This window comes from Cyclobacterium sp. 10D3-21 (genome assembly GCF_055809755.1).
This window is the reverse complement of record NZ_CM147924.1, coordinates 4,902,072-5,017,414: the sequence shown is the minus strand read 5'-3', so window position 1 is coordinate 5,017,414 and position 115,343 is coordinate 4,902,072. Positions and strand designations below refer to the sequence as shown.

Sequence of the window (115,343 nt, the reverse complement as noted above, 5' to 3'; positions counted from 1 at the left end):
CGTGAACACGCAGGTGTTAGGGTCTTTAGATTGTATGATGAAGTGCCTATGCATTACCACGCAAAATCTGATGCATACCTCTACATTTTAAACGGCAAAGCAGAATTTTATGTAGCTGACAAAGGCCCTGTTGTAGCAGGAAAAGGCGACCTGTTATTCTGGAGTAAAGGTACAGCACACGGAAACGGAAAAATTTTAGAAGGACCGTTAGATGTACTTGTTTTTGATGCCAATGCCAGAGACCCAAGCGATGTTATCTGGGTAGACCCATCAACCCAAAAGAAATTTTTAGGTAACTAATCAAATCACATTCACCTTTTAAAATCAATAACGATGAAAATTATAACAATCATAAAAATAGTCTTGTTCGCATTTGTGATGAATCACTCAATGTTTGCACAAGCACAGCTAGAAACACTAGCAACATTTCCAGAATCAAGACCAGGAAATATAACCGTATCCAATGATGGAAGAATATTTGTAACAATGAGCGCATTAAGTGCTTCAAAATATATGGTGAAAGAAATTTTGCCTAGTGGAGAGGCCATTCCGTTTGGCGATAAAGAATGGATAGTAAAACCTGAAAATGGAAGTCTAAAAGGTATCAATTCAACTATCGGAATTCAAGCTGATGCCAATGGTATTCTTTGGGTGTTGGACATGGGTAATATAAAACAAAATCAGGCTCCAAAATTGGTTGGTTTTGATTTGGTTACGGGTAACGTAACAAAGGTTTTTCCTATCCCGAATACGGTATTATCAACAAAACCTTTTTTACAGGATTTTGTGATTGATGTCAAAAACAACACCGCTGTAATTGCAGATATGACCGATGCTTTAAATCCACCGATTGCCCCAGCTTTTGTAGTGATTAGTCTAGAAACGGGTTATATAAGACGTGTTTTAGAAGGAAATCCTTCGTTTTTACCCGCCGATGAACCTGTGAAAATTCACGGTAGATTGGTCTCTCACAAAAGAAAAGACGGTACTACCCTTCAGCCAAGATATCCTTTAAATCCTATTTCTATTGATGATGAAAACAATTACATCTACTATGGTGCAATGGGAAATACCAAAATTTACCGCATACCTTCTGCTGTTTTAGCGGATGAAAGTAAGCAAGATATAGACCTGAATAAGTACATCGAGTTTTATGCCAACAAACCAAAATCTGACGGATTTAAAGTGGGTGCAAACGGTAAAGTCTATGTAACCGATGTTGAAAATTCAGCCATTGTAGAAAGTACGCCTTCAGGTATGAAAACCATTGTGCAATCTAAAAAAGACTTGTCTTGGCCTGATGGTGTTGCCATACACGGAGACTACTTGTATATCGTAGCAAATCAGCTTCATAATTTACCCTTATTAAATGAAGGGAAAGACGCGAGCAAGCCGCCTTATTTGGTGTTAAAAATAAAAATTGAAGAGTAAGAATCTCTAAAAAAATGGGTGATGTATCGGCATCATTAAATGTGACCTACATCACCCTTTTTTATTGATTTAGGTCACTCTAAAATGGTGATATACATCCTCGCACAACCGTTGCTTTAAACGGAAATTTGCATAAGAAATTTAAAAAAATATCAACATGAAAACAATAGTAAATACATTAAAAACAATTGCGTTAGCAGCCACGCTTTTTGTTGCTTTAACTACAAATGCGCAACAAGTACCAACATCACCTTATGGTGCAGACGATGAAATTGGTGCACTTAATCTTTTAAATGAAGAAATTGTTTTAGACGCTGTAAAACTGGTTAAAAAAGGAAAAGTATACCGCTTAGGAATGGTGGTAAACGCACAAACAGCAGCTTTCCGTCACAGATACTTTCATATCGAAACTTTACAGCCAGAAACTGCTGCCGCGGGTTCTAACAAATTTACCTACGTAGACGATCAGTTAATTGGCTGGACTGGTGTTGGTTCGCAAATAAACGGATTGGCACATTACGGTAGAGACAATGTGCATTATAACGGACATAAAGTAGAGGATTTCTTAACCGTTTCCGGCGTAAAAAAATTGGGTTTAGAAAAATTACCGCCTATAGTCACTAGAGGTGTTGTCCTCGATATGCGCTCCTATTACAATCAAGATATAGTAAAAGAAGGTACAGTTTTTACAGTTGAAGACATTGAAAAAGTAGCCAAAAAACAAGGGATTGAAATCCGTAAAGGAGACGTGGTTCTATTTTACACAGGATGGACAAAATTAATGGGTAAAGATGATAAACGCTATTTAGCTGGTGGGCCTGGAATTGGTACTGAAGCTGCGCATTATTTAGGTAAAAAAGGAATTGTTGCAGCAGGTGCAGACAATTGGTCTTTTGAAGCGGTGCCACACGAAAACAGCTCACTTTCTTTTCCTGTAAATCAAATGATGGCCACCGAATACGGTGTACAAGTATTAGAAAATATTCTTGTAGATGAACTGGTGGAAGATAAAGCTTGGGAATTCCTTTTTGTATTAGGTCATCCTTTATATGAAGGGTCTACACAAGTACAAATAAACCCTGTTGCCATTAAATAAGAATATCAAAAAACTATTAGAAATTATGGAAACATCAACCATATATAGAGATACAACGGTAGTCAAAAAGAAGAGTCTACCGGCAGCATTATGGGCTTTGACCATAAGTGCATTTGCCATAGGAACAACGGAATTTGTAATTGTAGGTTTGCTGTCCACCGTTGCCAACGATTTAGGTACATCATTGACATCAGCAGGACTATTGGTTAGTTTATATGCTATTGGTGTGGCCATTGGCGCACCTATTTTAACTGCCTTAACAGGTAAAATTCCGAGAAAACAATTATTAATGGGCATTATGTTACTGTTCATTATTGGTAACGGATTAGCAGCAATCTCACCAAGTTTTGAATTGTTGCTTTTATCGAGAGTTGTAACAGGTTTTGCTCACGGAGTATTTTTCTCTATTGGTTCTACCATTGCCGCTAGCTTAGTGCCAAAAGACAAAAGAGCAACTGCCATTTCTATAATGTTCGCAGGTCTTACGGTAGCCATTGTAACCGGTGTGCCTTTGGGAACATACATAGGCCAAAATTTTGGATGGAGAGCAACCTTTATAGGTGTTGCCATTTTAGGAGCAATTGGCGCTGTATCTAGTTTAGCATTGGTACCCCAAAACATAAAACAATCAGAACCACTACGTCTTATAGACCAATTAAAAGTGATTAAAAATCCGTCTATTTTATTGGTGTTGGCCATTACCGCATTTGGTTATGGTGGTACGTTTGTAACCTTTACTTATTTAACGCCACTATTGGAAGAAGTAACCGGTTTCTCTTCAAACATGACCAGTGTATTTCTTTTAATTTATGGTATTGCCATAGCCATAGGGAATGTTATTGGTGGTAAAGTGTCTAACAACAAACCAGGAAAAGCCTTATTAGTCATGTTTGCGTTGCAGGCAATAGTGTTGTTTGTTTTATACTTCACAGCTTCTAGTCAGATTTTGGCAATTATAACCTTGTTTTTTATGGGAATACTGGCGTTTTCAAATGTACCTGCATTGCAATTATATGTCGTGAAAATGGCTGAAAAATATCTACCAGGGACCGAAGATGTAGCATCTGCCTTAAACATTGCTGCATTTAACGTAGGTATTGCTATTGGCGCTTACGTAGGGGGAATGGTTGTAGAATCAGATATGGGTATTGAAGCAACTCCTTGGGTAGGTGGTATCCTAGTGATAATAGGATTTTTGTTGACCCTAGTTTTATTCAAAAAAGAAAAAATATAAATAGTATAATAATGACTTCATTAAAATTTAGAAATAACGACGAAATGCCAATTTTAGGCTTAGGGACATTTAGGTCTGAACCCAATGAAGTGTACAATGCGGTACTTTCTGCTATAAAAATTGGATACAGACATATAGATTGTGCTGCTGCCTACGGAAATGAGAAAGAAGTGGGTAAGGCAATTGCCGAAGCAATTAAACAAGGTTTGGTTACGCGTGAAGATTTATGGGTGACTTCAAAATTATGGAATGCCTCTCACGGTGAGGAGAATGTGATTCCTGCACTGAATCAAACTTTAAAAGATTTACAACTCAATTATCTAGACCTGTATCTAATTCACTGGCCTGTCGCTCTTAAAAAAGGAACGGAGATGCCAGAAAAAGCTTCCGATTTTATTCCACTTTCAGAAGTGCCATTAACCAATACTTGGAAAGGTATGGAAGCTACTTTGAAACAAGGACTTGCAAGGCATATTGGCGTGAGTAATTTCAATGAAAATCAGCTTAAGGAAATTATGGCGACTGCAGTGCATCAACCAGAGATGAATCAGGTTGAAATGCATCCATTTTTACAGCAGGAAGAATTAAAATCATTTTGTATACAAAACGATATACAGCTAACAGCTTACGCGCCTTTAGGTTCGCTTGTAGATGAAAATAACACGTTGCGCTTACTGGAAAATGACAGGATAAAATCCATTGCCAACGCTAGAAATATGTCGCCTGCACAAGTAGCATTGGCGTATACCATTCAAAGAGGAGTTGCTGTAATCCCTAAATCTATTAATGAAGCAAGATTGCTTCAGAATTTAGAGACTTTAAACCATAGGCTTACTGAAGAAGATATGGCGTTACTAAAGGATTTGGATAAAGAACACCGTTTTATAGATGGTATATTTTGGGAAGTTGAAAATGGACCCTATACCGCAGATAGTATCCGGAATAACTAATCTTGAAAATCATCAGGTGTCCTTACAGATACCTGATGATTTCAAAAACAAATAATATTATGAATCAATTTGATAAACTATACAAACCAGGTAAAATGACACTTGGTATAGAGTTTCCTTTAGATAATGATTGGTCATCAGATGGAAACCGTAAACGTTTGGAAGATGATAGACCTTTTGGAGTGCCAGACATTTCAAATCATTTAGCTTTGGCAAAACAAATTGACGAAGCTGGCTTTGCTGCTTTATGGTTGCGAGACGTTCCTGTGTATGATCCTAATTTTGGAGATGGTGCACAATTGTTCGATACGCTTCCATATTTGGGCTATTTATCTGCAGCTACCAAAAACATTTTGTTGGGTACAGCAGCCATTGTACTGCCCTTGCAACAGCCAATAAAATTGAAAGGCAATTAAAGGAAAAAGGAATAGCTCTTAGTGCAGAAAAAGCCCTGGATATACTCAAAACAATTTTCGGGATTATCTTAAAACTCCCTTCAGGAAAGGAGAAAATAATGCTTTTAGATAAAACTATTGAACAACAGTCAATTTTAAAGCACTTTTCCTGATTTTAGGTGTCCCAATGATGAAGACAGGAGACCCCCTAATCCTTCCCCAACGTAGACCCACAAATAGGTAGTGACGAGATAGTAATTTTTAACGGAATTATTAATATTGGGGCGCGGAGGCCATGCCAAAACTACGAGGCGGCGTTGGGCCTTGTGGGGGGAGTTTAGTTTTGGCTAGATTTTTCTTTGGTTCGTTTCTTTTCATCAATGTTTACCCTGTCTTATTCAGGGCCTGCCCTGATTTATAATTCACTCAGGGCCTGTCCTGATTTATAACTCACTTAGGGCCTGACCTGATGCGTAGCAAGTCAGGGGAAAAGAAATGAACGGAAATCCTGTATTTTTAGAAATAAAATCAATAGAAAAACTAAATTTATAATGTAGGGTTTAGCTTAAAACGGTATTATTAATATTATTTCTCTCTTATTTAATTTAGACAAAAATTTAAAACTAATTTTTTTAGCAATAGAATTCCGACTTTCCCATACATTTTCAATTAAATTGACCATTGTCACTTTTTTGCTACAGGCCCAAAAAGTAACCAAAAAAGCCCGCCGCTGAGTATCTTTTCGGCTAAAATTTAAGGCCACCCGCACACAGGCAAACTCCTTAGTTTTTGGTATTAATATTGGCCTTGTTTTTATAATGTTTACTAAACCAAAAACTTCGTCAAACAGTGCCTGTGCCCTTGCCAATCCCAACTTAAATTTCTTAACGCCGAATAGCTACAAGGCGGAAATTAATTTATCCTATGACCTGAACTAATTCAGTTTTATTAACACGTCAATGGTAGGGCGGAATTATCGTAGAGGAACCTGCGGGAATCCCCTACAAGCTGAGACCCCCTAATCCTTCCCCAACGTAGACCCACAAATAGGTAGTGACGAGATAGTAATTTTTAACGGAAGTATTAATATTGGGGCGCGGTGGCCGGGCCAAAACTACGAGGCGGGGTTGGGCCTTGTGGGGAGAAGTTTAGTTTTGGCTAGATTTTTCTTTGGTTCGTTTCTTTTCATCAATGTTTACCCTGTCTTATTCAGGGCCTGCCCTGATTTATAATTCACTCAGGGCCTGTCCTGATTTATAACTCACTTAGGGCCTGACCTGATGCGTAGCAAGTCAGGGGAAAAGAAATGAACGGAAAACCTCAGGTTTCAGGGATAAATCATTTTAGAAAGCCAAACTTCTCTAGCAACGTTTACCCAGTAACAGTTCTATTAATTCTTTACTTTCCTATTAGTAAAGATTTAAAATTTGGTAGTTATTATTTTTAAATAACAAACCAGTTTTCTACTACACAAGACATTTACTAAATCCTTTGTCACTTTTTTGCTGCAGGGCCAAAAAGTAACCAAAAAACCCCGCCGCTGAGTATCTTTTCGGCTAAAATTTAAGGCCTCCCGCACACAGGCAAACTCCTTAGTTTTTGGTTTTAATATTGGCCTTGTTTATTTAATGTTTACTAAACCAAAAACTTCGTCAAACAGTGCCTGTGCCCTTGCCAATCCCTGCTTAAATTTCTTAACGCCAAAAATCTACAAGGCGGAAATTTATCTATCACTTATTGTGTATAAGGTACACTTTGCTAAATCTAGACCAGATGTGGAAATTTAATGTATTCGCTAAACTAAGAGCGCGGTGGCCGGGCCAAAACTACGAGGGTGCGAGGGCCTTGTGGGGGGAAGTTTAGTTTTGGCTAGATTTTTCTTTGGTTCGTTTCTTTTCATCAATGTTTACCCTGTCTTATTCAGGGCCTGCCCTGATTTATAATTCACTCAGGGCCTGTCCTGATGCGTAGCAAGTCAGGGGAAAAGAAATGAACGGATAAATATTAAATATGCCTTTACCTTTGCCAAAAACTTTAATAATATGCCCAGCATCTCAATTTCCTATATCTATGCCAAAATATTTACTATTGCATTTGTTACTTTTTTGCTGCATGCCTGTCCTGAAGCGTAGCAACTCAGGGCCTGTCCTGAAACACAGTAACTCAGGGCCTTCAGGGGTCAAAAAAGTAACCAACCTGCCCTGAAGCAGCAACTCAGTGGCATGTCCTGATATGTCCGTGAAAACCCCACCGCTGAGTATCTTTCTGGCTAAAATTTAAGGCTTGCTAATCCCAACTTAAATTTCTTAACGCCAAAAATATACAAGGCGGAAATTAATTTATCATATGACCTGAACCTAATTCAGTTATAAAAACACATCATTGGTAGGGAGGAATTTGCGTAGAGGAAGCTGCGGGAATCCCCTACAAGCTGAGACCGCCTAATCCTATCCTGCCTTAGCAAGCCATAAAAAGGTTTCACAGTGTTGACCTACCAGTTTTTTAAGATAAATTAAATCGAGCTGAGGTTATTATTATTATCTTTATAGGCATGGATAGGGAGAGCTGTCTTGGGCTATTCTTTTTAGCAATACTATAGAACAGCAGCACAACTTGAAACAACTCATAAGATTATATCTAAAGGGGTATGTAGAAGTGATTGAGCGGATTAGCCAAGCCAAATTGACGCTCTTGAAACATGGATGGATAAAAAATGAAAGAATTTAAAGCAAAGTAAATATTTCGCTGACATAGGATTCGATATCAGGAAAGATGCTAACAGGAGGTGGTGGTGTGCTAAGTTCGGGTTCAATGAAAATTATGGGAGTTATTGGAATGGATATTTACCTATTTGAATAGCCTACTTCATAAGAAAAGTAGACTTTCAAGTGCAATATTTACCTTTAATATCAAAACAAAGGTAATTTTTTAATAAATTTACCTCCGTCAAGACAAAGAGTGTAAAATTTACCCTTGTTCAAAAAGGAGTGATTTTAAGAAAGACATCCCGTATAATGGTTTACCATTATTGCCTCCCAAAAAGCAATCTGGAGACAACAAACATCTTGCGAAAAACCATAACTACTAGTAGAGCATTGGCAAATTTAAACGGTGCTATAATAAACCTTCCAAATCCTCAATTATTACTTGATACACTTCATTTACAGGAAGCAAAAGCTAGTTCTGAAATTGGAAATATTATTACCACTAACGATGAGCTTTACCAATCTTCTTTTGCAGATAAGAAGTGTAAAATGGTTTCAGGAACATCAACTTCAAATTATAAATTTTAGTGTCAAATAGACTAATCCAAACATCCAACTTTTAAAATTAATCTTGATTTTCTGTTTTCTATAATTCCTGATTTTAGTTGAATTTATGATTTCAATAAGTGCGATATTGCTACTTGGATTAAATAGGAGGACTTATGGCTATAAGGAACAAGTTTGCAAGAAAGGCTTATCTTGATACCTAAAAAGCATTCATTTGCATATTTCAAATGGTAAAAAATAACATCTTCATTAAGGTTTTTACTACCAAAAAATAGTGATATAAATGAAAAAAAATAGTTGGATAAATGTAGTTTTATTTTGTAATTGGTCCTTTATAGAAAGTCAATTGTCCCAATGTTACCAACCTGGATTTTCTCGGGTTACTTGACGAAGTAAAGATGTAAGACTTTCCACTTTACTCTTTTGGACCTATACAAATTTGCCTATATGAAAAATAATAATTTGGAACTAAAAAAAACAGGTTACTCCATAACTACAGACCCAAACTTTTTAAATAAACAGAATAATATTACCCCTGAGTTATCAAAGAGGATAGGTCTATTTCATAAATTGGCATTGGATGGTAAAAGATCAAGTATTCAAAAATTAAAGGAGGCAATTACAAAATACCCTGATAACCCCCAGTTGAAAAATTATTTATCGGTGTTGTACCTTCAGCTAGGTGAGACGGAAAAAATGTTTGAAGTCAACAGGTCGATTGTAGAAGAACACCCTGACTATTTGTTTGGAAAGTTGAATTTGGCTAACGAATATTATTCCAAAAAAGAATACCAAAAAATGTTGGAAATTTTGGGGCCCAAATTAGAAATTAAAGCACTCTATCCACATCGTGATGTTTTCCATTTAAATGAGGTCATTTCATTCCATAAATGTGCAGTTTTGTATTTATGTGCCATTGGGGATGTTGAGCAAGCAGAAATCCGCTATGAGATTATGGAGGCCTTGGATCCTGATTCCAATGAAACAGAAATGGCATTGAAAGAGCTTTATTACGCTCAAATAAAAGCAGGTAGTGAGCGCTATCAGGAAGAACGGAAAAATAAAATATTTGTTAAAAAAAAGCCGCAACCTGTTAGTGAAAATAGTAATTCGCCATGCTTTTCTCACCAAGAGATGGAGTGGCTTTATACTAACGGACTTTTTATTAGCGAAGATAAAATAAACAAAATTCTGGCATTGCCCAGAGAAACATTAATAGCAGATCTTGAATTGGTATTGCAAGATAGTATCAATCGTTTTCCACATTTTAATAAACTTGTCAGTGAACAAGGATGGGAAGAGGAAAAGATGAATTTCGTAATCCATTCATTTTTTCTCTTGGGAGAACTTAAATCTGAAGAAAGTTTAAAAGCTATTTTTAATGTACTGAGTCAGTCCAATGAATACCTTGAACTTTATATTGGGGATTTTCTTACTACCGATATTTGGGAGCCTATTTACAAGATTGCTGCCACCAACCTAGAGGCATGCAAACATTTCATGTTTCAACCGGGTATTAATGATTATGCTCGGTCTAATATTTGTGATATTGTACAACAATTGGCTTTACATCACCCTGAAAAACGCGGGGAAGCATTACAGTGGTTTGCTGAAATCATACAATTTTTCTTGAATAGCAAACCGGAGGACAATGTAATTGATAGCGATGTAGTTGGGCTTCTTATATGTAATATTATTGATATTGAGGGTGTTGAATTATTGCCTGAAATAGAAAAATTGTTTAAACAGGGATTAGTGTCAATTGGCATATGTGGTAGTTGGGAGATTGTATCTAAGGATTTAATCAATCCAATTCAGCACGACTGTAAGTTGGAAATACTTCCAATCGGACAACGATACGCTGAAGTAACCTCAACTTGGGCAGGTTATAATGAAAATGAAAACATTCTTGATTATATTAATCATGATGAACTATTTGAACCTCAAATAATGCCAGTCAGGAGTGAACCCAAAATAGGTCGAAACGATCCTTGTCCTTGTGAAAGTGGGAAGAAGTATAAAAAATGCTGCATGAATAATTGAAATAGACCACCTGAGATAGTATGTTTATAGGTAGTTAGTGTAATTATTCCAGTATTTTTGATCTTACCGGCAGACCTGATTATTTAAAATAATGGATTGTCTTTGAAAGAAAAGTGAAGGAATAAAGGCCCGCCTACAAATGGCTACGCTCTCCTAACTGAAATCCGATGGTTGTAATTTGATAGCAAATGCCCAAGAAAGATAACTTGAACCAATCTGAACTTATAATTTTAAATTTTAAAGAAATAAGGTTAATATGGGAAATTGTTTACCCATTTTTTTTAGTTCTTGAAGAATACTCGAACAAGTTGTTGGTTTGGCCTTTCCTATCAAAAGCAAATCAGTAGTGACAAATCCTTTATAAAATGATGCCAACCAAGAGAACTCAATTCTTTCAACTAACCCTAATTATCTTTCTGGGATGCTCCCTTTTTTCATGTAAACAGCAACAAAGTTTGCAAAGCATGATTGATTTGGCCATTAAAAATAAGGATTCGGTTTTGGTGATTCCCGATGGAAAGTACGTCATAGAGCAACCTTTACGTCTCTCGGGTGTGGATAACCTTGTGATCAAAGCGGATTCGCCGAATGGCGTAACCATCACCTCCAGCATGGACCTGCCAATCGAAAACTTAACCTGCCTGGATAAAGACAGCGGGTTGTATGCGTATACTGACCCAAAGTTAATAATGCCCCCTTGGCCGGATTCATTCAAGGGCTATGCCGGGTGGCCGGAAATCTATATTGCAGGCATACCATTGTCCATATCTCGTTATCCTAATGAAGGGTTTATACAAGCAGATTCAATCATTAGGGCCGGTAAGAAGCCGGAAAATAAGGAAACCAAGCAATTGCCTGCGAAATTTATATCCGCTCAACTAACACAAAATTACAACAAAGAATTGCCCTTGTTTCTAAATGGGTACTGGACTTATAAGTGGGCTGACGAAATTATTCGGGTGGACTCCCTAAACCCCCTCTCTGGCGAAATCGAGCTTGCAGCCCCACACAATTATGGTATGGGAGCTCCTTCCGGTGGACTCTTTTACGCTATCAATCAGCCGGAATATGTGGATACGGAAAATGAATATTATTACAATCCCAAGACAGGAACCATTCGTTTTATTCATTCTTTTTCAGATGAGGAAGTCGAATCCATTCAAATTGCCTATCAAGATTTTACCCTTTTAGAGATCCAGGATTGCAATCAAATAAAAATTGAAAATATAGATTTTAAATATCATAATAATCTGGCTGTCAATATTTCCAATTCTAAATCGGTAGTGATCGAACAGGCTGAGATGTATGGATTAGGCAGATCTGCCGTAGCCATAACTGAGGGATTTAATTGCGGGGTTCGCAATAGTACGCTTAAATACTTAGGAAATGCCGGTATTTTGCTTTCCGGTGGAGATAAAAATACTTTAACAAAGGCATCCCATTTTGTAGAAAACTGTTCCATCAGTTATTTTTCAAGGCATGTTAAAACGTATGCGCCTGCGGTAAAATTGACTGGGGTAGGGCATATTGTAAAAGGAAACCATATTAGTTTTGCGCCTCATAATGCCATTCTATTTTCCGGAAATGATCATTTGATTGCAGAAAATGTAATCAGAAAGGTTTGTTTAAATACTTCGGACGCAGGGGCCATTTATTGCGGTAGAGACTGGACCATGGGAGGAACCGTGATTCGGGAAAATACTATTACTGAGCTGGGACAAGCAAGCCACCATAACAACTGGGCCATTTATTTAGATGATTTGGCCTCAGGAATAAGTGTTGTCAATAATCAGATTGAAGACAATCCTTCCGGGATATTAGTTGGTGGTGGACGTTTTAATCAAATTAGCAACAATACGATTAAAAATTGCCCCCTCGCATCAATTGTATATGATGCAAGGGGGTATGATGATTGGTTTAAACAGCACCTTGTCGATCGGGAATTGTCCTTATGGCCTCGTTTAAATGCAGTCCCTATCAATCAAGCCCCTTGGAGTGAACGATTTCCTTGGTTGCAAGAAATACACAGTGATGATCCGGCAATTCCCAGAGGAGCTGAAATAAAAAACAATCAGATAATAAATTCTGCACCACCTAAAATTCATGATAAAGTATATGAATATGGACAGGTAGATTTTAATACTGAAATCACCAATTAAAACCAGTAGGAGGTAGGTCCAAGTTATGCTTCGCTAAACTTGGACCAGAATGTGAAGCCTGTAGGGCTTCAATAATAAGTGTGCCGGGCATGGCATTCTACTCAAGGGTGAGCAATCTCAATGGAGAGAGCATGTCCCTAGGGGGCCCTCTGACGGGAACCCCATAGCTAAAGCCAAGGGTGTTCCGGGCGACCGGAAATCTGAAGGAAGGCGGCGGCAAACTCCAGATGTGGACGAACAGAAACTGAATAGTAGGCCAATAGATTTGGGGAAGCGCACTTTGCAGCGTCTAATCCCAATAGTCAGACAAAGGATCTATTGGTAAATTCAGCCGCATCGGATGAAAGTAGAAAGTCTTACCCCGGGAGGTCTGTGACTAGGGCAATTGCCGGAGGTACGTGCGAGTGCTGAAGGAATCCAAGTCAACAGAAGTCAGCAGAGGGCATAGTATCCTGACGATAAAAGTCAGGAGAAGGCCTGAATTTTCTAAACAAGGAAGTGAACTTAAAGTGAGTAAAAAGAACAAACTATCGAAAGAATGCAAACATGGCATACAGGGAGATCTGTTTGCCAAGGAACAGGATTCTGTGACCAAGAAAAGAGGAGGAACCTCTCGGAAAGAGCAGAAGATAGCGTTAATTTCTCGACTGGAAGAACAGCGAACCTTGACCAGCAACACAGTAGACAAAATATCAGATCAGTTGCAGTTACTCCAAGCATTCCGAAGAGTGAAAAGCAACAATGGGACAGCCGGGATAGATGGAACAACGGTTGGAGAATACGAGCGTGAGTTATTAGCGAATATTAAACGACTACAAATCCAACTCAAGGCTGTAACCTATGAGCCAAATGCGGTAAGGGGAGTAGAGATAGAGAAACCGAACGGTGGTACACGCTTATTGGGTATACCGACCGTAGCAGACCGGTTAGTACAGCAAAGTATACAGACAGAACTGCAAATGGTATTCGACCCCTTCTTCAGTGAAAACAGCTATGGCTTTCGTCCGGGCCGATCAGCCCATCAGGCAATAGAGCGTGCGAGCGAATGTGTAAAGGAAGGCAAGATATGGGTAGTGGACATAGACTTGAAAAGTTTCTTCGATGAAATCAACCATGACCGATTAATGAATCGGCTCAGGAATAGTATCTCGGACAAGAAACTATTGAAGTTAATCCACCAATTCCTTCGTGCCGGACTCATGCAAGGCGGGGTGGAGACACAACGAATAGCGGGAACGCCACAAGGAGGCCCACTATCGCCGCTGCTGTCCAACATAGTTTTAGACGAGCTGGATAAGGAGCTAGAAGTAAGGGGTCTGAGCTTTGTACGATATGCGGACGACTGTAATATCTTTGTGGGAAGTGAAAGATCGGCCCACAGAGTGCTGGAATCCATCACGACCTATATCGAAAAGAAGCTCAAGCTAAAAGTGAACCTAGAGAAAAGCGGAGTCCGCAGATGTGATAAAGTCAAATTCTTAGGTCATACGATCATGGGAGATGGCAAAATCCGGATAGCGGATAAAAGTATCTTGAGGTTCAAGGTAAAGATCAGGGAAGTTACAAAGCGCAATCGGGCGATACCGCTTAAGAGGCTTATAAAAGAACTTAACCTGATCATCCAAGGCTGGGCAATCTACTACCGTAAATGCAACACATGGCTGAGTTCATTAAGAGAAATGGACGGATGGATACGCAACCGACTCAGATGTTATGCACTAAAACAACACGGGCGGAAATACGCAACCTACCGTTTTCTAAGGTCTCTTGGATTAGCAGAGGGTCAATCGTGGAACGCCGTGAGATTCTATGGTTGGTGGCCTATGGCCAACCTACCATATGTACGAAAGGGCATGGGCCTGGCATGGTTCGCAGGCATCGGTCTTAGGTCTTTGGTCGCTGTACAGAAGGGTTAACCTTTAGAAGAAACCGCCATGGTACGTTAAAGCGTATGCCTGGTGGTGTGGGGGGGACGGCGGTAGAATACCGCCCACCCATCCCGATTAACCACGGGTGGCAACCCGTGGACAGTGAAGACACTATCAACTCCCAACCCCGCAGCGGGTTGAACAGAGTCCCTGTTTCGGTATGTTCAACCCCTTACAGGGTTGTAAGTAAGGTGTTTTCTTCTGTCCGTGAGTTGACACTCACGGTTATTATAGTTCAGACCCTACAGGTCTGGGTTCTTTTAGTAAAATGGTTGATATATTAATTGAATCATTTCAGCGGCAGTGTTTAATAACTAGCATTCCTAAGGAGATCGAAGTATATGAATCCCATTTAAAAAAGGGGAAACTTAAACACTCTCCTAAAATTGATTAGCATTTTCCTTAATCAGCTATCAAAATTAATTCCCGAAATAAAGCGTTTAAAATAATTCTTGGACTCAGAATCCATAAAAAAAAGGTGCCGGATTTTACACCGGCACCTTTTTTATTTTTCTGTGTTTTTGCTTCTAGCAAGTACTATAGATTTGCTTTTAAGTCTTCCCAATTCCAGTCATTGTTGATTTGAGAGATGGCATGGTGTGCCGTCATGTCAAATTGACAAGGAACCACAGAAACATAGTTGTTGGCAATGGCCCATTCGTCATTGTCTTCTCCTTTGTCAAAATTGACGAAATTACCCGCCATCCAAAAATATTTACGTCCATTTGGATCGTATCTTTCTTCAAAATCCTCCTGCCATTTGGCGCGGGCTTGTCGGCAAATTTTAATGCCTTTTATTGCTTCGTTTCTCTTGGGAGGGAAATTTACATTAAGGGCCACCCCTTTAGGAATTCCATTTTCCAATACTTGACGAGCAATTTGACGAACATATTCCTTAACATGAGAGAAATCCGCTTTGGAACTGTAATCGCACAAGCTGAAACCAATAGAAGGAATGCCTTCAATGGCGCCTTCAATGGCTGCAGACATGGTGCCTGAGTAAAGTACACTTATGGAAGTGTTGCTACCATGATTGATGCCACTGACAACCAGGTCAGGCTGCTTGTCCTTCAGGACATAATGCTTGGCCAATTTCACACAGTCTACGGGTGTTCCACTGGATTTATAGGCGACGACATCGGTGAAAATCTCTTCCTCTGAAAGCCTTAAAGTATTGCCTATGGTGATGGCATGTCCCATTCCGGACTGAGGGCTATCTGGAGCTACCACTACGACATCTCCCAATTCCTTCATAACTTCTACCAAGACGCGTATTCCCTTAGATGTTATTCCATCATCATTGGAAACTAAAATTAAAGGTTTTGACATTAAGAGTTGCTTTTTAATTGATTGTAATAGGCTGTTATTCTCAAAAGATCTCCTCTTTTGTCATGGTGAAGTTTGTTTTTCCTCATATACAATTTCATCTCAGAAGATTTGTCTTCCATGACATCTTTGAGTAACACATTTTTCTTCTGATTGTATTTGAAGATTTTCTGGTCCTGAAGAAAATAGAAATTGAAGTCTAGTCTACTAAACCCTCTTCCCATTCCCATAGGCATGCCCCACATAGGATTCATATACATGCTGCGCATGCCATAAGAATTGAAACCTCGGTTATCTGTGGCAATAAACTCACGACATAAAAGCGTTATATCCTCTCCCTCAGTTAGAAGCTCAAAGAAAATGGGTGTTTTATAATCTGAATTCAAGGCATAGGGGAGACTATAAAAGGTCCTAATTCCACCATATACTTCATCAAAAATTTCAAAATAGGTGATGGAAGCAGAACTAAAAGTCTCTACAGTATTTCCTTGAACCAATACTATGTTAGCATCTAAATCGTACTTTATCTTTCCTTCGTACATTTGACCAGAACTCAGAAATACTTTTCCTGGGTGCCAGACCTGAGAAGGGAACTCTTGGGCTACAGAAATGCTTGAAATAAGTAATAAAAGCGCTATTATATTTATGGATTTTTTCATGACAGATTCAATTTTGATTCTACTCTAAATACGTAAGAAAAGTATTTTGTGTTGAATGAGTAACGAAATAATGTCACAAAGGGCTAATTTTTCATTATTTGATGGCCCATTTTATCTCTCTTGGTCTTAAGGTATTTTTCATTGTGTGGATTGGAGTGTATTTCCAAAGGAACCGTTTCTACAATCTCAAGTCCATAGCCAGACAAGCCGACTCTTTTTGTAGGATTGTTTGTGATTAGACGGATTTTGCATACTCCAAGGTCCCTAAGTATCTGAGCACCTACACCATAATCTCTTTTATCCATAGGAAAGCCCAGGGCAAGATTTGCCTGCACGGTATCCATACCCTCCTCTTGAAGTTTATAAGCCTTTAGTTTATTTATCAAGCCTATGCCCCTTCCTTCTTGATTCATATAAAGAACTATTCCTTTGCCATTTTCTTCCACCATTTTCATGGCTTCATGAAGTTGGGTCCCACAATCACACCTGCACGAACCAAAAATATCGCCTGTGATACATGAAGAATGTACTCTAACCATCACGGTATCACCTTCTTTCCATTCACCTTTAATCAAGGCCATGTGCACCTCATCAGTGTTGGTTTGCCTATAGGCTATTAGTTTGAAATCACCAAACTCGGTAGGCATTTCCACGCCAATTTCTCTTTTAATCAGGCTGTCATTTTTAAGCCGATATGCGATCAGGTCTTTTATGGAAATCAGTTTTAAGTCAAACTTTTTAGCCACATGAACTAGATCTGATAGCCGAGCCATCGTGCCGTCTTCATTCATGATCTCCACCAATACGCCTGCAGGCTGAAGTCCAGCCAAGCGTGATAAATCTATTGCAGCCTCAGTATGACCTGATCTTCGCAATACACCACCTCTTTTGGCTTTTAGCGGGAATATATGCCCTGGTTTCCCCAGTTCATCAGGATTTATATCGGGGTCAATCAAAGCCTTAATCGTCTTAGAACGATCACTAGCAGAAATGCCAGTAGTACATCCATGACCAACAAGGTCCACAGAAACGGTAAAGGGCGTTTCAAACGCTGCTGTATTTGTTCCGACCATTAATTCAAGCCCTAGCTCTTCGCATCGGTCCTCCACCAAAGGAGCACAAATTAAGCCTCGGCCATGGGTGGCCATGAAATTGATAATTTCTGGTGTTACTTTTTCTGCGGCACAAATAAAATCACCCTCGTTTTCTCGGTCATCATCATCAACGACGATTACTACCTCCCCATTTTTTATTGCCGCTATCGCGTCTTCTATTGGATCCAGATAAATAGTATCTTTCATTTTAATTTATAAAGTCTAATATATGTAATTTCAAAATTACGATTATTTATTCTACTAACCCTTTTTACCAAATTTTAGTTTAATTTTTGGAAGGGACAACATTGCCCAATTCACGGTCAATTTGAGATTTTAGCTGCGTTAATTCCATGTGCATTGTCAAAAAACCATCAATTTCATCTTCTTTGGCTACCTTAATTTTTTCTTCGAGTTCATCCCGCATTCTTTTCAGATAGGCACTTTTAAGCTTTAAAGACGTTTTATAGGTGGTGTCCGAAAGATCATCCGACTCACGTTTTGAAAAAATCTGGTGTTTTGTTTCCCAGTTTTTCGAGACCTCCCTGGTTGGGGCGATCATGTCAATTACCTCTTGGTTTATCTTGGTATTCTGGATTTTTAAGAAATAATCGAACTTGGGTAGCAAACCCTGCCTTAAAGCATTTTTATAATGTCCGAGTAATTCCTGATAGATTGGTGTGACAAAATTTAGCTCTTTGATTTCTTCAAGTAGGTATTCGCACACGTGCATTTCCTCTGATACCTTTTCAAACCCATAATTGATCAAAATCCTGATGAGTTCCCTTTCCTCCTTACTGTTACGAGGTTGGATTTTGATATTCTCCTCTGCAGGTGATCCCGGCAAAAGCTGTTCTATAGGGCTTGAGTCAGATTCTTTTTGAAACTTTGAAGGTTTATTCTTTTGCTGGTTTTTAAGTAATTGCCTGTTAAGTTCCGTGAGTAAAATCTCTTCCTCCATTCCCAAAAGTCGGGCGGATTCTTTTGAATAAACAGACCTTATAATTGGGTCCGGGACTTTAGAAATACTTAACACCACCTGACGAATGGCTTCTGCTTTTTTGATAGGGTCTTCTGCTGCGTCTTTGGCAAAAAGATCGATTTTAAAATGAATAAAATCCTTTTCTTCCTTCTCAAGGAATTTGCGAAAACCGTCTTTTCCAGACTTTCTGGCAAAACTATCCGGATCCTCATTGGGAGGAAAGACCACCGCTTTCACGTTCAATCCACCTTCAAGAAGCATGTCAATACCCCTTAATGATGCATTTATACCCGCATCATCCCCATCATAAAGTACGGTGACCTGATCCGTAAATCTTTTGATTAATTTGATTTGACTTTCAGTAAGTGAGGTCCCTGATGAAGCGACCACATTTTCCACTCCTGCCAAATGCATGGAAATGACGTCAGTATAACCTTCTACGAGGTAACATTTATCCGTTTGTCTTATGGACTGCTTTGCCTGGTAAATTCCATATAGCACATCACTCTTATGATAAATGGCTGTTTCAGGAGAATTTATGTATTTGGGCTGCTTTTTATCCTGCGTCATTATCCGGGCACCAAAAGCAATTGCTTTTCCGCTCAGGTTATGAATAGGAAACATCACCCTACCCCTAAATCTATCGTAAAAATTTCCCGGTTTATTCTCTCGCTCAAGAATTAGCCCCGCTTTTAGTAAGTTGGACTCCTCAAATCCAGCCGCTTTGGCTTTGTTTAGTAGATGGTCCCAACCGTCTAAAGAATAGCCAAGCTCAAACTTTTCTATGGTTGCAGGGTCAAATCCACGTTCTTTTAAATAGCTAAGGCCAATTGATGCTCCTTCTCCGGATTCCAGGTTTTTGTGGAAAAAATCCTTGGCATAATTTAGGGCGATGTATAGGCTCTCTTTCTCATTGTACTCCTGTATATCGGCAGGATCAAGGCTGTTTTCTTCTTCTACCTCTATCCCATATTTTTTAGCAAGGTGCCGGATGGCTTCCGTAAATCCCAAGCCCTCAATATCCATGATAAATTGAATGGGATCCCCAGCCTTACCACAACCAAAGCATTTGTAGATTTGCTTGGCAGGAGAAACGGAGAATGAAGGGGTGCTTTCCTGATGAAATGGACAACATGCCCAGAAGTTTTGCCCTTTTCTTTTCAACGGGACATAATCACTCACTACTTCTTCTATGTCTACCTGCTCTCTTACTTTGTCCGTTGTCTGATTAGATATGGCCATAATTTTCTATCGAAGTGTAAAGATAAGATTTATGAACGAGAATTCTTTAAGCCCGGCCATTCCAAAATTAGAAACTATTTTTCTCATCTTGAAGTTGAGAAGGAAGCTAAATGTATCCGTCTAAGGGTTAAATTATCTTAAATTGCCTTTTTAAAGGTAATTCTGTATTGGGCAAATTTTGGCTTAATACAAAAGCGAGGTATCTTGTTGGCAAAACGAACTTTATGCCAACTGATTATGAAATAAAGTGACAATTTGCCAAGAGGAAACGGTAGCTGTACAAACCAGCGATCCAATTAGGATGTAAGTATAGAAAGCGCAAATCCCGGCATAAAACATGAAAATATTTTATTAACGGGGGATTAGCTATAAATTGCATAAAAATCAAAAATCAGGAATGAATATTTCTAAGGAAAAAGTTTTAAAAGCCCTGTCAACGGTAGAGGATCCCGATTTAAAAAAGGATCTGGTTACTCTCGGAATGATTCAAGGTTTGGAAATTATAAGTGACCAAAAAATTTCTTTCAAAGTGGTATTGACCACTCCTGCCTGTCCTTTAAAGGAATTGATCAGGATAAACTGTGAAGAAGCAATAAAGAAGGCTTTTGGTGGGGAAGTTAAGGCGGATATATTGATGACTTCAAATGTAACTACCGTTCGTAATGATGCGCCAATGCTGCCGAATGTTAAAAACATCATTGCCATAGCATCAGGAAAAGGTGGGGTAGGTAAGAGCACTTGTTCCTCGAACCTGGCTGTAGCCTTGGCAAAGTTAGGGGCAAAGGTAGGTTTGATTGATGCTGATATTTCTGGTCCATCAGTACCTACCATGTTTAATGTAGAAGGGGAACAACCTGCCATTAAACAAGAAAACGGTAAAAATATAATTGTTCCTATAGAACAATATGGGGTGAAATTGATGTCTATCGGCTTTTTAACGCCTGCCGAAAATGCTGTTGTTTGGAGAGGGCCAATGGCCAGTTCTGCACTAAAACAGTTTATAGGAGATGTGGACTGGGGCGAATTAGATTATTTATTAATTGATTTACCTCCGGGAACTTCAGACATCCACCTTACCATGGTGCAAACCTTACCTGTAACAGGAGCGGTGATTGTCACCACGCCTCAAAAGGTAGCGCTTGCAGATGCTACTAAGGCTTTGACGATGTTTAAGCAACCCCAGATCAATGTCCCGATCTTAGGAGTTGTAGAAAATATGGCTTACTTTACACCTGATGAATTGCCTGACAATAAGTACTATATATTTGGTCAGGGAGGTGGTCGCAAACTTTCTGAAAAATACGACGTTACTTACTTAGGAGAGATACCTCTTGTGCAAGGGATTAGAGAAAGTGGAGACAGTGGTTATCCTGCAGTATTGAAGGATGGAATTATGGCAAAAGCTTTCAGTGATTTTGCCGAAGGTGTCGCCAGACAGGTAGCAATTAGAAATGCTGCGTCAAGTAAAACAGAAGTAGTTCAGGTTAAAGTATAAAGACAATGTTGGATCAATACAAAGATCAGATTGAAAAGGCGCTAGATACGATCAGACCCTATTTGGAAGCAGATGGTGGTAATGTGAGAATCGTAGGGCTTTCCGAAGATATGGTTCTACAATTAGAATTATTAGGAACTTGTAGTTCATGTCCCATGTCTACAATGACACTAAAAGCAGGTGTAGAAGAAGCAATAAAAAAAGCTATTCCTGAAATTGTCAGTGTAGAAGCAGTAAATGTAGAAGTAGCCTGACTTATCACTCGATCTATGGTTAATAATTACAATGCACTGGTACTCAATTTGGTATCAGTGCTATTCTTTTTTTTGTGGGGTATACATGCCTCCGTTGGTCAAGTCGTAACCACACCTGATACTGTTGGAAGTACTCTGGATCGATGTGGCACCGTGTTTTTTGAAAAAAAGCAAGCCCAGTCTTTGGGGTATTTTGGTACCCGACAGTATTTTGAAAGTTGGGTGGATACCAAGGGTGTCCAAATGAAGCAAGAGCGTCAGGCAAACCGATCACTTGCTGATGAAATCAAAAGATTGCCAGTTGTTGTTCATATTATTCACAATGGGGAGACCATTGGGGAGGGCGCAAATATATCCGATGCCCAAATTCTGGACCAAATAAGAATTCTTAATGAAGATTTTCAGATGCAAAATGCAGATTTTGTAGCCAACACGCCCACTGAATTCTTAAATGTAGCGGGCAATGCTGGAATTGAATTTGTTTTGGCGAAGCAAGATCCTCAAGGATTGCCTTCTATAGGGATTAACAGGGTCCAAGGGCCAAAAGATTCCTACAGTTTAAATGATGCTGCTTTGGTGGGGCAATTGGCTTTATGGGCTCCAGAAGAATATATTAACATCTGGGTTTTGCCACTTACTCCTCCAACTATTGGCTATGCAGGCTTTCCAGTTTCTGATGAATTGGATGGATTAAATAATTCTATACCTACCCGACAAACAGACGGGGTTTCCATTGATTATCGTTACTTTGGAAGTGTTGGCAATATCTCCCAAAACTCTAAGGGTAGAACTGCTACCCATGAAATGGGGCACTTTTTAGGGCTTAGGCATATATGGGGAGATGGTGGATGCGAGGTAGATGATTTTGTGACTGATACACCTTTGCAAAATCAATCCAATAATACTTGTATCGTAACCCCCAGGTTTACTTGCGACACAAGAGATATGGTGGAAAATTTCATGGACTATACGCCAGATCGCTGCATGAGTTTGTTTACTGAAGGTCAGGTGGACCGTATGGATGTCATTCTTGCTTTTAGTCCCAGAAGGGCATCTTTATCTACAAGCCGAGCGCTAAATGATCCTCAATTATTTGACAGGGATATAGAACTTACTGAAATTAAATCACCTCTAGGGTATATTTGTAGCAATACCGTTTTCCCCATTATTGAAGTGGTGAATAAAGGAAAAGAGACAGTCACTAAAATAAGAGTTAGTATCCGTGCCAATGGAGCCGAACTTGAAACGAAAGATTTTATAGTTGATCTTGCTTCAGAAGAATCAGCGCTACTGGAGTTTAATTCCATAAATTTGAATGCTGTAAGCAATGCGTTTTCTGCAGAAGTATTACTGGTAAATGACGCGGAAGATAACGACCAGTCAAATAATGAGCTGTCCATAACGGCTATCATGCCAGACTTTGAAGCCTTACCCTATGCCTACCCTGGGCATGATGTGGTGTCGGGTTGGGAATTTATTAATGAAGACAATGACTACACCTGGACACCCATTAATCTTCAGATTGATAACACAACGAAGGATGTATTCTTTCTCAATGGGTTTGATTATAGTGGACAGGGAGAATTGGATTATTTAGTAAGTCCGGTTTTTGACCTTTCTGATTTACAAAATCCCCAATTGTCATTTGATTTATCCTATTCTCCTTTCTCCAACAGTGCTTTCAGTGAAACATTGATAGTAGCCGTTTCCACTGATTGTGGAAATACCTTTAATTTACTTTTGGCACCCTATAATAAATCGGGGTCCACCCTTGCCACTTTAGAAGGGTCTGTAAATGAGTTTTTCCCTTCTTCCGAGCAGCAGTTTAGGAAAGAAGTGGTAAACCTTAGTGCCTATGCCGGCCAGAATAATGTCAGATTGGCTTTCGTGTCTATAAACGGATATGGTAACAACGTTTTCCTTAAAAACATAAGCATTGATACGGAAGAATCCTTACGCTACCAGTTGGAGATAAATGAAGTGCTGGAGCCCTTACCAGTTGTAAATGGCGATCAGGTCTTGGACAAATTAAGCCTTTCTAATACTGGTAATCTTGATTTATCTAGTTTTTATGTGAGTAAAAGTGTCAACGGGGTCATAGATGAATCGACTTTAATAGAAGACATTAATTTGGAGGTTGGTGAGTCTACCTCAGTTGATTTAACCAATTACTTTGATAGTGGCTTGAACGAAGTTGTCCACCAGGTTTCCGGGCCTAATTTTGACCAGAATACAGGTGGTGGAGATCAATTGACCAGGTATTTTATACAAAATGATATTAGTATTTTGGCTCCCTGGCGCCAAAATTTTGACTCAGGCCTTGAGGATTGGATCACCATCAATCCGGAAAATAATTTAAGTCTCTGGCAGGTAGTCTCTTCTTCGGGAGAGGATAACAATCAGGTAGTCTTAGGCAATATGATTTCAAACAATAGTTATTGGTTGGTGTCCCCGGAATTCTCTTTAGTTGGAACCGGAAAAGCGGGATTGATTTTTGATTGGGGAGGAAATGGTTTTGCTTCTGAAGGCGCAACAAATTTCTCGGTGATGGTAAGTACAGATGGAGGCCAAACGGGCCAACTGGTTTGGGAGGTATCTGGTGATGACCTTAATAAAGAAATTTCATCTATCAATTCCAGTGATCCATCGGAAAGCAGCTTTATAAACCTTAATAACTTTGCTGGGGAGGAGAAAGTAAGGATTTACTTCAAAGTAAATAACACCAATGATACCAATGCTTTGCTGCTTTTGGACAATGTCTCATTGTATTTGTCTGATGACCCGGATCCAGTGATTCCTGAGTTAAACCAATCTCTTATTTATCCAAACCCTGCAAATGACAATTTCCATATTTCCTTTAATTTAACAGATTACCAGGAGGTAGAAATTCAGTTTTTCAATACATCTGGTCAAAAGGTTTACGGTGTTAATTTCCCCAATACCTTGAATCAAACCTATTCATTTGGAAAAGAACATCTTAGGAGTGGATTATTTGTTGTTAAGATAATGGGTGAAGATTTCTTATTGACCAAAAAATTGGTTTTACACTGATACCAAAAACTGAAATCAACCGTTCTTTCAGAAAAAAAATATTGGTAATTTACCAGATATAAATTATAGCATTAATTTGCAGTAGTATTAAGAAAAAATAAAAGTTTTGCATCCTTAGAAATTGGATCAAATCTTGCAATAGACATAATATGAGTGATTTTAAAGTAGGTATTAAGAAAGTAGGGATCCATCTTTCAATTATTTTGGCCATTACTTTTGGGCTTTTGTTCGTTTTTTTTAAAGTTTATTTACCTGATTATACCCACCATGGGGAATCTGTATCTGTTCCTGATTTGGAAGGTTTCCAGTATGATGAAGTACAAGATTACCTGGAAGGCAGGAATCTGAGAATGGAAATTACCCTGGACAGTGGGTTTGTTGCGGATGCGAGACCACTCGAAGTATTGAAACAAAACCCTAAGCCGGGAGCAAAGGTAAAGCAGGATAGGAAAATTTATTTAACACTTAACGCAAAAAATGCACCATTGATCAAGATGCCGAAGCTGGTCAATACCCAGCTAAAGAATGCACAAGAAATTTTATCCAACTATGGCTTGGTTAGAGGAGACATTGTCTATGTTCCGGATATTGGTCATAACGTAGTGCTAGAGCAAAAATATAGAGGTAGAGAAATCAAAGAAGGCTTGGAAATACCCAAAGGCTCACAAATTGACTTGGTGGTAGGCGATGGCCTGGGAAATCAGATTTTGGAAATGCCAAGTATCATAGGTATGGATAACCTTGAGGCGGAGTTTTTGATCCTGGGATCTGGATTGAGTATGGGCAATATTAATTATGTAGAAACGGATACTGTACCCAAAGGAACAGTAATAAAACAACTCCCACCTTCAGGGTTGAAGATGAAAACAGGAGAACGAGTGGACATTTGGGTTTCTGAACTTGGCCGAGAAATTAACTTTTAATGAATAAGCTTAGGGGATCGGTTCTGATTTGTGGTTTACTATTTGGATTCTATGCCAGTCCGAATTGTATGGCCCAATTTCGGCAATTACCGATGGCCTCAGCACCTGTACCCGAAAAAAATGTAGCTAGCAATAATTTAAGAACCACAGAAGATGCTTTACAGCTTCCTTTTTGGGATGATTTTTCATCAGGCAATTATTCCCCATTACTTTGGGAGGCAAAAGGAGTAAACGCATCACTTACGATGGGCCTGGCCCCTCCATCTTTAGGAGTTGTCGTTTTAGATGGAGTAGATGAAGATGGACATCCCTATTCAACTACCAAATTGGAGCAAGGGGAAGGGGATCAATTGACGTCCAAACCTATAGATTTGTCGACCCCGGCAGCTACCAATGATGTTTACCTTAGTTTTTATTGGCAGGCTGGTGGCAAGGGAGAACGTCCGGATGATTCAGATGTACTTGAGTTGTTTTTTTTAGCTTCAGATGGCGATTGGGAGTTGGTATGGAGCCAAAAAGGAGAAGGTGATTTGTCAACAGATGTATTTGTTCAGGTAATGTTGCCCGTTCCTGAAGAATTTCAATATGATGCCTTTCAATTTAAATTTCAACAGTCCGGAAGGCTTTCTGGTCCGTTTGATACCTGGCTGTTGGATTATATTTACCTAAATAAAGGCAGAACTCCAACGGATAGATTTCCGGAAGACAGGGCGCTTACGCAATTGCCTGGCAGTCCGTTTTTCCCTTATTATGCCATACCATTTTTTGAGTTGGACCAAGAAAAAATTACAGCACCTATAGGCAACGAGTTTAATAACCTGGCCAATAGGTTTAGGGCAATTGAATATACAGTTAGCCTTAAAAATAAAGCAACGGGAGCGCTTTTGGAAGAACCCAATAGCCAAACCCCTTTTAATCCAGTACCCCAAGCCTTGGAGCGTAGGGCGTTTACCAGCAGTAACCTCGAAAAAGAGGGCCTTGTTGATTTAATAGATGAGCCTATGGACGTGGAGGTGCTGATGTTTATAAGGGCTGGAGATACCTTTTTGGAGGCGGGAGCGGGTGAAGCCCAAACTTTCAATGTGGATTTTCGAGTGAACGATACAAGCAAGATGGTGATTCCTATTAGGGACTATTATGCCTATGACAATGGCACAGCAGATTATGCTGCAGGAATCAACCAAAGAGGGGGGATGCTTGCGCTATCTTATGAGTTGTCAACTCCTTCCTATTTGTCAGGTGTTAGCATTCAATTTGTCAATGCTGCCCAACGAAACAATGCAATAGAATTAATGGTTTGGGATTCAATTGCCAATGAACCTGTGTATCAAGAAGAGGTATTGATTCCTAATGATGCTGGAATAGGTAGTTTCTCCTATTTCCCTTTGGATACAAATCTCCTTGTTAAGGATCATTTCTTTATTGGTTTCACTCAGTTTTCAAATGATTATATATACATAGGTTTGGACAAGAGTGGAGACACGGGTGACAAGATTTTCTATAATGTGTTAGGTGCATGGCAGCAAAATGATTTGGTAAGCGGCAATCTAATGATGCGCCCGCATTTAAGCCTAAGCCCGGTGGTAGAAGCGTCTGAGCTGTCTGCAGTAGATTTATTGTTTTACCCAAACCCAGTAACGGAGAGGTTGTTCATAATGGGTGAAGTAGCCGATATAAAAGTATTTGATTTCCAAGGTAGGCTGATAAATATACCTCAAGAGGTGGATAAAGATGGTAAAATTCTTAATTTTACTGAAAGTCAAAAAGGGATGTACCTCATCAATATGGTGAAAAATGGGCAACCTTTAACAAGAAGAATTATTGTTAAATAAGCGATGAAAGACATAGAAGTAGAAGAATTAAAAGAAAGGTTAGACAACAAAGAGAAATTTGTTTTTTTGGATGTGAGGGAAACTTACGAGTATGAAGGAGATAACCTTGGTGCTAAGAATATTCCGCTTGCCCAACTTCCAAATAATCTATCCGAATTAGAAATGCACAAGGATGAGGAAATCATCGTGCATTGCCGATCTGGAGCGAGAAGTGCGAATGCAAAGGGGTTCTTAGAAAGCAAAGGCTTTTCCAAAGTCAGAAATGTTTTAGGAGGGATTTTAGCCTACAGGGCTATGGAAGAAGATTAATTACAATAGGTTTTTATTCAAAAATAAAGGGTTCTGGAGTAAAGCACAGGATAAAAAGTACTATGGCAAACCAGCCTAGTAATATACGTTTTTGATCTAATTTTCTGCCATCAATCACCTCAGGGTGATTGATGCCCAATACCCTTCCTACCAGAAAGGCAAAAAAGAGCCATCCCGTGTACCCCTGAAGGCCAGGTGAAATGCTTACAAGGCTGTATTGTATGGCCGCAATGCCAAGTGCCATAAGCCATTTGTTGGTGTTAGAAAGACCTGATTTTCGATAACAAATGTAGAGAAAACCTACATACAGGGGCAATGCCAGGGCCAGGTAGTTCAAGTCTTCAAATGGACTGATAACCCCTAATCCTGCATAGAACAAAAACAGGGTATAAACAACCAGTGAAATAATTTTGTGGTGTTTTGGAAATAGCCCAAAGACCACATGTCCGCCATCCAATTGCCCGATGGGCAATAAGTTTATTGCTGTAAAGAACAAGGCCAAATAGCCTGCAAAAAGGTAGGGATAATGGATGATCTCGGACATGGCAGGCATCCGCTCAGGATCTGCAAGGGTTTTTTCCATGGTCCAGAACAATATATTATAGCCCAATTCAAAGTCCATCACTTCTTCATCTTCGCCCAGGACATAATTTGGATCCGCATATTCGGGATGAACTTCATAGATATAATCTGCTTCGGGTAACTGCGTGAAGCCATAAGTCAATACAGCAAAAGCTACCACAAAACCAGCGATCGGGCCTGCAACCCCTATATCGAAGAATTTTTTCCTACTACTTATTATTCCCTTCATTTGAATAATGGCGCCAAAGGTTCCTATAGAAGGAGACCCCAAAAATCCCAACCATGCTGGAATAAAGTAAGGCAGGGAAGATTTTACCTTATGGTAAATGGAAGTAAACAAGTGCCCCAATTCATGAATCAATAAAATACCGATGAAGGGCAGGGAGAATTGCAGGGAAAGCACGAAATACTCCCATGTAAGGGGTTGTTCATCGGAAAGTATGCTTCTGCCGTACAACCATTCTCCACCCGCAAGGGTAGTGGCTATTATTGTTAAAATGAAAAGGGTACCGTGTTTTAAATATTCTTTGGTACTATACATGCTGGAAAAAATTGATTAGGGCTTTGGGGTGGTCAATATGATGTGTTTGTATGCCAACTTTATTCGCACCCAAAAGGTTCTCTTTGAGGTCATCAAAAAACAAACATTTTTCCGGAGGAGCACCAATGCCTTTGACGACTTCCTGATAGATGGCCTCATCAGGCTTACGCAATCCCATTTCCTGACTTAGAAACAAATGGTCAAAAAGCCCAGGCCAGGTGCCTTCTGGTAATTTTCGCTTAAATGTTTCCTCTACCACCTTAAAATGAATGCTGTTGGTATTGCTAAGCATGTAGAGAGGGAACTTTTTTTTCAATTCGATAAGTAGGTCCAACCTTTCCTGAGGGATGTCCCCTAAAATACTGTTCCATGCGGCATCAATCCATTCGTCCTCCCAGTCTGCTGAGAAAAAATCCCTTACCCCATCTCTGAAAGTATTTTCGTCGGATTTCCCTGTTTCAAGATCAAAGTGAACAGGAGAGACCATAAATTCTTTAATTAGGTGATGTTGCTTTTCTGGTAGGCGGCTGTTTATTTTGTCAAAAGTCCTTTGGTAATCAATGTCATAGATGACATTCCCTAAATCAAAAATTAAAAATTCGATTTCTTGCAGATTTTTCATTACAATTTTTGTTGTGATTTTAAAATCAAATATGTAACATTGCATTCCCAAAAGCAAGGTAAAAGGTTCAAAAGACTTCTAATCTTGGTTAGGGAGCCTTTTCTAATTTGAAATACAGTTGGACTTGGTTATTTACTTCCTTTTGTTTGTGGTTGAATAGAAGGAATTAGATTTTCTTAATAAAAGTGGGGCCTATAACTCAGCTGGTTAGAGTATCTGACTCATAATCAGAAAGTCCCTGGTTCGAGCCCAGGTGGGCCCACAAATTTAGCCGAGAGCAATCTCGGCTTTTTTTATGCCTAATTTTTCATGTTTTTTCTTAATAATCAAATGGATGTTTTTCTTAGGCATGATTCATTCCTATCCGGCACCGGAGGCTGAGCCTGCCGAAGCCATAGGTTTTTCAGACGTAAACCATTGGGAAAGGTATTGTATAAAAATTCCCTTTTGTTCCCTAAATTTTGGCTAAAGCCGGATGATAGGGTAATGCCTTAATAAATGGGCTAAAGCCCATTCCTATTGAGTTGATTTCTTTGATCGATAAATTCGGCCCTAATACAGGGAAAGATAGAATAAATACAACTCTCAATAGCCACCATCTTTAGCTGGGGGATTCCAATGTTTATTCGTTTCTGCGGCTTTAGCCAAATTCTTTTGCCAAGCACCTTACAATTTGAATAATTCGATCAAGGTAACTCTGGCCCAACTAGGGTACATCTGAACTTACCCTAATACTTTCTTAACTCCAATTTCTGACAAGAAACAGGAGCAGGCTACCCAAAATTGACAAGATTCGACCTTTTTGGTCGAATTACCCACCTTTGAACTCGAATTTATGACCTAAAAAATTGAAAATTTGGCTAAGAAAGGACGTTGATCCGACCTAAATGCAGAGAAGATGACAAAATTGCTGAAATTTTCAATGGTTTGGGAAGATATTTGACGTTCTGAAGTGGGGAGGGGTACCTTCGAGTGTACCCATTGTAGTTATTGGCTTCACAATTCGACTTTGGAGGTAGGTAATTCAATGTTTTATCCGGAAAATTTTACCTTTTTGGCTGTTCATTTGAATGTGTAACACGGAAATTCGACCAAAAACTGACAAATTTCAATGTCAGCAGCGAAAAATCCGATCATTTTTATAGGATATTAATATCAGCGTGGAGGGAATAAACCTATAAAGAGCCGGAAATTAAAATTCCTGTTAAAAATAAAGGGCAATCCAAAAGGTTTCTAATGTACTTTGGATGTAAAAAGATAATTGTTACCCATTTATTCCCTTGGATGGCCATAAGTGAGAATTATTCATTGCCTTAAATGTATGTCTTTAAATGAAAGACTTTTTGTGAAAGGTGGATTGCCTTAGAAATAATAGTGAAATATGAATTTTCAGCTTTTCACCTACTATAAACCTTCTAATTCAATTAGTTTTAAGCTCAAATTTCTAAACCTCCTCTTAAATCATTAAAACTTTTTTATTTTAGGGGAAGTATAGGGCTAATAAAGCCCAAACTATTGTTAGAAATAAATAGATATTAGGTATGTGTAGATATGCAATGATTTCATATAAACCACATTATGCTTGCTTTGATTGCCGCAAAACTTTTAAAAGAAGATTGTTAGAAGATATTCTGGGCGGCTTTAGTAAAGACATTCAGGAAACTCCTGCTAAATGTCCTGAATGTGGGGGGGTAATGGCAGATATGGGCTTGGATTTTGAAGCACCTAGGAAAAAAGATGTGATTGCGTGGAGTCATATTTCAAATCTCTATAAAGTAGATATAACCTTTCATTCTTGTGGCTGTACAGGACCAGGATACATACCAAATGATACTGTAGCATTAAAAGATCATCTTTCTAAGATCAAAGACACCTATTTGGAGCATCAACATTTTTGGGCCAGAAGGGTGGGTGATCCGGAAAAGCCAAACGAAATAGCAAGAGATAAACATCAAAATGGTAGTTTTCTCTACAGAATTCCAATAGAAATGAAAAAAGGAACTAAAAATAAACCTGAGTATGACGCAGCAAAAGCTCAAATATATTGGAATCAAAAAGTAATTGAAATTAAAAAGAAAATTGAAATAATTAATAACGCTAATGCTATTTAAAAATGTATTTTTAATTAAATGTTGGTTCCCCACGAAGATTGGTGGGAGGTCAGTAAGCGAAAGTCCTTCTTAAATTAGAACATCGAGGATTTACCAAATATTAAAGCAAATAAAATCGTAATTTTCTGGATTATAAGGCAATACAAATTTTTAAAAGGTTAATTTAAAATGGGAAAATAGATCCCCTTGACTTGCGTGATCCAGTCTTTTAAAATGACAATTCTAAAAAACCATTAAATTAGTGCTGAAAAATTTAAGTTATAAATGGGCTTAAGCCCATTCCTATTAAGTTGTTTGCTTTGGCCAATTAGTTCGGTCTAAATTCCGTAAAAAGTTTATTGGATCCAAAAATCAATGGCCCCCAGCTTTAGCTGGGGGCTGGTTTGGGTTTACTCGTTTCTGTGGCTTTAGCCAAATGTTTACTATGGGGAGATTTCCATCTATTTTGCACGATGGCTACAAATTGGGTCTTTCTTATTTAACCAACCTCAATTCATCTATCACATTTTCACTGGAATCTTTGGCGGTAAAGGTAAGGCTGTTGCCATCGATGTCTAGCACCTGATAAAAAGGACCTTGCTCATACCTAACTGCAGCATAAGGCTCTTCTCCTATGCCTCTTAGATCGCTAGGAATACCTATGGAAATCATATAGGTGGTGCCATCCTTGGCATCAGCAACAACTTTTCCATCTTTCATGGGGTTGGACCGCATATAATAATGAATGTGTCCGGAAAATACCATGTCAACATGGTACTTGTCAAATAAAGGGATCCACTCTTTCTGAATGTTAGGGTAGGGCTCCTCCCAATTGTAAGGAGGGAAGTGGAACATGGCAAATTTCCATGTGGCCTTGGATTCACTCAATTGTTGCTCGATCCATTGGGTTTGCAGCTCGTCCTTAGAGGTGGCATCAATCATTAGAAACATGGCGTTTTTATAATTGAAGGCGTACGTATGTTCAGTAGGAAGATCTTTAGGGCCATTAGTTGGGTAGCTAAAAAGTTGCCTGTACATCTCGGCCCCAAGTCCCATGCGGTTGTCATGGTTTCCGAGCACATTCATAAAGGGCCGCTGGGAAATGACGTCCTTGGAGTATTCAAAGAGTTCATCCCATTGATCTCTATGTAGGCCATCACTTACAAGGTCACCGGCAATGGCGTGAAAAGCTGCCTCTGGATGTTTCTGAAATGCCTGGTTCGCCAACTTCCCCCAGACAGGTGAAAAATGGGAGTCTCCGTACCAAATAAAAGAAAAGGTGTCGTCATTGGATTGGGTGGTAAAAGTCTGCGTTTCCGACCAGCTGTCTTGCGTGCTTATTATGTATTCATAAGTTGTACCTGCTTTCAGGTTTATCAGATTGGCCGTAAACCGATTTACATATCGGTCATTCGCAAGTCTTAGGTCTTCCATTTCGTATTTGTCTGCATTTACAGATACTGTATCCTTGGTGCCTTTTACCCTGTAGGTAACCTTGCCTGTGTCAATCGTACTAGTAGTTCTCCATTGAATGTCCATTGTGGAGGATGGATCAGCACTCCATGTCAGCATGATTTGATCGGCCTTTTCTGAAGAAGGAAACTTGGTGGTTCTAAATGCATTGACCAATTGAGATTCGGTACCTCTTCCACGTACTGTCGTTAGCATCTGCTGTCCTTTTAATGCCTCTGGGACCTCAAATAATACCAACTCATCCCAGTCGCCGTAAACAAAAGCCCCATCATCCATGGTGCCAATGAAATCAGTTTCCGGATAAATATCGCTGATGGTCAATTCCTCACTTTCATTCTGAGGGGTCACAGTTACAAAATAATGGTAACTGTAGTTTTCCAATCCATTGATCCCTAGTCCAACCTGGCCTTTGTCAAAATTCTTTTGCCATACCTCATAATCCGTCATTTCGTTGTGCATGGTCATTTCGGTTTTCACAAAGCCACTTTCCTTGAGCCAGAAGGGTAGCCTTTCTTGCTTTATACTCCTTATTACAGATACTACGACAGGTACATTTACATTAAAGGTCCAATGACCACTGGAAAGGGTCTCAAGTTCCTCTTCGGTAAACAAGCCAAATGCTTGCTCGTAAGTAAGTGCATGGAGTTCTGCTTCTGTTTTTGTCTTGTAAAGCTCAGAGACCTTTGTGCTGATAAGCTCTTTGGATGTACTTCGCTGTTGTTTGTTGGGTTCAGAACAAGCAAAGACGATGAAGAGAAGGGCAAAAATGCAGGCTGTATTTTTGTATAGGTTGATTTTCATATTAAAGATTTCATTATTACTAATTTTAAAAGCAGGCCAATGATTGGTGGTTTTTTTATCTTAATCCTGCTGTCTAATTAATGACTGAAAACCAGTTGATTTGGGCCACTATTTATTGTTAAATTTAAGTTAACACCGAAAAAAAACGAATCCTGTTACCCTAAAATAAATGCGGGTTTTAACTGGCAATCACGTTTCCATGACCCTATAACAAGAAACGCTGATTCCTTGGTGAAAATAGCAGCCTACATTTGAAATAATCCCCGAAATGGAAAGAGGATACCTTCAACAAGTAATAGGCAATAAACCTTCTATTCAGTGAGGATATATTGAAGAAGAATTATTTCTCCACTATCACCTTTTTGACAAGTGGTTTGCCAAAAGCCTTGTGAATTTTAATAATATAGGTGCCATTTGTAAGCCCTATTAAATCTACCCTATTTGAATTGGCAGTGGAAAGGACAAGGTTTCCTGAGGTGTCAAACAGTTCAATTAAATAGGTGCCACCATTTTCCCATCCAATTTCTATGAATCTAGTGGTAGGATTGGGGAATAGCTTGATTGGATGACTCTCCTCTTCAAGGGAAGTAATGATCAAATCTGAACCATCACAATTCTCATCTATACCATTGTTGGGAATGTCTAATTGGTCAGGGTTGATTTCAGAATTTTCATCGTCACAATCATCTGCTTTAAGAAATCCATCTTCATCCAGGTCATCGTCTGGAGTTTCGGGATTACAGTCATCATCAATCCCATTGTATGGGATTTCAGCCTGATCTGGGTTTATGTTTGGATTGCTGTCATCACAGTCATTTGCTGCAATAAAGCCATCTTCATCAAGGTCATCATCCAGGGTATTTGGATCACAATCGTCATCTAAGCCATTGTAAGGGATTTCAGCTTTATCAGGATTTACATTGGCATTTGTGTCATCGCAATCCTCTGCAGTAAGAAAGCCATCTCCATCAAGATCGTTTTCTGTTGTGTTAGGATTACAATCGTCATCTATGCCATTGTTCGGGATCTCAGTCTGGTTAGGGTTAATGTTTGGATTGGTGTCGTCACAATCCTCTGCAGCAATAAATCCATCTTCATCCAGGTCATCATCTAGCGTTTTCGGGTCACAATCGTCGTCTAATCCGTTGTACTCAATTTCAAATTGGCCTGGGTTAATGTTCGGATTGGAATCGTCACAATCTGTATAGGAACTAAACCCATCCTCATCCAGGTCATCATCTGGTGTCTCCGGGTTACAATCATCATCAAAACCGTTATTTGGAATTTCTGTTTGATCTGGATTGATATCAGAACTTATATCTTCACAATCTAAATTGTTTAATGAGTAGTAGATACAATTATAGTCACATATATATACAGGTTGGGAGCGTGCGTCACCATATCCATCACCATCATAGTCAGGGTAAGCCTTGTACCCTTCTCCAATTAGTTGATTGTCAATGCTGCCAGCGACAATATTTATTCCATTGTAAACATATCCTATTTTTTCTGGGCCGTTGAATTGGTCGGAAAATGCACCGGCATAATTAAGTAAAGTTCCGTCAGTTCCGATTACTGCTAGGTGTACCTTCCAGGAGAACTTTATGTATTCTCCAATGACCCCACATCGGGTATTTATTCCGCTCTCAATTTGTATTGTGTGCGGACCAGGGCCTGAAATAGGCCTTTCTAAAATTTCAATTTCACCGTTTTCATCAAAATATCCCGTTTTAAAGCCATTAGATGTAACATACCTAGATCTACTATGGCCATTGCCATGCTCGTAGTTGCTAATTATTAGCTTTGCTGAAACGATTTTAGCTCCGCTAGGAATAATAAACTCAAAGCTTGGAGCATAGTCTTTGTATATGCCACATTGACCAAATGAAACAATAGGGGAGAAAATCCAAAGGAAAAAGATTAGGTTAAAAAACTTGCTCATGAATAGTGACTAATTTTTAAGCGGGCAAAGATACTCCGGTTCAAAAACTTTAAATTACCCCGATCATAAAATTAAAGAAGCAAAATTAACTATTAAATCTTTATTGCATTAACTAAGGTGTGATTATATTATTGGTTTATTCAAATTTATTACCATTGTAAAATGGATTAGCCTATCCTAAATATTAGTTTTTGGGGCAGTCATTTATTATTTTACCTTTTAATTATTAGTAATTACCAAGACCCATTATGATAAATTTACCACTACTAATTTTCTATAGTGTTTTTTCTCTGGCGGACAGTCTTCCTCAAGTGCTACCTGGTACGCGCGAAGGAATTGCACCTGTTTCCCAAGAAGCTTTTTCCAGAGATTTATTGCATGGGGCTCACCGTTTTGTGGATGTGAAAATTGAGGAGGCCAAGACAGAAAGAACACAGGACTGGGTGAAGGGATTTTCCTCAAATGAACAAAAAGAGCGCTTCCTATCCGAAAAGCGTGATAAATTGAGATCTATATTAGGAATAGGCTCCCAACCAATAAATGGTAATAAAATTGAGATAATAGCCAATGTTTCGGGCCCTATTGCAGTAGCAGAAACCAATAAATATACCATTTACCAGATCAAGTGGCCAGTTCTCGAAGCGATGTTTGCAGAGGGACTTCTATTAAAACCTAAAGGCCAGCCAAAAGGTCACGTCATGGTTTTGCCTGATGCAGACCAGCTTCCCGAACAATTGGTAGGATTGGCTCCGGACATAGCTGAAGGATCTCAAATGGCCAGGCACTTGGCTGAAAATGGCTTTGAAGTCATCGTCCCAACTTTGATCAATAGGGAAGTGCTGGAAAAAGACCAATCGGCTAGGGAATGGGTCTATAGACAAGCCTTTCAAATGGGCAAACATCTTATTGGTTTTGAAGTGCAACAAGTGTTGGCAATTACCCAATATTGGCAAAGTCAGGGGGTTGAAAATGTTGGGGTAGCAGGTTTCGGCGAAGGAGGATTAATAGCCTTAATCGCTGCTGCTTTGGATACTAGCATTGACGCATGTCTTGTCTCTGGTTATTTTGGTCATCAGCAGGAGAAATGGGAGGAGCCTATCTATAGAAACATTTGGGATTTTTCAACGCATTTTGGAGATGCTGAATTGGCCGCCATGGTAACACCAAGAGGCCTGGTGATTGAACACAGTCAACTGCCTGAAGAAGTCACCCTTCCAACCCAAAAACCAACAGTATATGATCCCTTTATTTACTCTGGATACAAAGGATCATTAATAAATGCCAATTTAAAAACGGTCAAAACCGAATTCGACCGCATGGTCCTTTTTGATAAAAGGACCACAAAATATAGTATTTTAGTGGCGGGAGAAAACCCTGAACCCATTGCCTTTGGTTCACTAAAAGCCCTCCAGCGTTTTAGTGATTTTATGGGAGTAGAAGACCAATTGGTACTCTCCGGAGAGATACCTAAAGACCAAAGGAAAGATTTCAAACCGGGGGACAGACAGCTTAGGATAAGAAATGGCATGGAAGCTTACGTTCAACAACTGGTCCATTTATCCCCAGCGACTAGAAATGAGTTTTACCTACATCAAGTGATGCCTCACTGGGCAAATAAAGAATGGAGTACGAAAAGCTATCACCCTTACGAAAGGCCGGATCAATTTATAAAAGAAAGCGATCGGTTTAGAGACTATTTCAAAAATCAGGTGATTGGAAGCTTTTCCGAAGAATTATTACCCGGAGATCCAAGATCAATCCAAGTCTATGAAAATGAAAAATGGAAAGGGTATTCCATTGCCTTGGATGTTTTTCCGGAATTTGGAGGTGGAGGGATATTATTGCTACCTAAGGACATTGGTTCAGATGAGCAGCGTCCTGTAGTGGTGGTGCAACATGGTAGAAATGGAGTGCCTGAAATTGTAATAGAAGGCCATACGAGTTATAACAATATGGCAGCAAGGCTGGCAGAGGAAGGCTTTGTAGTATTTGTCCCTTATGGTTTGTTTTCTGGTGAAGACAGGTACCGTTGGCTGGATAGAAAAGCCAATACCATCGGGAAAAGCCTGTTTTCATTTGTTTTGGCGCAACATGAGCAGTATTTAGAGTTTCTGGGAAGTTTGCCCTTTGTGGACAAAAACCGTATTGCATTTTATGGTAAAAGTTACGGGGGCGAAACAGCCATGAGAATACCATCCCTACTGGAAGGCTATGCCCTCTCGATATGTTCAGCAGATTTTGGAGATTGGACGAGGAAGGTTGCCGACACCTCTTTTTACAATAGCTTTATGCATACCATAGAGTGGGAAATGCCCTACTTCAATATGGGCAATACTTTCAGTTATGCAGAAATGGCGTATTTGATATTTCCGAGACCTTTTATGGTAGAGCGAGGCAGACATGACCTGGTTCAGCCAGATGAATGGGTGGCTTATGAATACGAAAAAGTCAGGTCTCTTTACACTCAGTTTGGCAAGGGGGATAATACCTATATCGAATATTTCAACGGCGGCCATGCTTCGCGAAACAAGGGCGTGTTTGATTTTCTTCACCAGCACTTAAATTGGCCTTAATTAACCATTGGATTTATTTTATCGACTTATGCAAAAAATAGTATCGGGAAAACAAGTAAAGGAGCTTGATGCTTTGTATGTCAAAGAATCGGGCATTACTTCTTATCAATTAATGGAGAGGGCGGCAAATGAATTTTGCCATTGGTATACTGCTAATTTCAAAAAAGACAAAAGCATAAATGTTTACTGTGGCACTGGTAATAACGGTGGAGATGGTTTGGCCATTGCCAGGTTATTGTCTGAAAAAGGTTATGTTATAAATGTTGCGATAATAGGCGATCGAGAAAAAGGGTCACCAGATTTTTTGAATAACCTGAAAGTATTGCCAGAAAGCATCGCTGTGATCAATTGGGAAAAAACCCAACACTCAGAAATAATCATTGACGCCATTTTTGGCGTTGGGATAAATCGGCCGCTCGAGGGTAAGTATCTCGAATTGATACAATGGTTGAACAATAAAGAGGCAATAAAAATAAGCGTAGACCTGCCTTCAGGACTTCCATCGGATAGTCCGGCTGATGGAGAGGTGTTTCATGCAGACCATACGGTGAGTTTTCAGTTTCCCAAGTTATCCTTGCTTTTCCCCGAACATGCGAAATATGTCGGTCAAGTAGTGATTAAAAATATTGGAATGGAGCAAAAACACTTTGATGCTTTTCCTTCGGAGCGATACTTTTTTTCAGGAGAATCCCTTGCCACCTATCACAAGAAATTTCATGTTTTTAGTCATAAAGGAGATTTTGGACGAATTATCTTAGCTGGAGGAAGTTATGGTAAAATGGGATCCATTTGTTTGAGTACCAGGGCATCTTTACGCACTGGTGCAGGGCTTGTTTTTTGCAAAGTCCCAGGTTGTGGTGTGAACATTGTTCAATCTTCCATTCCCGAGGCCATGGTATTGCCGCCCACTTTAGAGATGGATATTGATGCCAATCTCGAATTATCTGCCATAGATGCCATAGGTATTGGCCCTGGCTTGGGCAAAGGAGAAAATGCACAAAAGCTTGTGCATCATATTCTTGAAGACTATGCAGGTCCGACGGTTTTGGATGCAGATGCCATTAATATTTTGGGAGAGCATAGGGATTGGCTCCCTTTATTACATTCCAATGTGATTCTAACGCCTCATTTAAAAGAGTTTGAACGGCTTACAGGCGTGAAAACCGACAATCACCTACAGCGCATTAATTTGGCTAAAGAATTTTGTCTCGAACACAACTGTAGCCTCGTTTTAAAAGGAGCATTTAGCCTGATTAGCTTTTCGGATGGAAGCCAGGTATTCAATAATTCCGGAACGGTATATATGGCCACCGGCGGATCGGGAGACGTGCTTACAGGCATGCTCACTTCTTTTTTAGGACAGGGCTACGCTATGAAAAATGCAGCCATTTGTGCGGTTTTTCATCATGGGGATGCCGGAGAGCTGGCAGGGAAAAAGCTGCGAAGGGGGACTTTGGCTTCGGATATCGTTGAACACATTCCCCAGAGTTTTCTGGCTTGGGACATTGAGTAAACCCTATACGGTTTTACTCTGGCAATAAACGAAATGATTTTCTATGGTGTGGGCTTGCACCTAATTCCTTAATTCCCAATCGGTGGATTTTTGTAGGATAGCCTACATTTCTTTCCCAACCGTACCCTGGATATTCTATTGCAAGATTGGCCATTAATTCATCCCTGTACGTTTTTGCCAGAATGGAAGCAGCCGCTATGCTGGCATATTTCCCATCCCCCTTAATGATACATTCATAAGGTATGTCATAAACTGGATTGAATCTGTTGCCATCAATCAACAAGAACTCAGGTTTGTGTTTTAATGCATCAATGGCCCGGTTCATTGCCAGAAAGGATGCATTTAGAATATTGATTTCGTCAATTTCTTCTACAGTCGCACTGGCAATGGCCCAGGCCAGGGCATTGGTTTTTATTTCTTCCGTCAGCCTCTCCCGGTTACCTTTCGTCAATTTCTTTGAATCATTGATCCATTCATTGGCGTAGTCGGCGGGTAAGATTACGGCAGCAGCCGTTACCGGGCCACTTAGGCAACCTCTGCCCACTTCATCACATCCTGCTTCTAATCTATTAGGAACTAAATTCGGTAGCAGCATTGGGGTAAAATTCTTGTTCTTTATGGTATTTATGAATCAATTCGGCAACCAGGCCTGTCCATCCTGTTTGATGCGATGCACCTAATCCACGGCCATTGTCTCCATGGAAATATTCGTAAAAAAGGATAAGGTCCTGAAAATGAGGGTCTTTTTGCATTTTTTCATTGTCAGCATAGATGGGACGGTTTCCATCTTGATCCTTCATAAAGATATTGATCAGCCTGAGAGATAGTTCCTTTGCAATTAGATCCAAGGTGATGTATTTACCAGAGCCCGTTGGGTACTCAATTGAGAAAGTTCCACCATAGTAGTAATCAAATTTTTTCAAAGACTCTATGATCAAATAATTGATGGGGAACCATATTGGGCCACGCCAATTGCTATTTCCTCCAAACATGGTCGTCTCAGATTCGCCTGGAGCATACCTAATCGAAAATTTATTGCCATTGATTTGGACAGAGTAAGGGTTTTCTAAATGGTCTTTGGAAAGGGACCTAATCCCAAACTCAGAGAGAAATTCCTTTTCATCAAGCATTTTATTAAGAATACTTTTCATACGATGCCCCCTCAACAATGAAAAAAGTCTTCGTTTATCCCGACCTGGATGAATCCAGTTTGATACCAGGGCGGCTAATTTTGGTTTTTCTTTAAAGAAAAAGTCCAGTCTCTTTTTAAATTCCGGCAGGTCATCAAATAATTCTTCACGAATGGGTTCCACTGCAAACATTGGAATTATACCCACGATGGACTTTACTTTCATAAGCTTGGGGTCTTCTCCTGAAAGATGAAGAACATCATAAAAGAAATTGTCCTCATCGTCCCAGAGGCTTATGTTTTCCTTCGAAATATTGCTCATGGCCCCAGCTATATTAAGAAAGTGCTCCATAAACTTGGTGGCCAAATGTTGGTAAACCTTGTTGAATACGCAGAGATCTAGAGATATCCTTAACATATTCAGGCTAAACATGGCCATCCAGGAGGTTGCATCTGCCTGTTCTAGTTTGCCGAAAAACTTGTCTACATGGCTTCTGTCAAAAACACTGATATTGTCAAGGCCAAGAAATCCTCCTTCGAAGATATTTTTGCCTTCCATATCTTTTTGGTTGACCCACCAGGTGAAATTTAGCAGTAATTTATGAAAGGCTCGTTCAAGAAATTCCTGGTCTCCAACCTTATCCTTGTTGGTTTTTCTGTCTATCTGATAAACGCGTTGTACAGCCCAGGCATGGACAGGAGGGTTGACATCATTAAAATTCCATTCATAGGCGGGCATTTGTCCGTTGGGATGCATGTACCAATCATTCAGCAAGACAAGTAATTGGTCCTTGGCAAAATCGGGATCCAATCGGGCAAGTGGAATGGTGTGGAAAGCTAGATCCCAGGCAGCATACCATGGGTATTCCCATTTGTCTGGCATGGATATGATGTCATAATTCTGTAGGTGGCGCCAATTGCTATTCCGGCCAGTTTTTCTTTCTTCAGGGGGTAGGTACCTTCCTGAATCACCTTCAAGCCACCGCTCTACATTGTAATAATAAAATTGTTTGGTCCACAACATGCCTGCATAAGCTTGCCTTTGGATCATTCGCATTTGATCGTCTTTTACTCTTTCCTGGAGGACGCTATAAAAAGAATTTGTTTCCTCTATCCGATTTTGAAGGATGGTTTCAGCACTTTCAATAGGTTCTTCAGTCTGCAATTTTTGCATTCTAAAAACGACCTCAGATTGGCCACCTGCTGGAATTGTCAAGTTGTAAATTGCAGCCGCTTTAGTACCCGTGTTTTTTGGATTCAGATGCAGCTCTTCTCCACTGATTACATAATCATTGATCGCATCTTTGAGGTATTTTTTTTGATTACCAATGTGATATAACCTTTCTCTATTGGTTTCATTGTCACAAAATTTAAGCTCAGGATCTCCCTTGAAGTTAAAAGTGTAGTTACCTGATTTTGGTGAATAGGCTTTAATTTTATTATTCCCATTTTTCCTCATCGTAGGGATAAATGGTTCGTCACCGGTAAACCAGGTTTTTCTAAACCAGATGGTGGGCATTACACATAAGGTAGCTTCCTCGGAACCTCTGTTATGGATGGTAGCTTTACAGACAATGTCTTCCACATCTTCTTTGGCATACTCCAAATAAATATCAAAATAGGCATTGTCCTCAAAGATTCCCGTATCTAATATTTCGTATTCCTTATCGGTTTTATTTCTTTTTTGATTTTCATCCAACAATTCCTGGTAGGGGAATTTGCTCTGCGGATATTTGTAGAGCATTTTCATGTAGCTATGGGATGGAGAAGAATCCAGGTAATAATACAGCTCTTTTACGTCTTCTCCATGATTCCCTTGATTTCCGGTGAGGCCATACAACCTTTCCTTGATCATCTCATCCTTGCCATTCCAAAAGGCCCATGAAATGCATAGTTTTTGTTTGTTATCGCTGATTCCTCCAATACCTTCTTCACCCCATCTATATGCTTTACTTCTGGCATCATCATGGGTTACGTTTTCCCAAGCTGATCCATCAGGGCTATAATCTTCTCTAACGGTACCCCATTGCCTTTCAGTAAGGTAAGGGCCCCATTTTTTCCAATGCCGAGTTTTTTCCCGGTCTTCCTTCAATCGCTTTAACTCTATATTCATGGGTAGTTTGCACCAAATTAATAAAGAGCGAATTTAAACTATTTAGATTTCTTTTTGCCAAAATTACCGAGTTGTATTTCGCTTTTTTTTTGAACCCCTTATTTTTACCAGGTACTAAACCATATAGAATCTGGATTAAAAAGATACATTGTAAGTAGATTTTCTGCCCAAAATGAAGCTTAGGGGGTGTCTTAGATATCCCCATTAAGGAAATTCAGTAAAAATATAGTCAAAAAGCAGCAACTTTTTCTTCGCAAGAAATTTCATTCACCATTTCCAAAACATGTGTTTCCAGCGAATTTTGCCATGCCTTAAAAGTGGTGTCGTTTAATTGTGTGTCTTGCAAGTTGTCTATATAGAGTTTCAGAACCTTAAGGTCAAAAGTCTTTGATGCTCTTCCTGCTCCGGCTTTTTCTGCATCCAAGGCATTGCAATGTTGTTCATATTGCCCTTTTACAGGAACCATAAGTATTGGCTTACCGAGATACATTGCTTCCCCAATAGATTCAAATCCTGCCGTTGTAAGAAAACCTTTGCAAGTAGCCATCTTCTTAATGAAAAGCGCTTCGTTGATTTGGTGAAAGGTAAGGTTGGGCAGGGCTTGATAGGGGTCTGATTCACCTAAATTGTCCCAAAAAGCATGAATATTTGACGCTGGGTTTTCTTTTGCTGAATGAATTAACTCTTGTGCATATCCAGGATTTACAACATAGCCCAAGTAAAAATCTTCTTCTCTTACTGCTGTTTTTTTTATGACTTCTTTGACTAGTGGAGGCCATACTTTCAGTGCATTTGTTTCATTGGTCGCAGATGGCTGCCAAAGGGACAAAGCAATTTTCACTGCAGCGCCATAACAAGTAATTTTAGTGTTTAATTTGAATAAATAGCTATTGATTTTTCCATGGCTAGCAAAAATAAAGTCAGGGTGAAAGGCAAGGTATTGATGCCCTATGGCTATAAATTTGGCTTTTGGTTTAAACACCAAATTGTACAAGCCACCTAAAATATCATAGAAGTTAATGATTCCATCTGGTTGATGAAACCTGACTTGCTGGTCAATTTGCTTTAAAGTTCGAAAAAATTGAGGGGATTTTTTTAAATTTCCAAAAATCGTTGCCCCTAATTTAATGGATTTATTTGCCTTGTCAGTAATGAAATTAGGGCTCGGAAAGCTATAAATAGGACATTGAAATGAAGCTAAAAAATAAGAGGGGACTTTTCTCCTTTTGCTGGATCCCAAAATTACAGCGTTAATGGAATGTCCCTGTTTTTCCAAAACATCTTTTAAAACCTGGGCTTGGGTCATATGCCCCCTGCCTTCTCCCTGAACAATAAACAGAAATTTCATTCTCGCTTTTTAATAAAAGTTTTTGGCTTGGTTTACAGGGATGTCTTTCATTTTAACCACTTTTTTATTGTCCAATTGGCTAAAGTCTAACTCATTATAGTAAATGAGCTGCCAGTTGCCCTGATGGTCTTCCGCTAGGGCGCTTAAAGTTTCTACCCAATCACCTGAATTATAATAGTCAATTCCATCGATGTTTCTTATTTCAGCTTTATGGATGTGACCACAGATTATGCCATCACAATTCTTTGATTTAGCAATTTTACATAGCTCTTTTTCGAAATCATCAATATAAGTTACAGCTGATTTTACCTTTGATTTTACATATTGAGAAAGTGAAAAATAGGGGAGTCCTTTTTTCCGGCGATAGAGATTTACTTGTGTATTGACCCAGAGTAAGAAGGTATAACCAATGTCTCCAAGATAGGCTATCCAACGAAGGTTAGTGGTGATATTGTCAAATACATCCCCATGGGTGATAAAATACTTTCGGCCATGGCTTTCATATATCATGTCCTTGAGAATTGAAAGCCGGCCGATTTCCAGAGGGAGAATTTGATCCAGAAAATCATCATGATTGCCTCTTAGGTAGAATACCCTCGTCCTGTTGGAGTCCACCATTTTCAAAATTCTATTGAATACGCGGGTGTGTTTTCGCTTCCAACTGCCTGATTTTTTCAGTTGCCATCCGTCAATTATATCGCCATTAAGGATCAGGTTTTCGCAGTGGTATTGCTTCAAAAACCTGACTACTTCTTTGGCTTTGGATCCTTTGGTTCCTAAGTGGATGTCAGAAAGAATAATTGTTTTAAAATCTATTTCCAAAATGAATTTGTTTTGGAAGCAATTTAAGTAAGGCAAATGAACTGGTAATGAATTACTTATTGTATAAATGCTAACATAGAAGCCATTTCAATCTGCTTTGTGAACAAATTGTTAATTAGGCGTAGCATAAAGCCGTTTAATCCGTTTTAAGTAAATCAAGCGTTAAAAATCAATTTGAAAACGGTTCCTTCACCTACAGTAGACTTTACTTGCAGATTACCTTTGTGGCGACGCATGATTTGCTTGGACAAGCTAAGCCCTATGCCTGAGCCTTTTTGTTTTGTAGTGAAAAAAGGGATAAAGATTTTGTTTAAGGCTTCTTCCTCAATTCCTTTACCCGTATCAGCCACTTCTAAAATGATTTTACCATTGTCATCTATAAAGGACCGAAGGCTAACCTTCTTTATTGGCCTGTCCTCCATGGCGTGTATGGCATTCTGAGTCAGGTTTATGAGAACCTGTTCTATTAAGGCACAATCGCCAAATAGGAGCAAGTCAATGGGCAGTACTTCTTTGCTAATTTTGATGCCCATTTCTTCAAATTGATTTTGGAACAGAATTTCCAGTCGGTCAAAAAGTTCCCCTATTTTGATGGCTGTAAACTTAGGGTTTGGAATGTGAGCGATACTTCTGAAATCACTTACAAAATTGATCAGGCCCTCACTTCTTTTTTCTATTGTGGAGATACCCATTTGATAATCCTGTAAATCTTCTTGCGCTACAGAACCTTTATTTTTGATTTTACTTTTTAAGTCGGAACTAATGGTGGCAGCCAATGACGAGATCGGGGCGATCGAATTCATTATTTCATGCGTAAGCACCCGAATGAGGTTTTGCCAGGCCTCCATTTCTTTTTCTTCAAGTTCACTTTGAATATTTTGCAGAGATACCAATTTGAACTTTACATCCCTTAATACCAATTCAATCGCATAGACAGACAGTTGCATGATCCCATCTGGATGGGCAATTTTGATTAGCTCGCTTCCACCGGTCCTCAGTTGGTCAATGGCTTGGTACAATTCCTTATTGATTGCCGATATCTCCTGGATATGGGTCAATTTGTTAATGTTCAGCATTCGCTTGGCAGCGGTATTTAAAATCTGTACACTACCATCTGCCTCAAAGGTGATTAGGCCAATGCTTAGGTGTTGAAACACTGTGCGGAAGTATTGAAAATTCGCCTCTTTCTCTAATTGATCTTCTTTAAGTTTTGCAAGAATAGCATTGAACTCTATGTGCAGGTCATCGGTTTCAGTTCCATCAAACTTTACAGGATAGACTCTGGCATAATTGTTCTGCTTGATATTGTCGAGGAATTGCCTGACTTTCTTGAAACTGCTCTCTGCGTACCTGATCAGAAGGATCAATTGCACAAAATTAATAATGATGAACAATGAAATGGCAAATGCCCCTGCGTCATTGGTGATGATGTATGCCAGTAAAAACAGGCTCAATGCAAGGACAAAGACCCTGCCCATTAATCCGATTTTATAATCCATATTTTTCCAACCTTCTATAGAGTGAAGCCCTGGTCAATCCCAATTCTTTTGCTGCTTTGGAAATATTGCCACTATTTTTATCGATGGCCTTTTGAATCATGTTTTTCTCCACTTCATCAAGGTTCAAGGAATTTGTATTTATTTTATCATTGGCAGGCTTTGCTGAAAGAAAAAAGAAATCTCTGCTGTCCAATTCATCTCCTTCCGCCATTATGATGGCTCTTTCTATGGCGTGTTGCAGTTCTCTGATATTTCCAGGCCAACTGTACCTTTGTAACAATTGATGTGCACTGTGCTTTAAACCTTTGAATTGCTTTCTGTATTTTGTTGCGTATACCTTAAGAAAATGATCTGCCAAGACAGGTATGTCATCCTGTCGGTCTCTTAATGGAGGTAGGAATATTTCAACAGTGTTGATTCTATACAACAGATCCTGGCGAAAAGTACTCTCTAAAATCATGTTGTGAATGGGCATATTGGTGGCGCATATCAATCGGATGTCGATCGGTAAGGATTTATTGCTTCCTATTCGGGTCACCTCTCTTTTTTGAAGTGCTGTCAATAACTTCGATTGAAGGGGCATGCTTAGGTTTCCTATTTCGTCAAGAAATAAGGTGCCCTTGTCTGCTACTTCAAACCTTCCAGCACGGTCTTCCTTTGCATCAGTATAGGCTCCTTTCTTGTGCCCAAAAAGCTCGCTTTCAAACAGGCTTTCTGTAATGGCTCCCATGTCTACCCCCACAAAAATCTCATCATTCCGCTCTGATTGATCATGAATAGCTCTTGCAATGAGTTCCTTACCAGTTCCGTTCTCTCCTAATATCAACACGTTGGCATCGGTCTTTGCTACCTTCTCGATAATTGAAAAAACATTTTTCATGGAGGCACTATGGCCTATGATTTCAGAGAATGGTTTTTTCATATCTGCCTGCAATTGCTTCTGCCGACTGGATAGTTTGTCTACCTGATTGTAACTTTCTTTGAGTTTAATTGCTGCGGATAATGTGGCGAGTAATTTTTCATTTTGCCAAGGCTTAAGGATGAAATCTGTGGCACCTTCCTTAAGTGCCTGAACTGCCATTTCCACATCCCCAAAACCGGTAATTAAGATGACCACTGCCTTAGGGTCCATTTCCTTGATTTTCCTAAGCCAGTGAAATCCCTCTTTGCCGGAGGTGGTGTCTTCGGTGAAATTCATGTCCAGAAGGATGACATCGTAATTGTTGTTATTGATCAAAAAGGGAATCCTTCTAGGATCTTTTTCGATGAACACTTCCTTTGCATATTTTTTCAATAACATCTTTGCTGCAAAAAGTAGGTCCTCATTGTCATCTACAATCAATATTTTGCCTAAATTTTTCTCCTCCATTGCTTTTTTATTTACTACTGCTGAAACTATGCCAACCTTTTATTCCTCAATTTAGCAAAATTTGCACCTTATGGACAAAATAAATGTTCGAAATTGAACATTTTCTTTTCGATTTTGAACACTAATATAATCGATCGCCCTTATTTTTTAATCCCCTAAAATTTCTGTTACCTTTGTTCATCAAACAAAAAAAGATACAAACTATGTCTGTAGCAACTAAAGGAAATACCGTAAAGGTACACTACACAGGAAAACTTAACGACGGAACTATATTCGATTCATCTAAAGATAGAGAACCTCTTGAGTTCGTTTTGGGAGATGGTAAAATGATAAAAGGATTTGATGTTGCCGTAGAAGGCATGAAAGTAGGTGATGATATCAGTGTAACGATTCCGACTGATGATGCTTATGGTCCAAAAAGAGAAGACATGATGTTGGATGTTCCTATAGATCAGGTTCCAGAAGACATAAAACCTGAAGTAGGTATGGATTTATCTATCCAAAACCAACAAGGTCAGCCTACCCCGGTAAAGGTGGTACATATTGATGAGACTAAAATTACCTTGGATGCCAACCATCCACTAGCTGGAGAAGATTTGGTATTTGATATCAAACTTGTTGAAGTAATTTAATTTGCTTCTTGGGTAAAATCAAAAAAAGGACTTGTTATTCAAGTCCTTTTTTTATTACTCCAAACTGGATTCTTTCTCAATTGTGCCATGTGGATTGGCGTAAATGCTTTTGGTCTTGTTGTACTTGGCATTACCGACTTCAACCACAAAAATTTTGCTATTGAGGTGAGTGAAATCATAATTTTTTTGAAGGCCACCATCAGGCAAAAGTTGATCCTGTAAGATCAGATTACCTAAAATGTCAAATATTTTCACATTTGTTAATTGGGCATTTGGCTTGTCAAGAATTAACTTGAATTTTCTGTTTCCAACAGATTTTAGATCGAAATTAATGGCAGGAGTATTCAGTTCCTTAGGAAATGAAATTTCTGTCTCAAAAGACCTACTAACACTCTGGGCCTCTGCAGAAAATTTTCCGGAATAGAAAAGGACTAAAAAAAGGAGTACAGATATGGTTATTGTAACGGTATATTTTTCTTCATTCATTAATGTGCAAATTGCAAAGATCGGACCGAATAATTTTAAAAAGTCAACTTAAATTAATATAATTTAACAAAAATATAATTAATTAGGGGATAAATGGTCATAAAGCAATAATTATTATTTTGTTTTATGTAAGTGGTATGTTTTGAGTTGGGTTAAAAATCATTCGGACGCTCAAATACCGCAATACCTTTTTCATTGGTTAAAACGAGTTGTTGAAAGGATAATGCAAGGCGATTAATGGGTTTAGCCATAGGTAGAGGAATAGATTTAGCTACTTTTGTTAGATAGTTTGTTTTAACAAGTTGATTTTCCAGAAGCGTATAAATAAAATCACCTTCAATTACAGCGCTGTTATTGGTCATAATTGGGACTTTCTCAATAAAATTAGCCTGATTATCAAATATATAAATTCCATCCTCTGCCACTTGTAGAAATAACAGATTATACCGCTCCATCAGCAATATAATTTCAAGGTCATTTTTCTGAATTATGGTATTAATGGCTTGCGCTTGTAGAAGCTCATTGTTATTGAGGTTGATCTTTTTTAGTTTGAGATCTGATTCATCGTATACCCAAAGACTATTGTTATTTCCCAGGCTAGCTTGGCTAACCCATCCTAAAACACCTGTTTCATCAATGGATTTAGTGATGATGGGGTTCAAAAACCGGTCAAGAATTTCAAAACGCTGCAATGATGCACTGAAAAGAAAGATATTAACTGTTTTGAAAGCATCCAAATGAGTTACCGGAGCACTTAATGAAGTGGCCAATTGATTGATGGATTCCCCTTTTGGATTGAATTGAAATAGATAGCCTTGCTTGTCTGTTATGAAAACATTTCCCTTGCCATCGGTTGAGATTTTATCATTGCCGGGTATTGTAGCCTCCCATAATTTGACCAAGCCTTTCTCCTGACCCTTTGCCAACGGAATAAAAGCAAGCGCTAAAAGCCATGTAAAAATCGTTTCAATCAGCTTTGATCGCATAGCCATTGTATTGCTTAAGTTGAAAGCTTACCCCGTCAAATTCCCCATAATAACATTGGTTAACCCATTCCCCAAGATTAAAATAAACCGAAGTAGCGTTGATAGGCAGGTTTAAGGGCAAATGCCTGTGTCCAAATACAAAATAATCAAAGTGGATTTTACTTTCTATCTCCTTACTGTATTGAAACAACCATTCGTGTTCCTGCCCTTTGAATTCATCTTCTTTCTTCAATTCATTGGTTATTCGGCTGTTTTTGGACCAAGCTTGAGCGATAGCTATTCCAATATCGGGATGAAGCCATTTAAACATCCATTTACAGGCCTTACTTGTAAAAAACTTTTTGAGAACTTTGTACTTATTATCACCAGGGCCAAGCCCATCACCATGACCTACGAGAAATCGTTTTTGATTTATATGTATATCCTGTGGATGATGAAAAACGGGTATTCCCAGTTCTTCAGAGAAATAATCCTTCATCCATAAATCATGGTTGCCAGTGAAGAAGAACAATGGTATACCTTTGTTTCTCATCATTGTGATTTTGGCAAAGAATCGAAAAAATCCTTTTGGAATAACTTTTTCATACTCGAACCAAAAATCAAATATATCACCAACGAAAAATACGGCCGCTGCATTTGCCTCTATTTCACCAAGCCATCTTACTATTTTCTCTTCTCTTTTTCTACTGGACAGGTCATCAGGTGTTCCCAAATGAAAATCAGAAACAAAATAAACCTTCTGAGCTTTATTTAGCGTTATTTTCATTGTATTATCCAGGTTGGTCGCACTTTGATATGAAGACATGGCAATTTAAGGATCGGTTTTTCGAATTAAAATTACAGCTTACAAATAACTATTACTAACAATTACTAAATCAAAAAAGGAGGGTTTCCCCTCCTTTATATATGTTTCGCATAAAGACCTTAAAATTTAATCTTTATTCTCTATAACATCTTCTTTTTTATCATCCTTTTCAGATGTTTCTTCTTTAATCTCAACTACGGTAGTTTCCTCTTCTTTTATCTTAGTGAATTTTTCGTAGGTAGTTTCCTTATCAAAAGGCCTTTTACCAATCAGTTGTTCTAAATCTGCCTGAAACAAAATTTCCTTCTCTAAGAGCTCCTTGGCGATCTTTTCCAATTCAATCTTTTTATCTTTCAAAAGGTCAAGTGTCTTGGTATAGGCGAATTCGATCAACTTACGAACTTCTTCATCTATGGTCTGAGCAGTATTTTCAGAGTAAGGTTTGTCAAATTTATAGTCATTGGACTTACTGTCGTAAAAGGACACATTCCCAATTTTATCGTTCATTCCATAAACTGAAACTATGGAATAGGCCATTTTAGTAATTCTTTCAAGGTCACTCAATGCACCTGTAGAGATTTTGCCAAAGGTGATTTGCTCTGCAGCTCTTCCTCCTAATGCCATGCACATCTCATCTATAAGTTGTTCCGTCTGGTAAAGAAATTGTTCCTTCGGTAGGTACTGGGCATATCCCAAGGCTGCTATTCCTCTAGGGACAATACTCACTTTAACCAATGGATCGGCATGTTCTAAAAACCAACCAGCAACTGCATGTCCTGCTTCATGATAAGCAACGATTTTTTTCTCCTCTGGAGAAATGATCTTGTTTTTCTTCTCAAGACCTCCAATTACTCTGTCTACTGCATCCTGGAAGTCCTGCATGTCTACAGCAGTTTTATTGCGTCTTGCGGCTATTAATGCAGCTTCGTTACAAACGTTAGCGATCTCAGCACCTGCAAATCCAGGTGTTTGAGCGGCTAATTTTTTTGGTTCAATGTCATCAGCCGTTTTTATTGGCTCCAAGTGAACTTTAAAGATTGCTTCCCGACCTACCATATCAGGCTTGTCTATACTTATCTGGCGATCAAATCTACCAGCTCTAAGAAGCGCACTGTCTAATACGTCTGGACGGTTGGTTGCAGCAAGTACAATCACACCTGAATCTGTACCAAAGCCATCCATTTCTACTAATAGAGAGTTAAGCGTGTTTTCTCGCTCATCATTGGATCCAGGCATTTGGCCTTTACCTCTGGATCTACCTATTGCATCTATTTCATCTATAAAAATGATACAAGGGGCTTTTTCTTTTGCTTGCTTGAATAGATCACGTACCCTGGCAGCACCTACTCCTACAAACATCTCAACAAAGTCAGAACCTGATAGGGTAAAGAACGGTACACCCGCTTCTCCAGCCACTGCTTTGGCCAATAATGTTTTACCGGTACCTGGAGGGCCTATTAATAAAGCGCCTTTTGGTATCTTACCACCTAATTTGGTGAATTTGTCTGGTGTCTTAAGGAATTCAACAATTTCTTCTACTTCTTCTTTTGCTTCGTCCAAGCCGGCAACATTGTCAAAGGTAATTTTCACCTTGTTCTCGGCATCAAACAACTGTGCTTTGGATTTGCCAACATTAAAAATCTGTCCGCCAGGTCCGCTTGGCCCTGACATTCTACGCATCATCATCCAGAAAAGGAAGAATATTAGAATCAGGAAGCCAAAGCTTGAAATCCAATTGCCCCAACTTTCTTCCTCTTTCGCAGAATATCCTATTCTTTCGCTTTCTGGTAATTTCTCCTCCAGTTGCGTATAATTTTCTATGAAATTATCAACTGAAGCGATTTTAATTTTATACTGTGGTCCGGAAGGATTGGAAAACCTGTTTTGTCCCTCCAGTTCGTCTTTATACCTCTGATTTTCGAGTGCTTCCTCTTTGAGGGTTACTTCTACATAGTTTTGGTTAAATATGACGGTTACTTTTTTAACATCGTTACTTAAAACCATGTCCTCAAAACGCTTCATTGTAATTTCAACTGTGGCAGTGTTTTGATTAAACCAGGTAACGCCGATAAGGACGATAACCGCAGTAATAATCAAATACAGTTGGAAATTCGGTTTTTGAGGAGGTTTTGGAACAAATTTTTTAGATTTATTATTACTCATGTCTATATTTTTAATGCTTAAATTTTTTATAAAACGAATTAGATAAAGGAAAGTTTTTATCTATCAATGCTATTGAGAATTTATTTTGGTGATTTTCGCATCACCCCAAAGCTCCTCCAATTGGTAAAATTCCCGCTTATCTTTTATGAAAACGTGTACGACTACATTTACATAGTCCAATAGAACCCACTGGCTAGTGTCTTTTCCTTCACTCATCCAGGGTTTTTCTTTATTCGTTTTGTAAACTTCTGCTTCAATCGCGTTGGAAATACCATCCACCTGTGTGTCTGATGTGGCTGAACAAATTACAAAAAAATCAGTCATCGTGCTAAAGATATCTCTCAAGTCCATCATTACGATGTCAGAAGCCTTTTTATCTTCCATTCCTTTTACTATAACTTTGCACAGCTCTTCTGCCGTCATATGTTTATTTATGGTGTATTTTAAATTTATTTACTTTTTATCCATAACTTGAGATGAAACAATAAATATCCAGATTATGGGATGAAATAACTAATTATAGATGCATAAAATCCTTGCCAATACTGTTTTTTTAGGAAAAGAAATAATAAACCTGACAGACTGTCATTCTACTAACGAAGTTGCCCTTTCTATGGTTCGGTCAGGGTTGGCCAAAGAAGGAGCTGTCATCATTACCCGAAATCAAATCAGAGGAAAAGGACAACGGGGAAGCCTTTGGGAATCACAACCAGGGTATAACCTGACCTTTAGCATGGTTTTTTCGCCAACATTTTTGTCAATCGATGAGCAGTTTATGCTTAATATGGCAGTTGCCATAGGTATTCAGAAAGGCCTTAACCGATTCGTCGAAGGCATAAAAATAAAGTGGCCCAACGATTTTTTTCTTGATGACAAAAAGTTAGGTGGCATGCTAATAGAAAATCGTTTGCAAGGAAGGTTTTTAGAAAGTACTATAGTCGGAGTGGGAATTAACGTCAACCAAATCGATTTCAGTGTAGAGAATGCAATTTCTCTGAAAAATATTTCGGGGGAGAAATTTGATTTAAATGAAGTTTTAAATGAAATTTTAGTAAACGTAGAGAAGCAATATCTCCATTTAAAAAATGAATCCTTTAAATCCATAATGGAGAATTATCAAAAATTACTTTATTTGTTTGGTGAGTGGGCAACTTATGATGATGGAGAAATCTTCACCGGTAAAATTATAGGTATCGGAAATTATGGACACTTGGAAATGGGCAAACAAAATGGACAAGTTGAAAGTTATGAGCTCAAACAAATAAAGTTAATTAAAAAGGAGTGATTTTCATTTGTGTTTACTTATAACTAAATTTGTCAAAATTTTCCTAGAAACTATATAATTTTAAATATGTCAGCAACGAAATCACAGGAATACGTTCAATATAAGGTTAAGGATCTATCACTTGCCGCTTATGGACGTAAAGAAATCCGACTTGCAGAGAGTGAAATGCCTGGACTAATGGCACTTAGAGAAGAGTTTGGGAAATCCCAACCATTAAAAGGAGCTAGGATTGCAGGATGTCTACACATGACGATACAAACTGCGGTTTTGATCGAAACTTTGGTCGCTTTAGGGGCAGAAGTTACTTGGTCTTCTTGTAATATCTTCTCCACTCAGGATCATGCTGCTGCGGCAGTTGCTGCCGCAGGTATTAGTATATATGCTTGGAAAGGGCTTTCGGAGAAAGATTTTGATTGGTGTATCGAACAAACACTCTTTTTTGGAGAAGACAAAAAACCACTGAACATGATTTTGGATGACGGTGGTGATTTGACCAATATGGTATTGGATAAGTATCCTGAATTGGTAGGGGATATCAAGGGCCTTTCGGAAGAAACCACTACTGGAGTTCATAGACTTTATGAAAGGATGAAAAATGGTACACTACCAATTCCTGCTATAAACGTCAACGATTCAGTTACCAAATCTAAATTTGATAACAAATACGGTTGCAAGGAATCTTTAGTAGATGCTATAAGAAGAGCAACTGATATTATGATGGCCGGAAAAGTAGCTGCTGTAGCTGGCTATGGTGATGTTGGAAAGGGATCCGCAGCCTCACTTCGTGGAGCTGGTGCAAGAGTGATTGTATCTGAAATTGACCCTATTTGTGCCCTTCAAGCGGCCATGGACGGGTTTGAGGTGAAGAAAATGATTGATGCAGTTAAAGAAGCAGATATTGTTGTGACTGCAACAGGAAACAAAGACATCATCTCAGAAGCTCATTTCAGAGCCCTTAAGGACAAAGCCATTGTATGTAATATTGGTCATTTTGACAATGAGATAGACATGGCATGGCTTAATGGTACTTATGGAGATACCAAAGATGAGATTAAACCTCAGGTAGATTTATACAATGTAGATGGCAATGATATAATTGTGCTTGCAGAAGGAAGACTTGTCAACTTAGGTTGTGCTACTGGTCATCCATCGTTTGTAATGTCCAATTCATTTACCAACCAGACGCTAGCTCAATTGGAATTGTGGAACAATACAGACCAATACAAGCCCGGCGTTTACATGCTTCCAAAACATTTGGATGAAAAAGTGGCTGAATTGCATCTTAAGAAACTAGGTGTGGAATTGGATCAATTGTCTGACGATCAAGCGGAATATATAGGTGTGAGTCCTAAAGGTCCTTTTAAGCCTGAATATTACAGGTATTAATAGCTCTTTTATGATTTATAAAAAAAAACCTCAACCTTTAGCGTTGGGGGTTTTTTTTATTTAAAAAAGAGCAATCGAAAAATCGCTATTTTATAATTTTTACCTTTTATGGAATTGTTTCAATAAAAAGCAGCTTGTATAGCCAAGCCTATTGATTGATTGCGTAAATTGCGAAATATTTTTAATCGAGAATAAGAAATGGACTTTCCTGACTTTTTTTAGGAATTGTTGGATTCCCAGGAAATGCAGACTATTGACTATTGAGATAGAACTTCATTGTAACAAAGTTAAATGCGTTGTCTTAATGATTTCAAAGAGCATTCATCCTTAAATTGAATGATTAATACCTGTTTCATTTTTAAACAAAAATTAGCATCATATGAAATCAGTTTCTTATGTATTTATTAGGTTGGGGATAGGAATTAGTATGCTAGGTCATGGCTTGGTCAGAATTCCAAAACTCATGGCCTTTAGCGAAGGCATGCTTAATAATTTTAAGGATTCACTTTTACCCAATTTCCTGTTGATTCCATTTAGTTATGCATTGCCATTCATAGAATTTCTTTTGGGTTTATTATTGGTATTGGGCTGGCAAACAAAACCTGCAGCTATCGGAGGTGGTATTTTAATGCTTATATTAATAGGGGGAACTACTCTAATAGAAAATTGGGGAGGTTTGCCTTCTCAAATGATCCATTTATTATTTTTCGTTTTGGTTTATGAGTTTAACAATGCCAATTCCCTGGCATTGGATAGATCACCTGGGATTAAGTAAAAAAACATGATTGCAAAAGAAAACCTATCCGAATATTTGCCCTTTTTTTCAGATTCACGCCTTTTGAATGCCTTGGCAAATGAAGGAAAAATCTTGGAAATAAAAAGAGGAGAAGCGATAATAGAGCCAGGCCAATTTATTAAAATGGTTCCAATTTTATTGAGTGGAAGCATTAAAGTTTTGCGTTTGGATGAAGAAGGAAAGGAGTTGTTGTTGTATTATATTGATCCCGGAGAAACTTGTGCCTTATCCCTAACCTGTTGCTCTTCCCTAAGACCAAGCGAGATCAGAGCAGTAGCAGAGGAAGACAGTATATTGCTCAGTGTTCCTGTAGACAAACATGAAAAATGGACAGAGGAATTCAAGCAGTGGAAAGATTACGTAACAGATTCTTATCGAATAAAATTTCAGGAATTGTTGCAAACACTGGATGCTGTGGCTTTCAAACGTATGGATGAGCGATTGATGCGCTATTTGGTGACTAAAATGAAGCAATTGAAAACCAATGAACTTTCTACCACTCATCAGGAAATCGCCAATGAATTGGGTACCTCCAGAGAGGTAATTTCAAGATTACTCAAACAGTTAGAAAAAAAGAAGTGGATTGAATTGGGTCGAAACGTAATTTACATTAGGGATGATTTTGAAGAGTTGGTTCATAAGCTGAATTGACCAGACAGCAGAGGTCAAATGCCCAGTATTAAGTTTTAAAATTATCATTTATATAATTATTTGGCCATTCATAATTTTTAGCCAATAATCAATCACTTTAAAAACTTAAAAGGATTTTAAATATGCCTTATAGTCATTATATTGGATTTATGAATCGTTTTCTTTTTCTCCTGTTTACTTTATTTTTTTTATTCTCGGACCTAACAGCGCAAGAGTTTAAGTTTAAAAGTCTTCAATCGGATCAAAACCTCTCAAATAGGCATGTTCAAGCCATTATTAAGGATGCCGATGGCTATATGTGGTTCGGGACCTTTAATGGGCTAAATAGGTATGATGGTATTAAAACAAAATTTTATTTGGGTGATGAAAATGATTCAAGTACCATCAACAATAATAATATTTATGATATTTTTGAGGGTATAGAGGGTGATTTATGGGTTAAGGGTATAGATACTATTTTTAACGTTTATAACAAAGACAAAGGTATTTTTTTAGATGATTTTGAAAAATTTAAAAATCGCTATAAACTAAAAAGTATAGGAATTAGTAAAGTGTTTACAGATTCTCAGGGTAGATTCTGGTTTTTACACCCTTATAATGGCCTAACAATATATAATCAGACCAGTGATGAATCCCAGTACCTTATTAGCAATAGTGCAGTAGAAGGTAGTTTGAGTGGTGATAATGTCACAGATATTCAGGAGGACCCATCGGGAAATCTTTGGCTGGTGTATGACAATGGAATCATTGACGTTTTGTCAGGGAATTCCTTTAAAGTTATACATCATTTTTCAATTGACGAGATTGTCAGTAGCACCCAAAAGTATAAATTAAAATTAAAACTTGATAAAGACGGAGATGGCTGGGTTTACTGTCCCGATCATGCTTTCGGCGTTTTTTTAATTGACCATGAGAACTATTCTATTACTACCATCAACGAAGTATCAGATGGTATGCAATTAAACAATTCATTGGTTAAGACTATTTTGCCCCACACCAGTGGACAGGTATGGATAGGCACTGATCATGGTGGGATTAATATTGTCAACAAAAATAAAAATGAAATAAAATATTTACTGAATGAGCCAGACAATCCCAATTCCTTGTCAAATAATGCAATATACGCGCTTTATGAAGACGATCAGGGAATTGTTTGGGTAGGTTCTTTTAAGGGAGGTGTAGAATTATACCACCCTCATTCAAGTAGATTTGCTTTGGTAAGAAGGGAAATCGATCCATCAACGCCCTATCCATGGAACGATGTGAATGCCTTTGAAGAGGCTGCGTCTGGTGAAATTTATATTGGAACCAATGGGGGTGGTCTGTGGAAATATTCTCCAGAAAATGGTGCTTTTTCGATCATAGTAAAGCTGGGTAACTATGTGATACCTGAAAGTATGGTAGTGGTAGACATGTTCACAGACCACAAAGGCGTATTGTGGATTGGGACATATCAGGATGGTTTGTATGCCTTGGACGGTACTACTGTAACCCACTATCAAGCTGATTTGGATAATCCGGATGGATTAAAAGACAGTAATGTTTGGAAAATTTTTGAGGACAGTAAAAACAGATTATGGGTAGGGACGCTCAGAGAGGGATTATTTGAGCTGGATCGAGAAAAAGGGACTTTTTCCCATTACAGGTTAAACGGCAAGGGAATGCCACTAACTGTTGGATACGTTACTGGTATCACAGAAGATGTGAAGGGTAATATATGGGTTGCTGGTAACAATGGAATTAACGTATTTAACCCAGACACAGGATACCTAAAGTATTATTTAGCCGATTCAACTAAATCTTCTTTTGGTTTGAGTACCAATGAGATTACTGATCTTGTCAAAGACAAACAAGGTGTAATTTGGGCCAGTACAAATAAGGGCTTGTGTTATTTTGATGAGCAAACATCTCGGTTTATAGTGTTCAATGAAGCAAGCGGGGTGAAAAACAAGTATTTGGTAGGGTTGATGGTGGATGATTTGGGTAATTTGTGGATAAGCTCACAAGAGGGTGTTATTCATGCAAAAATTGATAGGTCTAAGCCATTATTTTCCGCCGAATTCAGGGTTTTTAATGCTGGTGATGGACTTCAAGGAGATTATTACAATAAAAACGCTTTATTTTTAGCCAAAAATGGCAAGGTATATTTAGGTGGTTCAGATGGGTTTAATTATGTAGATCCTCCCACCTTCCCCTTTTATGAGGATGAATCTTCAATAGTGTTTTCTGAATTTCAGTTGTTCAACCGTCCTGTAGTTGTAAATGAAAAGGTGAATGGTCGCATTTTATTACCAAGCCCATTGAACAAACAAAGGGCAATACAATTGAATCACGATGAAAATATTTTCTCTGTTTCTTTTTCATCCATGAATTACCTGAATCCAGATAAAAGTAGCTTTCTATACAAGCTGGAAGGTTTTAATCAGGATTGGACTAGCCTTTCCAAACCACCCTTCGAGGTTTCATTTACCAATTTAGATCCGGGAAATTATAGGTTATTGGTAAAGGCCTCAAATATTGATGGTATACCAGGTAAAAACATTTCATCTCTTGCAATTGAAGTTTTAGCACCATTTTGGAAAACGACTATAGCTTACGTTATTTATTTTATCACCTTTGTAATAATTTTATTGATTGCCTGGAGATGGTTTGTAGGAAAAGAACGCTTAAGACTAAAAAGGTTAGATGAAATAAAAGAAATTCATAGACTGGCAGAGTTGGATCAAATGAAAAGCAGGTTTTTTAACAATATAGGCATGGAATTTAGAACACCGCTAGCCTTGATCCTTGCTCCAATTGAAAAATTATTGGAAAAAGAAGGGGAAGACTCCTCAAAATTTTATTTGCAAACCATTCAAAAAAACGCCAAAAAACTATTGACCATGGTCAATCAATTAATGGACGTTAAAAATATTGAACAGCAAACCATTAAATTGGTGCTTTCAGAAAGTGATATAATTTCCTTGATTCAAGAGCAGGTGTATACTTTTGGAAGCCTTTCCGCGAATACAAATATAACACTTACCTTTAGTTCTGATGTTAAGAATATAACATGTTCATTTGACATGGACAAAGTTAGAAAAATTATCAGCAACCTGTTATCAAATGCATTTAAATTTACGCCTTCGGGAGGGAAGATCGATGTATCTCTAAAGTTCAAACAAGAAGGCTTAGGTGAAGGCGTTTTAGCTATTATTGTCACAGATTCAGGACTAGGGATTCCAAAACATCTTCACCAACGGATTTTTTCCAAGTTTTATTCATCCCTTTCTAACCAGAATCAAGGGACTGGCATAGGTCTAGCTTTGGTAAGCGAATTCTCAAAGATGCATGGAGGAGGTGTAACTGTTAACAGTGAACCCGGAAAGGGGGCCCAATTCACGGTTACCTTGCCCTTAGTTCTGCGTGATGGTTATCAAGTTAAGGAAAAAATAAATACAGATGTAGAGAGAGGAGAACCGATAGCTACTTTGCCTTCTGGAGAATCTTTCCCAAAACCCAGGCTACTTCTGGTAGAACACAATGCTAAACTCCGGAAATTTATTGAAGATGAACTTAAGGATGACTTTATTATTGATATAGCCTTTGATGGAAAAGCTGCATTGGAAATGGTTCAAAATGAAGTTCCTGATATTATCCTTTCAGAATTGTTAATACCTGAATTGGATGGTGCTACCCTATGTAAATTAATAAAGAACAATAGCAAAACATCACATGTGCCAGTAGTTTTGCTGTCTTCTAAGACCGAAGATGAAGACCAACTACTTGGAATTGTTTCAGGCTGCAATCTTTATCTGGAATTGCCGCTTAATCCTGAACTCCTCCATTCCAGCTTGCAAAAATTACTTGAAGAAAAAAGGAGACTACAAAACCTTTACAAGAGAGTTATTTCTGTTGAAACCAATGAAGCAGAATTAGAATCAATTGATGATAAATTAATACAGAAAGCAGTTTCAATTGTAGAAAATGAATTGGAAAATCCGGATTTTTCTGTTGAAAAGCTTGGCAACGAATTAAGGATGAGTAAAACGCATTTGGATGAAAAGATAAATTCACTAACAGGCCAAAGCCCGCTGGATTTTATTCTATCCATTCGTTTGCAAAAGGCTGCAGATCTTTTGAAAGGGAATGAATATTCTGTTTCTGACGTGGCCTATAAAGTCGGATTTAATAACCCTAAATATTTCTCCAAACACTTTAAAAATAATTTTGGTGTCCTACCTTCCCAATATCAAAAAGACAATAATGAAGCGTAAATTATTATTCCTTGGCCTTTCAATTGTGCTTTTTGTAAGGTGCCAGTCCCCCGAAACAGAGCCATTGACTCCCGTTTTACCCATTCCACAAGAGAGACAACTTGCCTGGCAAGGAATGGAGTTTTATGCCTTTGCCCATTTTAATATGAATACTTTCACCAATATGGAATGGGGCTTGGGTGATGAGGATCCTTCGCTATTTAACCCTACAGATTTCAACCCAAAACAGTGGGCGAAGGTTTGCAAAGCTGCTGGGATGAAAGGGATCATCATTACGGCCAAACACCATGATGGTTTTTGTCTATGGCCCACAGCCACCACGGAGCACTCTGTAAAAAATGCTGCCTGGAAAGATGGTAAAGGCGATATTATCAAAGAAGTGGCAGAAGCATTTAGAGCTGAAGGCCTGAAGTTTGGGGTATACCTTTCTCCTTGGGACAGAAACAATCCAGACTATGGAACGCCTAAATATGTTGAGGTTTTTAGAGCGCAATTAAGAGAGTTGCTTACCAATTATGGGGAGGTTTTTGAGGTTTGGTTTGATGGGGCCAATGGTGGTTCAGGATATTATGGTGGGGCCAATGAAGAACGGAGGGTGGATAAAAAAAGTTACTATGACTGGCCTACAACATTTGCTATGATTCGTGAACTTCAGCCTAATGCGGTGATTTTTGGGGATGCGGGTCCTGATGTAAGATGGGTAGGCAATGAGCATGGTTTCGCCTATGAGTCTACCTGGTCCAATCTTTTGAGAGATTCCATTTATGGAGGAATGCCGGAATATTCAAAAAAATATTCTCGGGGTCAAGAAAATGGCACCCATTGGGTACCTGCAGAAGCAGACGTATCTATTCGACCAGGTTGGTATTATCACCCTTATGAAGACCATAAAGTGAAATCCCTTCCGCAGTTATTGGAGATTTACTATAACAGTATCGGACGAAATAGCTCTTTATTACTTAATTTCCCTGTAGACAAAACAGGGCAAATTAATGAAAATGACGTGACACAACTGATGAAATTGGTTGATAAGGTGAAGGAGGATTTTAGCCAGAAAATACCATTGAAAAGCAGTAACCTTTCCGCTTCATCTGAAAATGGTAAGTATGCTGTAGAAAATATATTAAGTTCAGAAATGGAATCTTCCTGGAGCCCTGCTTCGGGTGAAGTAGCAGCTACTGTTACCATTGATTTCGATGAGGTCCAGTCCTTCAATCGGTTTTTGGTTCAGGAAAATATTTCCTTAGGACAAAGAGTGAAGTCATTTGAACTTGAAATACAAAATGATAATGGAGAATGGAAAAGTATAGCCAAAGAGACGACCATTGGCTATAAAAGAATCCTAAGACTTCCTGATACGAAAGCAACAGCTGTAAGATTCACCATTCATGATGCCAAAGACAGTCCGGTAATAAGTCATTTGGCCTTTTATGATGCCCCTAAATTGTTATTGCCACCAGAAGTGGATAGAGATAAAAATGGGACCGTAAAATTAAACGTTGTTGAAGAGGGATTAGAGGTGTATTACAGCCTGGATGGAAAAGATCCCGCGCAGTCAGGCAAGGTTTATAGCCAAGGGTTTGAGGTATTGCACCCAACTAAGTTAATGGCAGTGACCAAAGATCCAATTTCAAGCAAATTCAGTGAGGTAATTGAAGTTAATCTACAATTGGCTAAAAAGAATTGGACGGTAGTGGATGGAGGGGAGAATGCAGGGAATCTTATAGATGAAGATCCATCCACCAATTATATAAGTAATCAAAACATAGCAACCATTGACCTGGGAGAAAAACAGGAAGTTTCAGGTTTTACCTATTTCCCTATGCAAAACAGGTACCTATCGGGACTGATCAAGACCTATGCGTTTTACACCAGTTTGGATGGGAAAAGCTGGCAAAAAGCTGCAGAGGGCGAGTTCGGCAATATTGCCAATAGCCCAATTGAGCAAAGAGTTGAATTTGATCCAAGGTCAGCAAGGTTTATCCAGTTAAAAGCAAAAAGCACTACAGATGGACAGCCCGCTAGTTTTGCTGAAATAGGTGTGTTGTTAACTGAATAAAACAAAAAAGTAGCGCAATAGAATAAAATAGGCCAAAATGATTGCATAAGGGGTGAAAGGCAGAATGTTGGAGTGGTTTTTGTCTTTTGGTTAGAAAATAAATTTATAACCAAAAAACCACTGATACTATGTTAACCTGGGTAATTACATTTCTAGTAGTAGCTTTAATAGCTGCCGTTTTAGGTTTTGGAGGACTTGCCTCCGGATTAGCCTCTATTGCTAAAATAATATTTTATATATTCATCGTTTTGCTGGTGATAAGTCTTGTTGCTGGGGGAGTGAATGGATTTTAAATAAATAACCCACCCGATGGTAAAGATCGGGTGGGTTTCCTTTTTCTACGCATTAGCAATTTCCTAATTGCGATACACCTACAAAGGTTTTGCCTGCTATTTTTTTCTATAACACAGATTCTTCGAAAAGTTTTTGCAAGGTTTTCTTCAAGTTTTTGCTTAATCCAGGGTGAGGCCTGGAAGTTTGGATTATAGAACTTCTCACGGCGGTCAGCCACCTGAAGCGTGAAGCCAGGTCCATTGTTGCAATTTGTCCTCCATTAGATTTTCCATCACAAATTTTTTCGAAAGAACTCAAGTTCAATTGGATCATTTCAATGTCAGCATCTGGATCTAAAGCCAGGATCTTTTCCCTGGAAAGGTGAATTTTTACTCCTAAAAAGCCACTTTTGTGATCACACAAAATGACGCCGACATTTATAAATTCTTCGCGTTCCACCCTTGGTACTACGCGCAAGACCGCATATTCATATAAGTGATTTTCTTGCATCGTCTGCTTCTTTGGTGAATTGATCCGCATAAGACAATCTTAGCTTTAGAAAATCGGCATAGACTGTTCGCAGTTCCTCAGCATTTTCCCCATCTCTTCCTGCCAACAACCAATCATCGGGTATCAGCGAAACAATTGCGTTAATCTTATCCTCACTTAAAATTGAAGTGAATTCATCATTGACCTCAGTCAAGCTTTCAGCTTGCTGGAGTAGCACATGGTTAGCGATGATTGGGAATGATTTGGTCGCATTTTCTTTCCACCTCGTCCAGCCATGTTGAAATAAAAATGCTGCGCCATGGTCAATGAGCCAAAGTTCTCTATTCCACATTAGCATATTTGTGTTTCTAAAGGTCCTGTCCACATTGGTGATGAACATGTCTAACCAAACGATTTTAGAGGCAAGAAGTGGGTCTACCTTTGCTACCAAAGGGTCGAAGTTTATGGATCCAGATAGGAAATGCAAAGCCAGGTTTAAGCCTTGACTTCCTTTCAATAAATCCTGGATTTCTTCGTCTCCTTCAGATCTGCCAAAGGCAGGATCAAGATTGGCAAAGACAAGCTCCGGTACTTTAAGGCCAAGTAATCGGGCAATTTCTCCCCCAAGGAGTTCTGCAATCAGCGCTTTTTCACGTTGGCCTGCTCCCCGGAATTTTAATACGTAATTAAAGCCATCGTCTGCAGCGGCAAGGGCAGGAAGTGATCCTCCTTCCCTTAATGGTTGCATGTACCTGGTCACATTTACTGTACGCAATTGTGGTAATTGTTCCATAAATTTTTAAATATGGGTTTGTATGGAAATAGTACAAACCCTTCATACCTGCAATTTGGGGCTAATTAATGAACTAAACCTGAAATAGAGAACAGAATTTATAATAAGGAGTCAAAATTCCCAAATCCAAAAGCATTATTTTCTTCTTTATTAAAACAAGAAGACACTGGCACCGCCAAATCATTTTATTTTTTCGTAGTTTCACTTTTAATGTATTTCCCAAATTGGGTATTTGTACGACAGCCCAAGAGCTGCCTGATTAAAGAAATAATAACTGTAGAAACTTTGCTGGAAATTTAGCCTTTGGTGCTACTACTTTCCGATACCCATGACATTTATGAATATTTCCGATTTTTTAAAGGCATTGGTGCCTTTTACGAATGATGAGTTAAATGACATCCTCAAACACTTTAAAAAAGAAGCTGTCCCTAAGAATCAAGTGCTTGTACGCCAAGGGGAGGTTTCTAAAACCTTGTACTTTATAGAAAGTGGACTGGGTAGAAGCTATTACCTCAATCAGGCGGGAAAGGAAATCACCCAATGGTTTTTTGGTAGTGGGAAGTTCATGGCCAGTGCGGATAGCTTTTTCCAACAATGTCCCAGTTTGTATTTTATTGAAGTTTTAGAAGATGCCGTGATATACAGTATCACAAAAGAAAAGCTGGATGAATTGTTCGACACCTATCCAAAAATGGAAAAGCTAGGGAGGTTGGTTACCACGGAAATGCTTGCCAAAGTAGTGAATAAACTAAATGCCATTCAATTTCAGACAGCCAAAGAACGGTATGAATACATGCTTGCTGAGTTTCCAGACATTTCTTATCAAGTTTCTTTGGGCCATATCGCTTCCTATTTAGGCATGACGCAAGAAACATTGAGCCGTATCAGGAAAAGCAATTCAAGTAAATAGGGAGAAACCAATTCAGATAAGACTTTTTCAAACTCAGGGTTCATTTGATTGGGCAATGGATTTAAGCTGAGCATTTATCCTGTTCTATTTGAGCAAACACTTGAGTTTTTATTTTGCAATAGCCCTTTTATTAAGCAATTTCCTCTAATTCTTTAAAGCTTTATTTAATCATTATAGAAGTGATTTTTTCTATATCAGCAGCATTGAAGGGCTTATTATTATAACCATATGTGCAGTTCTTGGTTCAGTGAATCTTCATTAAATGATTGTGAAGTTCAATCAATTCCAAAGAATCCGGAAGGGGTGAGATTATTGTAGACAGGGGTGTGAGCCCCTGTTGAAAATTATTAGAACAATACGATTTTGGCGGTATTGTTGCTTTTTTTTCTGCAACAATGCTGACAAAATCTCTACCGAACTTAGTCAAGCCCTATTGCTTTTTACTGGTTTCTTTGAATCAGATTTTAAAAGTTTTGATTTCGGATTTATAGGAGAAATTCTTGAATGACACCAATTCTTTAAAAATACCCCTCATTTCACTTTTTGATATAGGTCAAAAGAAAATCGCCGTTACATCAGGATCTTTGTATTGTAATTATAAAACTATTTACAATGAAACGATACAAAAGAGCATTAGCGATACTAATGATTGTGCTTGCTACGGCGATGCCGTCGGTAACTAAAGCACAGCAAATAGATCCAATACTAAAAGGCTTGATCAATAAAGGGCTTAATAAAAGCCATAGCCTTAATAGTAAACGCATGGATGCTGAACAGGCCAAAGTTGACCAGCAATTGGCGAAATCGGTGTTCTTGCCCAAAATTACTTTAAACGGGAGTTATACCCATTTGAACGATGACATCACTTTTGATGACAATACGAAAACCCTGTTAACGGAGACCCAAAAACTTGTAATCAAAGACGCTGTTGGATTACCTTTTAACTCGACCTTCCCCAATACCATTCCCTTGCAAGAGGTTCCGGTTTTGCAAAACCAAAATATTCTGAGGTCATCGGTAGATGTAGATTGGGTACTGTTTAGCGGGCTGGAAGCAAGCAATGCCCTTCAAGCAAGCAAACACAAGGAAGCCTCTTTGAATTACGTAGGGATGGCAGAGGAAGATAAAATTGCCTTACAAATCATAGAAGCCTATGATAAACTTGCCTTGGTAAAAGCATCAAAGAAGGTGCTTACTACTTCAGAAAACTACTTGAATGAGCAGGCGACCTATGTCAGTAAGGCCATTGAAAATGGTCTGGCGACACCCATCAGTCGAAATAAAATTGAACTGGCAAGGCAACAATTGGAAGCCAAAAAACTTGAATTTGAGCACAACAATATCCTCTTGATAGAAGTGCTTCATCAGCTTACTGGAGAAAGTAGAACGGATTTAAAAATACTCCATCCGCAATTGCATTCTTTTTCTGTAGATGCTGATTCCAATGGGGAGAAACGAAATGAAATTAAAGCCTTGGAAGAGGCCGAAAAGGCGACACAATACCAGGCCAAAATGCTGAAGAGCAATTTCATTCCTAAAGTTGCCTTGAAAGGTCACTATGAGTTTATAGAAGAGAATTTATCGCTGCTAGATCCAAAATGGTATGTAGGGGTTGGACTTAAATGGAATGTTTTTGATGGCAACCAATCGCGATTAAAAAGAAGAAAAGTTCAACTAGAGACTGCTAAGTATAGAGAACAGATTGAAGAGGCCAATGAAATGATTGATTTGGGAATATCCAAAGCTGAAATAAGCTATGAATCGGCCTTATTGAACAGTAAAATTGTTCAAAAGGAAATTGAATTGGCCAATGAAAACTATGAGATGGTCAATACCCAATACAAAAACAACCTGGCCTCGATCAATGATGTGTTGGATGCTTTAAATGATGTTGAGAAAGCCAATTTCAAGCTGCAGGAATCCTATTTTAAAGAACGCAGAGCTGTAGCAGACCTGCTTCATGCCAAAGGAATACTTAATTACTAACCCATCAAAAATAAAAAAATGAATACTTATAAAAATATACTACTAGGCTGTTTCGCACTACTCGCATTGAATTCATGCCAGCAAGAACAGATCACCCCCAATAGAGGTAAAGTGAAATTTGAAACCATTTCAGTAAGTAGCAAACTTGCAGGAAGAATTGATAAAATATTCGTAGAAGAAGGACAAAAAGTAAAGAAAGGAGACACCTTAGCCACGATTAATATCCCGGAAGTACATGCCAAAATGCTTCAAGCTGATGGAGCCATAATGGCAGCTCAAGGGCAATTCAACATGGCTTTTAATGGTGCTACTGCAGAACAATTGAGCCAGATAGATGGCCAATTAAATGCTGGTAAAGCGCAATTGAATTTTGCCCAAGAATCCTATAATCGCCTTGAAGCCATGTACAAGGATTCATTGGTAACCCAACAACAATTTGATGAGATTAAGATGAAGCTGGACATGGCGAAAGCACAGGTAGCTGCTCTGGAGGCCAAACGGGATGAAGTGAAAAAAGGAGCGAGGGAAGAGCAGATTGAGCAAGCAAAAGGACAGTTGGATAGGGCAAAGGGAGCAAGAGAAGAAGTTGCTACCGCTTCCCTGGAGCAGTTTGTTATTGCTCCGGCGGACATGTCGGTAGAAACCATTAGCCTTGATGAAGGGGAGTTGCTTACTCCAGGTTTTTCCTTGTTCAATGGTTACAAAACCAACAGCATCTATTTCAGGTTTACCATCCCAGAATCTAAGATTTATGATTTTGAAGTAGGGCAGGAACTAACCTTAGTCAATCCATATACCGAAGAAGAGACAGAAGGCAGGATTGTAGCCATCAAGCAACTTGCACAATATGCAGACATTACGAGCACAGCACCCTTGTACGAGTTGTCTGAATCAATTTATGAATTAAAAGTAGTACCCATCTCAACTATTCAGGGGCAAAAGTTTTATATCAACGCCACCTTACTTATTAAATAGATAAAAATATGAAAAAATTCATAGGCTTATTAAAACTGGAATTCAGGCATATTTTTTCCAATAGTGTCCTGATGGCCATCTTCTTTGGCGCTCCCATAGGCTATGGTATCTTATTCGGCTATGTGTACCAACAAGCAAAAGTCAAAGATTTGCCAATTGTAATTATTGATCAAGACCAAAGTCCAGCATCAGATAAAATAATTGATGCCTTTGAAGACAATGAGGGCTTATTCGTTTCTGATGTAAGAGCAATAGCGGGGGATATTAAAAATGAAATGCCTGTCAAACAATATGTTGCGGTAATTACCCTGCCTGCTGATTTTGAAAAAAATCTTTTGCAAAAAAAGCACCCGGAGGTACGTGTAGATTTGAATATGGCAAATATTTTAAATGCCAATACAGCAAGTAATCAAATCAATACTGTTTTGATGACAATCAATGCTGGAATTGAAATTGAAGGGCTTAAAAAGCAAGGACTCCATCCAGATCAGGCAAAAGCCTCTTATGAGAGTTTTAAAATAAATTTCAACAAGCTTTATAATTCTACTGGCAACTATGTAACGTTTATGCTGCCTGGATTGCTTGCTGCCATCATGCAACAAATCATCTTTTTAGCAATGGCCTTGGCTTTTTCCCGAGATTTTGAAGATGGCTATTTTGGCAAACTTGTAAAAGAAAGCAAATCTTCAATTTATCACATCCTGTTAAAGGCAACTCCATTCTTTTTGATGCTTCCTTTTATGTGGTTGATTATTAGTTTGTTGTTTTCTTTCTTTAATGTTGGTGTTGATATTTTAAATTTCCCGATGTTGGTTTTGACTACCTTGTTAACTTTTGCTTCAATGTTTATTGGCATGTTGTTTTCTATCGCTATTCCAAGTCAATTGAAAGCTACAGAGTTGTTGATGGTGATTTCTACACCGGCGTTTATTTTAAGTGGTTTTACCTGGCCTACTTCAGCTATTCCCGAGTTAATAACCAATGTTGCCCAGTTTATTCCCGTCACTCAATTTTTGAGTGGATTTAGAAAAGTTGCTTTTTATGGAGGAGATTTGTCTTCAATTGGACCTGAAATAAGGGTTTTGGTAGCCATAATTTTAGTGGCCTTAATCGCTATGGTCAAGCTACTTCAGTTTAAAATAAATCGGTTGGATAAAAAGCAAAATTAATAATCAATGAGGGTGCTAATCTTTGGATAAAAGAGCCTTCCAAGAGGAGATTTTGGCGTCTTTGTACTGTGTCACGGGCTACACCCGTGACTACAATCCTTTCACCCTTTCAGGGTTTTTTTGAATCTTAAAATAAAGTGGAGGTCATTAAAAATTAATCTTACAGGCAGCTCGATGAAACCTTTAGGTCTAGATTTTGTCAGTATTGTTGCACAGATAAGGCTACAATGCTGACAATATCAAACCTTTGCTAGCTATCTAACATCACTTTTTTCAAGGTTTTGAAACCAGTTTCAGTTAAACTTCACAGAAGTCATAGACAAGGAACCTCCCACAGGTTGGTCGTTAAACAGGCTTGTTTCATCCTTTTTATCTTTCAATGCCAAAGTATAGAGCAAAGGCAAGTAGTGTTCGGGGGTTGGGATGGCCAGGTCAAATGCTCTTCCTTGACTTCTAAAGTCTATTAAGCTTTGAAAATCCCCTTCCACAATCCAATTCTTCATTTTCTCATTGGCTTCTATGGCCCAGTCAAATGCATATGGTTCTCCCTGTAGTTTGTCCCAAGCCACCTTCCCCAGGTTGTGCACCATATTGCCACTGCCAATGATTAAAATACCTTTTTGACGTAACTGAGACAATTGCTGCGCCAGTTCAAAGTGGTATTTCGCAGGCTTGGTATAATCCAGGCTCATTTGAATGATGGGTACATCTGCATTGGGGTAAAGGTGTTTGACTACGCTCCAGGCCCCATGATCAAGCCCCCAGCTCTCATCCAGTCCAATATTCGCATTGGTGATTAAATCCTTTGTTTCCTGGGCCAGGGAAGGGCTTCCGGGTGCAGGGTATTGCACATCAAAAAGCGCCTGCGGAAAACCACCAAAATCATGAATGGTTCTTGGGTTCTCCATAGCGGTCACATAGGTGCCTTTGGTTTCCCAATGGGCAGATATACATAAGATAGCTCTTGGTTTTTGAAGTTCTTCTCCTACTTTTTTAAAACCTTTTACAAATTCATTCTCTTCAATGCCGTTCATCGGGCTGCCATGACCAAGAAAAAGAACAGGCATTTTTTTGGTATTAGAAAAGGAACCGGAGAGTTTGTTTAAAGCACTAATGTCCATTGAATAATTGATTTGGTGATGGCTTGTAAATAGGATTTGTAGGCAAGGTATTGCGGTGATAAGGGCTTAGTTTACGTAGTAATCCTTTTATTCCTTTGTAAAGGGTTACTTCTTTTTTGCAATAGGTAGAATATAGGGAAGAAAATGAATGCCCCAAGATAATGTCCTTAAAGGCCAGATTTTGTCTGCATCTCTCAAGCCTGAACCATATACAATAGCAATGGCTTCGAATTAGGGTTCCATGGGCACCTGAAAGGTTTCAACTACAATAATCTCAGGTGAAAACCCGTGGAAATTATTTATACGCTACGATTTTGTCAGCATTGGTGCAGAAATGAAGCAACAATGCTGACAAAATCACATGCGAATGCGTTTTATGTAGATTGAATTACCGTTAGGAGGCTTTGTTGTCTGAGTATTATTTCTGTTACTATAGTAGAAAATCATCCATTTCCTATGATCTTCGTTTTTCTATAGATTTGACTTTTAAATGACTTCAGGGGTGAACGGCCTTTCTTTTATGTCGTCATAAAACTTAGCTGTAGTCACATTGATAAAGGGAATAAGCCATAAAAAACCTATACCAAGGGTAAGGATACACAGCAAGCCCATGCCAAAAAAAAGCAAGTACATTAGAAAAAATTTCCATTTATAGCCATACATCATTTTTTTACTCTTGTCAATGGCATCTAGTGGGCCAATGGTCGGGTCATCAGCGATAATATAGAAAGTCATGGCATAGGATATGCCAGCTATAATTCCTGGAATTATCAGCAAAAGCATCCATAATAAGACAAATATTATAATCAGTAAATAAGCGCCTAAAGCTGTTACGAAATTATTGAAGCCATCAAATATTTGCTCCAACCTAGCATTTTGATCTCTGGAGATGCTCAAAGAAAATAGTGTAATTCCTAATGCCATAGGACCGGTAATTAATAAAGTACCTAGGGCTATCATGGGATAATAATCTGCCATCCCTTGTAAAATACCCATAATAATAAAATACACAAGAAAAGTACCGATTGCCAGACCCCAATTACCTTTTAGGGATTCACGCGCCATTTTCATTAATTCTAAATTCTCAGTTCCCATGTTTTTTATTGTTCTAGTTATCTTGTCCGTTTGGAGGATTGATTAAGTTTTTTTTCTACTTCTGGCACTGTTGTTATTCGATATTGGTTTCTAATATGCGAACACCTTGAAGCTTGAATATAGGTTAAAAATTAGACTCCTCCAATAGTTTGGACCGCTAATCCAAGCCTATAAAAAATATTTAAATACCTGATTATTTGACTAGTGGGAAGGAAGAAATGTCATAGACTAATTTAAATTTAGTCAGCCATGTATAGGAATTTTAGTCTTTAATCATTAGTTAATATCATCCTAAAATAGGATGGAATAACGACACTAGGCCAATATTTCAGAAGAAGAATAGTGATAGCATTGCTTATTTTTAAGTTCTCATTCATTAACAAGAATGCTTGCACCTGCTTGATGCAAAGGCAAAACAGGTGCAAGCCATGGAAAGGTAAAAGGTTTATTCCCACATCCCATGCTGACTTTTGAATAGTGAAGGCAGTTAATCGATTTTATTGGGATTATAGGAAGGAGGGGTATTGAAATTCTCTCAACCCATTTCCTGTATTCCAGGTTTGCTCTTTTTAACTGTTTTCATAAGACTGTAATTACAAACTCCGTTTCCTTCATGCTTTATTTTATTTTCTGAGAGTAGGACTACTATTATTTTTCTGGTTTCTTCCTCGTCAAGGCCAATTTTCTCCCCAAGGTCAATTTCATTTATTCGACCTTTGTTCTCTATTAATGCTTCGAAGTAGTGTGCTTTATTTTTCATAAGGTGATTTTTTTTTAATTGCGATCATCATGTGTGGACTAAAAGGCAATAGATTACAGTCATTTTCAGTAATCTGAATAAGTTCTAACAAGGTTTTTCTTCGTTCCCTATTTTCCATGTTGGCAAAATAATTTTTGTCTAACCATGCCATACCCTCCACTGCATAAGTATTGAGATGTATGAATTTCTGGCTTAGGAATTCCTCTTTGAGTTGCATGGGATTGTGATAATAAGCTTCAGCCAATAGCCATGGAAAATCACAGGGTGGGTTGTGTATTCCTGAAGTTAATTCCTCTTTACACATTTCGAAAAATGAGTTTTTGTGAATTAAACCATTCAGTAGGCCTACTAAAGTTGAAGCCGTATAGTTGATCGCAAAACCCAAAACAATACCGTTGTTTTTTAAAACCCGTTTTGCTTCACGGATCGTTAGTTCCCTGTCTTCCTTTTTTTGAAGATGGTAAAGTGGGCCGTGGAGAATGATCAGGTCAGCGAAATTATTCGGGAATTCCAATTTCCGAGACTCTCCTCTGTGAACATGAAATTTATTATTCGGTGTATTGGCTCTTTTTAAGGCGATTTTAATATGCTTGTCAACTGGTTCAACCATATGGACTTTATGCCCTTTTTGGGCAAGCCATTCCGAATACTTTCCAGTACCGCCACCTATGTCTAGGATACAGGATGAGGAGGAGGGCAAGTATTTATTTATAAGTGATTTTATTCTTTCAAATTCAAATAGGCCCATGCCTTTGTCCAATCGGGTTTCTTCAGAAGCTTTGGTGTAGAAATGGTTGATGTTGTTATTGATTAACTGTTTACTTTTCATTTTAAACATTATTGTGCCACACATATTTAAATGATGCGGCAATTGATTGATAAATCAATTGATCTTGGTTAAATAATTAAAAAGGGTGTGATTATCTGTTCATAGGAGATCAGGCGATTCCCATGGTGCAATTGCTCGTTAAACGAGTTGTCCTTTTAAATAGGACACAGATAATATGTTGATTTCAGTAAAACAGATGATAAAGGTAGTGGATTAGATTCAACTTTTCCTGATTTTGTAGGATTTTTTAAGATTGTGCTACATTCTGATTTAGGTTTAGAAGGTAGATATGTTTAAGCCAGATTTTGCCTCTTAGCTGTATTTAGACCGATGAATTAAAATCTAATCAGCCTTAAAAGTCATTTCCCGAAACTCCGCCTTGATAACGGGGGTAGGGGGATTTATACGGTTACTTTGTTCTAATTCAGTATTTTATCTTTTTTTTAAGAAGTCAGATCTGCTAACCGGACCCTGAGCGGAGCCGAAGGGGTAGGCATTACGTATGCGTTACCCTAAGGCTTCGACTCCGCTCAGCCGCCGGGCTTGCAGTTTTTGATTAAAATTTTCAATGGGTCTAGAGGTTAGGTAAATACCATCCCTGCCCCCTTGAAGGGGGATTTTGATGCATTTGGATTTAGTGGATATGTTCTACCTGCTAGCTTTATCAGCCCGATGAATTGTAGCAAATAAGCCATAAAATAACAATTTCCGCAATTCCCTCTTAACAAGTAAGCAGTGCTTGTCCCTACCAGAATCGGGAGGGATTCCTACCTGCCTAATAATTCACTAATTTTTAATTTATGGCTATTTAACTTTGTTTTTAGTTTTATTATTATTATTATGAATAATTACAATATTTATAAAAAAAAATTGAAAAGAATAGTATTCATACTGACAATGTTTGTTTGCTCCTGCTCAGAAAAAGTTGAATCAGATCAAGAGCTTATAACAATTGAGATTGATCTGGATCAATCGATTCAAGGGAAATTATCCGAACAATTTGAAAATCCCGAATATATTATCTTGGATTACCCAGACAATAACCCTGTAATTAACCTTTATAATGTCATTTTTAGAGATAGTTTGATTTTTATTAGAGACAATAGATCCCATAATTTATTTGTTTTTGATGGAAAAGGAAAAGTTGTCAATACGATTAATGCCAATGGTATGGGGCCGGGAGAGTATATCCAAATGGATGACTTTCAAGTTACTGACGATCGGATTTTTATTCAAGACACTTATTTACAAAAACAACTTGAATTTGATAGAAATGGGAAATTTATTAAAGAAATAAAAAACAGATACCAAAACACCAACTTTTATGTTGGAGATGATTATTCCATTTATTTTTTATCGTATAAAACTGATTTTCAAGGGAATAATTTTATTAGAAGAGATAATTCAAATGATAAAGAAGAATTTTTTTATAAGATAGATCAACCCTTAGAAGATATTGTGAGGGTTGATAACCTAAATGGAATTAAAGAAATGGAATCAAAAGATTTTCTTTATTTTTCAATGCCTCACGCTACAAGGGTCGTGTTTATAGATAAATTTTCTGGATTTTTAAAGAACACCTATTTTTTTGATTTCGGAAAATACAATGTAGCTGATGAAAAAAGAGGATTTGAAAAAAGGGAAGAATTAAAATATTTAGTCAGAGACAGAAAATTGGTTAGTAGGATTGATTTAATTCATTCGTATTTGGATAAGTATGTGTTATTTGTGAGGCAAGGGCTTGATCAAAGGCATTATATTTTTATGGATAATGAATTTAATATTATTAATCAATGGAAAAACCTTGAAAATGATATAGATGGAATGCCATACGTTTTTCCTTGGACCGGAACAGATGATCATTTGATCTTTAGATTTCATTCATCCAATTTCTTTAATAAATATGTGGAGTTGTATGGAAGTAAGAAAGTTAAAATTATGAAAGGTAATATTCATGAATTTTTTCAAATGAATAAACAAAGATTAAAAGAGGATACATGGGTTTTGGTTAAATTAAAGATCAAATGAGCTTTTTGAAATCTTGTATATTATTAAGTCCCCTTAATTGTAAAAATCCCCCTTGCCCCTTTTGAAGGGGGATTTTGATACGTTTGGATTTAGCGGATGCGGTCTACCTACTAGCTTTATCAGCCTGATGAAATAATTCCCAATCAGTCATAAAATACCCATTTCCGCAAATCCCCCTTTGGAAAAAACGGGATTTTGGTATTTCCCCAATTGACGATTGCGTTACTGACTTTAAATTTACTTCTCCATTACATTCACACTATCCGCCGGGCTGAGGTGAACTACTTCTTCCAGAAACTTTATGCTTTCCTGCAGCACCTTTTCGTAACTATCCGTTTTTAAGCTTGAAGCAATGACATGGTCACCGGCCTCAGGGAAAGCCACTTTCCTTTTCTTGTTTTCAGAGGTACTTACACTGGCATACATGTCCAGCATGGCTGGGACGGATACCACATTGTCCTGCTCCTCCTCATTCTTGTAATAATAGGCCAGAAATAGTGGTTGATGGATCTTTTCATAGGTTTCCTTGTTCATCTTACTTTTTAGCAGCACAGCCAGGCTTGTGTAGGCATTGATATGCAGCTTTCTTGCCCAATACTTTCCTTCTTCGGCATCTCTTTCTACCACCTGCACGCCATCTTCATTGGTCATGGTCATCTTCATTAACTGCTTCATCCAGGGCTGAAACAAGGGATCCAGCCGATCTTCATAGATCGCGATGCATGGAGAGTACAATACCAGAGAATGAATTTCAGGCCTTTCCTCTGCCAGGATCAATGACAAAGCGCCACCCATAGATGTTCCTACCACGATCACGCTATCGCCCAATTGCCTGCTGATCATATAGGCCCTTCTTGCTCCTTCCACCAGGCTTTTGGCATCCAGGTGTTCAAAAGCATTTGGTCGCTCTATGCCGTGCTCCGGTAGTCTGGCCAAGTAGAGGTTGGCGCCAAAATGTTTGGCCAATTGCTGGTGTACAGGGTCGCCTTCCATCTGGCTGGCGCCAAAACCGTGCACGTAGAGAATACTGAAAGGCGTTTTTCCCTTTTTTTCAGGATCAGCCCAGACTATCCTGGCTTCATTATTAGGTTTCAGGCCTTGAACAGTGTCTTCACCCTGCTGTATATAAGCTTCCAGTTCATTGAGATTTGATGGCACTTCAGGATAAGTACCTGATAGGTCCTGAATGCTTTCTTTTGGTCCGAGCATATAAAAGATGACAATAAAAATGGCTGAACCCATCAGCCAGGGAAGGATTCTTTTCATGATTTTATTTTTTGATGTCTTCGTAAGAGGCTACTACACCTCGTACCATGGCAGAACTGAAGCCATGGTGCTCCATTTCATTTAAGCCCTTGATGGTAGAGCCTTTTGGCGTCGTTACCTTATCTATGGCCGCTTCAGGGTGAATCCCTTTCTGAATAATCAACTCAGCAGCACCTTTTACCGTCTGCGTCACAATTTTATTGGCTGTTTTGGCATCAAATCCTATTTGGATTCCTCCCTGCGCCATGGCACGCATAAAGCGCAAGACAAAAGCAGTGCCGCAAGCTCCCAACACAGTGGCAGCTTCCATCAGGTGTTCCTCTATGGTAATGCTAATGCCTACACTGTTAAAGATGTTTACTATGGCATCTTCTGTTTTTTGGTTAAAGCCATCCCCACAAATGCAGGTAATGGATTCTTTAATATCTGCTGCAATATTGGGCATTACCCTGAAAACAGTAGTGCCTGGTTCAAGTTCCGCTTTGATGGCCTGAAGTGTCACCCCTGCAGCAAGAGAGGCGATTACCTGCTTGTCTTTCTTTAAAAAAGGTCTTATTTCCTGCAGTACAGGTTGAATATTATAAGGTTTTAGCCCTAAGATTACGAAGTCGGCATCTTTTACGGCCTCCTTATTGTCTGCCAATACGGTGACTCCCTGTGATTCCAGATAAAACAAACTTTCTGGATGCCTTTTGGTGACGATTAGTCTTTTTCCATCAAAGCCTTCGGTGCTTAATAAGCCATTGGCTATAGATAGGCCGAGGTTTCCACAACCAATAATGGCTATTTTTGTATTATTGTCCATTTATATAATCCTTATTTAAAATCAAGCCCTAAATTTACTCATAATTTATGAGATTTCGGGAGTGCCAATTTATTCTAGAGGCTGGATTTGTTGTATGTAAATGTAAAAGTTTGGGTCTACTTCAATTGCAGATTTAGCTTTTAATTTTTCGGTGCTTTTCCATCCATTTTCCGGATCAATCCAATGACTAATTTCATTTTGATTGACTTTCAAGGGCATGGCAAAATCCGCAACGATATTTTCCCATCGGTAATACAATTTGTTATCCTTCCAGTAATATTGAAAAAGCGGGACGTTCGCCGTACGAAGGTATTGGTTGAAAAAAGCCTGAAGGTTCAAACCGCTTTCCTCAGCCAGAAAGTTTTCAATTTCAACAGTGGTTACCGTCTGATGGTAAAAAACCTTGTTTATTTTTCTCAAAATGCCTCTCCATTTTTCATCATCGTCAATCCACTGCCGTAGGGTATGGAGGATATTGGCACCTTTGAAATACATGTCCCCGGAACCCCGTTGATTTACTTCATAATCCCCAATAATTGGCCCATCATTTTTAATAATTCTCCGTGCGCCTTGAAGGTATTGATTTCCGGCAATGACCCCGTAATGATAATCTATAAAAAGACTTTCTGAATAAGTGGTGAAACTTTCATGAATCCACATGTCAGCAATGTCTTTATAGGTAATGTTGTTGGCAAACCATTCATGACCCGCTTCATGAATGATGATATAATCAAAGGTCAGTCCCCAGCCTGTTTCACTAAAATCCTTGCCCTTGTACCCATTGGAATAGCCATTGCCATACGTGACCGCCGACTGGTGTTCCATGCCAAGATAAGGGACTTCGATTAGCTTAAAACCATCCTCATAAAAAGGGTAGGGGCCAAACCAATGTTCAAAAGCCCGCATCAGTCGGGGCGCATCTCTAAATTGCACCTTGGCTTTTTCGAGGTTTTCCTTGAGTACATAATAGTCCATGGTCAATGGTCCTTTTTCACCTAAGTACTTTTCTGAAAAATGCGCATAATCTGCTATGCTTAGGTTTACCCCATAATTGGCGATAGGATTGCTCACAAACCAGTGGTAAGTGCTTTTCTTGTCTTTGTGTTTTTCTATTTCACGAAGCCTGCCATTGGATACGTTCATAAGCGGATCAGGAACTTTTACGCTGATCAGCATACTGTCAGGTTCATCGTACATATGGTCCTTACATGGCCACCAGAGGCTTGCCCCATCACCTTGGTTGGAATTGGCAATAAAAGGTTTTCCTTTTTGGTCTTTTTCCCAAGTTAAGCCTCCTGTCCAGGGAGGGTTAGGGCTTACCTTGGGAGTGCCCCCATAGGTTATTTCCAAAAAGTGAAAATCGCCTGCTTTTTGATGCGTTTCAATGGTAACAAAATAGGCATTTCCTTCTTTTTTAAAACCCAGCTCTTTGCCATTTTGGAAAAACCCCTGAATTTTCATTGGCTGCTGCAAGTCAATTTGCATGACCTTCCCAGGCTTCAATACTTTATAGTAAATGGTATTGCTTCCTTCAATGGACTTTTGCTTGGGTTTGACCTCGATGTCGAGGTGATAATAAACCAGGTCCCACCATTCCCTTTCCGGAGTAATACTTCCACGCAAACTATCCTGCCTGCTATAAGTTCGGTCCGTGTTTTGGGACATTCCGGAGGGAATGATTAGCAAGACCAACAAAAGAAAGGAAATGCTAAAGGTTATTTTTTGTACTGTTACTTTCATTAACAATTTAAGGGTTTATTCGTAGCGGTCATTGATATCCAGCTCGGTTAACTCAATCATCAACTCTGCTATTTTTTGACTGGTATCTTTTAGGAAGCGTTCCCCTTTTTCAGCTGTAGAAGCTTTAGGGTTTCCGATTCCGGTATCTTCGGTGACCATGGACCATTTTCTTTCAGCCCAAGCCCAACCTTCGCGAATGGCTTTCACCTTGGATTTCTTGTCATTTCCGTCTCCAGCTTCTTCCAGAGGTAAAACCAAATGACTGTGCAGGTGCATAATAAGGCTGGTTTCCATTTCGTCAGCATGGTCTCCCATATGCTCAAAATATTGAGGCTTGTCCATGGCTTGAAACCAATTGCAGGTGCTGAAAAACATGTCAGGGAATAGCAAACCTATTTCTCTCAGCATGGTTTTAAAATCATTTCCACCATGACTGTTTAAAATTAGCAGTTTAGGAATTCCTTGTCGGTGTAAAACCGTTATTAGGTCTTTCAAAATGGCCAATTGGGTGCTGGGGTTTAGGTTCATATCCAGGTAGATATCTGATTGACCTGTGTTCACGCCAAAAGGTATGGTAGGAAGTATCATCACTTTGGCACCCGCTTCCCATGCTATTTTGCCGGCAGCAGCTCCAAAAGCATCTGCTTCATAGACATCTGTACCATAGGGCAAGTGATAATTATGGGCTTCAGTGGCCCCCCAAGGCAATACAGCCAATTCAATTTTCTCTTCCTTTAGTGCTTTCCAGTTGGTTTCGGCTAAGATATATGGTCTCATTGATAAAAGGTTTTGTAATGCGAAATTTCTCTAAAAATGTAAATAAACCATAAATTTTTAGAATTCCCATCCATAAAATTCCTTACTTCCCTTTATATTGCGAGAATAAAATGCAACGCTGACAATAAACAATAGAATAAAATAAACCATCTTATCATGTCACAATCAAAAAATAATAGAAGAGACTTTGTCAAAAAAAGTATCTTAGGAACTGTTGGAGGGGTAGTTTTAGCTGGATCCAACCTGAAAGCTGAAACCTTACCTTTTGCCAAACCAGCAGACCTCAAATTGGCGTTTGCTGGCTATACTTTTGTTCATTTCAAGCTAGATGAAGCCTTGGAAATGATTCAAAAAGTAGATGTGAATTACCTTTGCATTAAGGATTTTCATTTACCTATGGACAGTACAGATGCGGAAATAACTGCTTTTCACAAACGTCTGGGGGAAGCAAATATTAAGGGGTATGCAGTTGGCCCTATCTATTCTAAGACGCAGGATGCTATAGACAAAGCCTTTGAATATGCCAAAAGAGTAGGTGTAGATATGGTCGTAGGTATTCCAAGAAAGGAAGATTTAGCCTATCTGGATTCCAAAGTAAAAGAATATGATATCAGGTTTGCCATTCACAACCATGGTCCTGAAGACAAATTATATCCAAACGCTACAGTAATAATGGACCTTATAGGGGACCTGGATGACCGTATTGGTCTGTGTTTTGATATTGGACACAGTATGCGTGATGGACATGATCCGGTAACCGACATAAAAAGGTACAAAAACCGAATTTTTGATTTGCACTTGAAAAATGTTTCTGCAGCCCAGGCAGATGGGAAAACGATTGAACTTGGAAGAGGCGTTATCGATATTCCTGCAGTTGTAAAAATGCTAGCTAAAACCAACTATTCTGGCTATTTAGGCCTGGAATATGAAAAAGACATGAAAGATCCAATGGCGGGAATCGCTGAATCGGTAGGTTATTACAGAGGCGTTGTTGATGGCTTAGGCTGATAATGTATTGCCATTAAAAAAATACGGGTAGCGCAACTACAATAGGGCTACTCGTATTTTTTTGCTATTTCTCTAAGTTTTTCTTCTATGGTTTCTTCACCAATCCACTGCCCTCTGCTCATTACTCCCAGTGGTTTTTTTAAGTTACTCAGATCATCCAAAGGATTTTCCTTTAGCAGAATCAAATCCGCCTCCATTCCTTCTTCTATTTCACCGAAGTTTCCATTAAAAAACAAGGCAGGGTTAATTGTTCCTGTTTGTAATATTTCTAATGGCCTCAAGCCAGCAGCCAACATTCCTTGCATTTCATGGTGGATGGAGAATCCTGGAACATTAAATACCTGGGGAGCATCAGACCCTAGAAGTAAACCCTGTCCATCCTCATGCAAGGCTTTGATCAATTGGTACCGTAATTGATTGAATTGCTTCCATTTTGCTTCATCGAAGTTGTCAGCTTTGGTCAGGTTGTTTTTACTGTTTACCCATTTTTCCCTGGTTTGAGGGCTCATGTATTGCATCTCTTCCTGATTAACCAATTCTTCAGCTGGAATTGGGGAGAACCAGCGCTCAAAAAGGGACTGCGTAGGGACGACCCATACCTTGTTTTCTTTGCTTAGGCTTACTAGTTCAGGAATTGTATTTGGGTCTGCCAAATCCGTGAAATTATAGCCAAAGAAACCATTCTCAGTAGGGTTAACACCTGCTTCTTCGGGAACAAGTCCTTCAATAAACCCATCGACATGATCTATGGTTTGGTAGGAATTGGTCAAAGCATGTCTGATCCTGACCAAATTGGAGACATGCCCAGCGAAGGGGATTCCATATTCATTGGAAGCTACTACAATGGTATCAAAAACATGTTTTCTGATACCTGGATGAAGCTTTAGAAAATCATAACCTGCTTCTGCATATTTTTTGACCTTTTCACGTGCTTCTTCCGGAGTAGGTACAGTATTCCCATTTAAAGAAGGGCTAGAGGTGAAAATTCTTGGAGACAGTATTTCCTGATTTTCTGCTTTCTCCCTTAGCGGCAAGTGCACTTCGTTACCCAACATTCCTCTTATGGTGGTGATCCCATTGGATAGGTATAAAAAGAGTGTTTCTTGGACCAAAGGGTCATTCCAGGTTTTATCTGGAATGTGGGCATGCATTTCTGCCAACCCGGGAATCAGGAAATTTCCTTCCCCTTCAATTACCCTGGCCTCAGCAAAATCCACTTCTTCCTCCAATGAAAGGATCTGCTCAATTTCTTTTCCCTTGACGATGACATGGGCAGGACTGATGCCTCCCGATCTGACATCCACAATATTTACCTTCTTAAAAACGATTTGGTCAGCCGTTAAAACCTGGGTTTCTTTTTTGTCAGCGCAACTGAAAATGGTTGCTATCAGTAATAGGTTAAGTAAATGACTTTTCATGACGTGCAATTGTTTCTTGTTAGTGGATATTTATCAGGTATTTTTTTATACCAATAATAAAATCTTTCCGATATGCTTGGAACTCTCTAGTAATCTGTGTGCCTCAGCAGCTTCAGACAATGGGAAAGCGGTATGTATTACGGGTTTGATTTTATCAGGAAATAAAGGCCAAATTTTAGCCATTAATTGGGTAGCGATATGTCCTTTATATTCCTTCGTTTGGGGTCTGAGGGTAGATCCTGTTAGTACCAGTTCCTTGGTCATTATTCGAAGTAAATCTACTTCTCCGATTTTATTCTTCATGGCATTGATCATGATTAACCGTCCTTTTCGGTTCAATAACCGAAGGTTTTTGAGGGTATACTCTCCGCCGACCATGTCTAGAATTATATCAACTCTTTTTTCTCCAAGTGCTTTTTTAACCTCCTCTTCAAAATCCTGTTGCTTGTAATTGATAGCAATGCTCGCACCCAATTCCAGACAGGTTTCACATTTTTCTGCGGAACCTGCTGTAGTTATTACTTGTCCATTCATGGCTGCGATCATTTGTATGGCGGCCACTCCTATGCCACTACTGCCCCCATGCACAAGGACGGTTTCATCCTTTTTAAATTTGCCAATTTCAAAGACATTGTTCCAAACCGTAAAAAAGGTTTCTGGAAGGGAGGCAGCTTCTTCGATACTTAGCCCCTCTGGGATAGTCAAACATTGTTCCTGCGGGGCACAGGCATATTCTGCATAACCACCCCCACCTATCAATGCACATATTTTATCCCCAATTTCCCAGGATTTTACATTTTCGCCAAACCCTGCCACCCATCCTGAAACTTCCAGGCCTGGAATATCCTTTGGAACACCTTCAGGGGCAGGGTAATATCCTTTTCGCTGTGCTATATCGGGTCTGTTAATTCCTGCTGCCCTTACTCTTATTAAAATTTCATCCTGTCCGATTTCTGGAATATCCTTTTCTGCAATTTTTAAAACCTCAGGTTCTCCAGGTTGTGTGATAATTATTGCTTTCATAATTTATTTGATGACCAAAAGTGGAATATGAGTATGATAAACCATTTTCACACTGTGGCTATGTTTGAAAATAAAATCTAGAAAACCTCTGTCCTTTGAAAACATAACCAGAAGGCTATCTGATTTATTCTTGATATAATTCTCTAATCCTTTATCTGTATTCACTTCCTGAAGCATTTCAAAACTAAACTCACTGTCTGGGAAATTCTCGTTTAAATAGGCTTCTAAACCTTTGAAAATAATGTTTTTGTTAAAATCAGGCTTTTTTTCAACATGAATTATTTTGTAGGGCAAATTCCATGTTTCAGTGAGTTTTATTAATTTTTTAAAAACACCTTCTTTTTCATTCTTCAAATCAACGGTTACTTTGATGTTTTTAATGCTTTCAAAAGTAGAGTCAAAAGGTACGGCTATAACAGGAATTGCACTTTCTTTGATAACTGTAGCGGTATTTGAGCCGATAAGATTTTTTTTAATGCCACTGGCTCCCTGGGTTCCCATGATGATTAGGTCATAGTCACCGTTATTAGCTGTAGCGAAAATTGCAGTGGAGACGGTACCTTGGATAATTTTAAAATCAATGTCTACGGCATCTCCTATTTTTTCTTTTATTTTCTTTAATTCAGATTTGGCATTGTTTTCGATTGTTTGAGCCATTCTAACAGCTTCGGCTGCAAAATCATAAACAGCAAAATAGGAAAAAATTAAAGTGATAGAAGCACATTGCTGCTGGGCGTAAGCCACGGCAAAAGAGATTGCATTGTCTGCATTTTCTGAGAAATCAGTTGGAACAAGGATCTTCATAGTAAGCTTTTAGTTTCCATTAAGTTAATGAATATTAATCTAATTCACACAATCATTTAAATCATATATCTTTGCCTGATAGTAGCACCAAACTTAAAAAATTATGTTCGAATTTAATAAAGATAAACACTATCCAAAGGAAACGGAAAGTAGGGTAGTCATTAGGTTTCAGGATTGTGATCCTTTACAGCATCTTAATAATGCGAAGTATTTTGATTATTTTTTCAATGCAAGAGAGGATCAGGTACCAAAGCTTTATGGTGTGGAGATGATGGACTTTATCCGGAAATACCAGGCTGCATGGGTGGTTTATAATCACAATATTTCCTATGTCAGGCCAGCTAGAGTAGGAGAATGGGTAAGGATCATGAGCAGGGTAATTTGGCATGATCACCATTCAGTAATTGTGGAATATTATATGACGGATGACAACAAAGAAGAACTGAAAACATTGATGTGGACGACCATGCGCTATGTAGATATGAAAGAGGGAAAATCCCTGGATCATTCAGGTGCTGTCAAAGATTTTTTATTGGCAACTACGGATGAGGTGAATATTGCTGAAACTACGTTTAAATCTAGAATTAAGGACATTAAAACAACCCTCTTAAAATCTTAAGGGAGCAATAGCATAGGGGTTTGCCTTGAATGGCATAAAATCGAAAACAAACAATACGTTTCATTCGTGATTTTGTCAGCATTGTTGCAGAAAAAAAAGCAACAATACCGCCAAAATCGTGTTGGCTCACTGTGTTCTACCAGGGGCTCACAGACCTGGTTACAAAATTTCACCCCGATGATTTTTTTTGGATCCATAAAATTTCTCTGTCAACATCATCATAGAAAGTGATTTGAAGCTATAAAGAGGCAGATGGAATTTTGGAATAGGGTTTCCAGATTTCAATAGGGAAGGTTTATCGCCTTTTAAGGTTTAACTGAATAAACTGTAACCGATAATTAACTTGTAACCTGATTTCCATTTTATCCATCCTTGATCCAGAAGGGAGAAATCGCTGTCAGTCAGGTTTACTTTTAGCCAATCTCCTCGGACGGCGACCGGCTGAAGAAATTCATAAGGAGTGACATTGACTGAAGCATTGTCTATCGGTTTTATCAATACCTGTTGTGGGTATTCAGTCAGGATTTCCACACTGTTTATGGTAATAATAAATTCAGGCCAATAGATCAAATCCCCACTAAATTTATCCAAAAGCACCGATTGACCGGTTTTCTGATTGATTTCAACTTCTAACATAAATTTGCCGGAAGTGAGTACTTTAATCATCAACCAATCGTAATCCAGTTTTAATATTTCAGGGAAAAAGTAGGGGGGCGCGTATTGGATATCATATTGCCCGTTTTGGTTTTTATAAAATACAAGACTGTCAATTGGTACTCCGATGCCATTCCATGCTGTGGGGTCTGATGGGGAATAGAAATATAATTTATCATTTTCTAAAAAATTGGGGCTAAAGAATCCCTGCCCCATTTCATTATCAAATTGAATAGTATGGAGGACTGGTTGAACCGGAACCGTCGGTATAGCCTTCCTTTGCTTTTGTTGTGCAGGGACCTTATTTTTCTCCATTTCCAAATGACGCATGTATCCAAGAAAGATGAAAATGATCAATACAAAGAAGAGGATGAAATTGATATAAAAGATGATTTTTGTTTTTAATCTACCGGCCATTAATATCGCTACAATTAAGGCTCCAAAAGCATACATTAGTGCATAGCCCAATACTATGGCTCCTCCAGCAAGCCCCTGATTTTTACCTACCCCCATGAATTTTGAAAAAAGACCTCCCAAAATGAAAAACACGATTATCGTGAGAAAGTAGAATAAAAAACTGGAACCTTTTAGTGCTTTTTTCATGGTTCAATTAATTATAAAACCCGCAGGAGGTATTGGGTTTTTGTAGTTGGTTCAATAATAGATAGGAAACCGTGCCCAAGTAATTTCAACAAGGCAATGACTGGCTAATATTGAACTGGTAGAACTTCTTTTGCTCCTTTGTAGGGTAAAGAACAAAAAAACGATCACTACACTAATCAAATTAGGTAGTGTTGGGTTTGTCCTTATAAAATTAAATATTTTTAATAAAAAACAAAATAAATGATCAATATATATTGCTGTACACCAAATGAGTTTTGATTAAACCCAGGTTCGAAGAGGTTGGCAAAAAGTAACGTTTCGACCTTAACTATGCATAAGATTTTGTCAGCACTGTTGCAGATAAAAAAAAGCAACAATACCGCCAAAATCAGGTTTTACTCTTCGTTTTCTACCTAGGGCTGACACCCTTGGCTATGCTATTTCGCCCCCTTGGAGCTTGTAAGATGGTAGAGATACGGTTAGTCCCTACCATCTTATTATGAAAACTGTAGGTTCCTATTGCGAAAGGTGGGATTTTAAGACATTAATAGAAAACATTAGTTAGTTGTTATAGTGATCTTGTCAAGTAATAAAAGGTCTATAGCTTGTCTTGGGTTAATTAACAATGTACAATTGTTCATTTACAGCCTTGTGAAGTACACTGTCCGACCAGGCATAAGCTGGGGGGATTTCACCTGAAAAATAGGTTTTTGTAGGATAGGCCAAAGCAGGAATCTGATAAGTATCCGTTATTCGCAGTACATTCAGTAGTTCCAATGCGAAATCTCTTCCATTTTTTGGGCTCGTTTGATCGTGTGTTTCAGGAGGGTTGGACAGAAATATATTTTCACATTTCTCATCCATCATGGCGGCATACATGGCTATGGCTGCCATTCCATCTCTACCCGCAATACTGATTTTTGTAGGGGCTATTTCTGGTAAAGTTCTACAGAATTCCAAAGCCCTCATGACATCATAAATTTGCATTGAGGCAGTCGTTCTGCCAATCCAGGCAGCAGACCGTCTGACATGCCAATCTAGTTCTGGAGCCCAGCCCACTTCACCGACACCTCTTACCTCAAGGTAGGCGATATTGCGGTCCCCAGCTAATTTATGCGCAAACCCTTCGCTTCCCCACCTTTCTTCTCCCGGGCTTCTTAAGACCAGAAGAAGGGGGGATTTATCCTCCTGTGGCTGGCGGTAAAAAATATTCAATTTTAATCGCCAGCCCTTTTCACTGTTGAAACTATAGGTATTATTACCAAACTTGGACAAATCAGCAGTTCTGTAAATCATTTGCCCATCTAATGCAATTGCTGAGTCAGGAAATGAAGCAAAGGTTCTGGTTTTAAGGTAGTCTTTTACTTTATTTTGATGGGCAATTAGCGCATCTCGACTGGTGATTATTGGTGGTTCAGCTGTTTTAATGAAAGAATCCTGAATAGTTGTGGTTATATCACTTTTAGGGGGAGTACCCATATAGACATTCAGGCTATCCGCAGGTAGTAAGTTGTCACTATTGGTTTCTATATCCGCTATTGCTTCTGGGGCTACATTTTTACCCATAAGGTGTTGGAGAAAAAAGGAGAAAATGGCTTTTCTTGAAACAGGATGGTAGGAATGTCCTCCTGTGGTTTCTACCAGGGAAACATTCTTTTCCGCATCAAATTCCCCATAGAATTTAGATAAAGTCTTGTAAAACTGACGGGTTGATTCAATCCCATAGAGTTCGTCCCGATCAGACTGTGCAATAAGCAGTGGTCTTGGTGCTATTAATGCGCCGATATCGGTAAAATCTATCTGATAACCATTATTGACCATCATACAATCGCAATGGCCGTCAATCCTTCTTTCACCTACTTGAGAGTCCATGGTTCCGGCTCCGCATACGGGTGCGGCGGCTTTCACCCTTGGATCTGCTGCTGCAAAGTACCAGCTTTGGGAGCCACCTCCTGAAATACCTGTGATACCAATGTTATCCATGTCCACGTCAGCACGTGTAGCCAGGTAATCCAGGCCTCTTATGGCATTCCAAAGCTCTACAGCAGCAGGATTATAGCCTCTGGAGTACCAATTGAACCAGCCCTTATTATAAGGGCCCCAATGATGTCCCCAAACCTCACCGAATTGAATGGTGTCAAAAATCAAAGTGACAAAACCCAGTTCCGCTAACCTTCTAGCATGGGCTTGATAATTCACTTTTTGACCGTGAGAATGGCCTGATAAGTAAATTACTGCAGCACGGGGATTTGTTATATTGTCAGGTACGTAGAGATTGGCAGGAACAAATAAATTGGGTAAGGATTCATAATAAAACTTCTCAATATGAAAGCCTTCCTGTTGCAAAGTGCCTCTGGGGTAGATTTTGGGAGGATCCCTGTCTTCATCCATATTGAAACCCATCATTTCAATGAATTGATTGTATTTTACAGGTCGAATTGAATCCCAATCGGCTATTGTGGAGGATCTTGAAGAGAATCCGTCCGATAAGCTTTTTGCTTCCTGACTTAGGTAATGCATGATATTATTATGAGCAGTCTCATTCATGGTTTCTGGCTCCTCTTGTGTACAAGAGGAGGTACCTATTATCAGTAAGCTGATTGGGATCAGGATTAAATATTTCATTTTTGAAAATTTAATGAAGGAGTAAGATAACAATTGCAATTTTTTAAAGCCAATACTTTCGCAACAGGATTATAAGAATTTCAATATTCCGTTGAGGAGCTACTAGGTAGTCCTAATAAAATTAAATTGGCTGGAATTTGATTTTGAGGGGAATTTACTAGATATTGAATAAGGTTTTGTCAATTTTGGGTAAGGCCAAAAATTGATGTTTTAAACACTATTCAGCAAAGGTTTTAATACTTGATTATCAATAGATTGTTTATCGCATATTTCGGATTGAACTATGCTTTGTTTTTATGAATATGAAATTGAACGAAGAACAAATTGCGCAATACCACAAAGATGGCTATGTACTTGTAAAGGGTTTTTGTAGCCTGGAAGAAACCAATAAACTTTATAAAGTAGCTATAGAGGATGAGGCCATGGGGAAAAACGCCATGGATTTAAATGATCAGTCTGGAAAAAAAACCAGGCTTTCTTTGTGGTTCAAACCTGGCAACGATGTCTTTGGTTATTTGACCAGGAGTGAAAAAATGGTGAATTCTGTGGGGCAATTGCTCGAAGGAGAGGCGCCTGTTTGCCACTTTCATTCCAAACTGATGCAGAAGGAGCCCAAAGTGGGCGGTGCATGGGAATGGCATCAGGATTATGGCTATTGGTATAAAAACCAATTTATGTTTCCTGATCAATTGATCAGTGTGATGGTGGCGTTAACAGAAGCAAACAAACAAAATGGCTGTTTGCAGGTGATAAAAGGATCCCATAAGCTTGGAAGGGTAAATCATGGTTTTGCAGGTGAGCAGGTTGGGGCAGATATGGTGATGGTAGAGAATGCCTTGAAAACCATGGAATTAGTATACTGTGAGATAGACCCAGGCGATGCCTTGTTTTTCCATAGCAACTTATTGCACAGGTCGGCAGCCAATCTCTCTGATTCTCCAAGATGGTCGATTATATCCTGTTTTAATTCCCAATCCAATATTGCCTACAGTGAAACTTCTACCGCTTGGAGAGAGGCCATAGCACCGATTCCTGATGAAGCCATTTTGAATTGGAAGGCTGATTCTCTTTCAAATGCAGATTTTCTCAAGAAAGAAAATGACCCGGCATTGAAAAAAACAGGCTGGGAGTAATGCGTAATGCGTTGAGGGAAAAAATAGAATTGACCAGATGGAAATTCAACAATCTGGTCAATTTAAAATCAAGTGCTAATTGGCCACTTCCATTTTGACTTTTAGCTTTTTAAGTTTTTCTCCGGCAGTATTGGCAAATAGCGCATCTACTTTATCTGTAGGAATCGCTACATAGGTAGCATTGTCAAGGATACTGATTTTGCCGATATCACTACCTTTTAATGCGCCTTTTTTAGTGAAAAAACCAACGACATCCCCCTTACTGATTTTGTTCTTCTTACCAACGCTGATGTAGACACAGGTTAGATTGGAAGGTTCAGGGACTTTGAAGTCCTGGCGAAGCTCGTATTCTGGCAGGTTACTGTCTACATAATCTGGCATTGATTCTTCATTGGCAAGAACCAGGTAACTTTGTCCTTCAGCCATCATTCTGGCCGTTCTTCCATTTCTATGAATAAAAGCATCCTTTTTAGGTGGAAGTTGGTAATGTACGATATGCTTGATTTCAGGGATGTCTAATCCTCTGGAAGCAAGGTCAGTGGCGATAAGCAAGGAGTGCGTGCCACTTCTGAATTTGATCAGGTTTTTCTCCCTGTCGATTTGCTCCATTCCTCCATGTAAAACGGCATGTTCGAAGCCAAAATCTGTTAAAAGAAGGCTTATTCGATCTACTGCATCCCGGTGATTACAAAAAACCAGGGTGCTTTCCTGTCCGAAATCCGCAACAAGCCGCATCAAAGTATCTATTTTTTCTACACTCGAGGTCCTGACGAGTTGTAACAGCAAGGTCATAACTTCGTCATCCTTTAAGAAATCCACCTTTTCATACGTTTTAAAAGGAAGAAATTCAGGTATGTTTTCAAGTGCGGTAGCAGAAGTTAGGAAATATTTTTGCTCTTCACCAAGGCCTTCAAAAATGACACTTAATTGTTCATGAAAGCCAAATTGTAAAGATTTATCAAATTCGTCAAGAATCACCATGCTGATATTTAAGCCCTTTAAGTTGCCTTTTTGAGCATGCTCTGACAATCTTCCAGGTGTACCTATTACCACCTGAGGTTTTTCTATTAACCTATTCTCTTCTGTTCTCATTGAGTGGCCACCATAACAAATGCATGCATGGAAATTAGTTTTCAATGACTTGAAGACCTCTGTAATTTGGATTGCCAGCTCTCTTGAAGGAATGATTATTAGGGCAGTTGAATCAGAAATTGCCGATTCCAAATGCTGCACCATTGGGATAAGGAAGGCCAAGGTTTTTCCTGAACCTGTCGGAGCCAAAAGCATTAGAGGGGTGTTGGCATTGGCCTTTTCCATGAACTCCAATTGCATCTTATTGAAACTGTCTAAAGAAAGCCTATTTAAAAAAGTCTCCTTACTTGTTTGCTTATTCATCTCCATGGTACAAAGATACAGATAGGTAGCGAGACAAAGATGCTTTATACAAAGAATTAAAATAACAATACAGCAACAAAATTAATTTGTTGCTGTATTGTTATTGTTTTAGCAAGCCCTTATTCTTAATTACTAGTTTCTGGTTAATATTTTGAATTGGTCCATGACCTTATAAGTAGCTCTGGTCAAGTCAATATGGATATTTGGTGAATTGTAGTCGAAGTAAGCTGAAGTGTACCCTTGCCAAATGGTATTTCCTTTTTTATGATCTATTACCAATACTACAAGCATTCCATCGTTTTGCGTGTATTTAATGGCATTGTAATTTTCTCCTCTTTTTTGCCTTTCCAAGCTGTCCAACTTAGATTCTTCTACAAGCTCAATTCCTTGTTTTTTTAACCAATAGTCGAAATTAGGTTGATTGTAACCTCTGTAGCGAACTTCACTCATGTAAAGTTTGTGTATGATAAGTAGATCGGGATTGTTGTCTCTTTCTCTAAATCCCTGAGATCCTAAACGTGAGGAAATGGATTTTTCAATAATTCCGGTAAAATCTCTTTCGTTTTTCCCCTCTTCGGCTACAAATCCAAAGGTTTTGTATTTTTTAAAGGTACCCCTATAGTTATAATCGTACTCTGCGATAAAATCTCTCTGCGACAAACAGCCTGAATTAATTATCAGTAAAACAAAGATAAAGTAGTTGAAGTTTTTCATACATTTTTCCTGAGAAGAGGTGAAGCAATTTATTCTTAATTATTTTGAGATACATTCCAATATTTTTGGTCAAAATATAAAATGGTAATCTTAGAATAAACTTCAGAATTAAATTTTTGTTTAGGTTTTTCTCACTAATTATTGAATTAATGTTAGTGAATTCCAGTATAAAATCCAAGTTTTTGGCTGAATTTTGAGTAAACTTATGGTGCTGAATATTAACAGTCTATAGGAAATGGCTTTTCTGGATCGAAATTAGAATTAAACCATCATTAGGTAAAGCCGATCTCTTCTATAATTTGAGTTAAACAAATAATGGCAGCCAATTTTGGCTACCATTATTAGTCATCTCAAAAAGAATGTTTTATGAATAGTACGATTTTTTAACTTTGATTTTCGATAAAATTGCCAAAAGAGAGGTAATCTTCATATTTGGTCCTATAGATTTTTGCGTTTGCAGGGTCGGGGTAGTAAACTTTATCGAAACCATTCCCCATAGCCACGATTGCATCTGTGACGGTAGGGTAAATACTTGCAGCAGTAGCAGCATATATAGCAGCACCCAATGCGGGAGCTTGATCAGATTTAGCTACTTTGATAGGCATATCAAGTACGTCTGCCAATGTTTGCATGACTAAAGTTGATTTTTTAGCCACTCCACCCAATCCGATAACCTGTTCAATGGTTACGCCTTCATTTCTAAACCTTTCTATTATCCTTTTGGATCCAAAGCAAATACTTTCTACCAAGGCTTTAAAAACATGGCCTGCATCTGAGCCCATATCGAGGCCTTGTATGGCTCCTTTTAGGTTTTGATTGGCATCCGGCGTTCTTCTTCCATTGATCCAGTCTAAGGCCAATACTTGAGTGGTTTCCGGTGATATTTTCTCCGCTTCACTAGAGAGGGTTAAAATTAAATTTTCCTCCAATAGTTCGATCGTTTTATTTTTTAACTCTTCGTCCATAGAAGAGTTATTGATCGTGTTCTTTACAGGTTTGAGCAATAACTTTACAAACCAGGCCAAAACATCGCCAAAAGCGGATTGTCCCGCCTCAAGTCCGATTTTCCCAGGAATTACCGAACCATCCACCTGACCACAAATGCCTTTTACCGTTTTTTCTTTCAACGATTCATAAGAGCTAACCATGATGTCGCAGGTAGAGGTCCCCATGACCTTTACGAGTGTCCCTTCTTCTACTTCCCCACCTATGGCTCCAGCATGTGCATCAAAAGTACCTACGGCCACTGGTATGCCTTCTTCCAAATCAAGTTTTAACGCCCATTCTTTGGACAATAAACCTGCTGCTTGATCAGATGTATAGGTTTCTTTATAGAGTTGCGCCTTCAATTTTACCAACCTTGGATCTAATTTCTCCAAAAATGCAACATCAGGGAGACCTCCCCAGCTTTCGTGCCATAGCGCTTTATGACCTGCAGCACACCTACTTCTTTTGAAGGCTACAGGATCTTTTCCTCCGATGAGGGTGAAAGTCAAATAATCACAATGTTCCATCCAGGAATAAGCCGCTTCTGCCACTTCAGTATCTTCCCGTATAATGTGTAATATCTTTGCCCAAAACCATTCGGACGAATAAATTCCTCCTTCATATTTAGTGAAATCTTCACCTCCCCAGGTTCTGGCCAGGTGATTGATTTCATCAGCCTCTGCGATGGCTGTATGGTCTTTCCATAAGATCATTTGTGCATTGGGATTTTCTGAAAATTTTTCAGTAAGTGCCAACGCATGTCCATCTTTATCTACAGGAAGGGGAGAAGAGCCAGTCGTGTCTACGCATAATCCTTTTATTTGAGATTTTGGTAAGCCTGATTTTCGGATTACAGCCTTTACAGTATGCGATAGGCCCTCCAGGTGGTCTTGAGGATGTTGCCTGTATTGGTTTTTTGTTGGATCGCAATATTTCCCTGCTTTCCAGCGTGGGTAGTTATACACTTCGGAGGCAAGGGTGACACCATCACGGGTATTGACCAAAATGGACCTGACAGAATCTGTCCCATAGTCTATACCCAATACATAATTGTCCATACTAATTATTTTGGATTGTTAAAAGCGAGAAAATAAACCTAATAAACTTGAAATAGGCAGGGATCATTCAAAGATGTACTAAAATCACTTCAAAATAAGTCAACCGTTGCTATTTTTCCTAACTGAATAGCAATGCTATCCTTCGATCAAAATGGCTGGATTTATTGGTGATTTAGGTGCTCATTACGAATCTGTATGCATAATCCGAGTTTGATGTAAAAATATACGGAAAAAATCGAAAACGGCCCATCATGACCTATAAAAAACCGGGACATTATTTAAATGACATTTGTTTTTTTATTCATCCTCTACCTGGTGCCAGGTTTGAATTTCTAGAATCTTATTGTCTTCCGTTTTGATTGCCATATGGTATTCGTAGGAAATAGATTTTAAAGTTTTGCTATCCAAGGCGGAAAAAACGGTCCACACCAAAGTCCAATCTCCTTTTAAAATACCACGATTTACACGAATGCTGGTAAGTTTAGGTTCACTAAACGATAGGTGATTCAAAAGATTGTGTTTTGATTTCCAGTGCGTAATCTCTTCAATATTGTTGTGAATTGAATCTGTATTTGTATTGATACATTTAAAATCAGGGTGGATAATCTCCTTCAAGTAGTCATAACTCTCAAGTTGAAGCCCCTTTAGGTATTTTTTTATTAACTCTTGATCACTTCCCTCTGTAGGATTTTTGGTTACAGGAGGATTGCGGTCATCCTTATTTTTCTGAATCTGGTCCTCATATTTGCTTGAATACAAATAGCCAGGAAGAAAAGCGAGTGCTAAAGAGTTTTTAATGTTGGTCATGTTCAGGTATCAAACTTAAAAGAATTATTTAAGGTGATTTAAAATATGATTTGATAGCAACATTTTATATGATTTTGTTTTTATTTACAATTATACGCATAATAAATTCAATTTTAATGGTTTATATGATGATTTTTTGTAAATGGATGCTAGTTGATATAGCCTTTTTTTTCAGTTTTAGGACCGTTTTAAATATCTTTCTTAGTTCTTTGTACCAAGTTTAGCGCAATGAAAATTCCAGAAATGATTGTAGAGAGATTTATTAGTATAGAATATTTCCTTGCCTGCATGGTTTATTTAACCGATAGGTAGAAATTAAAGTGTTGAGAATGTCTCGATTTTATTTGGGTATTCATTCTTCCCTTTTAAATTTTCTTAAATATAAATAGCTGTTTTTATGGTTTTAAGATAAACTTAACCGAACTTTTTAAAGAAAATACTTTCAGCTTCTGATGTTCCTATAAGTATGATTTCGTCATCTTTATTTAAAACAGAATTGGGCTCAGGGTTTAAGATTAACCTCCCTTTTTGCTGCAGTGCTATGATGGTACATCCTGTAACCTGACGAACACATGAGGAGGCAATCGATTTACCTATCAGTTGATCAGGAACCTGTATTTTAATCAAATCAAGTCCTTCGGCAACCATTAAAATATCGCTTTTTTTCAATAAATTATAAATTGCATTTGCACCCATTGAAGCATAGGACATGACAAAGTCCGCTCCAGCTCTATGCATGGTATCCAGATTTCTTTCCCTGGTAGACCGGGTGATTATTTGAATGTCAGGCCTTAATTTTCTGCAATAAATACTGAGATAGGCATTGATGTCATCATCGTGTGTAGTGATTATCACACATGGTGCTTTATTAATTCCAGCCGCTACAAGGACCTCCAAATTTGCAGCATCTCCGTATATGTATTTACCATTGGATTTGATTCTTTCTTTTTGTTTTTCAACTATTTTATATTCCAAATTTCTTGCTTCAAGTGCTTCACCAGTGGCCCTTCCCACTCTTCCTCCTCCGATGATAAGCAGAGGGTAGGTAGTGTCTTTTTGGATGCTGAAAAGTGCGTTGTACGCTTTGATTTGTTCAGAAGTTCCTGCCAAAACCATTACTGCGTTAGCCGTGATTATTTCATCGGGCCGAGCTGTATGGAATGCTCCTCTGATCCAAAAACCCAATACACTCACACCTACCGTCTCGCGTAGCTTGGTCTCCCTTAAACTTTTTCCGACCAAAATAGACCCTGAAACGGTAGCTTCTGCTATACTCAATTCTTCAAATTTTCCAATTATCATAGCGTTGGCTTTGCCAACACTCGCCCTTCTGGAAAGTGATGTGCCCATCATTTTCCCCAGACTCAAGACATTGTTGCAACCTGCCAGACCGAGGATGTCCTCAGAGGCTTCAAAATTGCAGGTAGCTATGATAGGGATATTTTCGTTGACCTCTCTTATGGTAAAAGCAACATTGGTATTGACTACATCGGTGGAGGTGGATGCCACAAGGTTGGCTCTGTCTAAACCAGCATTTTTATAAGTAAGAGGGTCGTCAAGGTCTCCTAACATTACCACTATTTCCATCTCGCTTAATCTTAATCCCTCTGTGAAATCCTGAACAAGTAGCACATAGGAGATCTTGAATGTTTTCAGTTTTTTAATCAAAGCTATTGATACCTCATCATAATGGGTGAAAATAACATGGCCACTAATCGTTGGATCCAATACTTTTGGCACCCGAGATTGTTCCTGAGCTTTCATCCAAGGGGAATAAAAAAAATTAATGAAGGTAAATGGGAACAGTACCAGCAAAAACAGCATGCCAGAAAGTAAGACAATCATGGTGTATACCCGGCCCCAATCTGTTTCAAAAGTGATGTCCCCAAAACCCAAGGTGGTCATTACGGTAAAAGTCCAATATAACCCTGTAACCCATGAAAAATACCTCCCCTCACTCAACATGATGAGGTGAAAAGTAATGGTGAAAATTACCACCAAGGCAAATAATATAAATAGAAACCTAAATAATAATTTGAGGTTTCGTCTGTGGGGTTTGTTTTGAAGCAGGTAACTTATTTGAGAACTTAAAAACTTCATTTATCATCAAATTTAATAAGCATAGATACACAACTTTTCCAACAAAAGCATGCTTATATAAAATTTGCCAGATAAAAGGATATTATAAAATGAAATCCCGTTTAAAGGAAAACCTTAAACGGGATTGTGTGCTACTGAAGATGAATTTGTTATTTGTGCTTTGCAGCTGCTATTTGTTTTTGTAGGATGGCGTTCCATTTTTGAATCAATGGCCACTCACCAGATAAATCTGAATTCTTGTCACCATCAAAAAAACACAAAAATGACTTTCCAGATGGTTCTGAAGCGTGGCTGATAATTAAGGATAATTTATCAATCACTTCTACCTTATTTGAACCCTTTCCAATATGTCGACTTTGCTTTTGCAGGTCTATATGTGAAATATTATCCGTGGGAACCAGTTGAAACCCAACCTGTGATTGAGGATCCATAAAAAGCAATTTGTGCTTTTCAAAATCAATACCAATGCCATAACATCCTCTCCAAAAATCCTTTGTTTCCAACAATAGTCCGTTTTTTTTTGCTTCGTCAGTGAATTTCCTTTGGTGAGCTTTTTGAATACTGGTTTGTTTTTTCTTACTAATATATATTGGGGCGATAAAAGCCATTATTGCAGCTAAGGAAATTCCCAAGCTTACAGGTTCGATATCTACAATCATTTTTTTTATGTTTTTAGTGTTTGAACTAGGCAATAGGTTCGGCCTTTTTGGTTAAACCAAAATTATTCAATTGGATTTCCTGAATTCTTTCAGCCCGTCCTGATCTTTCTTTAGGGGGGATTGTTTCCATCACTGAATTGTGTACCTATTGCTTGATTAAGGTTTTGCCTGATTCTGAAATAGAAATGAATAAAAAGCTTAAGTTTGGAACTCATATTTACTAATGGGTAGGATTTCTACCTTATATATAGAAATGAAGGACAGGTACTTTTAAGTAGGCTGTTTCCTGATTTCATATGCATTAAGCCATCCGCTATCATTTATTCTAAAATAAATGACTCGCCTGAATGTAAGGCATAATATAGTCCCTTTAGCAAATTTTAATTACTATCAAGCTTTGGTTTGTTGGTATAAAAACCATGAACGCAAACCTGCCTAGGCAATATGTTCGTTTTACCAATTCCAGAATTCTAGGACGAGTAAATAAAAATCAAACGTTGTTACCAAAAAAAATGGAAAGGAAAGAGGATTTGTTCTAAGAAATGATAAAGAACCCAGTTGTAAAGGATAAAACTTTTTACACCTAAATTAGAGCTGGGTTTCCAAGAAAATTCTTGGTTTTTTATTCCTGCGAATAAGCCCTCACTTAAAAATTTTTTGAAAGCGTTCCCTTCTTCGTATACAGTTGGAAGGGCAAAGAAATCTACGTAACCAAGTGCTTTAACTGAGGAGGTTTCCCTTTTATTGGAAGTGTTAAACGCTTGTGTTGGGGAAAACGGCAATAAGAATGACCATATCAGTACAGCTCCGGAGAGGAGTAAAGACAATGCCATTTTTATATCTTTTAGTTTTCTCATTTAAGCGGTAAATTTACTTCTTTTTTTAATTTTTAAAGGATGGTATTCGTTTTATTTTTCGCTCATTTTTAACATGTTAACCTTCCAATCCATCATTTATTATAAAATGGACTAGTAAGTATTTTGGGACAAATAGAAAACAGCTTTACTAAAACCCTAAGGAGTAATAACAATTGGGTACCTGATTGAGTAAATGTGGAGAAATTTGTGGTAAAGTGTGGAGTACAAATTTAATTGAGAAGGCTAAAAAAATAGTAGCCTTGATTAAAAAAGAAAAGCTGTCACATAATGTGACAGCTTTGGTGCATTTTATTGCTCAGAAATCACTACTTCATCTACTATTTCCACTGAATCTTCAGTTTCCATAAGTATTTCATCATTCTCCATTTCGATCTCTACCTCTTCTTGTTCGATAGTAGTGTCGATTTGTGATTCTACTGGTTTCTTGCCGCAAGATGCCACTAGGCTGGTTGCGACGATCATCATAACAACGATGCTTGTTTTCATTTTCTTAGTTTCTTTTTTATGTCTCTTTAGACATGGATATCATAATAAAAAGTATGCCAGAAAATTTAATATTGTATGGGGCTGAATAAATATTTTTTTTCAACTAAACTTCTCAGGTTTTTTCAGAAGGCCGATTACAATAACAATCAAATAAATTATAAATCTAAGGCTAATTCTTTTCTGAAAATTCCATAAAAAGGGTAAATCAATTGCCTAATAAACAAAGGCTTTGCTTTTACATCGTAAATAACTATTTTAACGATATGAATATCGAAAAGGGATTGAGGATTTATTGGGTGTTACCAATTTGGGGATGGATACTTTTTGTGACGGTTATTTTAGGTTGCGAAAGAAATCAGAGAAATAAAACTGTAAATTTTCCTAATGATATAAGTTATAACCTTCACATCAGGCCCATTCTTTCAGAAAATTGTTTTACCTGCCACGGGCCAGATGCCAATAAAAGAGAAGCTGGTCTTCGATTGGATAAGGAAGAAGATGCTTATGCCGCATTGGTAGAAAGTCCTGGTAAACATGCCATAGTTCCAGGTGATCCAAATGCCTCTATGGCCTTTGTTAGAATACTTTCTGACAATACAGAAGAGAAAATGCCTCCCCCTTCCTCCAATTTACAGCTTAATGATCACCAGATCAAACTAATAAAGAAGTGGATTAATCAAGGGGCTGTTTATGAACCACATTGGGCATTCGTACCACCAGAGAAATCGCCACTTCCTACCGTAGTAAATGAGGAATGGGCACAGAATGAAATTGATTATTTTGTGCTGGAAAAGATGGAGGAGGCTGGTTTAAAACCATCTCCAAAAGCGGATCATTTAACTTTAGGCAGACGGCTTTACTTTGACCTTACAGGCTTACCGCCCAATCCTAAAGATTTGGATCAAATGGACAAAAGTTCAATGGATGTTGGGGAAACTGTAGAGAGGTTATTTAAGGCAGCAGCTTATGGGGAGAAAATGGCCGTAGCTTGGATGGATGTTGCCAGGTATGCAGACAGCCATGGTTACCAAGACGATTATTACCGGACCCAATGGCCTTGGAGAGACTGGGTAATTCACGCATTCAATGAAAACATGCCCTATGATCAATTCATTACCTGGCAACTTGCTGGAGACCTTTTGCCTGAGGCAAGTAAGGAGCAGTTACTGGCCACAGGGTTTAACCGAAACCATAAAATTACTGAAGAATCTGGTGCAATAGATGAAGAATATCGCGTAATGTATGCGATAGACAGAACCAATACCTTGGGTAAAGCCATGTTGGGAATAACCTTGGAATGTGCTCAATGCCATGACCATAAGTACGATCCTATTTCTCAAAAGGAATATTTTCAAACCTATGCTTTTTTTAATAATGTAGCGGAATGGGGAATTGAAGAAGCTAAACCTGGCTTTTCCAAAAAAAGTCCAGCAAAGTACCCATTGATGGAAATTAGCGAAACAACCGCTAAAGAGGTGCTTCAATTTATAAACATGCCCGATAGTGCCACAAGGGTAACCCGGTTGATGACGGGAATGGGCAAAGGTGACAATTACAATTCTCTACTCAATGAATCAATTGTATTGAAGGTAGCTGTGATGGGGGATTTGGATAGTACACGCTCCACTTATATTCTTGAGAGGGGGGAGTATGATGCCCATGGTGATAAAGTTGAGCCAGGTGTTCCTGCTTCTATTCTTCCATTTCCTGAAAACCTCCCTAAGAACAGGCTGGGATTATCACAATGGCTATTCGATGCCAAAAATCCATTGACTGCTAGGGTTTATGTGAATAGGCTTTGGCAGGAGATTTTTGGAAAAGGTTTAGTCGATACACCGGGAGATTTTGGGCTGCAGGGTAATTTGCCAACCAATCAAGCTTTACTTGATTGGCTGGCAGTAGACTTTATAGAGAATGGCTGGGATATTCAGTACCTTTTAAAGAAAATAATGTTGTCAGCCACCTATCAGCAATCTTCGAATGTAAATGGAGAAAGTTTTAAAAGGGATCCTGAAAATAGGTTTTTGGCACGATTTCCCCGGCGGAGGCTAAAAGCAGAAGAAATAAGAGATTTGGTGTTGGCCACTAGTGGCTTATTAAATGATGAGGTAGGAGGGCCATCTGTAAAGACTTACCAGCCCGAAGGATTGTGGGAAGCTGCCACCTCCGGCAGAGGGAATCTCTCAATATTCCAATTGGACACAGGTCAATACTTGTATAGGAGAGGGCTCTATACTTTCATTAAAAGAACGGTACCACCACCGAGTATGATGTTATTTGATGCCAGTAATAGAGATGCATGCGAGGTGGAAAGGTTAAAAACCAGTACTCCTTTACAAGCATTGGTGATGATGAATGACCCAGTTGTTCTGGAAGCTTCCAGAGTATTCGCTGGTAGATTATTGAAGAAAGTTGACAATGCAGAAGCTGGGATGGGTGATGCTTTTTACAGTATTATTGGTAGAAAGCCTGATGAAACGGAACGAACAATTCTAATGAATCATTTTGAAACGTTTCTTAATGAATACAATGAAGACAACTCCAAAGCAGAAAAAATATTGAACGTAGGTAAGTTTCCATTGACGGATGAAATACCGGTGGCCGTTCATGCTGCCTTGATGCAGACCATCACGCTTATTTATAATTTGGAAGCCACTATTACTAAAGCATAAACCATGGAAAAGGAATTTTTAAATCATCGATTGAACCTTAATAGAAGGCATTTTCTTTCCAAATTAAGTTTAGGGTTAGGGAGTGCTGCTTTAGGTTCGCTTTTAATTCCTGATTTGTTTAATGGAGCAAACTTAGGAGGGGCAGATGGGAAAGATTTGGGATTGCCTCATTTTGCACCAAAGGCAAAACGGGTGATCTATTTGTTTCAAAATGGAGCCCCTTCCCAATTGGAATCTTTCGATTTCAAACCTAAACTACGTGATTTGTGGGGGCAGGAGTTGCCTGAATCTATTCGGAAAGGGCAAAGGCTTACGGGCATGACGGCCAGTCAAACTAGCTTTCCTATGGTGGGGTCTTTTTGTGATTTTCAGCAATATGGAGAAGCCAGGGCATGGGTTAGCTCTCTTTTTCCTCATACGGCGAAGATCGTCGATGATATATGTATTGTCAAATCCATGCATACGGAGGCCATAAATCATGATCCAGCGCTCACTTTTTTTCAAACGGGTGCACAACAAGGCAATCGGCCTAGCATGGGTTCCTGGTTGAGTTACGGCCTTGGAAGTGAAAACAATAATTTACCCGCCTTTACTGTGTTGCTTTCCAAAGGAAAAGGAAATGGCCAAGGTGTCTATGCCAAGCTATGGAGCAATGGTTTTTTACCTTCTGCCCATCAGGGGGTTCAGTTTAGCAATGGCGAAGACCCAGTGCTTTACTTAAACGACCAGGAAGGGATGAGTAAGGCTGGAAGAAGGAAAATGCTAGACAATTTAGCCGCCTTAAATCAGCATGCCTTTGAAAAAGTGGGAGATCCTGAGATTCAAGCAAAGGTGGCGCAATATGAACTCGCCTACAGGATGCAGACTGCGGTGCCAGAGGCTACTGATTTGTCGAAAGAGCCCGAAAGCGTTTTTGAAATGTATGGTGAAGACAGCAGGAAGCCTGGAACCTTTGCGGCAAATTGCCTACTGGCCCGAAAACTTTCAGAATCTGGGGTAAGGTTTGTTCAGCTGTACCATCAAGGGTGGGATCATCATGGTAACCTACCTAATCAAATGGCCGAACAGGCAAAAGATGTAGATCAAGCTTCTGCGGCATTGATAAAAGATTTGAAACAACGTGGGCTTTTGGATGAAACTCTGGTCATTTGGGGCGGGGAATTTGGCAGGACAAATTATTCCCAGGGGAAATTGACAGAAGATAACTATGGCCGAGATCACCATCCCAGATGTTTCAGCATTTGGATGGCTGGTGGAGGGATAAAACCTGGTATGGTTTATGGCGCTACGGATGAATTGGGGTATAATATCACAGAAAACCCGGTTCATGTGCATGATTTTCAGGCCACCGTATTGCATCAACTAGGTTTGGATCATGAGCAATTGATCTATAGGCATTTGGGACGAAAATTTAGGCTTACAGATGTTTCCGGTCGGGTAATAAAGGATTTATTGGTTTAAAAAAAAACGAATTTAAACCCACTTTGATGAAACTTGATTTTCTGATTTTTGTTATTAATTGAGATTTTTGGATTTAGTTTTCACGACAGTCCATAGGAATTTTTAAATTCAATTGACGTATTGATTAGGAGCGATTTTTAATAGACCACAATTTAAATGGCTTCCAACTTAAACTATACAACCAACATAAATGAAAAATTTAATATTTAAGAACGGAGACAAAATGCCGTCACTTGGGCTCGGAACATGGAAGTCAAAGTCGAATGAAGTTTATGAAGCTGTGCTTCACGCCATAGAAGTGGGATATAGACACATTGATTGTGCATATGTCTACAAGAATGAAAATGAAATAGGAAATGCCATAAATTATGCCATCTCCAATGGCTTAGTAAAGCGGGAGGATTTATGGATTACTTCTAAGCTATGGAATGATTCCCATTTGCCAAATGACGTGCTTCCAGCGATAAAGAAAAGTTTGAGTGATTTACAATTGGATTATCTCGATCTTTATTTGGTTCATTGGCCTATAGCCTTAAAAAAAGGTGTAGGCTTACCTTTCGAAGCCACTGACTTTTTGACCAAAGAACAGGCACCTTTGAGTGCCACTTGGGCAGAAATGGAGAAGATTCAAAAAAATGGACTTTCGCGACAAATTGGCGTTTCTAATTTTAATTCAGCCAAAATTGAAAGCCTTAAGGCAAATGCTTCACAAATGCCGACGGTAAACCAAATTGAGTTTCACCCTTACTTACCACAAGTGAAGCTAAAGGAGTATTGTGATAAAAATGACATTCTTATTACTGGATATGGGCCCTTAGGAGCAGCATATAGGGTTGCTGACAATGAAGTTGACCATCCCATATTGCTTGAGAACAAGGATTTAATAAATATAGCAAAGAAAAATTCCGCATCGGTAGCGCAAGTGGTACTTGCCTGGGCCATTGAAAAAGGAGTGGCTGTAGTGCCTAAATCCGTGAATTTTCAACGAATAGAAGAGAACTTCGCAGCAAGTCAATTGAGTCTTGATGAGGAGGATATGTCTAAAATAGATAATCTGGGAGGACCTTATCGATATACCCATGGCGGTGCCTGGGTTGGAGGCTTTAGCCCATATGATTTTTCTGATATTTGGGAAGAATTTCTTTAAGCTTTAAAAAAAAACAACTAAGAATTTAAACTATGAAATACATAACATTCAAAAATCAAGATAAAATGCCTATGCTGGGTTTGGGAACCTGGAAGTCCGGTCCAGGTGAAGTTTATCAGGCAGTACTTTGGGCACTTGAAGCAGGTTACAGACATATAGATTGTGCAGCAATTTATCAAAATGAGAAAGAAGTCGGTGATGCCCTAATGAAAGCTTTTAAAGATGGAATCGTCACTAGAGAGGATGTTTGGGTAACTTCTAAGTTATGGAACAATGCCCATGAAATGGATAAAGTGGAAGGTGGTATTCAAAAATCATTGGCTGATCTTCAATTGGACTATCTTGATCTTTACTTAATACATTGGCCAATAGCTTTAAAAGAAGCGGTGATTTTTCCTAAAAGTGGAGATGATTTCCTTGATTATAAAACAGTTCCACTATCGGACACATGGAAAGGAATGGAGGCCTTAAAGGAGAAAGGGCTTACGAAGCATATAGGCGTTTCCAATTTCAATATATCAAAACTGAAAGAGATAATGGGTGCTTGTGTTGTCGCTCCGGAAATGAATCAAATTGAATTACACCCTTATTTACCCCAAGATGGATTGGTGGGTTTTTGTAAGGAGAATGGGATCAATATAACGGCTTATTCTCCGCTGGGATCTGCTGATAGACCTAAAGCCAGGAAGAAAGATGGTGATCCAATATTAATGGAGCACAAGGTTTTTAAAGACATTGCTCAGAAATACGGGGTCTCAGTGGCACAGGTTTTGATTGCATGGTCGCTAAACAGAGACATTGCTGTTATCCCTAAATCAGCCAACAAGGACAGGTTAAAAGCAAACTTTAATGCCAAAGATATTGAATTGAGTGCTGATGACCTTAAATCTATTGGCGGTATCAATGGTCATCACAGGTATATTGATGGTACCTTTTTTACAGAAGTGCCTGGAAGTCCTTTCAGTCAATCAGATCTTTGGGAGGGTAAATGAATAAAGCTTAGTAAAGGTCCATTGTTAAGATGGATCTTTGCTAGTTCCTTTATTCTCTTGAACCAGGAATAGCATTTCGATAAAATAATCGTGTAATAATCAGTACTTAATAAAAAATAATAACATTAATTTTTACTTAAGACTAAAATTTTATCTAAAAACTCTGTTTAAATAAAAAATTAGCAATAATTTCGTGCGGTGTTAGCATGTTCGATGACTTGTTAAATTGCTTGTATTTAAGTTTCAATTACAATTGATTGCTTTAAATTTTACATGTTGAATTTTGAATAAGGGGGACTTTCCTATTAATATATTTATTTTTAAATTTAATGCGTGTATCTTTAGTTTATCCGATTGAGTAGGACGATTGACTAAAACTTTAATATGAATGTTTAAATTGATTTAATAGAACATTGTTTTTATACCCAAACCAATAAATTTTAACATACTTCACATTTTGAATGTAGGTATTAATATTTTAGAATTATAACAACCATGAAATCAGCACATATTTTATTGGTAGAGGACAATGAAGGTGACATTTTTTTGACCATGGAAGCCTTAAAAGAAAGCGAGAATAAAAGTAAAGTCAGCATTGCTCGTGACGGGCAAGAAGCGCTGGATTTTATTTTTAAAATAAATGGCTTTGAAGAACAAGCTACTCCAGATTTAATTATTTTGGATGTAAACCTTCCCAGGAAAAGTGGACATGAAGTTTTAATTGAGCTAAAAAACCATGATTGCTATAAGCAAATCCCTGTAATTATCCTATCTACTTCCAGCGCTAAGAAAGACATTGATTTATCTTATCAGAATTTCGCAAATTGCTACATTACCAAGCCTGTTGAGGTAACGGATTTCATGAAGGCTATTTCCTCCCTACAAAAATTTTGGTTAGAAACGGCTACACTTCCGGTCAATTGATCTAAAAAGTTTGCTGTAAAGTAAAACTGGTTCATATAACAAGCTAGCGTTTGATGATACTATAGTATTCTAATGGCGATTATTTTGGCTTGGCTCGTATAGCCCTAATCGAAAAGGTCAATGGTGTCTCTAATGTTTCCAATCCATTCCTACTATTAGCTCCCTAATTATTTGGGTCTAGCGTAAAATTTCGACTCCTCGCTTTGTTAAATGGCTTGGGTTAGGTATCTTCTGTCATTTAAATAAAGATACAGATGATTACCAACTCTCTAATGCCTTTTGATAGAATTAGCTATTTATTCATTTTTACAATTATAACCACACTTGCAGGATGTACAGCTAATTCGGAGAATAAAGAAAGGGAAAAAAATCCCCATCAGCCCAATATTGTAATCATTTTCACTGACGATCAGGGATACGCGGACCTTGGGGTTTTTGGAGCGGAAAATATAGCCACACCCAATCTAGATAAAATGGCGGCAGATGGAGTTCAGTTCACCAATTTTCATGTAGCCAATGCGGTTTGTTCTGCTTCCAGAGCCTCCCTTCTTACAGGATGTTATTCGAATCGACTGGGGATTTTTGGCGCACTTTCGCATAGAAGCAAGCATGGCTTATCTCCCGATGAGATGACTATTGCTGAGGTTCTAAAACCTAAAGGTTATGCTACAGGCATTGTCGGTAAATGGCACTTGGGACACCTTGAGCCTTTTCTTCCTACCCAACAAGGATTTGATGAATTCTTTGGTTTGCCCTATTCCAATGATATGTGGCCATATCATCCAGAAAGGCCAGATGCATATCCACCGCTTCCACTATATCAAAATGAAACCATTATCGATACATTGACGGATCAAAGTCTATTGACCACCTGGTATACGGAGAAAGCAGTGGATTTTATTGACAGAAATAGCGAAAAGCCATTTTTCCTTTACCTGGCCCACAGTATGCCTCATGTTCCTCTTTTTGTTTCTGATAAGTTTAAAGGAAAATCTAAAGCTGGCCTATATGGAGATGTAATTATGGAGATAGACTGGTCAGTAGGTCAGGTAATGGAAGCCTTAAGGAAAAATGGTTTGGAAGAAAACACCTTGGTTATTTTCACGTCTGATAATGGACCATGGCTTTCTTATGGCACGCATAGTGGAAGTACTGGCATTTTCAGAGAAGGTAAGGGTACTTCATGGGAGGGAGGTATTCGGGTACCAGCCATTATGCAATGGAAAGGGAATATTCCGAAGGGAAAAATTCAAGACAAGATGGCAATGACGATAGATTTATTGCCTACCATAGCCCATATTACAGATGCATCACTGCCCCAGAAATTAATTGATGGAAAGAATATTTGGCCATTGATAAAAATGGAAAAAGAGGCAAAATCACCTCAGGAGGCATATTTTATTTATTACAATCAAAATGAACTACAAGCTGTTATTTCAGGCAAATGGAAGTTGTACCTTCCTCACAGGTATCGCTCCCTCCCAGAAAACTTTGTAGCACCGTCAAATGGTATTCCGGGCAAATACGAGATGTTGGATTTGAAAGAGATGGAACTATATGACCTTGAGAAGGACCCTTCTGAGTCCAGAAATGTAATTGCGGAATATCCTGAAATAATGAATAAAATGAATGCATTGGCAAATAATGCTAGAAATGACATGGGGGATGCCCTTCAAGGAATAGAGGGGCAAAATGTTCGTTTACCTAAGGAGGTTTCACTAGCTCAATAGCAAATGCTCAGTTGATCAGTGGGAAATTTGATGCTATCAAAAGCATTGTGTTCGAAGGTTGAGCCTTATCAGAAGGTTTTTTTTAGGCATAGACCTTGCGGTCTTCAATTTGTAATTTCAGTTTAAAAATTAAATGAAGGTTTTATGAATGCAAAGGTGGAGTACAGTCTGTTTGATGATGTAAGTAAAGTTGTTGATGATGCAGCCAGCCATATGGATATTCATCCGGGCTTATTGGAGCAAATAAAGCTATGCAATAGTATTTATAAATTTAGTTTTCCCCTAAAAAATGGGGATGGAACTTACGCCGTATTGCAAGGGTATAGGGTCCAACACTCCCATCATAAATTACCAGTAAAAGGAGGAATAAGGTACAGTAGCTTCGTCAATGAGGAAGAAGTAAAAGGGTTGGCAGCATTGATGACCTATAAATGTGCCTTGGTCAATATACCTTATGGAGGGGCTAAAGGAGGAGTTGCCATTGATCCCAATAAGTATACAGTGGATCAATTGGAGAAAATCACAAGAAGGTATACTTCTGAGTTGATCAAAAAGAAATTTATAGGGCCGGCAATAGATGTACCAGCACCAGATTATGGTACCAGTAGTAGAGAGATGGCTTGGATTGTAGATACTTTCGAGGCTTTCAATCCAGATGTTATAAATGCCAAAGGCTGTGTTACAGGCAAGCCACTTTCCCAGCATGGTATAGAAGGTAGAACGGAAGCTACGGGAATGGGTGTTTTTATAGGGATTCGTGAAGCTGTGAGTGTTAAAGAGGATATGAATACCTTGGGACTAAAGGTAGGGTTGAAAGGTAAGAAAATCATTCTGCAGGGCTTGGGGAATGTAGGGTTTTATTCAGCAAAGTATTTGTCTGAAGCAGGTGCTAAGATTATTGGTATCGCTGAATACAATGGTGGTATTTGGGATGAAAATGGTATTGATATAGAGCGAATTAAAGCCTACCAGGTTGAAAATAAAACCTTCAAAGGATATGGAAGGGGGGATTTTATTGAGGATGGTTATTCTTTGTTAACCAAGCCTTGTGATATTCTGGTCCCTGCTGCCCTTGAAAATCAAATCACAGTGAAAAATGCACATGACATAAAGGCCAAAATTATCGGTGAAGCCGCCAATGGGCCTGTGACACAAGAGGCCAATGCCATCCTTTTGGAGAAGGGAATTATGATAATTCCAGACATGTATTTGAATGCTGGAGGGGTGACAGTTTCCTACTTTGAGTGGTTGAAAAATCTTTCCAGGGTTTCTTTTGGGAAATTGGAGAAGCGGTACGACATGAAAAAGTACGAAGAGCTTCTGCTGGGAATAGAGAAAGCAACAGGTGATTCCTTTAGTGAAGAACAAAAAAGAATCATAATAAAAGGGGCAAGTGAAAGAGATCTTGTTAATTCAGGACTGGAAGAAACGATGGTAACAGCTTACCACCATATGAACGGTGTTCGAAAAGAGAAAGGAATAAAAGATTTAAGAACAGCTGGATTTATTGTGGCTCTGGAACGGATAGCGATATCCTATACGGATCTGGGTATTTTTCCATAAAACCAATTTTGTGAAATTGATTTTCAAAAGTGAGGTGACTATTTCAAACAAAAAAATAGCCACGGAATTGGGTCCGTGGCTATTTTTTTACTGCTTTTAGAGACTTCTTGGCATGGGATTTATTGATTCGCCCCCCTCTTTACTTCTCTGTTTTCAATAGATTTAATACCTCTTTTAGCTTTTCTGTATCGTCTTTATAGGAGCTTAAATCAAAAATCTCTACGCTTTTAAAATCGATAGGGTGACTTTCACTTTGAAGGGAAATATATCCTGTTGAAATCAATTGACCATCCTTTTTGACATCCGGATTATGATTGCTCACATTACCACCTCCCATTTGAGGTTTGTAATAGGTAAGCACAGTGTCTCTTTCAATGATATGATGAATGATGGAGTCTCCCAAAACAAGAAAATCAGCGGTTACCCATTGTTCACCATGATAAGTTTTGGAGGTGGAACTGACGCAATGAGGAGTAAACAGTTCTCCGTCCATTACCACGTTTGTACCCGGAGTACAAAGGTTGCTGGTTGTTCTAGGGTTTTCCCCATCTCCTCCCAAAAGCTGACCTTCTATGGAAATAGGGAAATCCTGGTCCTTGGTCATTGTTTCCGGATCTTGGCCATGTAACATCACTCCGGAGTTCCTTAATGCCCAACCTTCACCGCCCGGCGCTTGGTCTCCTACGAACCTGTATTGTACCCGGTACAAATAATAAGAAAAGGGTTCATCGAAGAAGATATGTCCATACTGTCGATCAAAATCTTCATAGCCGTCATACCTTACTTTAAGTAATCCATCTTCTACCCTAAAAGTATTGGCATAATTTTCATCTAGGTCATGTTTGGCGATTTTGATGCGCCAATTGTTCATGTCCTTCCCATTAAATAGGGTGCGCCATCCATCTTCTATATTAATGCTTTCGCTTTTGTTTGAAGAGGTGCAAGAGATCAAAAGCGTACAAATGAATATAAGTATTGAATATTTTTTCAGGAAGTATATTTTAAACATGTTAATGGGTTTAAGAGGTTTATTATCAGTTTGGTTTTAATTGCATTTTTAACACTTTTGCCTGGTTATTACCTTTAGGCAATGAAGCTGGATTGACCAAAGCATAAAAGGATTGATCGTCAGCTGAAAAGCTTAGCAAAAAGAGTAAATTCAACGGTAATTCTACTGGTTTGGACCAACCTGTTTCATTATTATAGATTTTCAGTTGTTTACCAGGAACGGTGTTTGCCTGAGCGGTTTCTTTTGTCAGTCCGTCTATATAGACGACAGCAAATCCATTTTTTAAAGCGATAAGGTTGGTGATTTCACCTTCTACGATTACCGATCCATCGTTCCCAAGGGGTAATTTCTGACCTTTAATTTGAATAAATCCCTTTGAATCTAAAGGGATACTATTTATCCATTCTCCATTTTTCTCCAGGTCGTATGCACTTATTAGTGGCTCCTTGTTGAAAGCGAAATAAAGTATATTATCTGATCTACTAATTAATGCTGTAGGGGGCTCAAAATGAAGGTTTTCCTGATACTGACTTTCTGGTGACAATTTAAGAAATGGGCTTGCCTGACCAGTGCTAGGATCTAATTTCTCTAATAAATAGTTGTTTTTGTAATAGCCAAGTTCATAAGGGCTTTTATTGTCTCTTCCTGTATGAAAAAGCAGTAACTCATTTTTATAAATTTCGATGGCATTTTGATTTCTCTTAAGGTCAAGAGAGCCATTTGGAAAAGGCATTCTTGTCTTTTTTAAGAGGTTCAGGTTTTCATCCAGCAATCCGATATCTTCTCGGATGGTCTTTGCAAGGATTGTTCCGCTGTCTGTTATTTTGAGACCATTGACATAAAACAACCCATTTTCACCCTCGGTAGGAATAGTGTTTCTCGCCAGAACATTGCCTAAGCTGTCAAATTTTAAGTATTCACCTGATTGATAATTGTAAATTAAACCTGTATTATTTGCGTAAGTCCCGGCATGTATGTCACCAGCAAAAGGAATGCTGAGCGTATCCAGAACTACTAAATCAAACTGCGCTGAATTATCACTCGAGAAGTTACAAGCTCCTGTCAATAGCGCAATAACAAAAATAGGAAATAAGTGATTCTTAACTTTCATCCCGAAATTTAACCGCATTTTCCAGCCTTTTCAAATTTTTTGCTTAAAGTAATTTTTGAAATTGACTGGAATTATAGACTTTTCCATTAACTTCAAATCAAAATATCTTAAGAAAGCCCATTCAAATACCCAACTGGGCTTTAATTCTCAGAGATATGTAAATTGACCAAATAATTAACAATAAGAATGAATAACCAAAGAAGACGATTTTTAAAATCGAGTGCCATGGGTGCTGCAGGTATTTCTTTAATACCTTCATTTGTCCTGGGAAATCAAACGGGACACATAGCACCAAGTGAAAAAGTGAATTTGGCCTGCTGTGGTATTGGTCACCGTGGAGGATCAATCACCAAATCATTACATGAAACAGGCCTTGCCAATATTGTAGCCCTTTGTGATGTAGACATGGGAGCTGAACATACCCTTGAGGTTATGGAGATGTTCCCAGATGTCCCTAGATTCAAGGATTTCAGGGAGATGTTTGATAAAATGGGTGCAGATATCGAAGCTGTTTCTGTAGGTACACCAGATTTCTCTCATTTTCCGATTACCATGCTGGCCATGTCCATGGGGATAAATGTATATGTTGAAAAACCTATGGCCAGAACATTTAATGAAGTGCAGTTGATGATGGACGGTGCAAAAAAGCACAAAGTCGTTACTCAGATGGGAAACCAAGGTCACTCAGAAGCCAATTATTTTCAGTTTAAAGCCTGGAAAGAAGCCGGAATAATAAAGGATGTTACCGCCATGACGGCCCACATGAATGGGCGTAGAAGGTGGCACGGGTGGGATCCTAAAATCAATTCCTTTCCAGCCGGGCAGCCAATGCCATCAACGATGGATTGGGACACCTGGTTAGGCACTTCTCATCACCATGATTTCCATGAAGACCTGGTTAATGGTCAGTGGAGATGTTGGTATGATTTCGGTATGGGAGCACTAGGGGATTGGGGTGCACATATTATGGATACGGCACATGAATTTTTGGAGTTGGGATTACCTGAGGAAATTGAACCATTGAAATTGAAAGATCACAATACCTTCTTTTTCCCAATGGAATCGACCCTGGCTTTTAAATTCCCCAAAAGAGGAAAGATGCCGCCAATGACCATTACCTGGTATGACGGTCAAAACAATATACCTCCTGTTCCTGCTGGTTATGGTGTTTCTGAGCTAGACCCAAATATTCCACCGCCAAGCAACGGTCAATTGCAGCCAGCGAAACTTAACCCTGGAAAGATTATTTATGGTGGCGATCTAACCTTTAAGGGTGGATCTCATGGAAGTACTCTTTCTATCATCCCTGAAGAGAAAGCCAAAGATATGGCTGGACAATTGCCGGTAGTACCTGAAAGTTCATCCAATCACTTTGCCAATTTCCTTAAAGCCTGTAAAGGAGAGGAAAAAACGAGATCATCTTTTGAAATTGCAGGGCCTTTGAGCCAGGTGTTTTCTTTAGGCGTTTTGTCACAGCGATTAGGAGCAAAATTGCAATTTGACAGAAAGACGAAGCAAATTACCAACCATGCATTGGCAAATGAATTGTTAGCAGGTGTTCCCCCAAGAAAGGGTTGGGAAGAGTTCTATAAAATGTAATTCAATCATCTCCTTCGGAGAAATTGTTTTATAAGAGTGGTAAAATCAAACTACTGGTTCGGGTAGGTAACAGGTTTTCCTGTGGCCCACCCGAATCAATTGGTTTATACCTAGATATATCGATTGCCCGATTACTTTTGCTATACACCTTAAGGGTGGATCATCCTGATTTTGAATCAAAAGATTAAAAGCCATAAACCCATCATGCTGAAATTATTTACCCAGTTTAAAAAGTTCTCTTTGTGCAAAACCGATAATCCAATAGGATTGGTTTTGTTGCTTATTATTTGTGTTTTGGTAGGTTTTTCTTTTAAGTCTTCACCAAAATCTGAACGACCAAATATAGTTATCATCTTTGCTGATGATATGGGGTATGGAGATATCAGCGCGCTAAATCCCTTGTCTAAAATAAATACCCCTGCTATCGATGATTTGGTAAAAAATGGGATTTCTTTTCAAAATGCCCACGCAAGTGCATCCGTTTGTACTCCTTCAAGATATGGCTTATTAACTGGGAGATATGCATTCAGAACACCTAAAGCATCCAGAGGAATAGGTGGGTTTACCCCTTCAGTTATTGAAAAGGACCGGGTTACCATTGCCGGAATTTTAAAAAAGGCAGGGTATACTACCGCTATTACAGGCAAATGGCATTTGGGTTTGGATTGGGCTACAAAGGATAATAAAGAAGCACAATTAAACCCCACCACAGGTTATTCTAATGTGGACTATACATTACCCGTTAAGTCAGGACCTAACGATTTTGGTTTTGACTATTCTTTTATTCATCCAGCATCTCTGGACATCCCTCCTTATTTCTTTTTAGAAAATGGAAAAGTAGTCGATCAAGATGTGGTATTGACCACAGATGTTTACCCCATAAGGAAGGAAAATACAAAATTCTCCTGGGACAAAAAGCACAGTGATGACAAAGCCGTTTATTGGGAAAAAGGCGTATGGTGGCGATTGGGTGAAATGTCGGCTTCATTTAGAGTTGAAGAATGTCTGGAGACAATCGTAAATCAAGGAGAGAAGTTTATTGACCAGCAATCCGCAGACAAACCGTTCTTTTTGTACATGCCACTTACAGGACCACATACACCCTGGTTGCCTTCTGAAGAAAATAAAGGAAAATCAGGGGCTGGATTGTATGGCGATTTTGTAATGGACATTGATCAGGTGGTTGCCAGAATTAAATCGAAATTGGAAGCTGAAGGCCTACTTGAGAATACACTTATCATTTTTAGTAGTGACAATGGGGCCTACTGGCCAGCCGAAGAAATTCTTTTACACGGGCATGATTCAAATATAGGCAGCAGAGGACAAAAAGGGGATGTTTGGAATGGTGGTCATAGGGTTCCACTAATTTTTGCATGGCCTGATGGCATTAAAAAAAACAATACCTATGAAGGCCTGGTAAGTCTAACGGATATCTATGCAACAGTGGCAGCAATGACTGGGGTGGAAATACCTGTAGGAGAGGCCATCGATAGTAAGGCATTTGTCCCTGTTTTATCGGGCGACATGTCTATTCAAACCAGAAATAATATG

General features: G+C 38.7%; 89 protein-coding genes and 1 tRNA gene (2 of these 90 cut by a window edge). 45 read left to right on the top strand and 45 right to left on the bottom strand.

Annotated elements, in window-relative coordinates:
* The 6 genes from AC0L7T_RS19335 to AC0L7T_RS19310 form a co-directional block, all read left to right on the top strand.
* Nucleotides 1–300, top strand: partial view of a cupin domain-containing protein gene (locus tag AC0L7T_RS19335; RefSeq protein ID WP_473337665.1) — the 3' portion only. Its footprint begins 183 nt before the window's first position; only the last 300 of its 483 coding nucleotides appear in the window; its start codon lies beyond the left edge, outside the window; it ends in the stop codon at nucleotides 298–300.
* 33 nt (nucleotides 301–333) lie between these two features.
* A complete protein-coding gene (locus AC0L7T_RS19330; RefSeq protein WP_473337663.1) occupies nucleotides 334–1,431 on the top strand; it encodes an L-dopachrome tautomerase-related protein in 1,098 nt (365 codons plus the stop codon).
* 157 nt (nucleotides 1,432–1,588) lie between these two features.
* A complete protein-coding gene (locus AC0L7T_RS19325) occupies nucleotides 1,589–2,527 on the top strand; it encodes a cyclase family protein (RefSeq protein ID WP_473337661.1) in 939 nt (312 codons plus the stop codon).
* 25 nt (nucleotides 2,528–2,552) lie between these two features.
* Nucleotides 2,553–3,761 (top strand): MFS transporter, encoded by a 1,209-nt coding sequence (locus AC0L7T_RS19320; RefSeq protein ID WP_473337660.1) that lies wholly within the window; start codon nucleotides 2,553–2,555, stop codon nucleotides 3,759–3,761.
* Nucleotides 3,762–3,772: 11 nt separating this feature from the next.
* The gene (locus AC0L7T_RS19315; RefSeq protein WP_473337659.1) at nucleotides 3,773–4,711 is read left to right on the top strand and encodes an aldo/keto reductase; all 939 of its coding nucleotides are present in this window, start codon (nucleotides 3,773–3,775) and stop codon (nucleotides 4,709–4,711) included.
* Between the two features lie 35 nt (nucleotides 4,712–4,746).
* Nucleotides 4,747–5,127, top strand: a complete 381-nt coding sequence (locus tag AC0L7T_RS19310; RefSeq protein ID WP_473337657.1) for an LLM class flavin-dependent oxidoreductase — start codon at nucleotides 4,747–4,749, stop codon at nucleotides 5,125–5,127.
* 544 nt (nucleotides 5,128–5,671) lie between these two features.
* On the opposite strand, the gene AC0L7T_RS19305 is transcribed toward AC0L7T_RS19310, so the two are convergent.
* Nucleotides 5,672–5,974, bottom strand: a complete 303-nt coding sequence (locus AC0L7T_RS19305; protein ID WP_473337656.1) for a hypothetical protein — start codon at nucleotides 5,972–5,974, stop codon at nucleotides 5,672–5,674.
* Nucleotides 5,975–8,201: 2,227 nt separating this feature from the next.
* On the opposite strand from AC0L7T_RS19305, the gene AC0L7T_RS19300 reads away from it, so the two are divergent.
* The 4 genes from AC0L7T_RS19300 to ltrA all read left to right on the top strand — a co-directional run bounded on the left by AC0L7T_RS19300 (nucleotide 8,202) and on the right by ltrA (nucleotide 14,496).
* On the top strand, nucleotides 8,202–8,399 hold the full coding sequence (locus AC0L7T_RS19300; RefSeq protein ID WP_473337654.1) for a Fic/DOC family N-terminal domain-containing protein: 198 nt from the start codon (nucleotides 8,202–8,204) through the stop codon (nucleotides 8,397–8,399).
* 426 nt (nucleotides 8,400–8,825) lie between these two features.
* Complete coding sequence (locus tag AC0L7T_RS19295; RefSeq protein ID WP_473337652.1) at nucleotides 8,826–10,421, top strand: DUF1186 domain-containing protein; 1,596 nt, start codon at nucleotides 8,826–8,828, stop codon at nucleotides 10,419–10,421.
* Nucleotides 10,422–10,786: 365 nt separating this feature from the next.
* Nucleotides 10,787–12,580 carry a right-handed parallel beta-helix repeat-containing protein gene (locus AC0L7T_RS19290; protein WP_473337649.1) on the top strand — a complete coding sequence of 598 codons (1,794 nt, stop codon included), beginning with the start codon at nucleotides 10,787–10,789 and terminating at the stop codon, nucleotides 12,578–12,580.
* Nucleotides 12,581–12,984: 404 nt separating this feature from the next.
* Nucleotides 12,985–14,496, top strand: coding sequence for a group II intron reverse transcriptase/maturase (gene ltrA / locus AC0L7T_RS19285; protein ID WP_473337647.1), 1,512 nt, complete (start codon nucleotides 12,985–12,987; stop codon nucleotides 14,494–14,496).
* 549 nt (nucleotides 14,497–15,045) lie between these two features.
* Here the strand turns inward: ltrA and surE are convergent.
* The 4 genes from surE to dnaG form a co-directional block, all read right to left on the bottom strand.
* Nucleotides 15,046–15,837 carry a 5'/3'-nucleotidase SurE gene (gene surE / locus AC0L7T_RS19280; RefSeq protein WP_473337646.1) on the bottom strand — a complete coding sequence of 264 codons (792 nt, stop codon included), beginning with the start codon at nucleotides 15,835–15,837 and terminating at the stop codon, nucleotides 15,046–15,048.
* Nucleotides 15,837–16,493, bottom strand: a complete 657-nt coding sequence (locus AC0L7T_RS19275) for a hypothetical protein (RefSeq protein ID WP_473337644.1) — start codon at nucleotides 16,491–16,493, stop codon at nucleotides 15,837–15,839. The genes surE and AC0L7T_RS19275 overlap by 1 nt, the downstream gene beginning before the upstream one ends.
* Nucleotides 16,494–16,576: 83 nt before the next feature.
* Entirely contained in the window at nucleotides 16,577–17,794 is a 1,218-nt protein-coding gene (locus tag AC0L7T_RS19270) for a bifunctional 3,4-dihydroxy-2-butanone-4-phosphate synthase/GTP cyclohydrolase II (protein ID WP_473337643.1), read from the bottom strand.
* A gap of 79 nt (nucleotides 17,795–17,873) precedes the next feature.
* Complete coding sequence (gene dnaG, locus AC0L7T_RS19265) at nucleotides 17,874–19,811, bottom strand: DNA primase (protein ID WP_473337641.1); 1,938 nt, start codon at nucleotides 19,809–19,811, stop codon at nucleotides 17,874–17,876.
* A gap of 397 nt (nucleotides 19,812–20,208) precedes the next feature.
* Here dnaG and AC0L7T_RS19260 point away from each other — a divergent pair, with 397 nt between their 5' ends.
* The 6 genes from AC0L7T_RS19260 (at nucleotide 20,209) to AC0L7T_RS19235 (ending at nucleotide 27,675) form a co-directional block, all read left to right on the top strand.
* Nucleotides 20,209–21,306, top strand: coding sequence for an Mrp/NBP35 family ATP-binding protein (locus AC0L7T_RS19260; RefSeq protein WP_473337638.1), 1,098 nt, complete (start codon nucleotides 20,209–20,211; stop codon nucleotides 21,304–21,306).
* A gap of 5 nt (nucleotides 21,307–21,311) precedes the next feature.
* On the top strand, nucleotides 21,312–21,560 hold the full coding sequence (locus AC0L7T_RS19255; protein ID WP_473337637.1) for a NifU family protein: 249 nt from the start codon (nucleotides 21,312–21,314) through the stop codon (nucleotides 21,558–21,560).
* Nucleotides 21,561–21,575: 15 nt separating this feature from the next.
* The gene (locus AC0L7T_RS19250) at nucleotides 21,576–24,611 is read left to right on the top strand and encodes a choice-of-anchor J domain-containing protein (protein ID WP_473337636.1); all 3,036 of its coding nucleotides are present in this window, start codon (nucleotides 21,576–21,578) and stop codon (nucleotides 24,609–24,611) included.
* 149 nt (nucleotides 24,612–24,760) lie between these two features.
* The gene (locus tag AC0L7T_RS19245; RefSeq protein ID WP_473337635.1) at nucleotides 24,761–25,534 is read left to right on the top strand and encodes a PASTA domain-containing protein; all 774 of its coding nucleotides are present in this window, start codon (nucleotides 24,761–24,763) and stop codon (nucleotides 25,532–25,534) included.
* Nucleotides 25,534–27,366 carry a T9SS type A sorting domain-containing protein gene (locus AC0L7T_RS19240; RefSeq protein WP_473337634.1) on the top strand — a complete coding sequence of 611 codons (1,833 nt, stop codon included), beginning with the start codon at nucleotides 25,534–25,536 and terminating at the stop codon, nucleotides 27,364–27,366. The genes AC0L7T_RS19245 and AC0L7T_RS19240 overlap by 1 nt, the downstream gene beginning before the upstream one ends.
* A gap of 3 nt (nucleotides 27,367–27,369) precedes the next feature.
* Nucleotides 27,370–27,675 carry a rhodanese-like domain-containing protein gene (locus tag AC0L7T_RS19235; protein WP_473337633.1) on the top strand — a complete coding sequence of 102 codons (306 nt, stop codon included), beginning with the start codon at nucleotides 27,370–27,372 and terminating at the stop codon, nucleotides 27,673–27,675.
* 13 nt (nucleotides 27,676–27,688) lie between these two features.
* Here AC0L7T_RS19235 and AC0L7T_RS19230 read toward each other — a convergent pair whose 3' ends face one another.
* On the bottom strand, nucleotides 27,689–28,798 hold the full coding sequence (locus AC0L7T_RS19230) for a site-2 protease family protein (protein WP_473337632.1): 1,110 nt from the start codon (nucleotides 28,796–28,798) through the stop codon (nucleotides 27,689–27,691).
* Nucleotides 28,791–29,420: an HAD family hydrolase gene (locus AC0L7T_RS19225; RefSeq protein WP_473337631.1), complete on the bottom strand. Its 630-nt coding sequence runs from the start codon at nucleotides 29,418–29,420 to the stop codon at nucleotides 28,791–28,793. The genes AC0L7T_RS19230 and AC0L7T_RS19225 overlap by 8 nt, the downstream gene beginning before the upstream one ends.
* A 188-nt stretch (nucleotides 29,421–29,608) precedes the next feature.
* Here AC0L7T_RS19225 and AC0L7T_RS19220 point away from each other — a divergent pair.
* Nucleotides 29,609–29,682 (top strand) — tRNA-Ile (locus AC0L7T_RS19220).
* A 1,279-nt stretch (nucleotides 29,683–30,961) separates the two neighbouring features.
* On the top strand, nucleotides 30,962–31,531 hold the full coding sequence (locus AC0L7T_RS19215) for a hypothetical protein (protein ID WP_473337629.1): 570 nt from the start codon (nucleotides 30,962–30,964) through the stop codon (nucleotides 31,529–31,531).
* A gap of 474 nt (nucleotides 31,532–32,005) precedes the next feature.
* Here AC0L7T_RS19215 and AC0L7T_RS19210 read toward each other — a convergent pair whose 3' ends face one another.
* Nucleotides 32,006–33,784: a purple acid phosphatase family protein gene (locus tag AC0L7T_RS19210; RefSeq protein ID WP_473337628.1), complete on the bottom strand. Its 1,779-nt coding sequence runs from the start codon at nucleotides 33,782–33,784 to the stop codon at nucleotides 32,006–32,008.
* A gap of 340 nt (nucleotides 33,785–34,124) precedes the next feature.
* Nucleotides 34,125–35,726 (bottom strand): MopE-related protein, encoded by a 1,602-nt coding sequence (locus AC0L7T_RS19205; protein WP_473337626.1) that lies wholly within the window; start codon nucleotides 35,724–35,726, stop codon nucleotides 34,125–34,127.
* Nucleotides 35,727–35,974: 248 nt separating this feature from the next.
* Here AC0L7T_RS19205 and AC0L7T_RS19200 point away from each other — a divergent pair, with 248 nt between their 5' ends.
* Both AC0L7T_RS19200 and AC0L7T_RS19195 read left to right on the top strand, forming a co-directional pair.
* Nucleotides 35,975–38,299, top strand: coding sequence for an alpha/beta hydrolase family protein (locus tag AC0L7T_RS19200; protein ID WP_473337625.1), 2,325 nt, complete (start codon nucleotides 35,975–35,977; stop codon nucleotides 38,297–38,299).
* A gap of 28 nt (nucleotides 38,300–38,327) precedes the next feature.
* On the top strand, nucleotides 38,328–39,812 hold the full coding sequence (locus AC0L7T_RS19195) for an NAD(P)H-hydrate dehydratase (RefSeq protein ID WP_473337623.1): 1,485 nt from the start codon (nucleotides 38,328–38,330) through the stop codon (nucleotides 39,810–39,812).
* 13 nt (nucleotides 39,813–39,825) lie between these two features.
* On the opposite strand, the gene AC0L7T_RS19190 is transcribed toward AC0L7T_RS19195, so the two are convergent.
* From AC0L7T_RS19190 to AC0L7T_RS19165, 6 genes are all read right to left on the bottom strand, one after another.
* Complete coding sequence (locus AC0L7T_RS19190; RefSeq protein WP_473337622.1) at nucleotides 39,826–40,407, bottom strand: ribonuclease HII; 582 nt, start codon at nucleotides 40,405–40,407, stop codon at nucleotides 39,826–39,828.
* The gene (locus AC0L7T_RS19185) at nucleotides 40,382–43,054 is read right to left on the bottom strand and encodes an MGH1-like glycoside hydrolase domain-containing protein (protein ID WP_473337620.1); all 2,673 of its coding nucleotides are present in this window, start codon (nucleotides 43,052–43,054) and stop codon (nucleotides 40,382–40,384) included. Before AC0L7T_RS19185 ends, AC0L7T_RS19190 begins: the two co-directional genes overlap by 26 nt.
* A 229-nt stretch (nucleotides 43,055–43,283) precedes the next feature.
* Nucleotides 43,284–44,402 carry a glycosyltransferase family protein gene (locus AC0L7T_RS19180; protein ID WP_473337619.1) on the bottom strand — a complete coding sequence of 373 codons (1,119 nt, stop codon included), beginning with the start codon at nucleotides 44,400–44,402 and terminating at the stop codon, nucleotides 43,284–43,286.
* A 9-nt stretch (nucleotides 44,403–44,411) separates the two neighbouring features.
* Nucleotides 44,412–45,224, bottom strand: coding sequence for a UDP-2,3-diacylglucosamine diphosphatase (locus tag AC0L7T_RS19175; RefSeq protein ID WP_473337617.1), 813 nt, complete (start codon nucleotides 45,222–45,224; stop codon nucleotides 44,412–44,414).
* A 155-nt stretch (nucleotides 45,225–45,379) separates the two neighbouring features.
* On the bottom strand, nucleotides 45,380–46,723 hold the full coding sequence (locus AC0L7T_RS19170; RefSeq protein ID WP_473337615.1) for a sensor histidine kinase: 1,344 nt from the start codon (nucleotides 46,721–46,723) through the stop codon (nucleotides 45,380–45,382).
* A complete protein-coding gene (locus AC0L7T_RS19165) occupies nucleotides 46,713–48,092 on the bottom strand; it encodes a sigma-54-dependent transcriptional regulator (RefSeq protein WP_473337614.1) in 1,380 nt (459 codons plus the stop codon). The genes AC0L7T_RS19170 and AC0L7T_RS19165 overlap by 11 nt, the downstream gene beginning before the upstream one ends.
* Nucleotides 48,093–48,295: 203 nt before the next feature.
* Here AC0L7T_RS19165 and AC0L7T_RS19160 point away from each other — a divergent pair, with 203 nt between their 5' ends.
* The gene (locus AC0L7T_RS19160) at nucleotides 48,296–48,724 is read left to right on the top strand and encodes an FKBP-type peptidyl-prolyl cis-trans isomerase (RefSeq protein WP_473337613.1); all 429 of its coding nucleotides are present in this window, start codon (nucleotides 48,296–48,298) and stop codon (nucleotides 48,722–48,724) included.
* Nucleotides 48,725–48,778: 54 nt separating this feature from the next.
* Here AC0L7T_RS19160 and AC0L7T_RS19155 read toward each other — a convergent pair whose 3' ends face one another.
* The 5 genes from AC0L7T_RS19155 to rsfS form a co-directional block, all read right to left on the bottom strand.
* Entirely contained in the window at nucleotides 48,779–49,210 is a 432-nt protein-coding gene (locus AC0L7T_RS19155) for a hypothetical protein (RefSeq protein ID WP_473337612.1), read from the bottom strand.
* Between the two features lie 152 nt (nucleotides 49,211–49,362).
* The gene (locus AC0L7T_RS19150; RefSeq protein WP_473337610.1) at nucleotides 49,363–50,196 is read right to left on the bottom strand and encodes a hypothetical protein; all 834 of its coding nucleotides are present in this window, start codon (nucleotides 50,194–50,196) and stop codon (nucleotides 49,363–49,365) included.
* The gene (locus AC0L7T_RS19145; RefSeq protein WP_473343384.1) at nucleotides 50,177–50,962 is read right to left on the bottom strand and encodes a UDP-2,3-diacylglucosamine diphosphatase; all 786 of its coding nucleotides are present in this window, start codon (nucleotides 50,960–50,962) and stop codon (nucleotides 50,177–50,179) included. The genes AC0L7T_RS19150 and AC0L7T_RS19145 overlap by 20 nt, the downstream gene beginning before the upstream one ends.
* Nucleotides 50,963–51,127: 165 nt before the next feature.
* Entirely contained in the window at nucleotides 51,128–53,164 is a 2,037-nt protein-coding gene (ftsH, locus tag AC0L7T_RS19140; RefSeq protein WP_473337609.1) for an ATP-dependent zinc metalloprotease FtsH, read from the bottom strand.
* A 69-nt stretch (nucleotides 53,165–53,233) separates the two neighbouring features.
* Nucleotides 53,234–53,587, bottom strand: a complete 354-nt coding sequence (rsfS, locus tag AC0L7T_RS19135; RefSeq protein WP_473337607.1) for a ribosome silencing factor — start codon at nucleotides 53,585–53,587, stop codon at nucleotides 53,234–53,236.
* A 100-nt stretch (nucleotides 53,588–53,687) separates the two neighbouring features.
* Between rsfS and AC0L7T_RS19130 the strand changes: the two genes are divergently transcribed.
* The 7 genes from AC0L7T_RS19130 to AC0L7T_RS19100 all read left to right on the top strand — a co-directional run bounded on the left by AC0L7T_RS19130 (nucleotide 53,688) and on the right by AC0L7T_RS19100 (nucleotide 63,890).
* The gene (locus AC0L7T_RS19130) at nucleotides 53,688–54,449 is read left to right on the top strand and encodes a biotin--[acetyl-CoA-carboxylase] ligase (protein ID WP_473337606.1); all 762 of its coding nucleotides are present in this window, start codon (nucleotides 53,688–53,690) and stop codon (nucleotides 54,447–54,449) included.
* Between the two features lie 66 nt (nucleotides 54,450–54,515).
* A complete protein-coding gene (gene ahcY / locus AC0L7T_RS19125) occupies nucleotides 54,516–55,835 on the top strand; it encodes an adenosylhomocysteinase (protein WP_473337604.1) in 1,320 nt (439 codons plus the stop codon).
* A gap of 379 nt (nucleotides 55,836–56,214) precedes the next feature.
* A complete protein-coding gene (locus AC0L7T_RS19120; protein WP_473337603.1) occupies nucleotides 56,215–56,610 on the top strand; it encodes a DoxX family membrane protein in 396 nt (131 codons plus the stop codon).
* A gap of 6 nt (nucleotides 56,611–56,616) precedes the next feature.
* A complete protein-coding gene (locus AC0L7T_RS19115; RefSeq protein WP_473337601.1) occupies nucleotides 56,617–57,282 on the top strand; it encodes a Crp/Fnr family transcriptional regulator in 666 nt (221 codons plus the stop codon).
* A gap of 122 nt (nucleotides 57,283–57,404) precedes the next feature.
* On the top strand, nucleotides 57,405–61,538 hold the full coding sequence (locus AC0L7T_RS19110) for a hybrid sensor histidine kinase/response regulator transcription factor (RefSeq protein WP_473337600.1): 4,134 nt from the start codon (nucleotides 57,405–57,407) through the stop codon (nucleotides 61,536–61,538).
* Nucleotides 61,528–63,597, top strand: coding sequence for an alpha-L-fucosidase (locus AC0L7T_RS19105; protein WP_473337598.1), 2,070 nt, complete (start codon nucleotides 61,528–61,530; stop codon nucleotides 63,595–63,597). Before AC0L7T_RS19110 ends, AC0L7T_RS19105 begins: the two co-directional genes overlap by 11 nt.
* 128 nt (nucleotides 63,598–63,725) lie before the next feature.
* Complete coding sequence (locus tag AC0L7T_RS19100; protein WP_020892876.1) at nucleotides 63,726–63,890, top strand: DUF1328 domain-containing protein; 165 nt, start codon at nucleotides 63,726–63,728, stop codon at nucleotides 63,888–63,890.
* 106 nt (nucleotides 63,891–63,996) lie between these two features.
* Here the strand turns inward: AC0L7T_RS19100 and AC0L7T_RS19095 are convergent, their stop codons facing one another.
* Both AC0L7T_RS19095 and AC0L7T_RS19090 read right to left on the bottom strand, forming a co-directional pair.
* Nucleotides 63,997–64,380: a DUF3037 domain-containing protein gene (locus tag AC0L7T_RS19095; protein ID WP_473337596.1), complete on the bottom strand. Its 384-nt coding sequence runs from the start codon at nucleotides 64,378–64,380 to the stop codon at nucleotides 63,997–63,999.
* Nucleotides 64,358–65,152, bottom strand: coding sequence for a HipA family kinase (locus tag AC0L7T_RS19090; RefSeq protein WP_473337595.1), 795 nt, complete (start codon nucleotides 65,150–65,152; stop codon nucleotides 64,358–64,360). The genes AC0L7T_RS19095 and AC0L7T_RS19090 overlap by 23 nt, the downstream gene beginning before the upstream one ends.
* A gap of 337 nt (nucleotides 65,153–65,489) precedes the next feature.
* On the opposite strand from AC0L7T_RS19090, the gene AC0L7T_RS19085 reads away from it, so the two are divergent.
* The 4 genes from AC0L7T_RS19085 (at nucleotide 65,490) to AC0L7T_RS19070 (ending at nucleotide 70,192) form a co-directional block, all read left to right on the top strand.
* On the top strand, nucleotides 65,490–66,062 hold the full coding sequence (locus tag AC0L7T_RS19085; protein WP_473337593.1) for a Crp/Fnr family transcriptional regulator: 573 nt from the start codon (nucleotides 65,490–65,492) through the stop codon (nucleotides 66,060–66,062).
* Nucleotides 66,063–66,674: 612 nt separating this feature from the next.
* The gene (locus AC0L7T_RS19080) at nucleotides 66,675–68,048 is read left to right on the top strand and encodes a TolC family protein (protein WP_473337592.1); all 1,374 of its coding nucleotides are present in this window, start codon (nucleotides 66,675–66,677) and stop codon (nucleotides 68,046–68,048) included.
* A gap of 18 nt (nucleotides 68,049–68,066) precedes the next feature.
* Nucleotides 68,067–69,023: an HlyD family secretion protein gene (locus AC0L7T_RS19075; RefSeq protein ID WP_473337591.1), complete on the top strand. Its 957-nt coding sequence runs from the start codon at nucleotides 68,067–68,069 to the stop codon at nucleotides 69,021–69,023.
* Nucleotides 69,024–69,031: 8 nt separating this feature from the next.
* Nucleotides 69,032–70,192: an ABC transporter permease gene (locus AC0L7T_RS19070; protein ID WP_473337590.1), complete on the top strand. Its 1,161-nt coding sequence runs from the start codon at nucleotides 69,032–69,034 to the stop codon at nucleotides 70,190–70,192.
* Between the two features lie 293 nt (nucleotides 70,193–70,485).
* Here AC0L7T_RS19070 and ygiD read toward each other — a convergent pair whose 3' ends face one another.
* The 4 genes from ygiD to AC0L7T_RS19050 form a co-directional block, all read right to left on the bottom strand.
* On the bottom strand, nucleotides 70,486–71,313 hold the full coding sequence (gene ygiD, locus AC0L7T_RS19065; RefSeq protein ID WP_473337589.1) for a 4,5-DOPA-extradiol-dioxygenase: 828 nt from the start codon (nucleotides 71,311–71,313) through the stop codon (nucleotides 70,486–70,488).
* Between the two features lie 486 nt (nucleotides 71,314–71,799).
* A complete protein-coding gene (locus AC0L7T_RS19060) occupies nucleotides 71,800–72,408 on the bottom strand; it encodes a DUF975 family protein (RefSeq protein ID WP_473337587.1) in 609 nt (202 codons plus the stop codon).
* A 535-nt stretch (nucleotides 72,409–72,943) separates the two neighbouring features.
* Nucleotides 72,944–73,168 (bottom strand): hypothetical protein, encoded by a 225-nt coding sequence (locus AC0L7T_RS19055; RefSeq protein ID WP_473337586.1) that lies wholly within the window; start codon nucleotides 73,166–73,168, stop codon nucleotides 72,944–72,946.
* Complete coding sequence (locus AC0L7T_RS19050; RefSeq protein ID WP_473337584.1) at nucleotides 73,158–73,997, bottom strand: class I SAM-dependent methyltransferase; 840 nt, start codon at nucleotides 73,995–73,997, stop codon at nucleotides 73,158–73,160. Before AC0L7T_RS19050 ends, AC0L7T_RS19055 begins: the two co-directional genes overlap by 11 nt.
* Nucleotides 73,998–74,837: 840 nt before the next feature.
* Here AC0L7T_RS19050 and AC0L7T_RS19045 point away from each other — a divergent pair.
* Entirely contained in the window at nucleotides 74,838–76,025 is a 1,188-nt protein-coding gene (locus AC0L7T_RS19045; protein ID WP_473337583.1) for a 6-bladed beta-propeller, read from the top strand.
* A 237-nt stretch (nucleotides 76,026–76,262) separates the two neighbouring features.
* On the opposite strand, the gene AC0L7T_RS19040 is transcribed toward AC0L7T_RS19045, so the two are convergent.
* From AC0L7T_RS19040 to AC0L7T_RS19025, 4 genes are all read right to left on the bottom strand, one after another.
* The gene (locus tag AC0L7T_RS19040; RefSeq protein ID WP_473337581.1) at nucleotides 76,263–77,291 is read right to left on the bottom strand and encodes an alpha/beta hydrolase; all 1,029 of its coding nucleotides are present in this window, start codon (nucleotides 77,289–77,291) and stop codon (nucleotides 76,263–76,265) included.
* A 4-nt stretch (nucleotides 77,292–77,295) separates the two neighbouring features.
* On the bottom strand, nucleotides 77,296–78,096 hold the full coding sequence (gene proC / locus AC0L7T_RS19035) for a pyrroline-5-carboxylate reductase (RefSeq protein ID WP_473337580.1): 801 nt from the start codon (nucleotides 78,094–78,096) through the stop codon (nucleotides 77,296–77,298).
* A 69-nt stretch (nucleotides 78,097–78,165) separates the two neighbouring features.
* Nucleotides 78,166–79,836 carry a M1 family metallopeptidase gene (locus AC0L7T_RS19030; RefSeq protein ID WP_473337579.1) on the bottom strand — a complete coding sequence of 557 codons (1,671 nt, stop codon included), beginning with the start codon at nucleotides 79,834–79,836 and terminating at the stop codon, nucleotides 78,166–78,168.
* Nucleotides 79,837–79,851: 15 nt separating this feature from the next.
* Nucleotides 79,852–80,613: a creatininase family protein gene (locus tag AC0L7T_RS19025; protein ID WP_473337577.1), complete on the bottom strand. Its 762-nt coding sequence runs from the start codon at nucleotides 80,611–80,613 to the stop codon at nucleotides 79,852–79,854.
* Nucleotides 80,614–80,769: 156 nt separating this feature from the next.
* Between AC0L7T_RS19025 and AC0L7T_RS19020 the strand changes: the two genes are divergently transcribed.
* Nucleotides 80,770–81,621: a sugar phosphate isomerase/epimerase family protein gene (locus AC0L7T_RS19020; RefSeq protein ID WP_473337576.1), complete on the top strand. Its 852-nt coding sequence runs from the start codon at nucleotides 80,770–80,772 to the stop codon at nucleotides 81,619–81,621.
* A 47-nt stretch (nucleotides 81,622–81,668) separates the two neighbouring features.
* Here the strand turns inward: AC0L7T_RS19020 and AC0L7T_RS19015 are convergent, their stop codons facing one another.
* The 3 genes from AC0L7T_RS19015 to AC0L7T_RS19005 are packed head-to-tail and all read right to left on the bottom strand — an operon-like array spanning nucleotide 81,669 to nucleotide 84,866.
* On the bottom strand, nucleotides 81,669–83,039 hold the full coding sequence (locus AC0L7T_RS19015; RefSeq protein ID WP_473337574.1) for an amidohydrolase family protein: 1,371 nt from the start codon (nucleotides 83,037–83,039) through the stop codon (nucleotides 81,669–81,671).
* Between the two features lie 45 nt (nucleotides 83,040–83,084).
* Nucleotides 83,085–84,062, bottom strand: a complete 978-nt coding sequence (locus AC0L7T_RS19010) for an NAD(P)H-quinone oxidoreductase (protein ID WP_473337572.1) — start codon at nucleotides 84,060–84,062, stop codon at nucleotides 83,085–83,087.
* Nucleotides 84,063–84,065: 3 nt separating this feature from the next.
* Nucleotides 84,066–84,866 carry a universal stress protein gene (locus AC0L7T_RS19005; RefSeq protein ID WP_473337570.1) on the bottom strand — a complete coding sequence of 267 codons (801 nt, stop codon included), beginning with the start codon at nucleotides 84,864–84,866 and terminating at the stop codon, nucleotides 84,066–84,068.
* A 103-nt stretch (nucleotides 84,867–84,969) separates the two neighbouring features.
* Between AC0L7T_RS19005 and AC0L7T_RS19000 the strand changes: the two genes are divergently transcribed.
* Nucleotides 84,970–85,485, top strand: coding sequence for an acyl-CoA thioesterase (locus AC0L7T_RS19000; RefSeq protein WP_473337568.1), 516 nt, complete (start codon nucleotides 84,970–84,972; stop codon nucleotides 85,483–85,485).
* Nucleotides 85,486–85,797: 312 nt separating this feature from the next.
* Here the strand turns inward: AC0L7T_RS19000 and AC0L7T_RS18995 are convergent, their stop codons facing one another.
* Nucleotides 85,798–86,742, bottom strand: a complete 945-nt coding sequence (locus AC0L7T_RS18995) for a hypothetical protein (RefSeq protein ID WP_473337566.1) — start codon at nucleotides 86,740–86,742, stop codon at nucleotides 85,798–85,800.
* 615 nt (nucleotides 86,743–87,357) lie between these two features.
* Nucleotides 87,358–89,367, bottom strand: a complete 2,010-nt coding sequence (locus tag AC0L7T_RS18990) for an alpha/beta hydrolase family protein (protein ID WP_473337564.1) — start codon at nucleotides 89,365–89,367, stop codon at nucleotides 87,358–87,360.
* A gap of 302 nt (nucleotides 89,368–89,669) precedes the next feature.
* Between AC0L7T_RS18990 and AC0L7T_RS18985 the strand changes: the two genes are divergently transcribed.
* Complete coding sequence (locus tag AC0L7T_RS18985; protein ID WP_473343383.1) at nucleotides 89,670–90,500, top strand: phytanoyl-CoA dioxygenase family protein; 831 nt, start codon at nucleotides 89,670–89,672, stop codon at nucleotides 90,498–90,500.
* Between the two features lie 75 nt (nucleotides 90,501–90,575).
* Here AC0L7T_RS18985 and AC0L7T_RS18980 read toward each other — a convergent pair whose 3' ends face one another.
* From AC0L7T_RS18980 to AC0L7T_RS18945, 8 genes are all read right to left on the bottom strand, one after another.
* Nucleotides 90,576–91,895 carry a DEAD/DEAH box helicase gene (locus tag AC0L7T_RS18980; protein WP_473337562.1) on the bottom strand — a complete coding sequence of 440 codons (1,320 nt, stop codon included), beginning with the start codon at nucleotides 91,893–91,895 and terminating at the stop codon, nucleotides 90,576–90,578.
* 132 nt (nucleotides 91,896–92,027) lie between these two features.
* Nucleotides 92,028–92,609, bottom strand: coding sequence for a DUF4136 domain-containing protein (locus AC0L7T_RS18975; protein WP_473337561.1), 582 nt, complete (start codon nucleotides 92,607–92,609; stop codon nucleotides 92,028–92,030).
* Nucleotides 92,610–92,992: 383 nt separating this feature from the next.
* On the bottom strand, nucleotides 92,993–94,654 hold the full coding sequence (locus AC0L7T_RS18970; RefSeq protein WP_473337558.1) for a ribulokinase: 1,662 nt from the start codon (nucleotides 94,652–94,654) through the stop codon (nucleotides 92,993–92,995).
* 297 nt (nucleotides 94,655–94,951) lie between these two features.
* Nucleotides 94,952–95,461 carry a hypothetical protein gene (locus AC0L7T_RS18965; protein WP_473337555.1) on the bottom strand — a complete coding sequence of 170 codons (510 nt, stop codon included), beginning with the start codon at nucleotides 95,459–95,461 and terminating at the stop codon, nucleotides 94,952–94,954.
* Between the two features lie 414 nt (nucleotides 95,462–95,875).
* A complete protein-coding gene (locus AC0L7T_RS18960) occupies nucleotides 95,876–97,561 on the bottom strand; it encodes a potassium channel family protein (RefSeq protein ID WP_473337553.1) in 1,686 nt (561 codons plus the stop codon).
* A gap of 149 nt (nucleotides 97,562–97,710) precedes the next feature.
* Complete coding sequence (locus AC0L7T_RS18955; protein ID WP_473337552.1) at nucleotides 97,711–98,220, bottom strand: hypothetical protein; 510 nt, start codon at nucleotides 98,218–98,220, stop codon at nucleotides 97,711–97,713.
* A 500-nt stretch (nucleotides 98,221–98,720) separates the two neighbouring features.
* The gene (locus tag AC0L7T_RS18950; RefSeq protein ID WP_473337550.1) at nucleotides 98,721–99,077 is read right to left on the bottom strand and encodes a hypothetical protein; all 357 of its coding nucleotides are present in this window, start codon (nucleotides 99,075–99,077) and stop codon (nucleotides 98,721–98,723) included.
* 309 nt (nucleotides 99,078–99,386) lie between these two features.
* Nucleotides 99,387–99,563, bottom strand: a complete 177-nt coding sequence (locus AC0L7T_RS18945; protein WP_473337548.1) for a hypothetical protein — start codon at nucleotides 99,561–99,563, stop codon at nucleotides 99,387–99,389.
* A gap of 284 nt (nucleotides 99,564–99,847) precedes the next feature.
* Between AC0L7T_RS18945 and AC0L7T_RS18940 the strand changes: the two genes are divergently transcribed.
* From AC0L7T_RS18940 to AC0L7T_RS18910, 7 genes are all read left to right on the top strand, one after another.
* Nucleotides 99,848–102,256 carry a PSD1 and planctomycete cytochrome C domain-containing protein gene (locus AC0L7T_RS18940; RefSeq protein ID WP_473337546.1) on the top strand — a complete coding sequence of 803 codons (2,409 nt, stop codon included), beginning with the start codon at nucleotides 99,848–99,850 and terminating at the stop codon, nucleotides 102,254–102,256.
* Nucleotides 102,257–102,259: 3 nt separating this feature from the next.
* Nucleotides 102,260–103,717 (top strand): DUF1501 domain-containing protein, encoded by a 1,458-nt coding sequence (locus tag AC0L7T_RS18935; protein ID WP_473337544.1) that lies wholly within the window; start codon nucleotides 102,260–102,262, stop codon nucleotides 103,715–103,717.
* A gap of 190 nt (nucleotides 103,718–103,907) precedes the next feature.
* Nucleotides 103,908–104,864, top strand: a complete 957-nt coding sequence (locus AC0L7T_RS18930; RefSeq protein WP_473337540.1) for an aldo/keto reductase — start codon at nucleotides 103,908–103,910, stop codon at nucleotides 104,862–104,864.
* 32 nt (nucleotides 104,865–104,896) lie between these two features.
* Nucleotides 104,897–105,856: an aldo/keto reductase gene (locus AC0L7T_RS18925; protein WP_473337538.1), complete on the top strand. Its 960-nt coding sequence runs from the start codon at nucleotides 104,897–104,899 to the stop codon at nucleotides 105,854–105,856.
* Between the two features lie 495 nt (nucleotides 105,857–106,351).
* Complete coding sequence (locus tag AC0L7T_RS18920; protein ID WP_473337537.1) at nucleotides 106,352–106,780, top strand: response regulator; 429 nt, start codon at nucleotides 106,352–106,354, stop codon at nucleotides 106,778–106,780.
* 254 nt (nucleotides 106,781–107,034) lie between these two features.
* The gene (locus tag AC0L7T_RS18915) at nucleotides 107,035–108,510 is read left to right on the top strand and encodes a sulfatase family protein (RefSeq protein ID WP_473337535.1); all 1,476 of its coding nucleotides are present in this window, start codon (nucleotides 107,035–107,037) and stop codon (nucleotides 108,508–108,510) included.
* 144 nt (nucleotides 108,511–108,654) lie between these two features.
* Nucleotides 108,655–110,073: a Glu/Leu/Phe/Val family dehydrogenase gene (locus AC0L7T_RS18910; protein ID WP_473337533.1), complete on the top strand. Its 1,419-nt coding sequence runs from the start codon at nucleotides 108,655–108,657 to the stop codon at nucleotides 110,071–110,073.
* Between the two features lie 139 nt (nucleotides 110,074–110,212).
* Here AC0L7T_RS18910 and AC0L7T_RS18905 read toward each other — a convergent pair whose 3' ends face one another.
* Nucleotides 110,213–111,082, bottom strand: coding sequence for a 3-keto-disaccharide hydrolase (locus tag AC0L7T_RS18905; RefSeq protein ID WP_473337532.1), 870 nt, complete (start codon nucleotides 111,080–111,082; stop codon nucleotides 110,213–110,215).
* Nucleotides 111,083–111,107: 25 nt separating this feature from the next.
* Nucleotides 111,108–112,193 carry a hypothetical protein gene (locus tag AC0L7T_RS18900; RefSeq protein ID WP_473337530.1) on the bottom strand — a complete coding sequence of 362 codons (1,086 nt, stop codon included), beginning with the start codon at nucleotides 112,191–112,193 and terminating at the stop codon, nucleotides 111,108–111,110.
* Nucleotides 112,194–112,379: 186 nt separating this feature from the next.
* Here AC0L7T_RS18900 and AC0L7T_RS18895 point away from each other — a divergent pair, with 186 nt between their 5' ends.
* Nucleotides 112,380–113,792: a Gfo/Idh/MocA family protein gene (locus tag AC0L7T_RS18895; RefSeq protein ID WP_473337528.1), complete on the top strand. Its 1,413-nt coding sequence runs from the start codon at nucleotides 112,380–112,382 to the stop codon at nucleotides 113,790–113,792.
* A 204-nt stretch (nucleotides 113,793–113,996) separates the two neighbouring features.
* Nucleotides 113,997–115,343, top strand: the 5' portion of a protein-coding gene (locus AC0L7T_RS18890; RefSeq protein ID WP_473337527.1) for a sulfatase family protein. Its footprint extends 243 nt past the window's final position; only the first 1,347 of its 1,590 coding nucleotides appear in the window; it begins with the start codon at nucleotides 113,997–113,999; its stop codon lies off the right edge, out of view.

What these genes read in the sequence shown, in the direction of transcription:
- AC0L7T_RS19245 (WP_473337635.1), top strand. Translation starts at nt 24,761, where the DNA reads ATGAGTGATTTTAAAGTAGGTATTAAGAAAGTAGGGATCCATCTTTCA.
- AC0L7T_RS19165 (WP_473337614.1), bottom strand. Translation starts at nt 48,092, where the DNA reads ATGGAGGAGAAAAATTTAGGCAAAATATTGATTGTAGATGACAATGAG.
- AC0L7T_RS19190 (WP_473337622.1), bottom strand. Translation starts at nt 40,407, where the DNA reads ATGCTGCTACCGAATTTAGTTCCTAATAGATTAGAAGCAGGATGTGAT.
- AC0L7T_RS19105 (WP_473337598.1), top strand. Translation starts at nt 61,528, where the DNA reads ATGAAGCGTAAATTATTATTCCTTGGCCTTTCAATTGTGCTTTTTGTA.
- AC0L7T_RS19310 (WP_473337657.1), top strand. Translation starts at nt 4,747, where the DNA reads ATGATTTCAAAAACAAATAATATTATGAATCAATTTGATAAACTATAC.
- AC0L7T_RS18980 (WP_473337562.1), bottom strand. Translation starts at nt 91,895, where the DNA reads ATGAATAAGCAAACAAGTAAGGAGACTTTTTTAAATAGGCTTTCTTTA.
- AC0L7T_RS19150 (WP_473337610.1), bottom strand. Translation starts at nt 50,196, where the DNA reads ATGCGATCAAAGCTGATTGAAACGATTTTTACATGGCTTTTAGCGCTT.
- AC0L7T_RS18895 (WP_473337528.1), top strand. Translation starts at nt 112,380, where the DNA reads ATGAATAACCAAAGAAGACGATTTTTAAAATCGAGTGCCATGGGTGCT.
- AC0L7T_RS19235 (WP_473337633.1), top strand. Translation starts at nt 27,370, where the DNA reads ATGAAAGACATAGAAGTAGAAGAATTAAAAGAAAGGTTAGACAACAAA.
- AC0L7T_RS18945 (WP_473337548.1), bottom strand. Translation starts at nt 99,563, where the DNA reads ATGATGATCGTCGCAACCAGCCTAGTGGCATCTTGCGGCAAGAAACCA.
- AC0L7T_RS19160 (WP_473337613.1), top strand. Translation starts at nt 48,296, where the DNA reads ATGTCTGTAGCAACTAAAGGAAATACCGTAAAGGTACACTACACAGGA.
- AC0L7T_RS18920 (WP_473337537.1), top strand. Translation starts at nt 106,352, where the DNA reads ATGAAATCAGCACATATTTTATTGGTAGAGGACAATGAAGGTGACATT.
- AC0L7T_RS19240 (WP_473337634.1), top strand. Translation starts at nt 25,534, where the DNA reads ATGAATAAGCTTAGGGGATCGGTTCTGATTTGTGGTTTACTATTTGGA.
- AC0L7T_RS18985 (WP_473343383.1), top strand. Translation starts at nt 89,670, where the DNA reads ATGAAATTGAACGAAGAACAAATTGCGCAATACCACAAAGATGGCTAT.
- AC0L7T_RS18910 (WP_473337533.1), top strand. Translation starts at nt 108,655, where the DNA reads ATGAATGCAAAGGTGGAGTACAGTCTGTTTGATGATGTAAGTAAAGTT.
- AC0L7T_RS19255 (WP_473337637.1), top strand. Translation starts at nt 21,312, where the DNA reads ATGTTGGATCAATACAAAGATCAGATTGAAAAGGCGCTAGATACGATC.
- AC0L7T_RS19155 (WP_473337612.1), bottom strand. Translation starts at nt 49,210, where the DNA reads ATGAATGAAGAAAAATATACCGTTACAATAACCATATCTGTACTCCTT.
- AC0L7T_RS19095 (WP_473337596.1), bottom strand. Translation starts at nt 64,380, where the DNA reads ATGCAAGAAAATCACTTATATGAATATGCGGTCTTGCGCGTAGTACCA.
- AC0L7T_RS18930 (WP_473337540.1), top strand. Translation starts at nt 103,908, where the DNA reads ATGAAAAATTTAATATTTAAGAACGGAGACAAAATGCCGTCACTTGGG.
- AC0L7T_RS19290 (WP_473337649.1), top strand. Translation starts at nt 10,787, where the DNA reads ATGATGCCAACCAAGAGAACTCAATTCTTTCAACTAACCCTAATTATC.
- AC0L7T_RS19080 (WP_473337592.1), top strand. Translation starts at nt 66,675, where the DNA reads ATGAAACGATACAAAAGAGCATTAGCGATACTAATGATTGTGCTTGCT.
- AC0L7T_RS18915 (WP_473337535.1), top strand. Translation starts at nt 107,035, where the DNA reads ATGATTACCAACTCTCTAATGCCTTTTGATAGAATTAGCTATTTATTC.
- AC0L7T_RS18995 (WP_473337566.1), bottom strand. Translation starts at nt 86,742, where the DNA reads ATGAAAAAAGCACTAAAAGGTTCCAGTTTTTTATTCTACTTTCTCACG.
- AC0L7T_RS19130 (WP_473337606.1), top strand. Translation starts at nt 53,688, where the DNA reads ATGCATAAAATCCTTGCCAATACTGTTTTTTTAGGAAAAGAAATAATA.
- AC0L7T_RS19225 (WP_473337631.1), bottom strand. Translation starts at nt 29,420, where the DNA reads ATGAAAAATCTGCAAGAAATCGAATTTTTAATTTTTGATTTAGGGAAT.
- AC0L7T_RS19100 (WP_020892876.1), top strand. Translation starts at nt 63,726, where the DNA reads ATGTTAACCTGGGTAATTACATTTCTAGTAGTAGCTTTAATAGCTGCC.
- AC0L7T_RS18925 (WP_473337538.1), top strand. Translation starts at nt 104,897, where the DNA reads ATGAAATACATAACATTCAAAAATCAAGATAAAATGCCTATGCTGGGT.
- ftsH (WP_473337609.1), bottom strand. Translation starts at nt 53,164, where the DNA reads ATGAGTAATAATAAATCTAAAAAATTTGTTCCAAAACCTCCTCAAAAA.
- ygiD (WP_473337589.1), bottom strand. Translation starts at nt 71,313, where the DNA reads ATGGACATTAGTGCTTTAAACAAACTCTCCGGTTCCTTTTCTAATACC.
- rsfS (WP_473337607.1), bottom strand. Translation starts at nt 53,587, where the DNA reads ATGACGGCAGAAGAGCTGTGCAAAGTTATAGTAAAAGGAATGGAAGAT.
- AC0L7T_RS19000 (WP_473337568.1), top strand. Translation starts at nt 84,970, where the DNA reads ATGTTCGAATTTAATAAAGATAAACACTATCCAAAGGAAACGGAAAGT.
- AC0L7T_RS19230 (WP_473337632.1), bottom strand. Translation starts at nt 28,798, where the DNA reads ATGTATAGTACCAAAGAATATTTAAAACACGGTACCCTTTTCATTTTA.
- AC0L7T_RS19070 (WP_473337590.1), top strand. Translation starts at nt 69,032, where the DNA reads ATGAAAAAATTCATAGGCTTATTAAAACTGGAATTCAGGCATATTTTT.
- AC0L7T_RS19145 (WP_473343384.1), bottom strand. Translation starts at nt 50,962, where the DNA reads ATGAAAATAACGCTAAATAAAGCTCAGAAGGTTTATTTTGTTTCTGAT.
- AC0L7T_RS18975 (WP_473337561.1), bottom strand. Translation starts at nt 92,609, where the DNA reads ATGAAAAACTTCAACTACTTTATCTTTGTTTTACTGATAATTAATTCA.
- AC0L7T_RS19085 (WP_473337593.1), top strand. Translation starts at nt 65,490, where the DNA reads ATGAATATTTCCGATTTTTTAAAGGCATTGGTGCCTTTTACGAATGAT.
- AC0L7T_RS19005 (WP_473337570.1), bottom strand. Translation starts at nt 84,866, where the DNA reads ATGAAGATCCTTGTTCCAACTGATTTCTCAGAAAATGCAGACAATGCA.
- AC0L7T_RS19320 (WP_473337660.1), top strand. Translation starts at nt 2,553, where the DNA reads ATGGAAACATCAACCATATATAGAGATACAACGGTAGTCAAAAAGAAG.
- AC0L7T_RS19330 (WP_473337663.1), top strand. Translation starts at nt 334, where the DNA reads ATGAAAATTATAACAATCATAAAAATAGTCTTGTTCGCATTTGTGATG.
- AC0L7T_RS19015 (WP_473337574.1), bottom strand. Translation starts at nt 83,039, where the DNA reads ATGAAAAGTCATTTACTTAACCTATTACTGATAGCAACCATTTTCAGT.
- AC0L7T_RS19075 (WP_473337591.1), top strand. Translation starts at nt 68,067, where the DNA reads ATGAATACTTATAAAAATATACTACTAGGCTGTTTCGCACTACTCGCA.
- AC0L7T_RS19260 (WP_473337638.1), top strand. Translation starts at nt 20,209, where the DNA reads ATGAATATTTCTAAGGAAAAAGTTTTAAAAGCCCTGTCAACGGTAGAG.
- AC0L7T_RS19250 (WP_473337636.1), top strand. Translation starts at nt 21,576, where the DNA reads ATGGTTAATAATTACAATGCACTGGTACTCAATTTGGTATCAGTGCTA.
- AC0L7T_RS19030 (WP_473337579.1), bottom strand. Translation starts at nt 79,836, where the DNA reads ATGAAAGTAACAGTACAAAAAATAACCTTTAGCATTTCCTTTCTTTTG.
- AC0L7T_RS19170 (WP_473337615.1), bottom strand. Translation starts at nt 46,723, where the DNA reads ATGGATTATAAAATCGGATTAATGGGCAGGGTCTTTGTCCTTGCATTG.
- dnaG (WP_473337641.1), bottom strand. Translation starts at nt 19,811, where the DNA reads ATGGCCATATCTAATCAGACAACGGACAAAGTAAGAGAGCAGGTAGAC.
- AC0L7T_RS18905 (WP_473337532.1), bottom strand. Translation starts at nt 111,082, where the DNA reads ATGTTTAAAATATACTTCCTGAAAAAATATTCAATACTTATATTCATT.
- AC0L7T_RS19275 (WP_473337644.1), bottom strand. Translation starts at nt 16,493, where the DNA reads ATGAAAAAATCCATAAATATAATAGCGCTTTTATTACTTATTTCAAGC.
- AC0L7T_RS18955 (WP_473337552.1), bottom strand. Translation starts at nt 98,220, where the DNA reads ATGATTGTAGATATCGAACCTGTAAGCTTGGGAATTTCCTTAGCTGCA.
- AC0L7T_RS19020 (WP_473337576.1), top strand. Translation starts at nt 80,770, where the DNA reads ATGTCACAATCAAAAAATAATAGAAGAGACTTTGTCAAAAAAAGTATC.
- AC0L7T_RS18940 (WP_473337546.1), top strand. Translation starts at nt 99,848, where the DNA reads ATGAATATCGAAAAGGGATTGAGGATTTATTGGGTGTTACCAATTTGG.
- AC0L7T_RS19325 (WP_473337661.1), top strand. Translation starts at nt 1,589, where the DNA reads ATGAAAACAATAGTAAATACATTAAAAACAATTGCGTTAGCAGCCACG.
- AC0L7T_RS18900 (WP_473337530.1), bottom strand. Translation starts at nt 112,193, where the DNA reads ATGAAAGTTAAGAATCACTTATTTCCTATTTTTGTTATTGCGCTATTG.
- AC0L7T_RS18950 (WP_473337550.1), bottom strand. Translation starts at nt 99,077, where the DNA reads ATGAGAAAACTAAAAGATATAAAAATGGCATTGTCTTTACTCCTCTCC.
- AC0L7T_RS19195 (WP_473337623.1), top strand. Translation starts at nt 38,328, where the DNA reads ATGCAAAAAATAGTATCGGGAAAACAAGTAAAGGAGCTTGATGCTTTG.
- AC0L7T_RS19120 (WP_473337603.1), top strand. Translation starts at nt 56,215, where the DNA reads ATGAAATCAGTTTCTTATGTATTTATTAGGTTGGGGATAGGAATTAGT.
- AC0L7T_RS19185 (WP_473337620.1), bottom strand. Translation starts at nt 43,054, where the DNA reads ATGAATATAGAGTTAAAGCGATTGAAGGAAGACCGGGAAAAAACTCGG.
- AC0L7T_RS19295 (WP_473337652.1), top strand. Translation starts at nt 8,826, where the DNA reads ATGAAAAATAATAATTTGGAACTAAAAAAAACAGGTTACTCCATAACT.
- AC0L7T_RS19090 (WP_473337595.1), bottom strand. Translation starts at nt 65,152, where the DNA reads ATGGAACAATTACCACAATTGCGTACAGTAAATGTGACCAGGTACATG.
- AC0L7T_RS18990 (WP_473337564.1), bottom strand. Translation starts at nt 89,367, where the DNA reads ATGAAATATTTAATCCTGATCCCAATCAGCTTACTGATAATAGGTACC.
- AC0L7T_RS19215 (WP_473337629.1), top strand. Translation starts at nt 30,962, where the DNA reads ATGTGTAGATATGCAATGATTTCATATAAACCACATTATGCTTGCTTT.
- AC0L7T_RS18970 (WP_473337558.1), bottom strand. Translation starts at nt 94,654, where the DNA reads ATGGACAATTATGTATTGGGTATAGACTATGGGACAGATTCTGTCAGG.
- surE (WP_473337646.1), bottom strand. Translation starts at nt 15,837, where the DNA reads ATGTCAAAACCTTTAATTTTAGTTTCCAATGATGATGGAATAACATCT.
- ahcY (WP_473337604.1), top strand. Translation starts at nt 54,516, where the DNA reads ATGTCAGCAACGAAATCACAGGAATACGTTCAATATAAGGTTAAGGAT.
- AC0L7T_RS18960 (WP_473337553.1), bottom strand. Translation starts at nt 97,561, where the DNA reads ATGAAGTTTTTAAGTTCTCAAATAAGTTACCTGCTTCAAAACAAACCC.
- AC0L7T_RS19060 (WP_473337587.1), bottom strand. Translation starts at nt 72,408, where the DNA reads ATGGGAACTGAGAATTTAGAATTAATGAAAATGGCGCGTGAATCCCTA.
- AC0L7T_RS19200 (WP_473337625.1), top strand. Translation starts at nt 35,975, where the DNA reads ATGATAAATTTACCACTACTAATTTTCTATAGTGTTTTTTCTCTGGCG.
- AC0L7T_RS19315 (WP_473337659.1), top strand. Translation starts at nt 3,773, where the DNA reads ATGACTTCATTAAAATTTAGAAATAACGACGAAATGCCAATTTTAGGC.
- AC0L7T_RS19010 (WP_473337572.1), bottom strand. Translation starts at nt 84,062, where the DNA reads ATGAAAGCAATAATTATCACACAACCTGGAGAACCTGAGGTTTTAAAA.
- AC0L7T_RS19055 (WP_473337586.1), bottom strand. Translation starts at nt 73,168, where the DNA reads ATGAAAAATAAAGCACACTACTTCGAAGCATTAATAGAGAACAAAGGT.
- proC (WP_473337580.1), bottom strand. Translation starts at nt 78,096, where the DNA reads ATGGACAATAATACAAAAATAGCCATTATTGGTTGTGGAAACCTCGGC.
- AC0L7T_RS19210 (WP_473337628.1), bottom strand. Translation starts at nt 33,784, where the DNA reads ATGAAAATCAACCTATACAAAAATACAGCCTGCATTTTTGCCCTTCTC.
- AC0L7T_RS19270 (WP_473337643.1), bottom strand. Translation starts at nt 17,794, where the DNA reads ATGAAAGATACTATTTATCTGGATCCAATAGAAGACGCGATAGCGGCA.
- AC0L7T_RS19050 (WP_473337584.1), bottom strand. Translation starts at nt 73,997, where the DNA reads ATGAAAAGTAAACAGTTAATCAATAACAACATCAACCATTTCTACACC.
- AC0L7T_RS19040 (WP_473337581.1), bottom strand. Translation starts at nt 77,291, where the DNA reads ATGAAAAGAATCCTTCCCTGGCTGATGGGTTCAGCCATTTTTATTGTC.
- AC0L7T_RS19180 (WP_473337619.1), bottom strand. Translation starts at nt 44,402, where the DNA reads ATGAAATTTCTGTTTATTGTTCAGGGAGAAGGCAGGGGGCATATGACC.
- AC0L7T_RS19205 (WP_473337626.1), bottom strand. Translation starts at nt 35,726, where the DNA reads ATGAGCAAGTTTTTTAACCTAATCTTTTTCCTTTGGATTTTCTCCCCT.
- AC0L7T_RS19110 (WP_473337600.1), top strand. Translation starts at nt 57,405, where the DNA reads ATGCCTTATAGTCATTATATTGGATTTATGAATCGTTTTCTTTTTCTC.
- AC0L7T_RS18965 (WP_473337555.1), bottom strand. Translation starts at nt 95,461, where the DNA reads ATGACCAACATTAAAAACTCTTTAGCACTCGCTTTTCTTCCTGGCTAT.
- AC0L7T_RS19115 (WP_473337601.1), top strand. Translation starts at nt 56,617, where the DNA reads ATGATTGCAAAAGAAAACCTATCCGAATATTTGCCCTTTTTTTCAGAT.
- AC0L7T_RS18935 (WP_473337544.1), top strand. Translation starts at nt 102,260, where the DNA reads ATGGAAAAGGAATTTTTAAATCATCGATTGAACCTTAATAGAAGGCAT.
- AC0L7T_RS19045 (WP_473337583.1), top strand. Translation starts at nt 74,838, where the DNA reads ATGAATAATTACAATATTTATAAAAAAAAATTGAAAAGAATAGTATTC.
- AC0L7T_RS19025 (WP_473337577.1), bottom strand. Translation starts at nt 80,613, where the DNA reads ATGAGACCATATATCTTAGCCGAAACCAACTGGAAAGCACTAAAGGAA.